This window comes from Sphingomonas adhaesiva (assembly GCF_036946125.1).
GTDB lineage: Bacteria > Pseudomonadota > Alphaproteobacteria > Sphingomonadales > Sphingomonadaceae > Sphingomonas > Sphingomonas adhaesiva_A.
On record NZ_JAQIJT010000001.1, the window covers coordinates 1,098,638 to 1,213,188 of the forward strand.

Below are 114,551 nucleotides of genomic sequence, written 5' to 3' on the forward strand. Positions count from 1 at the left end.
CGGGGTCGATCGCGACGCGCTTGCCCGCCAGCTGCGACAGCGCGGGGGCGAAGGCGGCGCGGTCGTGGACGCGCACGGCGTTGCCCAGATGCTCGGCGACCTGCGGCGTCATCTTCTCGGGCGCGACGAACAGGTCGGCGGTGCCGTCGGCATGGACGATCGTATAAGCGAGCGCGACCGGGGTGCGCGACACGTCCGCGCCGCGGACGTTGAGCAGCCAGGCGATCGAATCGAGCGCGGCGACGACCGCGGCATCCGCGCCGACCTCGCCCAGCCAGTCGGCGACCTCGGCGCGCTTGCTGGCGGACGAGCGGCCGGCGACGGCGTCGGGCTGGACGGTCAGCGCCGCGTCGGAGGGGGCGGGGCGGTCGGGCCAGATCGCGTCGACCGGATTGCCGTCGACCGCGACCAGCGTCGCCCCGACCGTCGCCAGCGCGGCGCGCGCCTCCTCGACCCAGGCGCGGGTGTGGAGCCAGGGGTCGTAGCCGATCCGCGCGCCGTCCGCGGCATGCTCGCCCAGCCAGGCGGCGACGCTGGTGTCGGGGACGCCGACGAACTGCCAGTCGTCGGCGGACACCTGCTCGCGGACCTGGATCGTGTAGCGGCCGTCGGTGAAGATCGCTGCCTCCTGCGGCAGGACGACGGCGGTGCCGGCGGACCCCTGGAACCCGGTCAGCCAGGCGAGCCGCTGCGCATAGGCGCCGACATACTCGCTCATATGCTCGTCGGTGAGGGGGACGACGAAGCCGTCGAGCCGGTCGCGCGACAGCTGGTCGCGGAGGGCGGCGAGGCGGGCGGAGTGGGTCGACATGATGGTTCCAGGATTCAGAGGTCGTCGCCCTCACCCTTCCGCGGCTCCGCCGCTCCTTCCCTCTCCCGCCAGGAGAGGGAAGGAGCCCGCCGCCGCAGGCGGTGGGAAGGGTGAGGGCGACATAGCTGCTTCCCTGCTGCCACACTCGCCCCGCCGCCGCCAGTCCGAACCCCCCAAGCCCCTTCCCCTCGAAGCCTTGACCCCATCACCCCAGCTGTCATCATGCCGTCACGCCGCTGCGCGACAGGCGGCGTGCGCAAGAGCGGAAAGAGAGGGGGACGTCGACACGTGTTCCATCCCGACCTGATCCGGCACCCGGACAGCTGTCCGACCCTGGTGCTGAACGCCGATTACACGCCGTTGTCCTATTATCCCCTGAGCATCTGGCCGTGGCAGACCGCGGTGAAGGCTGTGTTCCTCGACCGCGTCGACATCGTCGCGCATTACGAGCGCGAGGTGCGCAGCCCGACGCGCACGATGCAACTGCCCTCGGTCATCGCGCTGAAGCAGTTCGTGAAGCCGTCGCAATTCCCGGCCTTCACGCGGTTCAACCTGTTCCTGCGCGATACCTTCGCCTGCCAATATTGCGGCAGCGCGGCGCGCGAGCTGACGTTCGACCATGTCATTCCGCGCGCGCAGGGCGGGCGGACGACGTGGGAGAATGTCGTCACCGCCTGCGCGCCGTGCAACCTGAGGAAGGGCGGGCGCACCCCGCGGCAGGCGGCGATGCCGCTGCCGATCGAGCCGATCCGCCCGACCAGCTGGCAGCTGCAGGAGCACGGCCGCCGCTTCCCGCCGAATTATCTGCATGCCACGTGGCGCGACTGGCTCTACTGGGACGTCGAACTGGAAGCTTGAGCAAGGGGCCGCACGGGCATGAGAATGATGATGGTGGCGGTGAGCGCGCTGGCGCTGGCCGCCTGCTCGCGCGGCGAGCCGGAGACGGCGCAGGCGAACGACGAGGTGCTGGCCAATTACGTGCCGCCGTTCGTGATGTCGCGGCTCGACTTCGGCGGGGTGGTGGAGCGCCGCTTCCGCCGGCTGGACGTCAATCAGGACGACAAGCTGACGCGCAACGAACTGCCCAAGAGGTTGCAGGCGCGCTTCGACGAGATCGATCGCGATCGCAACGGCGCGATCTCCAACGAGGAATGGAGCACGTGGATGCTGGCGCGCTTCGACGCGCAGGACGCCAACCACGACGGCAGCGTGACCAGCGACGAGCGCGAACGCGCGCGCGAGCTGCGGGATACCGACCTGCCCACCCCGGCGGACGAGCCGGTCGGCAACGCGACGAAATAGGATGCGGATCGAAGCGTTTCTTCGTCACCCCGGGCTTGACCCGGGGTCCCGCTGTTCTTGGGCGACGTGGCGGAAGAAGCGGGACCCCGGGTCAAGCCCGGGGTGACGATCAGCAGGACGATCTGCCTCGGCGATGTCAGGCTGGATCCACCTGCTCGCCGACAACGTCAGCGATATTGACCTGCCGCGCGCCCTGTCCGACAGCGCGGTGATGCGCTTCTTTTCCGACAATGCCGCCCCGGTCCATCCCGCGGTGCTGCGCGCCATGGCCGCCGCCGACGAACTCGACACCGCCTATGACGGCGACCGCTGGTCGAAGCGGCTGGACGAGCGCTTCTCCGACCTGTTCGACACGCCCGTCCGCGCGCTCTGGGTGCCCAGCGGCACCGCCGCCAACTGCCTCGCGCTCGCCGCCTTGTGCCCGCCGCACGGCGCGGTCGTGTGCCACCGCGACGCGCATATCCAGAACGACGAATGCGGCGCGCCCGAATTCTACACCCACGGCGCCAAGCTGATGCTGGCCGACGGCGATGGCGCGAAGATGACGCCGGGCACGGCGGAGGCGGTGCTCGGCCTCGCGCGCTACGACGTGCACCAGCAGCGCCCGCACGCGATCTCGATCACCAACGCGACCGAATATGGCCGCGTGTACACCCCCGACGAAACCGCCGCGATCGGCGACGTCGCGAAGGCTCGCGGGCTCGGCTTCCACCTCGACGGCGCGCGGTTCGCGAATGCCGTGGCGGCGACCGGCGCGCATCCCGCGGACCTGACGTGGCGCGCGGGCGTCGATGCGCTCAGCTTCGGCTTCGTCAAGAACGGGGGGATGAACGCGGAGGCGCTCGTGTTCTTCCGTCCCGAACTCGCCGAGGACACGCTGTTCCGCCGCAAGCGCGCCGGGCTGCTGCTGTCGAAGGGGCGCTATCTCGCCGCGCAGCTGTTCGCGATGCTCGACGACGACGTGTGGCTCGACTGCGCACGTGCCAGCAACGCGGGCGCGGCGATGCTGGCGCAGGCGGCGGGCGGGCGGCTGGTCCACGGCGTCGAGGCGAACGAGGTGTTCCTGCGCGTCACCCCGCAGGAGGCCGCGGCGCTGCGGGCGAAGGGGTTCGATTTCTACGACTGGGGGCCGGGCGAGGCGCGGCTGGTCATCAGCTGGAACCAGCGCGAGGACGTCATCCGCCCGCTGGCCGACGCCATCGCGGCGCTTTGACCGGGATGCAGGATCGCCCCAACAGCACCCGGGCGGCGGTGCTGATCCCGTTCTTCACGGTCGTCATGATCTGGGGATCGACGTGGATCGTCATCCGCCACCAGCTGGGCGTGGTGCCGCCGAGCTGGTCGGTCTGCTATCGCTTCGTCGTCGCGGGCGTCGTGTTGCAGGCGGTGACATGGACACGGCGCGAGGTGGTGACGCGCGATGCCGCGTTCTGGCGGTTCGCGGCGCTGCTCGGGCTGTTCCAGTTCGTGCTCAACTTCAACTTCGTCTACCGCGCGGAGCAATATATCACCTCCGGGCTGGTGGCGGTCGTCTTCGCGCTGCTGCTGATCCCCAATGCGCTGATGGCGCGCATCTTCCTGGGTCAGCGGCTGGGGCGGCAGCTGGCGATCGGATCGGCGATCGCGATGGCGGGCGCGGGGCTGCTGTTCGTGCAGGAGGCGCGCGCCGATCCCACCGCGGCGGATCGCACGCTGATCGGGATCGCGCTCACCCTGTGTGCGATCGTCTCGGCGTCGTCGGCCAATATCATGCAGGCGACGAAGACCGCGACCCGCTATCCGATGGTGCCGACGCTGGCTACCGCGATGCTGATCGGCGCGGCGCTCGACGGCGCCTGGGCGTGGATCACGACCGGGCCGCCGGTGTTCGACCCGCGCCCGTCCTATATCGCGGGGGTGCTGTACCTGGGCATCGTCGCCTCCAGCCTCGCCTTCACGCTCTATTTTCGCGTGATCCGCGCGATCGGGCCGGCGAAGGCGGCGTATAACGGCGTGATCGTGCCGGTGATCGCGATGCTGCTGTCGACGCTGCTGGAGGGCTATCGCTGGTCGCCGCTGGCGATCGGCGGCGCGGCGCTGGCGGGGGTCGGGCTGGTCGTGGCGCTCAGCGCGCGCAGGCCGGCGAGATAATCGGGGTAGCGCGGGCGCCAGCCGAGCACCCGCTTCGCCTTGCCATTGGCGACGCGGCGGTTCTCCGCATGGAACGCGCGCGCGGCGGGGCTGAGCGCGGTGAGCGGCACGATATCGGGCGCCGCGACGCCGAGCAGGCGTGCGGCATGCTCGATCACCGCGTCCTGCGGCGCGGGCAGGTCGTCGGAGAGATTGTAGGCGCCCGGCGGCGCGTCGAACCCCGCCACCACCCCGCTGGCGATATCGACGACATGGACGCGGCTGAACACCTGCCCCGCCACCCCGGTGCGGTTCGCCTTGCCCTCCGCCACGCGGTCCAGCGCGGATCGCGCGGGGCCGTAGATGCCCGGCAGCCGGAACACGCGCGCGCCCAGCACCAGCCAGGCCGCGTCCGCCGCATTGCGCGCGGGGCGCCGGCCGCGGTCGGCGGGGGCGCTTTCGTCCACCCATGCGCCGCCGGTATCGCCGTACACGCCGGTGGAGGACAGATAGCCGAGCCACCGCCCCGCCAGCAGGTCGCCGTAGCGCGCCAGTACGGGATCGCCCGCCCCTTCGTCCGGGGGGACGGAGGACAGCACATGCGTCGCCGCCGCCACGCCGGCGCGCACCGCATCCGCGTCGTCGAAGCGGATCGTGCCGCCGCGCCCGTCGCGTGTCGTCGCCAGCACCGCGTCGCCCGCGGCGTCGGCGATCGCGCCGGCGGCATAGCCGAGGCCGAAGACGAACAGCCGTGTCATGTCATCCTCTTTCGTCGTCCTGCCGGAACCCTGGACCCCGGAACAAGTCCGGGGTGACAACACAAGTCCCGGGTCGAGCCCGCGGTGACGGTCGCTCACTTCGCCATCGGCCCACCATACAGCGTGCCGAAATAATCCCCCTTGTTCCACCGCGGGCGATCGGCCGCATCGGCGATCTCGCGTGCGATGCGGTAGTTGGCGTCGACGAAGCGGACGCCCTGATCCCACAGGATCGGCTGCGACAGATCGTCGCACGGGCGATGATAGCAGCGCGACATGAACGCCTCGAACGCGGCCTTGCCCGGCCCCTTCATCCCCGGCCAGAGGAAGATCGAGGGCACGCCCTTGCGCACGAAATTGTAATGGTCCGACCGCACGAAGATCGACATCTCCGGGATCGGATCGGGGGACAGCGTGACGCCCAGCGCCGCGGTGGCGCGCGCGATGATCGGGCCCAGCGTGGAGCGGTCGCCGCCGAACGCGATCATGTCCTGGAACGGATAGGTCAGCACCGGCATGTCGAGGTTCACGTCCGCGACCACATCGGCGATCGGCACCGGGGGATGGTTGACGAACCAGTCGCTGCCGACCAGCCCCTTTTCCTCCGCGGTGACGGCGAGGAACAGGATGCTGCGCTTCGGCGCGGTGCCCGCCGCCTTGAAGCGCTTCGCCTCCTCGATCAGGCTGGCGATGCCGATCGCGTCGTCGAGCGCGCCGTTGTAGATCGCGTCGCCGTCGACCGGCTTGCCCACGCCGACATGGTCGAGGTGGGCGGAGAGGACGACGACTTCCTTGGCGAGGGCGGGGTCGCTGCCGGGCAGCATCCCCACCACGTTGCTGCTGGCGAAGGGGCGGAAGGTGGTGGCGGTGTCCACCGCCAGCGTCCCCTTCGCCTCGACGGGCTTCACCATCCGTCCCGCCTGTCGCACCAGCGGCCAGCGCGCGCCGAACAGCTTGGCCGCGCCCGCGGGCGACAGCGTGGCGAGCAGCGGGATCGGCACGCCGCCCCCGCCGACGCCCGCCGGGGTCGCCCAGGTCACCCGCTCGCCCGCGAACCCATCCTTCGTCGCGGCGAAGGTCGGCGAGCCGCGCGACGCCGCGCGCAGGTCGGCGAGCGCGATCGCCCCCACCGCGCCGTGCGCCGCCGCCGCGCGCAGCCGCGCGTCCGCCCCGCCGAAGGTCGCCGCCACCTCGCTCGGCAGCCCGGCGGGCGCGCCGCCGACATAGGCGACGATCTTCCCGCGCACGTCGATGCCGCGATACGCGTCGAGGCCGTAGGCCGGCGCCTCCAGCCCGTGCCCGACGAAGACCACCGGGGCCGCGATCCGCGTCGTCGCCGCACCGGGATCGGCGGCGGGGATGTAATCGCTGCCGAAGACGAGCGGGCGCGCCGCGCCGCCGGCGGGCGTCCACCTCAGCATGCCCTCGCCCGCGGGCTTGTAGCCGAGCAGCTTTACCGCCTGCAGATAGCCGCCGTCGTCGCCCATCGGGCGCAGTCCGGCGGCGTAGAATTGCGCCGCGACATATTGCGCGGCGATGTCATATTCTCCCGACCCCGCATCGCGCCCGCGCATCGCATCGGAGGCGAGGAACATGACATGCGCCTTCATCGCCGCCTGATCGGCGGGGAGGGAGGCGGGGGTCTGGGGGGCCGTCTGGGGGGCGGTCTGGGCCAGGGCCGGGGTGGCGAGGAGGGCGAGGGCGAGCGGAAGCATGCGAACCATCGTGGCACCCTAGCCGGAAAGCCCGATGGATTGAACGTGCGCATTTCCCCTCCGTCCGGGGTGACGGGTGCTGCGGGAAAGCACGTGCCTTCCAACTCCACGGTGGGAACCGCACGCCCGCCGGTCTATACCCCCGTTCATGGCCGACGCTCGCTCCACCCCCGCCCTTCCTGCCGTCACGCGGCGCAGCGACTATGCGCCGCCCGAGTGGCTGGTGCCGCAGGTCGCGCTCGACTTCGCGCTCGATCCGTCGGCCACGCGGGTGCGCGCCCGGCTGGAGGTGGTGCGCGGCGGCGCGCATGCCGCGCCGCTGCGGCTCGACGGCGCCGGGCAGGAACCGCTGGCGGTGACGGTCGACGGCGTCGCGGTCGACGACTGGACGCTCGACGGCGAGCAGCTGGTGATCCCGCTGACCGGCGACGCGCATGTGGTCGAGACCGAGGTGGTCATCGCACCGGACCGCAATACCCAGCTGATGGGGCTGTATGCGTCGGGCGGCAACCTGTGCACGCAATGCGAGGCGGAGGGCTTCCGCCGCATCACCTATTTCCCCGACCGCCCCGACGTGCTGGCGACCTACCGCGTGCGGATGAGCGCGGACAAGGCGCGCTTCCCCGTCCTGCTCGCCAACGGCGATCCGGTGGCGTCGGGCGACGGCGACGACGGCACGCACTGGGCGGAGTGGCACGATCCCTGGCCCAAGCCGTCGTACCTGTTCGCGCTGGTGGCGGGCGAGCTGACGGTCAACCGCGATACGTTCGTCACCCGGTCCGGGCGGACGGTGCAACTCGGCATCTGGGTGCGCGCCGCCGACGCGGCGAAGACCGACCACGCGCTCGCCGCGCTGAAGCTGTCGATGGCGTGGGACGAGCGCGTCTATGGCCGCGAATATGACCTGGACGTGTTCAACATCGTCGCGGTCGACGATTTCAATTTCGGCGCGATGGAGAACAAGGGGCTGAACATCTTCAACAGCCGCTACATCCTGGCCGATCCCGACACCGCGACCGATTACGATTACGACGCCATCGCCGCGGTGGTGGCGCACGAATATTTCCACAATTGGTCGGGCAACCGCATCACCTGCCGCGACTGGTTCCAGCTGAGCCTGAAGGAAGGCTTCACCGTCTATCGCGATCAGGGCTTCTCCGCCGATCAGGGATCGCCTGCGGTGCGCCGGATCGAGGATGTGCGCGCGCTTCGCGCGGCGCAGTTCCCGGAGGACGCCGGACCGCTGGCGCACCCCGTGCGCCCGGAAAGCTATATCGAGATCAGCAACTTCTACACCGCCACCATCTATAACAAGGGCGCGGAGCTGATCCGCATGATGGCGACGATGCTGGGGGCGCAGCGCTTCCGCGCCGCCACCGATCTGTATTTCGAGCGGTTCGACGGCACCGCCGCGACGTGCGAGGATTTCGTGCGCTGCATGGAGGAGGCCGGCGACATCGACCTGTCGCAGTTCCGGCTGTGGTACAGCCAGGCCGGCACCCCGCGCGTCTCCGCCACGCTGGAGCATCAGCCGGGGAGCGGGCGCGCGACGCTGAACCTGGCGCAGAAGGTGCCCGACACGCCCGGCCAGTCGAACAAGTCGCCGCAGGTGCTGCCCCTGAAGCTACGCCTGTTCGGCGCGGAGACGGGCCAGCCGCTGAGCGACGAGCAGCTGTTCGTCCTCTGCGAATCCTACGCCAGCGTCACGTTCGAGACCGTGACCGAGCGCCCGGTCGTCTCGCTCAACCGCGGCTTCTCCGCGCCGGTGGTGGTGGAAAGCGACCGCTCCGCCGCCGACCTCGCCTTCCTGGCGCGGCACGACGACGATCCCTTCGCCCGGTACGAGGCGATGCAGCAGCTGATGCTTGACACGCTGGTCGCCGCCACGATCGAGGGGGAGGCGGACCATGACCCGGTGATCCGGGCGGTCGCGGACACGCTGGACGATGCGCTCGACGATACCGGGCTGGACCGCGCGTTCGTCGCGGAGGCGGTGCTGCTGCCCGCGGAGAGCTTCATCGGCGACCAGCTGTCGAGCGTCGATCCGGAGGCGATCTTCCAGGCGCGCGAGGCGCTGCGCCGCGACATGGCCCGCGCGCTCGACGCCCGCTGGCGCGCGGCGTGCGACCCGGCGACGATCCGTCCCTATGCCTATACGCCCGGGGACAAGGGCGTGCGCCGCCTGCGCAACGTCGCGCTCGGCTATGTCGCGGCATCGGGCGCCGCGGACGCCGCCGCGCTCGCCTATGCGCAATTCGAGGGCGCGGACAATATGACCGACCGGCAGGGGGCGCTCACCGCGCTGGCGGGCGGCACCTCGGCGGAGCGCGATGCCGCGCTCGACATCTTCTACCATCGCTATGCCGGTAACGCGCTGGTGCTCGACAAATGGTTCCAGACGCAGGCGCTGTCGAGCCGCGCCGATACGCCGCGGCTGGTGGCGGAACTGGCCGAGCATCCCGACTTCACGCTCGCCAACCCCAATCGCGCGCGCGCGCTGGTCGGGGCGTTCGCGGTGAACCAGCGCGCCTTCCACGCCGCGGGCGGCGCGGGCTATGTCTGGCTCGCCGACCAGCTGCTGGCGCTCGACGCGCTCAACCCGCAGACCGCGGCGAAGCTGCTCCCCCCGCTCGGCCGCTGGCGCCGCTTCGACCCGGCGCGCGCCGCGCTGATGCGCGCGCAGCTGGAGCGGATCGTGTCGGCCCCGGGTATCAGCAAGGACCTGTTTGAACAGGCATCGAAATCACTGGAGGGGTGAGGGGAGGCTACGCCGCGGGGATGTCCCGTATGGGATGGTGAAATGGGAAAGCGCCTTTGCGCTTGGGGCCGAACGTCATCGCGCGATATGATCGGATGCTTCTCCGAACGTGTTCAGGCATTCCGGCCTGAACACGACGACGTGCGAAAGATCGGGCCGGGATCGCGAGGAGTAGAGCATCGCATCTGCCCCCAAATTCCGTGCCTCATCCGAAAACAGCCAGGTGGGCGAATGCTCGCCGGCGCTTCTCAGGTCCTGCCAGACGATTGAGGCCGATGGCATACCTCGCGCATCGACCACCCGTGCTGCCGTCAAACGCATTGGGATCAGCACGCGTTCGACACCATCCCGCAAGTAGCGTTGGATCGCGACGATTGCTCCTTCTGCACTGAGGGAAGCATAGGCGGCGACCTGTCCGGAATGATGAAAGCGTCCCTCCGGGGCAGAGGCCGGAATTGCAGGTTGGGCCGCTAGCCCTTTCGGCAACAGGCGCCAGACGGGACCGTCAAACGAGATGATCGGTAAAACCATGAGGGCGGGATAGCCCGATCTGTACCGATGGAGCCAGTTCCCATAAACGAACCCGTTACGGGAGACATGGCTCCAAAACCCAACCGACTGAAGCCCGCCCGCCTCGGCGTCCCGAAACGTGTTCCCGTTCACCCCATCCCGAAACCGCCCGCCCACGACGGCAAAACGGGACGTAACCCCGAAAGCCGCTGTCCTACACGCCCCGCATCTGTCATCGTCCGGACGCTCTTTCTCCGCGTCGTCCCCCATTCTCACCGCCAGCGCCCGGTCCGGCGCATCGCGGGGAAGCGGTTTCGACGCCGACGTGGCGTAAACTTTGTCAACTTCCGGCGCGCGTCACCCCGAATTGCGCAGCGCGGTCGCGATCGCGTTGATCGACAGCAGGATGCCGTGGCGCACGCGCTCGTCGTCCTCGCCCGCACGGTGGCGCTTCATCAGCTCGATCTGGAGCAGGTTGAGCGGCTCGATATAGGGCAGCCGCAGCCGGATCGAGGCGTCGAGCGCGGCGTGCTTCTCCAGCAGATGCGCCTGCCCCGTCACCTCCAGCAGCCCGTCGTGCGTCTGGCGCCAGCCGTCGCGGATGCGACCGAAGACATGGTCGCGAAGCGCCGCGTCCTCGACCAGCCCGGCATAGCGCTCCGCGATCCCCATGTCGGACTTGGCGAGCACCATCTCCATGTTCGCCAGCGTCGCGGCGAACAGCGGCCAGCCCTGCGCCATGTCCTTCAGCAGCGCGCGGTCCTCGAACCCGGCGATCGCCTGTCCCACGCCGTACCAGCCCGGCAGCATCACGCGCGCCTGTGCCCAGCTGAACACCCAGGGGATGGCGCGCAGGTCCTCGATCGCGTCGGATTTCTTGCGGCTGGCCGGGCGGCTGCCGATCTTGAGCCCGGCGATCTCCGCGATCGGCGTCATCTGGCGGAAGAAGGTACGGAAGTCCTCCGTCTCGTACACCAGCCCGCGATAGGCGCGGAACGCGGCGTCGGACAGCCAGTCCATCGCCGCCGCGAACGTGGCGTTGTCGCCGTTCGACAGATGCGCCGGCTCCAGGCTGGCGAGCAGCGTGGCCGAGGCCATCGCCTCCAGATTGGTCGTGGCACTCTCGCGCGTGCCGTATTTGCCCGCGATCACCTCGCCCTGTTCGGTGATGCGGATGCGCCCCTGCACCGTCCCCGGCGGCTGTGCGCGGATCGCGGCGAAGCTGCTGCCGCCGCCGCGCCCCACCGCGCCGCCGCGGCCGTGGAACAGCTGCATGCCGATGCCCGCCGCCTCGAACACCGGGCGCAGCGCGGTCGAGGCGCGCGACAGCTGCCAGGTCGAGGTCAGGTAGCCGCCGTCCTTGTTGCTGTCCGAATAGCCGATCATCACCTCCTGATGCCCGCGGGCGCGCGCGATCGCGCGCACCTCCGGGATCGCGAACCATTCGGTCATGATCGCGGGCGCGGCCTCCAGATCCTCGATCGTCTCGAACAGCGGCACGGCCATCACGGCGGCGGACGCCGCTTCCCCGTTCGCAGGCTGGTACAGGCCGACTTCCTTCAGGAGCAGGTGCACCTCCAGAAGGTCCGACACCGACTTCGTCATCGACACGATATACTGGCGGATGCACGCCGGGCCGTAGGCGGCATGCGCGTCGGCCGCCGCCTGCACGATCGCCAGTTCGGACGCGGTGTCCTCCGAATAATGCGCGAACCGGCTGGTCAGCGGGCGCGGCGTCGCCAGTTCCTGCCGCAGCAGCATGACGCGCGCCTCCTCGCCGAGCGCGGTGTAATCGTCGCACACGCCGGCCTTGGCGAGCATCTCCGCGACCACCTGCTCATGCACCGCGCTGTTCTGGCGCAGATCGAGCGTGGCGAGGTGGAAGCCGAACACCTCGACCGCGCGGATCAGCCGGCCGATCGCGCCGCCGGTGCCCAGCAGGCCGCCGCCGTCCGCCCCCAGCGGTCGCGCGATCGTCACCAGATCGGCCCGCAGCGCGGCGGGATCGGGATAGGGCTCGCCCGCCAGATGCCCCGGACGCGGCGCGGGCTGCCCGGTCAGTTGCCGGTAGGTCGCGGCGACGCGTGCATAGATGCCCGACAGCGCACGGCGATACGGCTCGTCGCTGCGGCTCTCGGCGACATCGCCGCTCGCCTCCGCCAGTTCCAGGACGCCGGCATCGACCGTCGCATGGCCCGCGGAGATCGACAGCTCCGCCCCCATCGCGTGCAGCTGGTCCAGGTAATAGCCCAGCACCGCCTGCGCCGCCTTGGCGAGCGCGGTGCGCAAGCTGTCCGCGGTGACGAAGGGGTTGCCGTCGCGGTCGCCGCCGATCCAGCTGCCCGGCCGCAGGAAGGCGGGCACGCGCTCGCCCATCGCGCGGTCCCACCGCTGATAGAGCGCGGGGATGACCGGCAGGAACACATCACGCAGATAGCTGAGCGCGGTATCGACCTCGTCCACCACGTACAGCCGCTCGCGCCGCAGCACGCGGGTCTGCCACAGCAAAGCGACCTGGCGCACGATCGCCTCGTCCACCTGGTCGCCGTCCGGGGTCGCCTCCACCCCGCGGTCGCGCATCGCCATCAGCTGCGCGATGCGGTTGCGGTGGTCGATCATGCTCTTGCGCCGCACCTCGGTCGGGTGGGCGGTCAGCACCGGCGCGATCAGCCCGTCGCCCAGCAGCGCCATCACCTGATCGCGGCCGATCCCCGCGGCCTCCAGCCGGGCGAGCGCGGCGGCGAGGTCGGCGCCTTCCTCCGCGGCGATGCCCTGCCGGTCCTCCGCCAGATTGGCGAGCATCGAGAACAGCATGAAGCCGCGGACGAAATCGAGCGTCTCGTCGAGGTCGAGCGTGCCCAGCTCCGCGTCGGGGCGCGCATCGTGGTTGCCGCGGTGCCGCTCGACGGAGGCGGAGCGGATCGCCTCGGTCCGCTCGTACAATTTGTCGCCGCCATAGGCGCGGATCACATCGCCCAGCACGCGGCCGAGATAGCGGACATCGGGATTGTTCGTGATCGGGGGCAGCGTGCTCATGGCGGGTATTGCTGCGCCGCAACAGCGCCCCGGTCAACCGGACGCAGACGTCAGGTGTCGCTTTCGTGTCCGAATCGTCCCGTCGAAATCCCCGTGCGTCAGAAGCCGTCGTCGGGCGGCAGGTCGCGCTCGTCGGGCGCGCGGTCGAGCGGCACCCGCTCGCGCGGTCCCCGCGGGGCGGGCGGATTGGGCAGCTCGATGCCCAGATCGCGCAGGCGGTCGACCGCCTGGTCCAGCTGCTCGGGCGCGCCCTGCAGCGCGTCCTGCACCTGACCGCCGACATCCTCGCCGAAGGCGTCGATGACATTGTCGATCGGGGCCATGTCCTCGTCGTCGATCGGCGCGACGACGACGGGGATGTTGAGCGCGCTCATCATGAACTGCCGCCAGATCTGCGCCGGGATGCCGCCGCCGTGGAGCCCGGGATTGGGGGTGCTGTCGTCGTTGCCGACCCATACGCCCACCACCAGGTCGCCCGCGAAGCCGATGAACCACGCATCGCGCCCGCCCTGGCTGGTGCCGGTCTTGCCGAACGCCTGCACCGGCAGGTTGGCATCGCGCCCGGTGCCGCGGATCGAGGAGCCCAGCAGCTGCTTCATCTCGTCGCGGATGTTGCCCGGCATCGCCCGGTCGCGGCCTGCGATCGCCTCGTACCAGCTGGCGCTGCGATTGCCCTCGACCCCGCGCGCCACCACCGGATAGCGCCCCGCGGCGACCGCGGCATAGGCGGACGTCAGCTCCAGCAGCGAGACCTCCGCGGTGCCGAGGCCGATCGTCGCCTCGTTCGGGATCGGCGTCGTGATGCCCAGGTCGCGCGCGGTCTTGATGACGTTGCGCACGCCCACTTCCTGCGTCAGCCGCGCCGCGACGACGTTGCTGGAGCGGGCGAAGGCGCGCTGCAGCGTGATCGGCCCCAGATAGCGGCCGTCGTCGTTCTTGGGCTTCCACCCCGCGATCTCGACCGGCGAATCGTCGCGGACGGTATCGGGATGGAGCCCGGCGCGCAGCGCGGCGAGATAGACGAACAGCTTGAAGGTGGAGCCCGGCTGGCGCCTGGCCTGCACCGCGCGGTTGAACGGGCTGGCGCGATAGTCGCGCCCGCCGACCATCGCCACGACCTCGCCATCGGGCTTCATCGCGACCAGCGCGGCCTGCGCCTGCCGCAGCCCGGCCTGCCGCACGACGCGCTCCGCGGTCGCCTGCATCGTGCGGTCCAGTGTGGTGCGCACGGTCGCATCGGCGCCGGCATCGCCCGCCACCTCGCGCGCGGAGGGGAGCACCCAGTCGGCGAAATAGGTGCCGGTCGGCAGCGTCTCGGGCCGGTCGGCCAGCACGCGCTGCGGCTGGACGCGGTCGGCCTCGCGCTGCGTCAGGAAGCCGGCGTCGACCATCGCGCCGACCACCACCGCCTGGCGTGCGCGCGCACCCTTCAGATTGCCGGTGGGGGCCAGCCGCGACGGCGCCTTCACCAGCCCGGCGAGCATCGCCGCCTGGCCGATGTTCAGTTTCTGCGGGGTACGCCCGAAATAATGTTTCGACGCGGCGGTGATGCCGTAGACGTTGTCGCCGAAATAGACGTTGGAGAGATAGCGCGAGAGGATCTCGTCCTTCGTCAGCCACGCCTCCAGCCAGAAGGCGATCATGACCTCGCGGATCTTGCGCGCGGCGGTGCGATCCGAATCGAGGAAGGCGTTCTTCGCCAGCTGCTGCGTGATCGTGCTGCCGCCCTGACGCACTCCGCCGGATCCGACATTGGCCCAGGCCGCGCGCGCGATCCCGCGCGGGTCGATCCCCCAGTGCGAGTAGAAGCGGCGATCCTCGATCGCGATGAACGCCTCGCGCACGTGCGGGGGCAGGGTGGCGGCATCGACGGGCGCGCCGATGATCGCGCCGCGCCGCGCGATCGGGGTGCCGTCCGCGGCGGTCAGGGTGATCGACGGCGGCGTGGGCGGCTTGAGCGACCGCGACAGCGGCGCGGTGACCGCCAGCCACACGACCGCGACGACGAACAGGACGATGACCGCGGCGATCCCGCGCACGATCCAGCCCCCGACGCCGGCACCGGCGAAGCGCCAGCGCGGGCGGCGTGGCGGCTCGTCGCCGCCGCCGCCCCCTCCGGATCGGCCGGAATAGGGATCGGACGGGGGCGGGGCGGCGTCGTGCCAGTCGCCGAACGACGGCAGCGGCGTGGCGGGCGTGTCGCCCGGCGCGTGATTGTAGCGGACGCGGCCGTTTTCGAAGGGATCGGGGCGCATGGTTGCCGACTGTTTTACAGGGATAGGACAGTCATCGCAAGCGACCGTTGAAGGCGGGAATAGCGGGTCGGGCGGGCGGAGAAAAGCGCGCCGGCCGGCCATCGGGCAGCCCGCGTGCCTTCGGTACGGTCGCGTATCGCCGGGCGCGAAACGACCGCCATCGGCGCCGATCGAAAATTGGCTGTCCAACCAAATTTCACGTAACTAAAGTTATCTCGGCGTTGACACCCGCCCTGCCGCTGGTCCAACCATGCGGGGGCGCGGCGACAGACCGTCGGCGGGAGAGCGTGCATGGTGCTGACCAAGGGCGACGACTATCCGATCCACCAGACGGCGGAGCCGGTGGCCTATGCGGGGACCGACCGCAATTTCTACGACCGCTATTATTTCAACGGCTACGCGCCCGGGGTCGGCGACGACGGCTTCCTGGCGGTGGCGATGGGGGTCTATCCGCACATCAACGTGATCGACGCCAGCTTCTGCTGGCTGATGGGCGGGCGGCAGGTGAACCTGCATGCCAGCCGCGGGCTGGGCATGGAGCGGATGGACACGCAGGTCGGCCCGATCCGGATCGAGGTGGTCGAGCCGCTCAAGGTCCTGCGCATCACCGTCGATGCGGCGAGCGAGGGGGTGAGGGCGGAGCTGACGTTCACCGGGCGCGCCTTCCCGCAGGAGGAGCCGCGCTTCACCCGCCGCAACGGCCCGCGCGTGCTGATGGACGTGACGCGGCTGACGCAGAACGGCCGGTACGTGGGCTGGGTCGAGGTCGACGGCGCGCGCCACGACGTGTCGGGATGGGTCGGCACCCGCGACCGCAGCTGGGGCGTGCGCCCGATCGGTGCGCCCGACGCGCAGCCGCCCAGCCCCGCGATCGCGCCGCAATTCTTCTGGCTGTGGAGCCCCTGCGTGATGGAGGGGGGCGACCTGTACCTGCACACCAACGACGACGCGCACGGCCGCTTCTGGAACCGCCGCGCGACGTGGCGGCCCGAGGGCGGGGGCGCGGAGGACGAGCATCATTTCGATGCGGCGGAATACCGCATCGGCTGGCGGCCGGGCTCGCGCTACGCGCAGACCGCGGAGGCGGTGCTGAAGGATGCCAATGGCGAAACCACGGTGACGTTCGACGTCGGCCGCACCTTCATGATGAAGGGGCTGGGCTACGGCCATCCGACATGGGGCCACGGCGTCAGCCACGGCGAGGCGCTGACCGTCGAGCGCGAGGATTTCGTGCCCGACGACCTCGATCCGCTGCAGCCGCATCATCTCCACATCCAGGCGTCGGTCGGGGTGACGATGACCGGACCCGACGGGCAGGTGCGCCGCGGCAAGGGCGTGCTGGAGCAGTTGGTGATCGGTCCGCATGCGCCGTCCGGGTTCACGGGCATGCTGGACCCGGCGTGATGGGCGTTGTGGTTCGCGGCGCGATGGCCACGCACGCTCCGTCACCCCGGACTTGTTCCAGGGTCCAGGGTTCCGTGCGCCTCACCAGCGGTCAGCGCGCGGCGCTCTGGATGCCGGGACAAGCCCGGCATGACGGTACGCGGATGGGTGGCGGGAGCGGGCAATGACCGGCACCCCGCTCCACCCCGAACAGGTCGCGGCCTATCTCTCGCGGCTGTGGAACACCCCCGTCGCGATCGAGGCGCTGGCGCGCATCCCCGGCGGTGCCAGCCGCGAGACGTGGCGGTTCGATGCGGTGGCGGATGACACCCGCCACCAGCTGATCCTGCGCCGCGATCCCGGTGGCAGCCTGATCGATACCGAGAGCGAGACCGAGTTCCGCGCCTATGAAAGCGCGCACGGCGTGGTGCCGGTGCCGCGTGCGGTGGCGCTGGAACCGGGCGGCGCGGAGCTGGAGCGCCCCTTCTTCATCATGGAGCGGGTCGAGGGGGGCGAGGTCTGCTCCCCCTTCGCCCGCGAGCCGTTCGGCGATCATGCCGCGATCTTGGGGGAGGCGTTCTTCGGCGCGCTGGGGCGGCTTGCGGCGATGCCGGTCGAGGGGACGCCGCTCGCGCGTCACGTCCCCGCACCGCCGCCCGGCGACGCGTGGCGCATCGCGCTGGATTATTGGGAAAAGGTCATCGACGACGATGCGGACGCGCCGATCCCGGTCGTGCGTGCCGCGATCCGCCGGCTGCGCGCCGCGCCGCCGCCGCCCGCGCAGCGCATCGCGATCGTGCACGGCGACTATCGCTCGGGCAACATGATGCACGACGGCGCCGGGCGGATGTTGGCGATGTTCGACTGGGAAATGGCGCATCTGGGCGATCCGCTGGAGGATCTGGGCTGGGCGCTCGACCCGATCTGGGACCATTTCGACCCCGGCAGCGTCTGCGGAATGGTGAAACGCGACGCGGCGCTGGCGATCTGGCAACGCGAAAGCGGGCTGACGGTCGATCCGCGTGCGATGCGCTGGTGGAGCCTGTTCAGCTCGGTCAAGGGGCGCGCGATCTGGAGCTCGGCATGGCGCGAGTTCGTCGATGGCGGACGCACCGATCCGGTGCTCGGGCTGTCGGGCTGGTACACCGCGCGGCGGCAGGACGCGATCATCGCCGCCCAGCTGGAGGCGGGGATATGAGCCCCCCGATGAGCGACGTGGGCGAGGTGCTGACCGGCACCGCGATGATCGCGCTGGGCAGCGGGGCGGCGGTGCAGGCATCGGATGCCTATGGCGGCGCGATGATGACCGTCGCCGGGCTGCTGGGACTGCTGTCGGCGCAGGAGGCCGAGCGCGCCGCGGCGTGGCGGGCCGCCGACATCGCCGCCATGCGCGCGCTGCTGCCGGACGCCGCGGTTGCGCCCGCCACCGACCTGACGCTGACCGCGCTCGATGTCGAATGGGCCGCGCTGTCCGACGCGCTGATCGCGCATCACGCCGCGGTGGAGGCGGCCGGCGACACCGCGCAGGACCGCGCGATCCTGCAATTCTATCGAGAGAGCGCCGCTCGCCGGGAGTTCCTATGGCCGCAATGATCGATCTGCCGCTGACCGGGCTTCGTGTGGTGGACATGGCGGCGGGGCCGCTCGCCGCCACCGCGCGTCTGCTGGGCGAGCTGGGCGCGGAGGTGATCCGCGTCGAGCCGCCCGAGGGCGACCCCGACCGCGCGGCGGGGCCGATGCTGGCGGGCGCCAGCCTGTCGTGGGTCGCGAACAACCTGGGCAAGCGCGCCACCGCGCTCGACCCGACCGACGCCGCCTTCGACGCGCTGCTGGCCGACGCCGACGTGCTGATCGAAACCACGCGCCCCGGCAGCGACGCGCATTTCGCGCTCGATCCCGCCGGCCGCGCCGCGCGGCACCCGCAGCTGGTCGTGGTGTCGGTCAGCGACTTCGGTCAGTCGGGGCCATGGGCGCGGTGGCAGGCGACCGATGCGGTGCTGCATGCGCTGTCGGGCGGGCTGTCCCGCTCCGGCCTGCCCGATCGCGAGCCGCTGCTGCCGCCGGGCGAGCTGACCTATCAGACCGCGGCGGTGCAGGCGGCCTATGTCGCGCTCGTCGCCTTCGTCCAGCGGCTGCGCGACGGGCGCGGCGACCATGTCGACCTGTCGCTGCTGGAGGCCGGGATGGCCGCGCTCGACCCCGGCTTCGGCGTGGCGGGCAGCGCGCAATCGGGCGTCCCGGCGTGGAAGATGTCGCGGGGACGCGTCGACGAGCGGCATCGCTATCCCATCATCCCGTGTGCGGACGGCTTCGTCCGGATGTGTGTACTGGCGCCGCGGCAATGGCGCGGCATGTGGGAATGGATGGGGCGGCCCGAGCAGTTCGCCGGGCCGGAATGGGAGAAGATCCAGACCCGCTTCCGCTCGCCCGACCTGATCCCCGCCATGGCGCGGTTCCTGGCCGACAAGACCCGCCACGAGATCGAGGAGGAAGGCGCCGCGCGCGGCATCCCCTGCGCCGGGCTGCTCGACCTGGCGGAGGCGGTGCAGACCGCGCAGATGACCGCGCGCACGGCGTTCGTGCCGGTCGAGGTGGCGTCGGGCGTGACCGCGACCTTCCCCGACGGCACGATCGAGATCGACGGCCTGCGCGCTGGCATCCGCGGCGGGGCGCCGGTGCCGGAGCCGGGCGCGGCGTTCCGCACGGCGCGCCCGGCGTGGCGGGTGCCCGCCGCCGACCGGCCGCTCGCCGGCATCAGGGTGCTCGACATGGGCATCATCGTCGTCGGCGCGGAGACGGGCCGGCTGCTCGCCGATCAGGGCGCGGACGTGGTGAAGGTGGAGAACGGCGCCTTTCCCGACGGCCAGCGCCAGTCGCGCGACGATTCGCCCGTCTCGATCACCTTCGCGGCCGGGCACCGCAACAAGCGTGGGCTGTCGATCGACCTGAAGTCGGACGAGGGCAGGGCGCTGTTCGAGCGGCTGCTGCGCGAAGCCGACGTGCTGCTCTCCAACTTCAAGCCCGGCACGCTCGACGGGCTGGGCTTCACGCGCGAGCGGCTGGCCGCGATCAACCCGGCGCTGGTCGCGGTCGACAGCTCCGCGTTCGGGCCGACCGGGCCGTGGAGCCGGCGGCTGGGCTATGGCCCGCTGGTGCGCTGCTCCGCGGGCCTGACGCCGCAATGGACCTATGACGGCGAGCCGGAGAGCTTCTCCGACGGCATCACCGTCTATCCCGACCATGTCGCGGCGCGCGTCGGCGCGGTGGGGGCGGTGGCGCTGCTCATCCGCCGCTGGCGCACCGGGCGGGGCGGCACCGCGAGCGTCAGCCAGGCGGAGGTCATGCTGGGGCATATGGCGGCGCAGATCGCGGCGCAGTCGGCCGGGATCGACCCGCCGGAGCGGGAGGGGCCATGGGGCATATACCCCGCGGCGGGCGAGGACGAATGGGTGGTCGTCACCGCGCGCGACGATGCCGACCGCGCCGCGCTCGCCCGGCTGATCGGGGATGAGCCGCTCGCCGACTGGACCCGCGCCCGCCCGGCGGCGGAGGCGGCGTCGGCGTTGCAGGCGGCGGGCGTCCCGGCGGGCCACATGCTGCGCGTGGTGGAGCTGCCCGACGCGCCGCAGTTCCAGGCGCTCGGCACGTTCCGCCTGGTCAGCCACCCGCTGATCGACACCCCCTTCAAGGTGGAGGGTGCGCCGGCGCGCTCGCGCCTGCCCGAGCCGGGGCAGCACCCCGCGCCGCGCATCGGCGAGGATAGCGACGGCGTGCTGGCCGACTGGCTGGGGCTGTCGCGCGACGACATCGAGGATCTGCTGTCCCGCCGGGTGATCGAAGCACCCGCGCGCGTGGCGGCCTGAACAAAAGGGAATGATGATGACGCAACTGGGCAACGATGCGGTCACGGTCGAGCGCGATGGCCATGTGATGATCGTGACGATCAACCGGCCGGAGGCGCGCAATGCGGTCAACCGCTTCGTCCACGAAGGCGTGGGCGATGCGCTGGAGGCGGCGGAGCACGATCCCGAGGTGCGCTGCGTGATCGTGACGGGTGCCGGCGACAAGTCGTTCTGCGCCGGGGCCGATCTGGTCGCGCTGTCGCGCGGCGAGAGCCTGGCCCCCGATGACGCGACGAAGGCGGCATGGGGCTTCGCGGGCCTGGTCAGCCACGCCATTTCCAAGCCGGTGATCGCCGCGGTCAACGGCCACGCGCTGGGCGGCGGGCTGGAGATCACGCTGGCGTGCGACCTGGCGGTGGCGGTCGACACCGCGCAGTTCGGCCTGCCCGAGCCCAAGCGGGGGCTGTTCGCGGCCGCGGGCGGCGTGTTCCGCCTGCCCGAGCAATTGCCCAAGAAGATCGCGATGGAGATGATCCTGACCGGCGATCCCATCTCCGCGCAGCGCGCGCTGGAACTGGGCCTCATCAACGCGGTCGCGCCCGCGGGCGGCGTGATCGAGGCGGCGCTGAAGCTGGCCGAGCGGATCGCGGTCAACGCGCCCTTGTCGGTGCAGGCGTCGAAGCGGATGGCGCAGGGCATCGTCGATCGCGGCGTGCCGCGCGAGGAGGCGGCGTGGAAGCAGAACCGCGCCGAGACGAAGATCGTCTTCACCAGCCAGGATTCGCGCGAGGGGCCGAAGGCGTTCGCGGAGAAGCGCGCGCCGGTCTGGCAGGCCCGATGATCCCGGAGAACGAGACGATGGCGGACGACACGCGGATCGCGGTCATCGTCGGCGTGGGGCAGGTCAACGACCGCCCCGCCGACCCCGCGCAGGGGATGGAGCCGCTCGACCTGATGCGCGCCGCGCTGGAGGCGGCGGACAAGGACGCGGGCGGCGGCTGGCTTGCGCACGTCGATTCGGTCGCGGTGGTGAAGCAGATCAGCTTCATGAAGCAGAATCCGCTGGCCGAGAAGCTGGGCGCGGCGATCGGCGCGACGCCGCGCCTCGCCTACGAATCGGTCGGCCCCAACGGCGACAGCCCGATCCTGCTGCTCAACGAAGCCGCCAACCGCATCGCGCGCGGCGAGATCGCCATCGCCGCGGTCGTGGGGGCGGAGGCGCTGCGCACCGCCAGCCAGCGCGCCGCGGCGGCGGCGAAGACCAGCGTCGCGGACCAGAACCCGCTGCGCTCGCTCGCGAAGAAGGCCGCGCCCGGCTACCGCCAGCGCTACGGCCTGTCGACGCCGGTCGACGTCTATCCGTTGTACGAGAATGCGGGGCGCGCATCGTACGGCCAGACGCTGGCCGAGGGGCAGCGCGAATCGGGGGAGATCTGGTCGCGCTTCAGCGAGGTGGCGGCGACGACCCCCGCGGCGTGGATCCACGCCCCCCGCTCGGCCGAGGAGATCGCGACCGCGACGGCGGACAATCGTCCGATCGCCTTTCCCTATACCAAGCTGATGGTCGCCAATTCGAGCGTCAATCAGGGGGCGGGGTTCCTCGTCACGTCGCTGGCCGAGGCGCGGCGGCGCGGGGTGCCGGAGGCGCGGATCGTCTATGTCGGGCGGGGTGCCGCGGCGCACGAGGACGACGATTTCCTGTCGCGCGACCGCTACGACCAGTCGCCCAGCATGGCGACGTGCCTGACGCGGACGCTGGACTACAATCGGGTCACCGCGGACGACCTCGACCTGGTGGAGCTCTATTCCTGCTTCCCGTGCGTGCCGAAGATGGCGCGCCGCGTGATCGGCTGGCCGGTGGAGAAGCCCGCGACGGTGTTCGGCGGGCTGACCTTCGGCGGCGGTCCGATCGGCAATTACATGAGCCATGCCGTCGCCGAGATGGTCGATGCGCTGCGCGGCGGCGAGGGGCGCAAGGGGCTGCTGTTCGCCAACGGCGGCTATGCCACGCACAATCACGCGATCGTGCTCGCCACGACGCCGCTGCCGGGCTCGGGCGAGGCGCATGACTTCGACGTGCAGGCGGAGGCGGACGCCGCGCGGGGGCCGGTGCCCGAACTGGTCAAGGACTATGCCGGCCCGGCGACCGTCGAGACCTACACCGTCTTCTACGCCCGCGACGGCAGCGCGAAGGCCGGGGTGATCGTCGCGCGGACCCCCGACGGCCGGCGCACGCTGGCGAAGGTGCCGGCGGAGGATGCGCAGACGATCGCCTGGCTTACCGACGGCGCGGCCGAGCCGGTCGGCGCCGTCGGGGAGATCGCGCCGGCGGGCGACGATATGGTGTGGCACCGCGCGGTGGCGTAGCTTCCCGTCACCCCGGCCTTGAGCGGGACCTTTGCAAAAGGCTACACCGTGCTCCTGCGCAGGCAGGAGCTCAGAGTTGTAGGTCCCTTCCGGCGTTGTTCTGCTGGGCCCTGGGCTCCTGCCTGCGCAGGAGCACGGCGTGGGCTGGGTGCCGTTACGCCTGTTTTGCAAAGGTCCCGCCTTGAGCCGGGGTCCCGCTTCTTCCGCTGCGTCGGCAAGGAAGCGGGACCCCGGGTCATGCCCGGGATGACGAGATAGGGATTGCTTGTATGACCCACATCCGCCCGCGCCGCAGCGCGCTGTTCATGCCCGCCTCCAACGCGCGCGCGGTCGAGAAGGCGCGGACGCTCGACTGCGATGTGGTCATCCTCGACCTGGAGGACGCGGTCGCGCCCGAGCACAAGGCGAGCGCACGCGACGCCGCGGTCGCGGCGGTGCGCGAGGGCGGCTTCGGGCACCGCGAGCTGGTGGTGCGCGCCAATGCGGTCGATACCGCATGGGGCATGGACGACCTCGCCGCGCTGAACGGCAGCGGCGCGGCGGCGGTGCTGCTGCCCAAGGTGTCGGATGCCGCCACGCTCCGCACCGCGCGCGCGGCGCTGGGGGAGGGGCCGGAGCTGTGGGCGATGATCGAGACGTGTCGCGCGGTGGTCGACCTGCCCGTGATCGCCGCCGCGGCGGCGGATACCGCGCTCACCACCTTCGTGGTCGGCACCAACGATCTCGCGAAGGAAATGCGCTGCCGCCCCGGCGCGTCGCGCGCGCCGCTGCTGCCGATCCTGACGCAGGTAGTGCTGGTGGCGCGGATGGCGGGGCTCGTCGCGCTCGACGGCGTCATCAACGTGCTGGACGACGAGGACGCGATCGAGGCGGAGTGCCGGCAGGGACTGGGATGGGGCTTCGACGGCAAGACGCTGATCCACCCCGCCCAGATCGCGCCCGCGAACCGCGTCTTCACCCCGTCCGCGGATCAAGTGGACTGGGCGCGCAAGGTCGTCGCGGCGTTCGACGCGGCGGAGCACGCCGGCAAGGGCGCGATCCGCGTCGACGGCAAGATGGTGGAACTGCTGCATCTCGAAGAGGCGCAGCGGACGCTCGCGATCGCGGAGCTGGTCGGGCGCTAAAAAGCCCCTCCCCTCGAGGGGAGGGGTTGGGGTGGGGTGGTTGTGGAGCGGGCGCTTTCCCCCTCCACCCCACCCCGGCCCCTCCCCTTGCAGGGGAGGGGAGAGGAAATCACCGCGTCGCGGCGACCGCGGGGCCGTACAGAATGCCGTTGAACAGCAGCTTGAACGTCGCATAGGGCTGCGCGCGCTGGGTCACTTCCGGCCCCATCGCGAACAGCTTGCCGCGGCCGATGTCCGCGTCCGCCACCGCGACCGTGCCGTTCAGCTTCTCCTGACCGACCGCCCAGCCGCTGCGCAGCGGGGACGTGCCCTCGAACCAGGCGATGCGCTGGACGCCGGGCGCCATCACGAACGGCTGCGCCTCGTCGAAGAACATGTCGACCTTGGGCGTCATGCCATAGGCCAGCGGCTGGCGCGGATCGACGCTCGCCTGGATGAGCGAGCCGGGGATGTAGAAGTCCTTGTGCGGCAGCGCGGTGACGCTGCCGTCGAACTTCTTCGTCACCAGCGCGGGCTGGAGCGCCGGCGTCAGCCACGTCGCCAGCGTGTTCGCGCTGCCGACCGTGATGACGGTGCCGCCGCCCTGCGCGAAGTCGCGCACCGCCGGCAGCGTCTTGGCCTCGGTCACCTCGCCCAGCCAGCCGCGATACTCCGCCGGAATCGCCTCGGGCTTGGGCAGGTCGAACCGATAGCCCCCCGGATACGCCCCGCCGCGCGCCACCGGCACCGTGCCGTCGGCGAACAGCAGCACGTCGTATTTCGCCTTCAGGTTGCCTGCGTCGAGCTGCTGCGGATAGACCACCTCGAACGGGAATTCATACTGCTCCAGCAGCCAGCGGGTCCAGCCGGCGGGCATGACCCCGCCGTAGCGATCGACCAGACCGACGCGCACCGGCTTCAGCTTCCACGTCGTCCCCGCGGGCACGCGCGCCATCGCATAGGCATCGACGCCGAGCGGCGCGGACTGCTCGATCACCGTGCGTGCCGCCGGGGAGGCGGGCACCCACAAGGCCCCTGCCGCCAGCGTCCGGCCCGCCACCTTCGTCTCGCCCGGCACCCAGTTGACCGGCACCCCCGCCTTCAGCAGCCGGTTGGTCAGCGTGAAGCCGTTGTTCGCCTCGTGCCCGATCAGCCAGCCGGCATTGCCGCTGCCGACGATTCGCCCCGCAGGCGGAGCGATCTGCTCCGCCGTCACCTTCTCGAACGCGCCCGTGAAGCCGTCGAGCACGCGGTCGAACTGCACCCCCATCTGATAGGCGAGCGTATAGCCGGTGATGTCATAGGGCGCCTTGGGCGGGCCGCCGGGATATTCCGCGTCGTGCGGATGGTCCTGCGGCTCGAACATGTCGAGCACGTGGGGGCGATACGCCTGCGCGGTGCGCACGACATAGCTGCCCGCGGGATAGCGCTTGCCACCGGCGGTGAAGGCGGCGGTGGCGCGCTCCACGTCGACGCCGTTCTTCAGCAGCGCGTTCAGGAACGCGACCGTCGTCGGCAGGTCGCGCTGCGCCGCGGGGGGCAGGATGTAGCCGCGCGGATCGCGCGCCGCGGGGTCGTTGAGCACCGAGGCGTAAAGCGACGAATCGACCGGCGGGGGGCCGCGGAAATACACCTCGCCGCCCGGCGCGGTCTTGCCGTTGGCGGCGGCCTTCACCGCGTCGACGCGCTTGGGCGTGATCGTCCAGCTGTCGCGATTGCCCTTGTCGATCGACGCCTTGCCCATGCGCCAGATGTTCATCAGCAGCCGCTCGCGGTTGCGCGCGGCATAGTCCATCACCGCGCGGTCGAGCGACCACTGGTACTCCAGGCTGTCCTTCAGATGCCATTCGCGCGGACCGATCGGCAGCGTCTCGTCGTTGCGCGCGAGCTGCTGGTCGGGGATCAGCGGAATCTTCTCGGGCGTCGGGCCGCCGATGATCTCGGTCAGCAGCCCGATCGAATTGTGGAAATAGGCGACCGAGCGCACCATACCGTTGTGCCAGGTGGAATAGGGCGCGGCCGAGCGCGCGCCCGACCCGGCCTTGTCCTCCGACACCAGCCGGCTGTGCATCGCCGCGCCGACCTCCTGCAGCTCGTTCATCACGATCGGCGAGTAATTGTAGTTGAACGGGTCGCGGAACGGCGGAACGAAGACGACCATCCCCGCCGGCCCCGTCTGATGCTGGTTGAAGATGATCTGCGGGAACCACTGGCGGAAGAAGACGCGGTTGAGCGCGGTCGTCTCCGGCATCTGCGACATGAAGCTGTCGCGGTTGTTATCGTGCCCGACATACTTCTGGTACAGCCGCGGGATGGTGCGGAACTCGCGGTCCTTGGGGTCCTTGTTGCGCATGTACCAGTCGGCGACCAGCTGGAGCCCGTCCGGATTGTCGTGGCCGAAGAGCACGATCGTCTCGTCCAGGATGCGCTTCGTCTCCGCATCCTGCCCGCTCAGCATGCGGTAGAGGACGTGGATCTGGCTTTGCGTCGTCACCGTCTCGGTCGCGTGCAGCCCGGCGTCGATCCAGACGACCGCGCGGCCTTCGCCCGCGAGCGCCTGCGCCTGCGCCTCGGTCAGCCCGTCGGCCTTGGCCAGCTGCTGCGCGATGGTGCGGTAGCGCTCGAGCTTCGCCAGATTGGCGGGGCTGGAGACGATCGCGACCCACATCGTGCGCCCCTCGGCGGACTTGCCGATGTCGATCAGCTTGATCCGGTCCGACTGCGCCGCCAGCGTCTTCAGATACTTTTCGTACGCATCGTAATTGGCGAGATAATAGTCGCTGCCGGGCTCGGTCGCGAACGCCTCGGCGGGCGAGGGGAGCGCACCGACCCTGGGACTGATCGGCTCCGCGCCGGCGGGGAGTGCGAGTGCCAGCGCCGCCGCGCCCATCAGGAAGGCCGTCTTCATCGCGTCAGTCCCCTTCATGCCCGTTATCGTTGCGTGACGCTCCTCTCCCTCTCCCCTCGTGGGAGAGGGAAGGGGCCCGCCGCCGACGGCGGTGGGAAGGGTGAGGGGGCGCCCCCGTCAATATGACGCAATCGCCCGTCCCTTCCGCACCCGCCCCACGAAAAAATCACGCCGGGACGAGGTCGAACGCCACCGTCAGCCGCGGCGCATCGCCCGTGAACGGCTCCGTCCCGTGCCACAGGTACGAGGGGAACAGCGCCAGCATCCCCGGTTCGGGCCGGACATGCCGAAAGGGCGCGAGCGCCGGCATCGTCGGCACCCCCGGTCGCCCGAAGGCCAGCCATCCCTGCGGCGGCGTCGCCACCGCATCCGGCAACGCGACGTAGAAGGCCGAGGACAGCCACCCCGCCGGATGGATGTGATCGGTGTGGAAGCCCCCCGGCATCAGCCGCACCGACCAGGCGCCGGCGATGGCATATCCGCCCCGCACCCGACGCCGCACCGGGTCGTCGCCGCGACCCAGCGCCGCGACATGCGCGCGGATCGGCGCGTCGAAGGCGGCGAACAGCGCGGCGATGACGGGCGTGTCGACCTTCGACAGGTCGACCTGAGTCTGGCTGCCGTGGCGGATCGACTGCTCCAGCGGATGCGCGCGCCACGCGTGCAGCGCGGCCAGCGCCTCGGCCAGATCGCGCAGATAGGCGGGCAGGTCCGGCCAGCCCGGCGGCGTCGCGACGATGGCGGTGGAGACCAGCGCCGCATCCTCGCACAAGGCGGCGTGCCGCGCGTCGCCGGTCAGCCGCCACGCGGTCGCCATCAGCGCGATCGCCGCCTGGTCCTCGGGCGCGGCGGCGACGACCCGCTCCGCCAGCGCGGCTGCCTCGCCGATGCGGCCCAGATGCAGCAGCGCCTCCACCGCGGCGCGCGCCGCTTCGATCGAGGCCGGCGCGGCGCGCAGCGCGGCGGTGGCATGGTCCAGTTGCGCCGCGCCGCGCCCCATCTGCCCGGCCACCCCCGCCGCTGCCAGCCGCAGCGCCACGTTGCCAGAGGCGCGCGCCAGCGCGCGGTCGAGCACCTGCGCCGCGCGCGCGGCATCTCCCACCCCGCTCAGCACCGTCGCGCGCACCAGCGCCAGCTCGGGCGTGTCCGGCGCGCGGTCGAGCGGGGCCATGGCGGTGCGCGCATCCGCGCTGCGCATCCAGCGCAGCTGCGCCCAGTCGCGGTGCGCCACCGCATAATCCGGCCGCCGCGCGATCGCCGCGGCGAATGCGGCCTCCGCCTCGTCCAGCCGGTGCAGGCCCTGAAGCGCGCGCGCCTGCACCAGATGGGTCTCGGGCGCGTTCCCACCCGCCGCGAATGCGCGCGCGCAGGCCGCCACGGCGCCCGCGAAGTCCCCCGCGTCCCCCAATCGGGCGGCGAGATTGTGCTCCGCGACCGCCGATCGCGTCACCGCCGCGGCACCTTCGGCCGCAGCGCGGACAGCACGCCGCGCACCGTGCGCACCTCCAGCGTGTTCCACCCCGGCTTCGTCAGCAAGGTGCGCAGCGTCCGCCGCGTCGCAACGGTGCGCGCCTCCGGAAAGAAATAGCCCGCATCCTCCAGCATCGCGTCCAACTGCCCGATCATCCCCTCCAGTTCCTCCTGCGGTGCCGGGGGCAGCAGCCCGGTATCGGGCGGGGAGGCGAGCGCGACGCCCTTCGACCATTCGTAGGCGACCAGAATGACGGCCTGCGCCAGGTTGAGGCTGCCGAACTCGGGGTTGATCGGCACCGTCACGATGGTCCGCGCGAGCGCCACGTCATCGGTTTCCAGCCCGGAGCGTTCCGGCCCGAACAGGATCGCGGTGCGCGCGGGGCTGGCGTGGATGTCGCGCGCGGCCTGTTCGGGGGTGACGACGGGCTTCGTCACGCCGCGTTTGCGCACCGTGGTGGCATAGACGTGCGCACAATCCGCGACCGCCTCGGCGACGGTGTCGAACACCTGTGCCCGCTCCAGCACGATGTCCGCACCCGATGCGGCCGGGCCCGCCTGCGGATTGGGCCAGCCGTCGCGCGGCGCGACGAGGCGCATCTCGACCAGCCCGAAATTGAGCATCGCGCGCGCGGCCTTGCCGATGTTCTCGCCGAGCTGCGGGCGGACGAGGACGATGACGGGGGGCGGGGCGGGGGCAGGGTCGCCTTCCATCCGTTCGTCATGAGGAGCCGCTGCGAGGCGCTTCGCACGCTCACCCGGGGGCATCGCAGCCTTGTGCAGCGTATCCCAATCACTCACGATCAACGCTTCCTTCTTGGCACGCGACCAGCCCTTGATCCGTCTCTCGGCGGCGAGCGCTTCGTCACGGGTCGAAAACTCCTGTGACCAAGCGAGCTCGACGGGACGGCGATCATGGGTGTAGCCGGGTATAGCGCCGCCTTGGTGCTGCGCGACACGATGCTCTAGGTGGTCGGTATGACCGGCATAATAGCTGCCGTCCGAGCAGCGAAGAAGATAGGCGTGGAATACCAAGGGCGGACCTCTTCGAAACCTCCGTTCGCCCTGAGCGAAGTCGAAGGGCAAGCGCAAGGCTTATGCCCGTCTGCGTCGTCTATGGCGTGAAACGTGGTCGCGTTGGTGCGTGGCCTTCGACTTCGCTCAGGCCGAACGGACGTGGAGCGCGGAACACGACGGGGAACCCTTTGTGCCAAGCGAGGCCGAAGCGCCGCCGGCGTGCGTCGGCTTTGATTCCGGTGAGTGCGGGCAAGGGGCACACAGATTGAAGCCCGCTCACCCCCGCCCGGCTTCCTCCACGCTGCCGGCGAATTCCTCGAAGTCACGCGCTTCGCCGAACTCGCGGTACACGCTGGCGAAACGGATATAGGCGACGGAATCCAGCCCCTTCAGCCCGTCCATCACCATCTCCCCGATACGCTTGGACGACACCTCCGCGTCGCCGCTCGTCTCCAGCTGGCGCTGGATGCCGCTCACCAGCCGTTCCAGCTGGACGGGCTCGACCGGCCGCTTGCGCGCCGCGATCGCGATCGAGCGCAGCAGCTTCTCCCGGTCGAAGGGCTCGCGGCGATGCTCGCTCTTCACCACGGTCAGGTCGCGCAGCTGGATGCGCTCGAACGTGGTGAAGCGCGCCGCGCAACCCTCGCACTGGCGCCGCCGCCGGATCGCCGCCCCGTCGTCGGTGGGGCGGCTGTCCTTCACCTGGCTCGCCTCGTGACCGCAGAAGGGGCAGCGCATACCGGATCAGTAGCCCTTGTTCTTCGTGCCCTTGTGATACGCCCAGGCGGCGCCCGCCAGCGCGCCGAACACCGGGCCGACGAACGGCACCGGGATTGCGACGACCGCGCCCAGCGCACCCCATTTGGCCATGCTCTTGCCCAGGCCCGGCGTGCCCTTCACGTTCGCCTGCACTTCGCCGATCTTCTCGTCGAACTTCGCCACGTATCGATCTCCTTTACGAATAGATGGGGAACCGAGCGCACAGCGCGCGCACACGTTCCCGCACATTCGCCTCGACCGCCGGATCGCCCGCTTCGCCCTTCGCGGCGAGGCCGTCGAGCACGTCGGCGACCATGTTGCCGATCTCGCGGAATTCCGCCGTGCCGAACCCGCGCGTGGTGCCCGCTGGGCTGCCGACGCGGATGCCGCTGGTCTTCATCGGCGGCAGCGGGTCGTTGGGGATGCCGTTCTTGTTGCAGGTGATGCCGGCACGCTCCAGCGCCTCGTCCGCGTCCTTGCCCGTGACCTTCAGAGGGGTGAGGTCGACCAGCGCCAGATGCGTGTCGGTGCCGCCGGAGACGAGGTCCGCGCCGCGCTCCTTCAGCGTCGCGGCCAGCACCTTGGCGTTCTCGACCACGCTCGCGGCATAGCTCTTGAACTCGGGGCGCAGCGCCTCGCCGAACGCGACCGCCTTCGCCGCGATGACGTGCATCAGCGGGCCGCCCTGGAGCCCCGGGAACACCGCCGAATTGATCTTCTTCGCGATGGCCTCGTCGTTGGTCAGCACCATGCCGCCGCGCGGCCCGCGCAGCGTCTTGTGCGTGGTCGTCGTGACGACATGCGCGTGACCGAACGGGGTCGGGTGGACGCCGCCCGCGACCAGCCCCGCGAAATGCGCCATGTCGACCATGAAGAACGCGCCGACCTTGTCCGCGATGCTGCGGAAACGCGCGAAGTCGATGTGGCGCGGATAGGCCGAGCCGCCGGTGATGATGAGCTTGGGCCTGGTCTCGATCGCTTGGCGTTCGACCGCGTCATAGTCGATCAGGTGCGTGTCGGCGGTGACGCCGTACTGGACCGCGTCGAACCACTTGCCGCTCATCGCCGCCTTCGCGCCGTGGGTCAGATGGCCGCCGGCGTCCAGGCTAAGCCCCATCACCGTATCGCCCGGCTTCGTCAGCGCCAGCATCACCGCGCCGTTCGCCTGCGCGCCGGAATGCGGCTGCACGTTGACGAAGCCGCAGTCGAACAGCTGCTTCGCGCGGTCGATCGCCAGCTGCTCGACCTCGTCCGACGGGTGGCAGCCCTGGTAATAGCGCTTGCCGGGATATCCCTCGGCATATTTGTTGGTGAAGACGCTGCCCTGCGCCTCCAGCACCGCGCGGCTGACGATATTCTCCGACGCGATCAGCTCGATCTGGGTCTGCTCGCGCGTCAGCTCGTGCTCGACACCCGCGAAGACGGCGGGGTCGGCATCGGCGAGGCCGCGGGTGAAGAAGCCGTCGGGCTGGACGTCGTGGAGGGCGGCGGGGTTCGTGCTCATGCGGGCTCCTTGAGCATGTCGACGCGCGCGGCATGGCGCCCGCCGAGAAAATCGGTGGAGAGGAAGGCGGTGACGCACGCGCGCGCCATTTCAGCGCCGATCACGCGCGCGCCCATCGCGATGGCGTTGGCGTCGTTGTGCTGACGCGCGAGCGAGGCGGACAGCGGCTCCGAGACGAGCGCGCAGCGCAGGGCGGGGTTGCGGTTGACCGCGATCGAGATGCCGATGCCGGAACCGCACAGCGCGATCCCGCGCTCCGCCTCGCCGGACGCGACCGCCTCGGCCAGGCGGCGGCCGTAATCGGGATAGTTGACGCTGTCGGGCCCGTGCGTGCCCAGGTCGAGCATGTCGTGCCCCTCACCGGACAGCCAGTCGCGCAATTCGTCCTTCAACGAGACGGCGGCATGGTCGCAGGCGATAGCGATGCGCAAGGAACGACTCCCCGGGGCAGTGGATGCGCGCAGCCTCTAGCGTCGCCCTGCGCGAAACGCCACCCGGAACGGCAGCAGCGGGGCAGGGTTGTTGCGACATGAACCGGATCGCCCTGCTCGCCCCGCTGGCGCTCGCCGCCTGCGGCAAACCCGCCCAGCCGACGCCCGCGGAGACGCGCGGCGCGACCGGCCCGGCACCCGCGGTCATCACGCCCGCCCCCGCCGCCAGCGCGGTCGCGCCCGAACCCGCCGCGACCGCGAGGCCGGAGGCGGACTATCTCGGCAAATGGATCGGGGTGGAGGGCATGGTCCTCAACGTGACCAAGCGTGCCGGCGGCGGCGTCACGCTGGAGATTCAATGGGATCTCGACAACAAGGGCACGTTCCCCGGATCGGTCACCGCGGAAGGGCTGCGCTTCACCCGCGACGGAAAGGACGAGATCGCGGTGCCGAGCGACGGCGATGCGACCGGGCTGAAATGGCTGGCGGGGAAGAAGGATTGCCTGACGGTGAAGCCGGGCGAGGGGTATTGCCGGGGATGATCGCCGTTAGCCCCTCCCCCAGGTGGGAGGGGCTGCCGACGGCCAACGGAACATTTTTCGCACTGCAACGTGAGGGGCACCCGCCGCCCCGCGTCTGACCCGGTGAAGCCACCCGAACGAGGTGGCCCGAACCAGGGACAGTTTCCATGCACCAGCGATTGCTTCGCCGTTCGATCCTTGCCGCCGGTACCTGCACCCTCGCGCTGGTCGCGACCCAGGCCGCGGCGCAGACCGCGCTTCCCGAAAGCCCGCCCGCCTCGATCGAGGAAGCCGAACAGAGCGCCGCGCCGCCGCCCGCCGAGGACATCGTCATCACCGGATCGCGCATCGCGCGCCCCGATTATGTCGCCAACTCGCCGATCGTCTCGCTGTCGCAGGATACGCTGGAGAATACCGGCCGCGTGACGGTGGAAAGCGCGCTGACCCAGCTGCCGCAGTTCAGCGGCGCGTTCGGTGCGGCCAACGGCGGCTCGACCTCGACCGGGCTGAACGGCGGGCAGGCCTATGCCTCGCTGCGCGGGCTGGGGGCCAAGCGCACGCTGCTGCTGCTCGACGGTCGCCGCATCCAGCCGTCGAACCCCGACGGCTCGGTCGACCTCAACATCCTGCCCGAGGCGCTGATCGAGAATATCGAGGTCATCACGGGCGGTGCGTCCACCACCTACGGGTCGGATGCGACCGCGGGCGTCGTCAACTTCCGGCTGAAGCGCAACTTCAAGGGGCTGGAGCTGAACGGCCAGACCGGCGTCAGCAATTACGGCGACGGCAATTCCTATCGCCTGACCGGCACGGTCGGATCGAAGTTCGCCGACGATCGCGGCTCCGCGGTACTGTCGGTCGACTACACCCGGCGCGACCGCGCGTTCCAGCAGGGACGCGACTATTACACCTTCCGCCAGTCGACCCCGGGGCTGTCGACCATTCCGCAGGGGACCGCGCTGTTCGGGGCGAACCTGCCCCGGCTGCAGGCGGTGAACGACGTATTTCAGGGCCAATACGGCACACCGGCGCTGCGCGGAAACGCGGCAGGCCGCTACACCGGGCAGATCGGCTTCAACACCGATCAGACGCTGTTCTCCACGGTGGGCGTGCCGGTCTACAACTTCCGCGATCCCCAGACCGACGAAGCGTATATCGTCAATTCCGGCACGAATTCGCAGCAGATCAACTTCGGCTACAACGGCTCCTCGATCCAGGCCGATCTCAGTCGCTGGACGCTGTTCGGCAAGGCGGATTACGACGTCACCGACAATGTGAAGGCGTTCGTCCAGGCGACCTACACCACCTATACCACGATCGGCATCACGAACCCGACGCTGGCATCGAACGTCTATGCCCTGAGCGTACCGACGACGAACCCGTACATACCGCAATCTTTCCAGACGATCCTGCAATCGCGTGACAGGCCGAACGATCCGTTCGTCTTCTACAAGGCATTCAATATCCTGGGGCCGCGCATTCAGCGGTACGATTACGATGTCTATCAGTTCACCGCCGGACTCTCCGGCAAGGTCGGCATCCGCGACTGGACCTGGGACGTCTACGCCTCGACCAGCCGCACCAAATATTCGAACGAACAGCGCGGCGGCGCCTCGGCCAGCGCGACGGCGCAGCTGCTCAACTCGCCCACGGGCGGCAGCGAGCTGTGCCAGGGCGGGTTCAATCCGTTCGGCAACCTCACCCCGTCGCAGGCCTGCATCGACTTCATTTCGCGCCGCACGCTCAACACCAACGAGCTGAAGCAGCGCACGGTAGAGGGCACGATGCAGGGCAGCCTGTTCTCGCTGCCCGCGGGCGACGTGCGCTTCGCGCTCGGCGCGGACTATCGCTTCAACGGCTATTCCTTCACCCCGGACACGCAGCTGTCGCTGCCCAACGGCACCAGCGACATTCTCGGTTATTCGGTGCTGCGCGCCGCCGATGGCGAGGTGAATACCGGCGAGCTGTTCGCGGAACTGCTGGTGCCGGTGCTCCACGACCTGCCCCTGATCCAGCAGCTCGATCTCGACCTCGGGTACCGCTATTCGAAATACGACACGATCGGCGGCGTTCACGCGTACAAGGCGGACGTGACCTGGCGGGTGTTCGAGCCGTTGCGGCTGCGCGGCGGGTACAATCGCGCGATCCGCGCGCCCAGCGTGGGCGAGCTGTTCGCGCCGATCTCCACCGCCTCGGTGGCGGTCGGCACGGCGAGCGCCACGACGACGAACGGCGATCCGTGCGACACCCGTTCCTCCTATCGCCAGAGCACGAATGCGAATGCGGCCGCCGTGCGTAACCTGTGTCTGGCGCAAGGAATCCCGGCCAACTTCATCGACAGCTATCAGCTCGGCACGGCGCAGGTCTTCGCGCTGACCGGCGGCAACCCGCAGCTGAAGGAGGAGGTGGCCGATACCTTCTCCGCCGGCGGCGTGCTCCAGTCGCCGTTCGCGGGCATGTTCAAGAATTTGTCGCTCTCGGTCGATTTCTACTCGATCAAGATCAAGGGTGCGGTCGGGCCGCTCAATATCGGGCAGGTATTCCAGTTCTGCTTCAATTCGGGCGGCAACAATCCGACCTATTCGGCGACGAACTACTATTGCTCGCTCATCACGCGCAGGACCGATACCGGCGTCCCGCTCAACCCGCTCCAGCCGCTGCTGAACCTTGGCAATTACGAGGTGCGCGGGATCGACTTCCAGTTCGACTGGCGCTTCCCCGTCGGGCCGGGCAATGTCGCGATCAATTCGGCGGTCAGCTACCTCGACACGTTCAAGGTGCGCGCGCTGCCGGGCGCACCGACCTATGACTATGCGGGATCGATCGGGTACAATGTCGATACCACGGCGGGCATCGCGCACCCGCGGTGGAAGGCGATCACCTCGTTCAACTATTCGCTGGGTCAGGCGAGCCTGGGGCTGCGCTGGCGCTATATCGACAGCATGATAAACTCGGCGAAGGTGGTGACGCCCGCCAGCACGACGCGCGGCGTGGTCGCCTATAACGTGTTCGATCTCAACGCGCGGTTCGAGATGGACGAGACGACCGAATTCCGGCTGGGCGCGACCAACCTCTTCAACCGCGCGCCGCCGCAATATGGTGATATCGAGGCGACGTACGACGCGCAGAATTACGACGTGATCGGCCGCTACTTCTTCATCGGCGCGACGAAGAAGTTCTGATCGATCGATCGTGGCCGTCATCCCCGCGCAGCCGGGGATGACGTGGTTATCAGGGAGAAGGTTCATGAAGACGATCGCACTGGCCGCGGCACTGCTCGCCGGCACCGCGCTGCCCGCCGCCGCCGAGCCGCTGGCGCCCGCCGACAGCCGGCAGATCCTGGCCAACGTCACCGCGGACGAGAAGCCGCTGGCCGATGCCGCGCTCCAGATCTGGAAGTTCGCCGAGGTCGGCTATCAGGAGACGCAGAGCTCCGCGCTCCTTCAGCAGCGGCTGAAGGCGGCGGGCTTCGCGGTCACGGCGGGCGTCGCAGGGGAGCCGACCGCATTCGTCGCCAGCTTCAGGAACGGCGCCGGCCCGATCATCGGCGTCCTCGCCGAATTCGACGCGCTGCCCGGGCTGGCGCAGGCCGCGGTGCCCGAGCGGCAGCCGATCGCCGGCATCGCCGGCCATGGCTGCGGCCACAATCTGTTCGGTGCCGCCAGCAGCTATGCCGCGATCGCGGTCAAGCAGTGGATGGTGGAGAACGACGTGAAGGGCGAGATCCGCGTCTATGGCACCCCGGCCGAGGAGGGCGGCTCGGGCAAGGTCTATATGGTGCGCGACGGGCTGTTCAAGGATGTCGACACCGTGCTTCACTGGCACCCCGGCAATACCAATTCGGCGTCGCAGGGGCCGAGCATGGCCAATATCTCGGGCAAGTTCCGCTTCCACGGGAAGTCGGCGCATGCGGCGGGCAATCCGGACAAGGGCCGCTCCGCGCTCGACGGGGTCGAGGCGATGGACGCGATGGTCAATCTGATGCGCGAGCATATCCCCGACCGCACCCGCATCCATTATGTCATCACCAACGGCGGCAAGGCCCCCAACGTCGTGCCGGACGAGGCCGAGGTCTATTATTACGTCCGCCACATGAACCCCGAGATCGTGAAGTCGGTGTGGGAATGGGTGAAGCAGGCCGCCGCCGGCGCGGCGATGGGCACCCAGACGAAGATGGACGTCGAGGTGACCGGGGGCGTCTATTCGATGCTCCCCAACGAGGCGCTGATGAAGGTCATGGACCGCTCGCTCCATACCGCGGGCGCGATCACCTGGACCCCGGAGGAGATCGCCTTCGGACAGAAGATCCAGACGACCTTCGCCCCCGGTGCGCCCGCGCTGTCGAGCGTCGGGGAGATCCAGCCGGCGCGGATCGAGGACGAGGCTCTGGGCGGCTCGACCGACGTGTCCGACGTCAGCTGGGTGGTGCCGACCGTGGGCCTGTCGACCGCGACCTTCGTGCCGGGCTCGGCCGGGCACAGCTGGCAGAACGTCGCCGCGGCGGGCGGCAGCATCGGCGTGAAGGGGGCGGTGCTCGCGGCGAAGACGCTGGCGCTGACCGCGGCCGACCTGTTCCGCTCGCCCGACACGATCGCCGCGGCCAAGCAGGAGTTCGCGGCCAAGCGCGGTCCGAACTTCGAATACAAGGCGATGCTGGGCGACCGCAAACCCCCGCTCGACTATCGCAAGACCGGGGCGGAGTAAGCACCTTTCCCGTCATTGCGAGCGGAGCGAAGCAATCCAGTGTCCCGCGCGCTGCGCTGGATTGCTTCGCTACGCTCGCAATGACGGCCAATTTCTACGGATAGCTCACCGTCTTCGGCGCCAGCTCCGGCAGCGGGATCCACTCCGACTCGCCCGGCACGCTCGCGAAGCGCCCCTCCTTCCATGCGCGCTTCGCCTCGTTGATCGCCTCGCGCGAGGAGTGGACGAAGTTCCACCACACGTGCCGCGGCGTCGCGAAGGCCGCGCCCCCCGCCAGCATCGCCCGCCCGCCGGTGGCCGACGACAGCGTCGCCGCCACGCCGGGGCGCAGCACGTACAGCCGCTGCGGTTCCAGCGTCACGCCGTCCAGCGTCGCCTCGCCGTTCACCAGATAGACCGCGCGCTCGTCCGCGCCGGCATCGACCGGCACGCGGGCTCCCGCGTCCAGCGCGATGTCGGCATAGATGGTGGACGCCAGCGTCGTGGTCGGCGCGGCCGTGCCCCACAATTCGCCCATGATGACGCGCGCGCGGGCGCCGTGCGCCTCGACCACCGGCAGCCGCTCGACCGCGACATGCTCGAACGCGGGGGCGACCTCCTCCTGTCCGTCGGGCAGCGCGAGCCAGGTCTGGATCCCCGCCAGCGCCGGGCCGTCGGGGCGCACATCGGCGGGCGAGCGCTCGGAATGGACGATCCCCGTGCCCGCCGTCATCAGATTGACCGCGCCGGGCGTGATCCGCGCATCGGTGCCCAGCGAATCGCGGTGCTGGAACGCCCCCTCGAACAGATAGGTGACGGTCGACAGCCCGATATGCGGGTGCGGGCGCACGTCGACGCCGCCGCCCAGCGGCAGATGCGCGGGGCCCATCTGGTCGAAGAAGATGAACGGCCCCACCATCGTCCGCTCGCGTTGCGGCAGCGTGCGATGCACCTTGAACCCGCCCAGATCGTGTGTGACGGGCAGGAGGGTCTGGAGGATCGCATCGTCGCGCACCGACATGGCAGGCAGCCCTTTCTGCAGCGGGAAAACGCTGGCTAACAGCTTGATCGCGATCCGCAAAGCGCCCGCGCGGAACGGCGCGCGCCAGCGCCCGTTATTGCCGCCATGACGAGCGCGAAGAACAAGACGCCGGCGCGGTTTGCGCCCCGATCCTCCACCCGGCGCACCGCCGCCATCGCCGCCACCGCGATCGGCGGCGTGGCGGCGGGCGCCGCCGCGGCGCTGAAGCTCGGCTGGCTCGACCGCTTCTTCGCCCATCCCGGCGATGCGGCGGGCGCGGAACATGCCGCGCCCGATCTCGCGGCCGATGCGCCCACCCCCGGCACGACCCGCGCGCCCGAGGCCTTCCGCCCGGACCCCACCGCCCCGGTCAGCGAGGCCGAGCGGGAGGCGTTGCGCCCCGCCACCGGAACCGCGCCGACGCTGTCGGCCACCGCGGGCGAGATGGCGAACCAGACCGGCGCGCCGGTCTGAACGCTTCGTCACCGAGCGTGTGAGGGAGAGCAGTGATGCGACAATCCCCTCTTCCGTTCCCCGGCGAAGGCCGGGGCCCAGTTGGGAAAACGCTGGTGATCGAGCGCTCGCTTCCTCACCGAAGCCTTCCCTGCTGGGCCCCGGCCTTCGCCGGGGAACGAAGAATTTAGAAGAGGTCCCGCTCAAGCCCGAGCCGCCGCGATCTCCTCAAAACCACCGCATCACCGTGCTCGGAAACGGCGTCCATGCTCCCACCCGGACCCCCGCCGCCGCCAGCGCGTCCCCGGTCCACGCATTGCACGTCCGCACGGCATCGTACCGCCCGCTCGCGGGGTAGAAAACGTCGTAGCCCGCATAGCCCGGCACCGCGGCCCCGCGCCGACGCGACCCGCGCACCACCGCCGCCAGCCGGCGATATTCCTCCCTGCGCAGCGTCACCGCGCGCACCTGCGGCCCCGCCACCGGGCGCGCGATATGCTCGACATGCAGGAGCGTGTCGTCGCTGCCCAGCGCGGCGCGCAGGATCGTCGACGGTCGCACGTCCCACCATGTCGGCGTGCCCAGGTAGAAGCCCCGCTCGCCCCATCCGACCGCGACATGGCCATGGTCCGCGTAGCGCGGATCGCGCAGGTCGCGCGCGGGAAAGTCACCGCGCCAGTCGATCCCCGCCGCGCGCACCGGCAGCACCAGTCCGGTGTGGATGCCGTTGTCCTCGACCCAGATCGTCACCCCGTCCGCCGGCGCGCGCCAGTCGGGGTTGCGCGGCACCAGCCCGCCGATCGCCCCCGCGATCGCATAGCCGAGCACCGCCAGCGCCACCGCGAGCACTAGCCCGCGAAGGGTTCGCCTCAGAGGTCGAGCGCCCATCCGTCGCGTCCGCGCGGATCGATCGGCGCGCCGGGCACGTGGCGCGTCGCCCCGGCCGTCAACCGCAGGATCGTCCAGTCGCCGCGCCGGTCGACCGCCTCCAGCGTGCAGCCGCAGGCGGCAAAGGCGGCGACCACCTGCTCGCGCTGCGTCTCCAGCAGCCCCGCCAGCACGATCGCGGCGCGCGGGGCGGCGATCGCCGCCACCTCCGGCGCCATCGAGATCAGCGGCCCGGCCAGGATGTTGGCGATGACGAGATCGTAGGGCGCCGCCGCCGTAATCTCCGGCGACAAGGCGCCGTCCGCGACGATCAGCGCGATGTCGGCCACGTCGTTGGTCGCCATGTTCTCACGCGTGACGAGGATCGCGGCGGGATCGATGTCGGTCGCGGTCACCCTCGCGGCGGGCCACAGGTGACGCGCGGCGAAGGCGAGCAGCCCGGTCCCGGTGCCGAGATCGATCGCGTTCGTCACCGCCTGCGCGCTCAACCCCTCCAGCATGGCGAGGCACCCTGCGGTGGTGGCGTGATGCCCGGTGCCGAACGCCTGTCCGGCATCGATCAGGAAGGCGCGGCCCCCCTCCGGCGCGGGGGTGGGGTGCGCGCTGGTATGGACGACGAAGCGTCCTTCGCGGATCGGCTCCAGCCCGGCCTGGCTCATCGCCACCCAGTCTTCCGCGCCCAGCGGGGTCACCACCGGCTCGACCCCGGCGGCGCTCGGCACCAGCGCCTTCAGCGCGGCGAGCATTTCGGGCGAGGGGCGATCCTCGACATAGGCGTCCAGCCGCCAATGCTCGCGGTCGTCCTCGACTTCCTCGCTGGTCATCAGCACCGCATCGATCGCCAGATCGTCGGCGGCATCGATCGCCTCGGCCTCGGCGCGGGTGCAGGGCAGGGTGACGCGCCAGCTGTCGACGCCGGTGTCGTCAGCGGACATAGCTGGCTCCGTTGATGTCGAGCACCGCGCCGGTCATCGATGCAGGCGCGTCGAGTGCCAGGAAGCGGATCATCGTCGCCACCTCCTCGGGCTGCGCGACGCGCCCCAGCGGGATGTCGGCGAGCAATCTGTCGCCGCCCCGGCTGGCGAGATAATCGTCGGCCATGCCGGTCATCGTGAAGCCGGGGCAGATCGCGAAGGCGAGGATGCCCTCTTTGGCATAGCCGCGCGCGATCGTCTTCGTCATCGCGACCATTCCCGCCTTCGCGGCGGCGTAATGCCAGTGCGCCGGGCTGTCGCCTCGGTAAGCGGCGCGGCTGGCGACGTTGACCAGCCGGCCGCCATCTCCGCGAACCTGCCAATGCCGGATCGCACGGCGGCTGAGCTGCGCGGCGGCGGTCAGGTTGACCTGCATCGCGCGCGCCCAGCCGTCGCGCCATGCGTCGTCGTCGCCGTCGATCGGGTTGGCCTCGAACACGCCGGCATTGTTGACCAGCACGTCGATACGCCCGTCCAGCCGGTCGAGCGCATCCCGCCACAGCCGGTCGACCGCATCGGGATCGGCGAAGTCGGCGGCGAGCATATGGTCCGCGCCGGCGGTGGTGGCCTGCCCGACGAGCGTGACGTCGGGGACGGTGGACAGGGTGGCGACCGCGGCGGCGCCGATGCCGCGGCTGGCGCCGGTCAACAGGATGTGCGTCATGCCGGGGCGTGTAGCGGCCCCGGCGACGTTATGCCACGCTGGACGCGAAGGTCGCGGCGGCCTCGCGCAGATGGTCGAACCGCCCGCCCAGGTGGATCAGCGACCCGCCCAGCGCGTCCATGCCGTTCGCCATCTCCTCCGCATCGTGCCGGATCGAGGTGATCGTGTGCGACATCGTGTCCGCCGCCAGCGCGGTCTCGTCGACCGCGGCGGTGATCGCGGTGACGGTCATCGCCTGCGTCCGCATCGCCTGCTGCACCGCATCGGCGGCACCCTGCACCTCGGCCATGGTGTCGCGGATCGAGGCGCTGGTGTCGACGGTCACCTGCGTCGCGGCCTGGATCGCGGCGATCTTGGCGGCGATGTCGTCGGTCGCGCGCGCGGTCTGGCTGGCCAGGCTCTTCACCTCCTGCGCCACCACCGCGAAGCCGCGCCCGGCATCGCCAGCGCGCGCCGCCTCGATCGTGGCGTTCAGCGCCAGCAGGTTGGTCTGCCCGGCGATGTCGCGGATCAGCCCCAGGATCGATTCGATCGACTTGGCATGGTCGCTCAGCGCCGCGCTCGCCGCGACCGCGCCGCTGGCGCGGCCCGACGCCGCCTCCAGCGTGTCGGCGCAGTTGCGCATCTGTCCCTGCACCTCGCCGATCGCACGGATCAGCCCGGCGGCGGTCGACGCCGCGTCGCGCATCGCCAGCGCGGATTGCTCGGCGGCGGCGGCGACCTCGCTGGTCTTGCCCAGCATCCGCCGCGTGGCGGCGGCGCTGCCCGCCGCCTGCTCGCGGATCTCCACGCCTTCGCCGTCGATCTCCTCGATACCGTCGGCGATGCTGGTGCGGAACGCCGCGCCGCGTGCCTGCCGGTCGGCGCGGTCGCGCTCCGCCGCCATATGCGCCAGATGATCGGCCATCAGCTCGGCCTCGACCAGCGCGATCCGCTGGATGGTATCGGCCATGACGCTCAGCCGCGCCGTGTCGCCCGCGACGCCCCGTTCGAGCAGCGACAGCACATGCGCGTTGCTGGCCGCCATCGCCTTCAAAAAGGCGCCGAGCGGCACGCCGACATTCTGCGTCTGCTCGACATAGCGGATCAGCGCGGTGCGCCACGCATCGCTCAGCGGCGCGGCATAGCGCAGCCGGCCATAGCGGCGGCCGCGCGCGATGTGGCGGTTCATGTCGGCTGCGCTCGCGGGACGCGCGACCTGCGGCACCTCGCCCAGCGACAGATAGAGGTTCCAGAACGCGGCGGAGGCGCCGGTCCAGCCGTTGTCCGCCGCATCGACGATGGCGACGATCCGGGCACAGGACGGGGCGATGGACCCATCCCAGTCCGACGGATGCGCGAGCGTGGTCATCGATCGTTCCGCTGCCCCACGTCGATTCAGGCCGCGACCTTGGTCGCGAAATCGAGCGCATGGGTATCGAGCGCCCCCAGCCGGCCGGCGAGCGAATCGAACCCGCGGCCCAGCTGGTCGATCTCGGTCGCGACCGCTTCGGTATCCTGGCGGATCGCGCCGATCGTGTGCGACATCGAATCGGCGGCGAGCGCGGTTTCGTCGACCGCGGCGGTGATCGCGGTGACGGTCTGCGCCTGCGCCTCCATCGCGGTACGGATGCGCGTGGCGGAGCCCTGCACCTCGGCGACGGTGTCGCGGATCGAGGCGCTGGTGTCGACGGTCACCTGCGTCGCGGCCTGGATCGCGGCGATCTTGGCGGCGATGTCGTCGGTCGCGCGCGCGGTCTGGCTGGCCAGGCTCTTCACCTCCTGCGCCACCACCGCGAAGCCGCGCCCGGCATCGCCAGCGCGCGCCGCCTCGATCGTGGCGTTCAGCGCCAGCAGGTTGGTCTGCCCGGCGATGTCGCGGATCAGCCCCAGGATCGATTCGATCGACTTGGCATGGTCGCTCAGCGCGCCCGATACCGCGACCGCGTCGCCCGCCTGCGCGGCGGCGCGTGTGGCGACGTCGGCGGCGATCTCGACCTCGGCGCGCGCATCCTCGATCGCGCGGATCAGCCCGGCGGCGGTCGCCGCGGCGTCGCGCATCGCGACGGCGGACTGTTCCGCGGCGGCGGCGACCTCGCTGGTCTTGCCCAGCATGCCGCGCACCGACGACGACGTGCTCGACGCCTGCGCCCGCAGCGTGCCGCTCTCGCCGTTGGTGTCCGCCACGCTCGCGGTGATCGTGTCGCGGAACTCGTCCGACAGCTGATCGCGCTTGGCCTGGGCGAAGATGCGGTCGTAGCCCGCGAAGAGCTCCACCGTCAGCTCGGTCTCCATCCCGAACAGGCACATCAGCGTGTCGATCAGGGTGTGGTAACGCGGATCGTCGCGATCCAGCGTCTCCGTCAGCACCTGCATCGCGGCGCGGTCCGCCGCGCACGACATCGCCAGCAGCGACATCGTGGAGATGTTGGCGGCGATCGCGGCCGCCACGGACCGCTCCAGCGACTCGACCCAGGCATAGCCGTTCAGGTGGTTGAGGCGGTTGCGCAGATAATTGACCCCGGCGTCGACGCGCTGCTGGTTTTGCAGATGCGCCCATTCCACCTGGCCCGGGTGCGACTGACGCCAGGAGATCCAATAGGCCTCGGACACTTCCGCCGCGCGCGGTCCGATGATCGACCACAGTTCCGCCGCACGGCTCACCAGCGTGCCGTCGCCGTCGAAGGCACGGATGCGCGACGCCAGATCGACGCTGCGGGCAACGGTGGTGGGCGGCGGCATGACCCGAGCGCTCAAGCTATTTCTCCAGCACGGCAAAGTTCGACGCACCGACCTACCGCGGCAGTGGTAAACAAGGAGTTAGGGCGCGGCGTTCATCGCGACGCGGCGGCGGGGTAAGCCGGGTGCTTGCATCCGTGCGCGCCACGCCGCATAGACCGCGCCAAACCGTTCGACCGACCCGTAGCTCTTCAAGGAACCAGCGCTTGGCCACCAGACCCGACCGCCCGCGCAGCCCGCACCTGTTCAGCGGCCCGCTCGCGATCCACTATCGCTGGAGCCCGGCGATGACCGCGTCGATCATGCATCGCGTGACCGGCGACGGCATGGCGACCGTGGGCACGGTCCTGCTCGTCTGGTGGCTGGCGGCGATCGCATCGGGGGCGGATGCCTATGCCACCTTCCTCGACGTGTTCACGACCTCGACCGGCCGGCTCAACGTGCTGGGCTGGATCGTCGGCGTCGGGCTCACCTGGTCGCTGTTCCAGCATATGATGAGCGGGATCCGCCACTTGGTGATGGACACCGGCGCGGCGTTCGAGCTGAAGGCCAATCGCACCTTCGCCATGCTGACCTTCGTCGCCTCGGCGCTGCTGACGGTTGCCTTCTGGCTCTATCTGGGGATCAAGTGATGAGCACCGAGATCGGCCGGGTCCGCGGGCTGGGCAGCGCGCACGCCGGGGCGCACCACTGGTGGCATCAGAAGCTGACCGCGGGCACCAACCTGCTGCTGATGGCGTGGCTGCTGGCGTCGATCGCGACGCTGCCGTCCTATGATTACGTCACGGTGCGGCTGTGGCTGCATTCGATGTGGGCGGCGGTGCCGATGGTGCTGCTGATCGCCTCGGTCTTCTACCACTTCCGCCTCGGGCTGCAGGTCGTGATCGAGGATTATTCGCACAAGGAAAATCGCTTCGTGATGATGATCCTGCTGAACGTCTTCACCGTCGCGACCGCCGCCATCGCCATCTTCTCGATCCTCAAGGTCGCCTTCGGAGCCGCCGCCTGATGTCTGATGCGTATAAGATCATCGATCATACCTATGACGCGGTCGTGGTCGGCGCGGGCGGATCGGGGCTGCGCGCCACGATGGGCATCGCGGAGAGCGGGCTGAAGACCGCCTGCATCACCAAGGTGTTCCCGACCCGCTCGCACACCGTCGCGGCGCAGGGCGGCATCGCCGCGTCGCTCGGCAACAACTCGCCCGATCACTGGTCGTGGCACATGTTCGACACCGTCAAGGGCTCCGACTGGCTCGGCGACCAGGACGCGATCGAATATATGGTGCGCGAGGCGCCGGCCGCGGTGTACGAGCTGGAGCACGCCGGCGTGCCGTTCAGCCGCAACGACAATGGCACCATCTACCAGCGCCCGTTCGGCGGCCACATGCAGAACATGGGCGAGGGGCCTCCCGTGCAGCGCACCTGCGCCGCGGCGGACCGCACCGGCCACGCCATGCTTCACGCTTTGTACCAGCAGTCGCTGAAGTACGACGCCGATTTCTACGTCGAATATTTCGCGCTCGACCTCATCATGGAGAATGGGGCCTGCCGCGGCGTGATCGCGCTGTGCATGGAGGACGGCTCGATCCACCGCTTCCGCAGCCACGCGGTGGTCCTCGCCACCGGCGGCGGCGGGCGCGTGTACCAGTCGGCGACCTCGGCGCATACCTGCACCGGCGACGGCAATGGCATGGCGCTGCGCGCCGGGCTGCCGCTCCAGGACATGGAGTTCGTCCAGTTCCACCCGACCGGCATCTACGGCGCGGGCGTCCTCATCACCGAGGGTGCGCGCGGCGAGGGCGGCTACCTCACCAACTCCGAGGGCGAGCGCTTCATGGAGCGCTACGCTCCGTCTGCAAAGGACCTCGCCAGCCGCGACGTCGTCGCGCGCTCGATGGCGATGGAGATGCGCGAGGGCCGCGGCGTCGGCAAGGACAAGGACCACATCTTCCTCCACCTCGACCATATCGATCCCAAGGTGCTGCACGAGCGGCTGCCGGGCATCACCGAGACGGGGAAGATCTTCGCGGGCGTCGACCTGACGCGCCAGCCGCTCCCCGTCACGCCCACCGTCCACTACAACATGGGCGGCATCCCGTGTAACTATCACGGCGAGGTCGTGAATCCGCGCGACGGCAACCCCGATGCGATCGTGCCCGGCCTGTTCGCGGTGGGCGAGGCGGCGTGCGTCTCGGTCCACGGCGCCAACCGTCTCGGCTCCAATTCGCTGATCGACCTCGTCGTCTTCGGCCGCGCCACCGGCCTGCGCCTCAGGGAGACGCTGAAGCCGAACACCTCGCACAACCCGCTGCCCAAGGGCTCGGAGGAGATGGCGCTCGGCCGGCTCGATCACTTCCGCCATGCCAAGGGGGCGACGCCCACCGCGCAGCTGCGCGCCGAGATGCAGAAGACGATGCAGAAGCACTGCGCCGTGTTCCGCGACACCGCGCTGCTGGCGGAGGGCGTGCAGAAGATCGAGGGCATCAACCGCGGGATGCAGGACATCGGCCTCACCGACCGCTCGCTGATCTGGAACACCGATCTGGTCGAGACGCTGGAGCTCGACAATCTGATCGGCCAGGCGGTCGTGACGATGAAGAGCGCCGACAACCGCAAGGAAAGCCGCGGCGCGCACATGCACGAGGATTTCCCCGAGCGCGACGACGCCAACTGGATGAAGCACACCACCAGCACCTTCGATGGCTGGGGCGGCAAGGGCGGCGCGGTCGCGATCGATTATCGCCCGGTCCACGACTATACGCTCACCGACGACGCGGAATACATCAAGCCGAAGAAGCGGGTGTATTGAGCCACGCGCCCCGCCGTCCATCGGCGGCGGGGTAGAAGGTGTACCTGAGCGCCCGGTCGCTACCGCGGTGCGGTTCGATCAGATCGTAAACATTTCCGTGAGAATGCCCAGCACTCCCGAGAGCGTTGGGCCATCAAGCGCCCCCAGCCGCTTGACCAGTCGTCGACGGTCCAGCGTCCTGATCTGATCGGGAAGAACAAGTCCATCCTTGCCGCGAAAGGAGACCGGCATCCGGAAGCGGGCGGGGTGACTGCCACTGGTGAGCGGAGCGACGATCATGGTCGGCGCGCGGCCGTTCAACTCATCCGGCGAGACGATGACGCAGGGGCGCGTCTTCTGGATCTCACGCCCGATGGTCGGATCGAGCGTGCACAGCCACACCTCGCCGCGCTTCACCAGTCGAGCTCGCAATCACCTTCCACGGCAACGTCGAGCCACTCTTTCTCTTCGACGGTGATCTCGTGGCTCGCGAGGCAGGCAGCATCCTCGGCCCAGCCGCTGCGCGCTTTGCGTAACGGGGTGACGATCACGCGACCGGCATCAACGCGAACGTCCAGAGGCGTTCCTACCGTAGCGCCGAGCTCTTGCAGGATAGCCTTCGGTACGATCATCCCGACCGAGTTTCCCATCTTTCGCAGCGCAGTTTCCATAGCCCCAACATAGTCGGTTGCATTGGTTATAACAAGGTTATAACCGCGCTTCCACCGCGGCGCGCACCAGCGGCATGCGATCGTTGCCGAAATACATGTCGTCGCCGCCGACGAAGATCGTCGGCGACCCGAACCCGCCCCGCGCGATCAGCTCGTCGGTGTTGGTGCGTAGCTGCGCCTTGACCGCTTCGTCGCCGATCGCCGCGACCATCGCGTCGCCATCGACCCCCACCTCCGCCGCGACGCCGCGCAGCACCGCGTCGTCCGACAGGTCGCGGTCGTCGGTCCAATAGGCCCGGAATGCGGCGCGCGCAAAGGGGACGCAGTCCTGCCCCAGCCAGCAGCACGCGCGCATCGCCTTCACGCTGTTGACCGGGAAGACGCTCGGCGGAAAGCGGATCTCCAGCCCCTGAAGTCGCGCCCAGTCGCGCAGGTCCTTCGCCATGTAGCGCGCCTTGGCCGGCACCGGATCGGCGCGCTGCGCATAGACCGATCGGTTGACCGTATTGAACACGCCGCCGACCAGGATCGGCCGCCACGTGATCCCGACGCCCAGATCGGCGCCCAGCGGCTGGATGCTCTCGAAGCCCAGCCACGTCCACGGCGACGAACAGTCGAAGAAGAACTCGATCATGGATGACCTCTCCCTGCTCGGGAGTGTCGCCCACCGCCGCCATCGAGGCAAGCGATCGACTTGGATCACGCTCTACGGTCGTGCGACCGCCGCCACGTCCGCCCGCGACCAGCCGCCGCCCATCGCCTGATACAGCGCGATATAGCTGGTCAGACGATCCGCCTGCGCCTGCACCAGCGACAGTTCCGCGGTCAGCAGGTTCCGTTGCGCATCCAGCTGTTCGATATAGCCCGAATAACCCGCGCGGTAGCGGTTGGACGCATTCTGGAGTGCGCCCCGCGCCGCCGCCGCCTGATCCCCGAGCGCGCTGGCCTGCTCCCCGGTGCGCCGCACCCCGGCCAGCGCATCGTCGACCTCGCGAAACGCCGTCAGCGCGGTACGGCGATAGGCGAAGGCCGCCTGGTCGCGCCGCGCGGTCGCCGCCCGCTCCTGCGCCCGCAGTCGTCCGCCGTCGAAGATCGGCGCCAGAATGCTCGCCCCCAGCGAGAACAGCGCGACCGGCTGCGACAGCGCGGTCGACAGCACCACGCCCGCAGACCCGGTGAGCGCGATATTGGGCAGCATCGCGGCGCGCTGACTGTCGAGCGTGCGGTCGGCCGCGACCAGCGTCTGCTCGGCCTGAAAGATGTCGGGACGGCGGCGCAGCAGGTCCGCGGGCAGCCCGCCCGGGATCGGCGGCGTGGCGATCGCCTTCAGTGCGCGGCCCCGTGCGATCGCCCGCGGCGTGTCGCCGGTCAGGACCGCCAGCGCGTTCTCCGCCCGGGTGATCGCCAGTTCGGCGGCGGGGACGAGCTGAGCGGTCGCGGCATATTCGCCCTGCGCCTGCCGATATTCCAGCCGCGAGGTATAGCCGGTCTCGAACCGCCGCCGGGCGATCCTCAGCGAATCGGCCCGCGCCGCCAGCGTCTGCCGCGCGATCGCCAGCCGCTGGTCGAGCGCGCGGAGCGTGACATAGCCCGATGCCGCCGCCGCCGCGGTGGCGAGGCGCACCGTATCGCGCGCCGCCTCGGTCGCCAGCAGCTGCGCGCGCGCCGCCCGCGTCGCCTGCCGCAGCCGCCCGAACAAATCGAGGTCGAAGCTGGCGGTGACGTTGGGCTGGACCGCCGCCGACTGCGTCGCCCGGCCCAGCGCGCTCAGCGACTGACCCTGCGTTTCCGGCACGGTGCCACCGATCGTCGGGAGCAGCTGCGCCCGCGCCAGCGCCTCTGCGGCGCGCGCTTCCTCCACCCGTGCCACCGCGATGTCGATGTCGACGTTGTTGGCCAGCGCGCGCTCGACCAGCGCGGTCAGCTGCGGATCGTCGAATCCCTGCCACCATTCGCCCGCTATCGCGGCGTCGCCCGGCAGCGCGGTACGCCACGCCGGCGGGGGCACGACCGCGGCGGCGGGCGGCGCGGCGGCGCGGGGGCCGGGCAGGGTGCATCCCGCCAGCATCACCGGCGCCAGCAGCAGCGAACGCCGCCTCACCGCGCCACCGCCGTGGCGGTGTCGACATGCGCCTGCACCGACATGCCGGGGCGCAACCGCGCGGCGAGCGGCTGGCCGGGATCGATGCGGATCCGGACCGCGATCCGCTGCGGCACCTTCGTGAAATTGCCCGTCGCGTTGTCGGACTTCAGCACCGCGAACTCGCTGCCCGCGGCAGGCGAGATGCGCTCGACGCGTCCGGTCAGTCGTGCGTTGGCCAGTCCGTCGACGGTGAAGGTGGCGGGTTGCCCCACCGCGATCCGGGCGGTCTGCGCCTCCTTGAAATTGGCGATGACCCAGGTTTCGGGCGGCACCAGGAACATCAGCTGCGAACCCGCGGTGACATATTGCCCGACGCGGACGCCCACCTCGCTCAGCCGCCCGGCTTCGGGTGCGCGGATGACGGTATTGGCGAGGTCGATCCGCGCCAGCCGCAGCGCGGCCTGCGCGCCCGACACGCCCGCCTGCTGCCCGCCGCGGCCGACCTCCACCGTGCGGATGTCCTGCCGCGCGATCTCCCGGGCGGCGGCGGCCTGCTTCACCTGCGCCTGCGCCTGACGCAGCGCAGCGAGCGTCTGGTCGCGCTCGCGCAGCGACACCGAGCCATCGGTGACGAGGTCGTTGACGCGGTTCATATCGGCCTGCGCGCGCATCAGCTGCGCCTGCGCATTGGCGACCGCGGCCTCCTGCGCACCGAAGCTGGCGTTGCGACTGGCGGCGGACTGGCGGCTGTTGGCGAGCGTGGCGGCGGCGGCCTCCACCTGCGCCTGCGCCTGGTCGACGCGTTGCGCATAGATGCGCCGGTCGATCTCCACCAGCGGCTGGCCGGCGGCGACCCGATCGAAGTCGTGGACCAGCACGCGGATGACATAGCCCGACACCTGCGGCGCGATGACCGTCGTGCGCCCGCGGACATAGGCGTTGTCGGTCGACTGGACTGCGCTGTCGAAGGGCCAGATCCGCCAAGCCGCCAGCACCGCGGCGATCCCGGCCAGCACCAGCACCGCGACCAGCGCAAGGCTGCGCGCCGACAGCGCGGGTGGCCGCCAACCGGAGCCCGCCGGTGCCGGCGCCGGTGCCGTCGGGGCGGGGGCGGCTTCGGCCTCGCGTTCCTCGGTAGCGGGAGCGGCGGAGATGGAAGTATCGGTCATGCGGCGATCGCCCGGCGTTCGCGCCACTGGCGGCGCGCAAGGAGGAAGAGGAGGTAGAGGAAGGTCAGCGCGGCCAACACCGCGATCAGGCGGAAGACGTCGTCATAGGCCAGCACGTTCGCCTCCCGTGTAGCGGTCTGCGACAGCAGGGCGCCGCCCTCCGCGCTGCGCAGCGCCGGATCACCCACCACCCGCGCCACCCCGCCGGCCCCGGCCTGTAGCCGGGCCTGGACGAGCGGGTCGGTGGGGTCGATCTGCTGCACCAGCGCGGCGCTGTTCGCTTTCTCGCGCACCACCTGATAGGTGCCAAGCATCGCGGTGCCGGCCAGGCCGCCGAGCGAATTGATCATGCCGAACAGCGCGATGAAGCTGATGACGTGCCCGGTCCCCTGCTGGAGCGCGCGCGTCATCCCGAACAGCAGGGACGGGCCGAGGAAGAAGGTCGCACAGAACGCGATTGTCGCCTGCGTCAGGTAGAGCTGCGGCGCGCGCGTCAGGCTGGTGGCGTGCGAATCCGCCCAGGCGGCGACCGCGACCAGCCCGATCGCGAGCATGACGGGGTGCGCCAGCCGGTTGACGTCGAGCGTCACCGCGCTGGCCACCACGCCGGCGATGCTGGCGATCAGGATGATGGTGAAGAACGGCATCAGCTGGTCGTTGTTCTGCCCCAGCACCGTCAGCAGCCCGACCGCGCCATAGCTCTGCTCCGACAGGACGATCCGCGCCATGATGGTGACGACCGTGAAGCGGACGATGTCGGCGCTCGCCAGCCAGCGGGTGTTGAGCAGCGGGTTGGCGCGGTGGTGCTCGATCACGAGCGCGGCGGCGAGGAGCGGGATCGCGGCGACCAGCGCCCAGCCGATCCATGTCGCCTGCGTCCACCACACGATCCGTCCCAGCCCCAGCACTGCGGCAAACAGCGCGGCGGCCATCGCGAAGAGGACGAAGGTCACGAAGTCGAGCCGTTCGAATGCCTTCTGCCGCGTCGTCGGTGGCAGGCGGAAGGCCAGCACCGCGCCCAGGCTCATCAGCGCCAGCCCCAGTTCGAAGAGATAGAGCGTGCGCCACTGGCTCATCGCCAGCAGTTCGGGGGAGAACAGGCGCGCCAGCGGCGTGGCGCATTGCGGCACCCCGATCCCGACCACGATCGCGCGCAGCCGCCACGGTGCGGGAAAGGCCTGCATGAAGTAATAGAGCGAGAAGGTGCTGAGCGCGGCGCCCGCCATGCCGCTGGCCGCACGCACCAGGATGGCGGAGGCGAAGTCGTGGACGAACAAATGCGCGAGCGTGAGCACCGCGTACAGCGCGATGAAGATGACCGCGAAGGGGCGCAGCCCGAATTGCTGGCGGAACTTGATGAGCAGCAGGTTGATGCTGACGTTCGTCATCACATAGACGGTCGGCAGCCACGCGATCTCCGCCGGGTCGAGCCCGAGCGACCCCGCCAGCGTCGTGGTGTTGGCCGCCACCAGCGCATTGCCCAGCCCGCCGGTCAGCCCCAGCAGCGTCGCCACCGCGCCATAGGCGATGCGGCGCCGCGCCGGATGCTCCGGGGAGCCGGGCGATCCGGGCATGGCCGGGCGTTCATGGGGCGCGAAATCCCATGTCTCTTCGGAAAGGAAGGCGCGGAGCCGCGCGGCGAGCGTCATGACGAGGGGAGAACGCGGATGCGTAACGATCTGTTGCTTGTTACGATCTGCCTCGTTCGTCACTCCACCCAGTCGAGCCCGATATCGCGGTAGACGCCGCGGTCCTCGTCCCAGCCGGGCTTCACCTTGACGTGCAGGTAGAGGTGGACGGGGCGGTCGAGCAGCACGGCCAGCTCCGCGCGCGCGCGGGCGCCGATCTCGCGGATGCGCGCGCCGCCCTTGCCGAGCACGATCGCGCGCTGGGTGGGGCGTTCGACCAGGATCTGCTGGTGGATCTCGGTCGAGCCGTCGCCGCGGTCGGCGAATTTCTCGGTCTCCACCACGCTGGCGTAGGGAAGCTCGGCATGGAGCTGGAGGTAGAGCTGCTCGCGCGTCACCTCGGCGGCAAGCGCGCGCTCGCTGGCGTCGGACACCTGATCCTCGGGGAAATGCCACGGCGCCTCGGGCATGGCGTCGGCCAGCGCATCCTTCAGCTCGGACAGGCCGTCGCCGGTCTGTGCCGAGACGAAGAACGTCTCCCTGAACGACAGGATCGCGTTCAACCGCTCGGCGTGGAGCAGCAGCTTCGGCTTGTCGGCGATGTCCACCTTGTTGAGGATCAGGTAGATCGGCTCGCGGCGGTCCTTCAGCCCTTCCGCGATCTCCGTCACCTTCGGTCCCAGCCCGCCCTTGGCGTCGACCACCAGCGCGATGACGTCCGCACCCTCCGCCCCGCCCCAGGCCGCGGCAACCATGGCGCGGTCGAGGCGGCGGCGGGGCTCGAAGATGCCGGGGGTGTCGACCAGCAGCAGCTGCGTCTCGTCACGGATCGCGACGCCCATCAGGCGGGTACGGGTGGTCTGCGCCTTGGGGCTGACGATCGCGACCTTCTGGCCGACGAGCGCGTTGACGAGGGTGGATTTCCCCGCGTTCGGCGCGCCCACGACCGCGATCAGGCCGCACCGATGTTGGCGATGTTGGTTCATTCGCCGGCCAGAGCACTTTTCAGCCGCGAGAAGAAGCCCTGCGATTGCGGGCATTCCTCACCTGTCTCGGTCTCGCGGAACATCTCCAGAAGTTCGCGCTGGCGGGCGGTAAGTTTGCTGGGCGTCTCCACATCGACCTGGATGACCAGGTCGCCGTGGCCGCGGCCCTGCAACACCGGCATGCCGGCGCCGCGCTGCTTGAGCTGGCGGCCCGACTGGATGCCGGCGGGGATCTTCACCTCGTGACGGCGGCCGTCGAGCCCGGGGATGGACATCGTGCCGCCGAGCGCGGCGGTGGTGAAGCTGATCGGCGCGCGCGCGAACAGCGTCGTTCCCTCGCGCTCGAAGATCGCGTGCCGCTTCACGTGGAGGAAGATGTAGAGGTCGCCCGGCGGAGCGCCGCGCGCGCCCGCCTCGCCCTCGCCGGTCAGGCGCACGCGCGTCCCCTCGTCGACGCCGGCGGGCACGTTGACCGCGAGCGTCCTGGTCTTCTCGACGCGCCCCTCGCCGCGACAATCGGGGCAGGGGTCGGTGATGACCTCGCCCGAGCCGTGGCAGACCGGACACGCGCGCTCGACGACGAAGAAGCCCTGTTGCGCGCGGACCTTCCCCTGGCCCTGGCAGTGATGGCAGGTGTGCGCGTGGGTCCCCGGCTTCGACCCCGAGCCGTGGCAGCTGTCGCAGGCGGCGGAGATGTCGACGGTGATCTCCGTCTCCTTGCCGTGGAACGCTTCCTCGAGCGTGATCTCCATGTCGTAGCGCAGATCGGCGCCGCGGCGGACCTGGCGCCCGCCGCCGCCGCCGCGCCCGCCCATGAACTCGCCGAACACGCTTTCGAAGATGTCGGAGAAGCCGGAGAAATCCTGCGCGCCGTGTCCGCCGCCGCCGCCCATGCCCTGCCGGAACGCGGCATGGCCGAAGCGGTCGTAGGCGGCACGCTTCTGCGGATCCTTCAGGCAGTCATAGGCCTCGCTGACCGCCTTGAACTTGGCCTCGGACTCCTTGCACCCGGCATTCTTGTCGGGGTGATATTTCATCGCGAGCTTGCGGTATGACGATTTGATCGTCGCGGCGTCCGCGGTGCGCTCGCATTCGAGCAGCTCGTAATAGTCGACTTCGGTCATGCGGCCTCGGCGTCGGATCGGGGGGTATGCGCGACCCGGATCATGGCAACGTCATTCCCGCGCAGGCGGGAATCCAGACAGGCTGACGTGAGGAAAAGAGCCGCAGCGTCAGTGCGTCTGGATCCCCGCCTGCGCGGGGATGACGGAAAGAAGGGGGCAGGTGCGGCCACGAGCGCTGGTGGACGTTGCATCGCTACCTTTCCTCTCCGCGCCTCACCCCGACCCTCTCCCCTCGAAGGGGAGAGGGGGCTTACGGTCACTTCTGGTCGTCGACCTCGGAGAACTCCGCGTCGACCACGTCGTCCTTCTTGGCCTCGGCCTCGGTCGCACCCGCCTGCGGCGCGGCTTCCGACTGCTGCTGCTTGTCGTAGATCGCCTGGCCCAGCTTCATCGCGACCTGCGCCAGCGCCTGGCTCTTCTCGTTCATCGCCTCGGGATCGCCGCCCTCGACCGCCGCCTTCGCGGCGTCGATCGCGGACTGGATCTCGCCCTTCAGCGCGTCGTCCACCTTGTCGCCGTTGTCGGCCAGCTGGCGCTCGGTGGTGTGGATCAGGCTCTCGGCGTTGTTCTTCGCCTCCGCCGCGGCCCGGCGCTTCTTGTCTTCCTCGGCGAAGCTTTCCGCGTCGCGCACCATCTGTTCGATGTCGGAATCGGACAGGCCGCCCGATGCCTGGATGCGGATCTGCTGCTCCTTGCCGGTGCCCTTGTCCTTGGCCGACACGTTGACGATGCCGTTGGCGTCGATGTCGAACGTCACCTCGATCTGCGGCACGCCGCGCGGCGCGGGCGGGATGCCGACCAGATCGAACTGGCCCAGCATCTTGTTGTCGGCCGCCATCTCGCGCTCGCCCTGGAACACGCGGATGGTGACGGCGCCCTGGTTGTCGTCCGCGGTCGAATAGGTCTGCGACTTCTTCGTCGGGATCGTCGTGTTGCGATCGATCATGCGCGTGAACACGCCGCCCAGCGTCTCGATACCCAGCGACAGCGGGGTCACGTCGAGCAGCAGCACGTCCTTCACGTCGCCCTGCAGCACGCCGGCCTGGATCGCGGCGCCCATCGCGACGACCTCGTCCGGGTTCACGCCGGTGTGCGGATCCTTGCCGAAGAACTGCTTCACCACCTCGCGCACGCGCGGCATGCGGGTCATGCCGCCCACCAGCACGACGTCGGCGATGTCGTCCGCCTTCAGCCCGGCATCGGCCAGCGCCTTCTTGCAGGGTTCCAGCGTCCGCTTGACGAGGTCCTCGACCAGCCGCTCCAGATCGGCGCGGGTGATCGTGCGGACGAGATGCTTCGGGCCGTTCTGATCGGCGGTGATGAAGGGCAGGTTGACCTCGGTCGACTGCGCCGACGACAGCTCGATCTTCGCCTTCTCGGCGGCTTCCTTCAGCCGCTGGAGCGCCAGCTTGTCCTTGGTGAGGTCGATGCCCTCATCCTTCTGAAAGCCCTGCGCCAGATAGTCGACGATCTTGTTGTCGAAATCCTCGCCGCCCAGGAAGGTGTCGCCGTTGGTCGCCTTCACCTCGAACACGCCGTCGCCGATCTCCAGGATCGAGACGTCGAAGGTGCCGCCGCCCAGGTCGTAGACCGCGATCGTCTTGCCGTCCTGCTTGTCGAGGCCGTAGGCCAGCGCCGCCGCGGTCGGCTCGTTGATGATGCGCAGCACCTCCAGCCCCGCGATCTGCCCGGCGTCCTTGGTCGCCTGGCGCTGCGCGTCGTTGAAGTACGCCGGCACGGTGATGACCGCCTGCGTCACCGTCTCGCCCAGATGGCTCTCGGCGGTTTCCTTCATCTTCTGGAGCGTGAAGGCCGAAATCTGCGACGGGCTGTATTCCTTGCCGCCGGCCGCGACCCATGCGTCGCCGTTCTGGCCGCGCACGATCTTGTAGGGGACCAGCTCGGTGTCCTTCTTGGTCACCGGGTCGTCGAAGCGGCGGCCGATGAGGCGCTTGACCGCGAAGATGGTATTGTCGCCGTTGGTCACCGCCTGGCGCTTGGCCGGCTGACCGATCAGTCGCTCGCCATCCTTCGCGAAGGCGACGATCGACGGCGTGGTGCGCGCGCCCTCCGCATTCTCGATGACCTTGGCCTTTCCGCCCTCCATCACCGCGACGCACGAATTGGTGGTGCCGAGATCAATACCGATAACTTTTGCCATGAGTGCCTAACCTAGCCCCTGCGTATCCAGAAAAGATGACGGGCTGCGTCCCGTTTCGGCGGCGCAACCGTGTCGATGCTGCGCGATATAGGGGGCCGCTCGCGCCCCGCAAGAAGGACGGCGCACGAGCAGGGAACCGTTGCGTGTCCCATGCGTGGAACGTACAGGAGCCGACATGTCCACCGCCCGCATCTTCCAGCGCCCCAAGAACGCCATGCAGTCCGGCAAGCACCGCACCGATCGGTGGCAGCTGGAATTCGAGCCGGGCGAGGCCAAGCGCCCCGATCCGCTGACCGGCTGGGCGGGCAGCGGCGACACGCGCGACCAGATCAGGCTGTCGTTCCCGACGTGCGAGGCGGCGATCGCCTATGCCGAGCGCGAGGGGCTGGCCTATACGGTGATCCCGGCGCCGGCGAAGACGCTGAAGCTGCAGAGCTACGCCGACAATTTCCGGTGAGGTGAGGGGCAGGCATCGCCTCTCCCCTCCCTCTCTGGGGGGCGGAGTGGATGGCGGCGTGACGATACGGCGCCCACGAGCATGGCGGCGGCCGTACCGCCCGGCCGCCACCCACCCCAACCCCTCCCTTGAAGGGAGGGGCCAAGGTACGTCAGCGTGGCGTCAGCACGATCGTCGTCGCATCGGGCCGCGTGGCGCGGGCGGTGCCATAGGCCTCCAGCGCGGCGACCAGCGCATCGGTGCCGCCCGCGGTGCGCAGCGAGCCGCTGAACGGATGCGCCGCCAGCCCTGCGTCACGGATGACGATGCGACGCGCGTCGTAGCGCTGGAGCGCGGCGGCGACCTGCGCCAGCGGGGTGGCGGCGAAGGTGAGGCGACCGTCCTGCCAGCCGGCGGTGTCGGCGGCGCGACCCTCCACCACCGCGACCGAGCGCGGGGTGGTGGTCAGTACCTGTCCCGCCGCCATGACGCGCGTACCCCGCGGGGTGGCGACGCGGACGACGCCCTCCGTCAGCGCGACCGTCATCGTGCCGTCGGGGCCGCGCTCCACGGTGAAATGCGTGCCCACCGCGGTTACGGTATTGCCGTCGGTCGCGACGATGAAGGGATGCACGCGGTCCTTTTCCACCGCAAAGGCGGCGCGGCCGGCGAGCAGGTCGACGCGGCGGTCGTTCACACCGGTGCGGGATCGACACGGCGGAGGCAGCGTCGAGCGTCATGACCGACCCGTCGGGCAGGCGGATGCGCCGCTGCTCGCCGATGGCGGTCGCGTAATGCGTCGCGCCCGCGCTCGAATGCGCGTGCGCGGGTTCGGCGGGTTCGCGGTGCGACAGGATCGTGCCCGTGCCGATCACCGCGGCGAGCGCGGCGGCGGTCGCGAAGATCGGCCAGCGCTGGACCGCGGGGCGGGGCGATGCGCCGCCGAGCGCCTGCGCCCTGAGCGCGATCATCGCGGGATCGTCGGCGATCCCGCCCAGCGCCGTGTCGAGCGAATCGACCTGCGCTGCCGCGGCGCCATGGGCCGGATCGGCGCGGCGCCAGCCATCCGCGGCGGCGCGGTCGCCCGCGGTCGCGTCGTCGGCGCGCAGGCGCGCGTACCAGCCCGCGGCCTGCGCGGCTGGATCCTCTCCATGGTCGCGCGTCATGCGTCGGCGGACGCTGCCAGGATGCGGATGGCCTTCATGATGTGCTTTTCCACCGCGCTTACCGAAATCCCCATGTGTCGGGCGATGGCCGCGTAGCTCATTTCCTCGAAGCGGTGAAGGACGAACGCCTGCCGGGTGCGATCCGGCAGGTCCCCCACCGCCGCGACGAGCCGCGACCAGCGTTCCTTGCCCATCAAGACGCGCTCGGGCGAGCGTCCCTCAACCGGGTGATCGGTTTCTTCGAGCGGGGCGTGGCGCGAGCGCTGGCGCACGATGTCGCGCCGCGCGCGATCGGTCAGCACGCTTTGCGCCACCTGGAACACATAACCCTGGAGATTGGCGATCTCGCCCTCGGCGCGGCGCGTCTGCATGCGCAGCGCCACGTCCTGCACCAGATCGTCGACATCGTCGGGCGCCGCGCGCTTGGCCAGGAAGCGGCGGATCACGGGCAGCAGCGGGGCGATCTCCTCCCCCCGCTTGCGCGCGCGCGCGTCGCGTCCGATCGACGTGGAGCCCCAGCGGGGCTGCGCGGTCAGCACCAAGATTCGTCCCCCGTTCGGCTCGTCATGGGCAAGCGATGCTCACCCTTTTTGCCGGCGTCCTCCCCCGACGCTTGTGGAGCGCAAACGATCATGTTGTAACCGTTCCGTCAAGCGCCGCGTTCGCGGATATGACCGCCATCTTGCGGTAAAGGGCCGCGGAATTGCCGTGGGGGGCGGCGTTGGCGACATATCCGTGCGTGCGGCCGGATCGGCGGGGGGTGGCGAGTGACGGGGCGCCGCGAGCGGTGCGGGGGGTTGTCGGGGGTTGCGATCGCGCTGTCGGTCGCGGCGCTGCTCCCCTGCGTCCCGGCGCGCGCGGCGGGGGCCGAGACGGTGACGCGCACGCCGCTGCCGCGCGACGTGCCGGCGGGGCCGCTCGACGTCGTCCTGCGCCGCGTCGCGGCGGATGCGGACGAGCAGATCCTGGTCGATCCGGCGATCGTGGCGCGGCGCCGCGCGCCGCCGGTCGCGCGCGGCACCCCGCTCGACGTCGCGCTGGCGTTGGTGCTGGAGGGAAGCGGGCTGTCGATCCGCCGCGTCGGACCGGGGGTGCTGGTCGTGGTCGCGCCCCCGCCGCGGCCGGACGACCTGCGCGCGCGCGACCCCGACATCGTCGTCACCCGCGCTGCGCCGTCCCACCCTGCTGAGCGAGGCGGGGCCGGACCTGGCGGTCGTGTCCGGCGCGACGCTGGCGCAGACCCGTACCGTCGAGCGCCGCGCGCTCGTGCGCCTGCTGCCCGCGCTGACCGCGACCACGACCGGGCCGATGCAGCAGCGGCTGTCGGTGCGCGGCGTGCTGGGAACGGGGGAGGGGACGGTCGGAATCTATTTCGGCGAAATTCCCGTCACCGCGCCGTCCGGCACCGGGTTCGATCCCGGCGGCATGTCGCCCGACATCGACCTGATCGATATCGAGCGGGTCGAGCTGCTGAAGGGGCCGCAGGGGACGTTGTACGGCGCGTCGTCGATGGGGGGCACGTTGCGCACGATCTTCCGCCAGCCCGATGCCGATCGCTGGGCGGCGGAGGTCGGCACCGAGATCGGCGCGACCACCGGCGGCGGGCCGGGCGCGGCGTTGTCGGCGATGGTCAACGTGCCGCTGGTGCGCGAGCGACTGGCGTTGCGCGTGGTCGCGGGGCGGCGGCGGATCGGGGGCGCGATCGACAATGCGCGGCTGGGCTACCGCGACGGCGACACCGCGGACCGCGACAGCGCGCGCGTCGCGCTCGCCTGGACGCCCGACGACCGGCTGCGCATCGACCTGTCCGCGCTGGTGCAGGAGAACCGCATCGCGGACGGCGGCGTCGGCGTGCTGGACGACGGCCCGCGGCGCGCCGACCTGCCGGTGCGCGTGCCCAGCAGCGAGCGGTTGCGGCTGGTCAGCGGCACGCTGCGCTGGGCGCCGGGCGCGCTGCGGCTGACCGCGACGCTGTCGCACTACGACTGGCGCACGGTGCGTCAGATCGACTTCACCAACGTGCTGGCGCGCCAGCGGGGGAGCGAGGCGGCCTGTCGCCGTTACGGCGTCGCCGCGGGACTGGGCGCGAGCTGTACCGACGCGGTGCGGGCGAGCTATCGCGCGTGGCTGGAGACGCGGCTGCCGGCGGTGCTCTTCCAGCCGATGGCGCTCCGCAGCAGCATCGCGGAGGTGCGCTTGTCCGACGACGGCAACGGTCCGTGGCGCTGGACGGTCGGCGCCTTCGCGGAGCGCCGCTCCGACCGTGCCGACAGCAACACCGCGCGCGCCGATGCGGCGACGGGGGCGCTGATCCTCCCGCTCGACCTGACCGGACAGCGCCTGCTCGACATGCGGCTCGACCAGCAGGCGGTCTATGCGGAGGGCAGCCGCGTGCTGGGGGGCGGCTTCACCGCGACGCTCGGCGCGCGCGCCTATCGCTACGTCCGCGTGGCGGGCGGATCGGTGCCGGTGCCCAATATCGTCACCGGCACCGGGCTGGTCGAGGAGGCGCGCTATCGCACCACCGCGACGGGCCGCAACCTGAAGGCCGCGCTCGACTGGCGTGGCGGCGGCGGGCTGCTGGTGCGGCTGATCGCGTCGGAGGGATTCCGTCCCGGCGGGGTCAACATCACCCCCGAACTGACCCCGGACGAGCGCGTGTTCCGCGCCGATCACCTGTGGAACTACGAACTGGGCGTGAAGCTGCCGCTGCCCGCGGCGTCGAGCGTGGAGGCGAGCGCCTTCCACATCGACTGGAGCGACACGATCTTCGTCGCGAGCAGCGCCAATGGCGCGTTCCTCTACAACACCAACCTGTCGTCGGTGGATATCGATGGCGTCGAGGGGCGCGTGGCCACCGCGCTGGCGGGGTGGCGGCTGGCGGTGGCGGCGACGTGGCTGTCGGCGCGACTGGCCGCGGACGCGATGCCCAACACGATGGAGGGGACCGGGCGGCGGGGCGACCGGCTGCCGCTGGTGCCGGCGCTGACCTGGGTGGCGAGTGCGGACAGGAGGTGGCGTGCGGGGCCGGGGGCAAGCGTCACGCTGGGCGCGCTGGCCAGCGGCAGCAGCGGTTTCTTCTCAGCCTTCGGGGCCGATAATCCGTTCCGCGAACGCACCCCGGCGCGGATGCTGCTGGACCTGTACGCCAGCTACCAGCGGGGCGGCTGGTCGATCCGGCTGGGCGTGGACAATGTCGCCGACGCGCTGGCGCCGTCACGCGTCTTTTCCAGCGCGTTCGGGGAGCGGCAGGTCTATTCGGCGCGACCGCGCACCACGACTTTGACGATCGGCTGGGCGTTATGAGGGCTCACCGAAACGTCAGCGCCGGACGACCGGCGATATAGGCCGAGGCGGGGTCCGCGAACGGGAAGCCGGCGGCGGCGATCCGCCCCATGCCGAGCGCGAGCGTCCCGTGCCGCCCGTCCTGCCGCACCGCCGCGTCGAGCCGCTCCATCCATTCGGGTGCGACCGCCAGGCCGTTCGCCGTCCGGATCAGCGGACGGCCGGGGCGCGACAGGGCCGCCACCCGGCGGCGGACGGTGCTTTCCGCGATCGAGAACAGCCGCGCCAGGGTCGCCACGCGCACCGTGCGGGGTCGCGCCACGCCCGGCGGCGCGTCCGCTGCGTCGGCCGTTGCGGCGATGATGCCGTAGACCAGCGCCAGATCGGTGGCGATCGGGATCAGCGTGCGATGCTGGTCGGCCATTGCCAGGACGATGTCGATCGCGGTGCGCACGCCATCGGCGCGGTCGAACGCGCGCGGGGCTCCCGACGCGGGGCGGGTGACGAGCCCGGCGCGCACCGCATCCTCGACATAGCGGACGACGATGTCGTGGATCTGGTCCATCGCCTGCATCAGGTCCGCCTGTGCGCAGACGTCCGACGCGATCCGCACCCCCAGCGCGTCGCGCCGGCACAGGCCCTGGGCGATCAACGTGCCGACGTGGCGGCGCACCGTTTCGAACGGGCGCCCCAGCGACATGGCGACGGAGTTGATCGAAATGGGGCGATCGGTGTCGCCCGACGACAGCCTGACGTTGAGAAACAACGCGAAGACCGTCGCCCGATCCAGGTCGCCGGCGAACAATCGTCCCGCAATGGCGTGAAAGGATGTGTGAAGCTGCGCCAACAGGCAGGTGGCTACCGTCATGGCAGGCGATGGTGAAGCGTTGACATCCATCTTTCCGCCGGCATGAATCGGGGCGACGGACACGTGACGTGGCATGTCCCTTTCCCCGGAAAGTCGGCCGAATCCAATATGCGACTTGGTGAGGGTTAGGGGCGATGTGGCTTTCGTCACACCATGGCGTTGCTCAATTCGGGGCGTCGCTACCCGATGTGGCGCCTTTCTCGGCGCCGAGGGCGGCAAGCTCGTCGAGCAGGCGGCGGAACGGAGCGATCAGGCGCCGCTGGTGCTCGACGTGACGCTCGCTCATGAGTTCGCGCGCGGGAAGGATGACGCCGCCTCCGGCATGCGAGAGCGTCCCCGCGGCCAGCAGGGCGGCGACGTGGCGGCGCACGGTTTCGAACGGCAGCCGCGTATCCCGCGCGATCGCGCGTGGCCCGGTAGGGCGTCGCGCATCGTCGGGCAGGGGGCGGTGCTGATGCGCGTAGCGGAGCGACAGCGCCGGATCGTCGAGCAGGTGGCGGGTGTTGGCGTGCGCGATCGCCAGCCGGATCATCGCCGGAACGACGCCGTCGTCGAAGGCCACCACCTCCTCGATCCAACGGGTTGTGACATCCAGGTCCAGGCGGGACACCCGCGCGGGATCGCCCTCCTGCGCGGCGCGCGCCGCGGTGGCGATCCGCAGTCCCTGCGCCTCCATCGTGACGAGCATCGTCAGCAGCGCGGTGCGATCCTTCTCCACCTCCGCCGCGCCCGCGCCCAGGAGCGTGACCGCAGGGGGCACCAGGAAGCCGTCGTCGCGCTGCTGGAGCAGGCCCGCGATTCGCAACCGGGCGGCGCGGCGCCGGGCGGTTTCGTACGACAGCCCGCTCGCCTGCGCCATCGCGGCGAGCGGAACGGCGATGGGATGGGGCGCCGCCGGGCCGGTCGTACGGAGCGCCGGCAGCGACAGGGCACGCGTCATCTGGACCAGCAGCGCATCGGCCGCATCCACGCCGAGCGCCGCCGGCCAGCGGGTCAGCCGATCGAGCACCAGCGCATTGATGAAGCGCGCGACGAAGCGCAGCCGGTCGCTCCCGGCATCCTGACCCACCGTCAGCTGTATTGGCTCCGCCCCGGCCATCATCCGCCCGCTTCTTCCCCAGACGACCATGACGGATCGATCGGTAGCCACGCGCGCGGTCCGCGCTCAATCGTGCGATTGCCCGATTTGACGCGGGGCGGGCGGAGGCGGGCGACGAAAAACGGCCCGATCCGCGGGATCGGGCCGTTCGAATGACGCACCGGGCGGGAAGGTCAGTAGGAGCCCTTGGCCATCAGTACGCTGGGAACGGTGATCGCCAGGATGCGGATATCCATCGCGGCGTTGCGGCTGCGCGAATAGGCGACGTCCATCGCGACGCGGCGGCGGTACGAGGTGTCGTTGCGACCGCTCACCTGCCACAGCCCGGTGATCCCCGGACGCACGCTGCAATAGTGACGAATGTACCGACCGTAGCGCAGCGCCTCCGCCTCGACGATGGGGCGCGGGCCGACCAGGCTCATCTCGCCCTTCAGCACGTTGAACAGCTGCGGCAGCTCGTCCAGGCTGCTCTTGCGCAGGAAACCGCCGATGCCGACGATGCGGGGATCGTTGCGCAGCTTGTGGTCCTTCGCCCATTCGGCGCGCGCGGCGGGATCGGTGCGCAGCAGTTCCTGCAACCGCGCCTCCGCATCGGTGGCCATGGTGCGGAACTTCAGGCAGCGGAACATGCGACCGCCGCGGCCGATCCGGGGCTGCGCGAAGAAGATCGGGCCGGGGTTGGCGACATAGGTGCACAGCGCGATGGCGATCATCAGCGGCGCGAAGAAGATGATCGCGACCAGCGAGACCATCACGTCCAGCCCGCGGGTCACCCGCTGATCCCACAGGAACGAAGGCAACGCCGATCGCAGCGAGGCATGGCTCGAGCGATCGCGCATATCGTCCATCGCTGTCGGTGCCACGGATGCCATGGTAACCCCTTTCGTTGTGCACTGCACCAATACAGGAAGGTCAACGGAATTTTAAGAGTGAAAAGGATCGATCCGGATCGCTTCGGGCCCAAATTGGGTCACTTCGTCGTGCAAGTGCAAAATGCGATATTACCGATTTCCGGCGCGAAACGCGGAATTTTCGGTTTGGCTCCATCGCTTATGAAAGTTTTTACCATCCGGCGGCGAGACGACGCCGGCGTGCGACCAGTCAACGGATGGCGGGTGCCAGAAGGCGGCGCAGGGGCGCCAGAAGCCGCGTCGCGGCGACCGACAAGAGCAGCACGACGAGCGCCGCGGCGACCGATACGGCGACGATGAAGCGGACGAGTCGCTCGCCGGTCAGGCCCGCGCCGCACATCCACCACGCGATGCCGAGCAGCAGCAGGGCGGCGGCGCGCAGCAGCACGATCTGGCCACGGCGGGTCGCCCCCGAGTCGCGGCGGAAGCGATGGCTGGCGGCGGCGAGCAGCAGCAGCGCCAGCGCGGCGGGGAGAATGGCCTCAGGCATGCGTCACCTCGCGAATCGCGCGGGCGCGCCGCGCGGGTGCGGCACGCGGGCGTCCGGCGCGCTGCGCCGCGACCGCCAGCAACGCCGCCAGCGCCAGGAGCGCCGCGTCGAACGCGATGAACAGGGTATCGCCGGACCAGGCGCGGGAGATGAGGACGAGGTCCGCCACCGCCGTCGCCGCGAAGGCGATGGCGCCGAGCGCGAAGGCGACGCGCCACGCGCGCGCCGGCGACAGCAGCAACTGACCCGCCGCGACCGCGCCCCAGGTCCAGAACATGGCCGCCACCTCCAGATCGGCCCGGCCCGCCAGATTGGCGGGGAGCAGACGATTGGCGAGGAGATACGCGGCCATGCCGACCGGCAGCCCCGCGATCGCGGCGATGTTCAACCGCTCGACCAGTCGCAGGCCGCGGAACGGGGCGGCGCCGGGCCGGCGGCGCGCGGCGGTCCACAGCAGCAGCCCGGTGCCGACCATCGCCGCCCCGGTCGTGCCGAGCAGGAACAGCAGCCACCGCAGCGCGGGAGCGGCGAACTGCGCCATGTGCAGCCCGATCATCACCCCGAAGGTCGAGACGATCGGCCCGGCGGGCGGCGAGGCGGCGATGACGCGGCCGGTCGCGCCGGCATAGGTGACGCTCGGCGCGCGCGCGTCGATCGACCGCGCCCCGCTGCGCGAGACGGTGACGGTCGCGGCGGCGTCGCCGGGGTTGCGGATGACGACGCGCGACGGCTCGCCCCGCAGGCGGCGTTCCGCATCGCGCAGCAGCGGGGCGATCGGCACCAGCGCGGCCGGGCGGCCCGAAGCCTCGCGCTCGGGCGCGGTGCCATAGGCGTCGTAGCTGAAGTCGATCGGCTTGGCGTAATTGGTGGCGATCGGCCACGGCATGTACATCACGACCAGCGTCATCAGTCCCGTATAGGTGATGACGGCGTGGAACGGCAGCGCCAGCACCGCGCTGGCGTTATGCGCGTCGAGCCAGCTGCGCTGCCCCTTGTTCCAGCGCAACGTGAAGAAGTCGGCGAAGATGCGCTTGTGCGTGATGACGCCGGAGACGATCGCGGTGAGCATGAACAGCGCGCACAGCCCGGCGAGCCAGCGGCCCCAGGGGTGCGGCAGCTGGAGCTGGAAGTGGAAGCGATAGAATTGCTCCCCGCCGCGTGTCTCGCGCGCGGCGATCGGCGCGCCGGTGGCGGGGTCGAGTTCCAGTTCGGGGCTGCGCCGGCGCGGCGCGCCCTCGCTCGGCTTCGGCATGGCGAACACGCGGGTCATCGCGGTGCGGGCGTCGGGCAGGTAGATGAACCATTGCAGGTCGTCGCCGTGCCCCTGGCGCTGCAAGGCGGCGACCGCCGCGGCGGCGGCCTCCGCGGGGGCGGTGCGGTTCGCGGGCAGTTCCGGCTGCATCCAGCGGGTGATCTCGGGCCGGAAATAGCTCGCGGTGCCGGTCAGGAACATGGCGAAGAGGATCCAGCCGGCGAGCAGTCCCAGCCAGCCGTGGATCCAGGCCATCGCCTGACGCAGCGAGCGCACGGGCAGGGCGGTCGCGCTCATGGACGTGTTCCGATCCACCACAGCAGCGCCGCGCCGGGCAGCGCCATGCCCCAGACGAGCGCCGCCACGCGCCCCAGCCGCGGCTCGACGAAGCACCATAGTCCGATCGCGGGATAGACGAGGAACGACAGGATCAGCCCGGCCACGGTCGCCTCCACCCGCGCGACCGGCAGCCACCGCGCCACCAGCGAGGCGAGCACCGCCGCCGCGGCATAGCCGCCGACCAGCGCGGTAAGGCAACGCGCCGCCATCGCCAGCGCCGCCGGTCGCACGCGCCGCCGCACGCGCGGGGGCGGCACGGGGCGGGGATCGATCCGCTGCATCAACAATTTGCCGCACCCCCCTTGCCGAACCGTGACCGCGCTTCTAGCAGCGTATGCAAGTCACTATCAATAACAAAAGGGAACCAACATGCGGGATCGCCGCTCCACCGCGCTGCCCGGCGCTTTCGTTGCGCTGCTGCTGGCGGGCACCGCGCTGCCCGCCCGGGCGGAGGGAAGCGCCGCGACGGCTGCCGACGCCGCTGCCGCTGCCGACGCCGAGCAGGTGCGCGACAATGACGACGTGATCGTCAACGGCGTGCGCGAGCGGCGCACGGGCGACGCCGGCGCGAAGACCCCGACGCCGCTGATCGCGCTGGCGCAGACGGTGTCCGTCATCGACGAGGCGGAGCTGCTGCGCCGCAACGTCCAGTCGATCAACCAGGCGCTGGGCTATGTCGCCGGCATCGCGCCCAACCAGCGCGGCAACGTGGCCACGCGCTACGACCAGCTGTTCATCCGCGGCTTTTCCCCGGCGCAGTTCATGGACGGGATGCGGCTGCTGGGCGGGGTCTATGCCAGCCCGCAGATCGACTTCCACCTGGTCGACCGGGTCGACATCATCAAGGGGCCGGCGTCGGTCCTCTACGGCAATGCCACCCCCGGCGGCCTCGTCAACCTGACCAGCAAGGTGCCGTACCGCGAGGCGGGCGGGCGGATCGAGCTGGCGGCGGGCAATTTCGACCTGCTGCGCTCCTCGATCGACCTGAACCAGCCGCTCGACCGGGACGGGAAGTTCCTGTTCCGCGTGATAGCGGGCGGCGAGCGGTCGGACGGGTTCATCGCGCGCACGGGCAACCGGCGCTATTACGCGCGCCCGATGCTGACGTTCGCTCCGGACGACCGCACCAGCCTGACGCTGATCCTGAACTATCAGCGCGATCCCGAATCGGCGTCGTACAGCGGCGTGCCGGTCTATGGCTCCGCGCTGCCCAACCCCAACGGCCCGCTGGCGGTCGACCTGAACGTGTCGGAGCCGGCCTATGAGGCGTTCGATCGCACGCAGAAGTCGGCGACGATCCTGTTCCGCCGCCAGCTGAACGACGCGCTGACATGGACCACCAATGCGCGTTACCTGGATGTCGGGCTGCACTACCGGCAGATCTACGGGACGTTCGACGCCAACCGGAACCTGGATGCGAACGGCAACACCGTACTGTCGCGGATCACGCGCGGCGGCGGCGGATCGGACGAATCGTTCCGCACCATCACCTTCGACAGCCGGATGGCGGCGGAGTTCGCGACCGGGCCGGTGAAGCACACGCTGCTGGCGGGCGTCGACTGGCAGAACAATCGCGGCAGCGCGGATCAGGCGTTCGCCACCGGGCTCAGCACGAATCCCGCGATCAACATCCCCGACATCGACCTGTACCGCCCGGTCTATGGTCAGAACCTGCCGAGCAGCAACCTGCTGCTGTTCCCCGGCGTCTCGCGCACGTTCCGCAAGATCGACCAGGCGGGCATCTACCTGCAGGACCAGATCGCGATCGGCGGGCTGAACCTGATCGCGAGCGGGCGGCAGGACTGGTATTCGACGCTGACGCGCAACCGCGTGAGCGGCACGGTGACGCGACTGTCGCAAAGCGCGTTCACCGGGCGCGTCGGCGCGCTGTACGAGACGACATTCGGCCTCTCGCCCTTCGTCAGCTATTCGGAGAGTTTCGAGCCGCAGACGGGCAACGTGACCATCCTGGTCAATGGCGTCGCGACCGCGGGCGAGTCGTTCGTACCCGTCACCGGCCGCCAGTACGAGGCCGGGCTAAAGTACCAGCCGCGCGGCGCCAATGCGCTGTTCACGCTGTCGCTGTTCGATCTGCGCCGCCAGAACGTGCCCGCGCCCGATCCCAATGCCGGGCTGAACGGCATCCCCAGCAACGCACAGCTCCAGATCGGCGAGGTGAAGGTCCGTGGTATCGAGCTCGACGGCCGCGGCGACATCGCGCCGGGCCTGTCGCTGACGGTGGCGGGCACCTATAACGACGCGCGCGTCGTGCGCGGCAATAACCCGGTCGGGACCGGCGACCAGCTGGCGAGCGTCACCGGCACGCGCCCGCTGGGGGTGCCGACGTGGAGCGCATCGAGCTTCGTCGCCTACGACCTGAAGCAGGCGGTGCCGGGTGCGCTGGGCGGGTTCAATATCGGCGGCGGCGTGCGGTACGTCGGCGAATCGGACGGCACCGCGCAGATCACGGTCAATCGCGTGTTGCAGACCCGCCGCTTCGCGTCGCCCGGCTTCGTGCTGGCCGATGCGGTGCTGGGCTACGACTTCGGCGCGATGGACGCGCGCTATGCGGGGCTCAGCTTCACCGTCAACGCCGCCAACCTGTTCGACAAGCGGCACATTGCCAGCTGTTTCTTCAACAACAGCTGCTATTTCGGCGCGTCGCGCACGGTGGTGGGGACGCTGCGCTACGCCTGGTGAGGACCTAACGAACGCGCGCGGGAGGGTGGCCGGCCGCTGGTGCGGCGACCCCCCGGCGGCGTGACGCGCGGGTTGCGCCGTCGTGCCCCAACCGCAATGGCGGGGCATGACGACCGACCATCATACCCGCCACGGCCTGATCCTCGGTATCGCCGCCTACACCCTGTGGGGGCTGCTGCCGCTCTATCTGCGGCTGCTGAACGGCGTGCCCGCCTTGCAGGTGCTGGCGCACCGCATCGTCTGGTCGCTGCTGTTGCTGGGGGTGATCGTCGTCGCGGCGCGGCGGGTGGGGGCGATCCGCGCGGCGGCGCGCGGGCGGACGCTCGCGCTGCTGGCGGCGTCCGCCACGCTGATCGCGGTCAACTGGATCGTCTATATCTGGTCGGTCCAGAACGGCCATGTGCTGGAGGCGAGCCTCGGCTATTTCATCAACCCGCTCGTCAATGTCGCGCTGGGCATGGCGGTGCTGGGGGAGCGGATCACGCGGCTACAGGCGGTGGCGGTGGCGGTCGCCGGGGCGGGGGTGATGGCGCTGGGGGCCGACGGCCTGTTGTCGGGGGGCGGTGCGGTGTGGATCCCGCTGACGCTGGCGCTCAGTTTCGGGCTCTACGGACTGATCCGCAAGATCGCCGCGATCGATGCGCTGGGCGGGCTGACGGTGGAGACGGGGCTGTTGCTGGTGCCGGCGCTGCTGCTGATCCTGACCGCGCAGGCGAACGGCACCGGCGCGTTCGGGCAGACCCGCGGGCTGGACGCGCTGCTGGTGCTGGCGGGCGCGGTGACGGCGGCCCCGCTGCTGATGTTCGCGGCGGCGGCGCGGCGACTGCGCTACGCCACGCTGGGACTGCTGCAATATATCGGGCCGACGCTGCAATTCGTGGAGGCGGTGCTGATCTTCCGCGAGCCGTTGCGCCCGATCCACGTCGTCACCTTCGCGCTGATCTGGACCGGCTGCGCGATCTATGCGGTGGGCGCGCGGCGCGCGCCGGCATGAAAAAAGCCCTCCCCGCGGGTGGCGGGGAGGGCCTGTGTCGGCCTGACGTCGCGATTACGAGTGGCAGGACACCGCGGGCTTGCCCGGACGGGTCAGCGTCACCTCGGTGGTGGAGCCGGTCATCGACCAGCCGCCCTCGGCGGTGAGGGGCTTGCCCGCTTCCGGACCCTTCAGCGTGGTGGCGGCGCCATCCTTCTCCGTCCGGACCACGGCCTGCTTGTCGCCCTGGAAGAAGGTGACATAGGCGAGGCTGCCGTCCTTGCAGCGCATCGTCTTGTCGGCCTTGATCGCGGGCGGCAGCTCGACCGGCGCGGCGTTCGCCAGCTGCGAGGCCATGGGATCGGGGTTGGTGTCGATCACCTCCGCCTTGTCGGGCTGCGAATTGCATGCTGCGACAGCGAGCAGGGATGCGGCGAGGGGGAGGAATGCGAGGTTCTTCATGGGGCGTATCGCTTCGCGTATGCGGAAAACATCGTCAAGCCCGCGCTCGCACGAATGCGGCGGCCGGCCCGTCGGCCGGGTCCGACAACGTAGTCAGATCATGGCGGGCGAAAGCGATGCTCCCTTGCCCCGGCACGCCCCCGCCCGCATCTAGGCGACCATGCATACCACCCCCGATACGCTGGCCCTGATCGGCCATACCCCCCTCGTCCGGCTGAAGGGCCCGAGCGAGGCGACCGGCTGCGACATCTTCGGCAAGTGCGAGTTCGCCAACCCCGGCGCCAGCGTGAAGGACCGCGCCGCATTGTTCATCGTCGAGGATGCCGAGGAGAAGGGGCTGCTGAAGCCCGGCGGCACGATCGTCGAGGGGACCGCGGGCAATACCGGCATCGGGCTCGCGCTGGTCGCCAATGCCAAGGGGTATCGCACGATCATCGTGATGCCCGACACCCAGTCCAAGGAAAAGATGGACACGCTGCGGGCGCTGGGCGCGGAGCTGGTGACGGTGCCGGCGGCGCCCTATTCGTCGCCGTGCCACTTCGTCCACACCTCGCGCCGGATCGCGGAGGAGACGCCGGGCGCGGTCTGGGCCAACCAGTTCGACAATATCGCCAACCGCCGCGCGCATATCGTCACCACCGCGGAGGAGATCTGGGCGCAGATGGAGGGGCGGGTCGACGGCTTCACCTGCGCGGCGGGGACCGGCGGGACGATCGCGGGCGTCGGGCTGGGGCTGAAGGCGAAGGACGAGGGCATCTGCATTGCGCTCAGCGACCCGCACGGTGCCGCGCTCTACGAATATTATGCGCATGGCGAGCTGAAGGCGGAGGGGTCGTCGGTCGCCGAGGGGATCGGGCAGGGGCGGATCACCGCCAATCTGGAAGGCGCGCCGATCGACACGCAATTCCGCATCCCCGATCAGGAGGGGCTCGACTGGATCGACCGGCTGCTGGTCGAGGAAGGGCTGTGCCTGGGGCTGTCGTCGGGGATCAACGTCGCGGGCGCGGTGCGGCTGGCGAAGCATCTGGGACCGGGCAAGCGGATCGCGACGATCCTGTGCGACACGGGCTTCCGCTATCTGTCCACGCTGTACGATCCCGCGTGGCTGGCCGCCAAGGGGCTGGTCCGACCGGCACGTTGACCGCGAATCGACACGAACGCGGCGATCGGTTAGGATCGCACGACGAGATGAAGGTACCACGACAGGACAAGGCGGCGGGCGAACGTGCCCATGCCGAGCAGATGCGGCAGCGCGTACGCGTCGGCATGAGCGGGCTGGCGGCGGTGGTTCTGCTGATCGGGCTGGCGAGCGCGATCTTCTCGTCGGTCAATCGCGAGGCGCCGGTCGACGGCGCGGGCAATGCCGCCGCGGTCGCCAATCTCTCCGCACCCGGCGCGCTGCCCAGCCCGACGCCGAGCAACGAACCGCTGGCGGAACTGGGCGTGACGCCGGCAGCCGCGAACACACCCGCCGCGGGAGCGGCCCCGGACGCGAAATAGCATGGGCGCGGTGTATCGGCGGGGTTCGGGGGAGGCTGGCCGGCGGTACGCGTGGCTCTGGGCTTTTGCGGGTGCGCGCCATTCTCCCTGTTCTCCGGCGAAGGCCGGGGCCCAGTTTGGGTGCCGTTGCGGCATGTCGCCGACGTCCCCCGGTTGGACCCCGACCTTCGCGGAGCCTTCGCAAAGTGGCTGGAACGGCGCCGCGCACCCGCCGTGTTCCTGCGCAGGCAGGAGCCCAGGGCCCGGCAGAGCAGCGTCTGATGGAACCCGCAACCCTGGGCTCCTGCCTGCGCAGGAGCACGGGGGAGAGATTCGCCAAGGTCGCGCTTTCGCCGGTGAGCAAGGAAGTGACGTCGCAAGGGTGTCGACGGGCTCCGGGGCCCCGGGTTCTGCGCACCTTGCGGATGATCGGGCGGCGCAACCCTGGATGCCGGGACGGGCCCGGCATGACGGGACGGGCGAGGCGGGGCGTCGGGGAAATCCGGGGACGGGCGGGAAAATCCTGGAAATGGCCGGCTGCGACCGTCGATTCGGCGGGCGTTTTGCCATGTCCGACATGCGCCGCGGGCACCCGCCGCCGTCCTAGAACCATCCCAAGAAGCGATTTTGCGACCAATCCCCGGCTGTCCCCGAAAATCCCTTCTCATCCCCAATTAACCCTGATACATCCTGCTCAACGACATTGGGGGCAGGACCAACGTTGTTTGCCGACAAGCGAACGCCGGCGACCGGGCGAAGGCCTGGCGCCGAACGGAAGGTCTTGCGCCCTGCCCATGGGAGTGGGCGTGCGAGGTGGGCGTGGCAGACAGGGTGGACTATCAGGGAAAGGGGCTTGGTCTTGTCGACGACAAGGGCCGTGTCGCGATTCCCAACACCCTTCGCGCCTCCCTGGCGAAGAACGCGCCGCGCGACGACGGCAAGGACGGCGGCACCGTCATCATCGCGCCGCACCCCAAGCACCGCTGCCTGATCGCCTACGACCCCGGCTTCGTGCCGCACTGGAAGGCGAAGCTGGAGGCGATGAACGCGGCGCACACCGCCGCGGGCGGCGCGCACGACTATAACATCCTGGACCGCGCGGGCGGTGCCGAGCCGCTGCCGTTCGACGGCTCGGGCCGGTTCATCATGCCGACGTTCGAGCGGCGCTATGCCAAGATCGGCGGCGCGGCGGTGTTCCTGGGGTCGTTCGACTGGATCACGATCTGGTCGCCGGCGATCCTGCTGGAGACGCCCGAGATCGACCCGTTCCTGAAGGAATATGTCGAGTTCGCGTGCGAGGACAAGGGGATAGCCCTATGATCCCCGCCGTGGCCCCCGATGCGCCCCACATCCCGGTCCTGATGGCCGAGGTCGTCGACGCGCTCGCCCCTGCACCCGGCGAGCGGCATGTCGACGCGACCCTGGGCGCGGCCGGCTACACGCGCGCGCTGCTGGCGACGGGCGCGCGCGTGGTCGCGTTCGACCGCGATCCCGACGCGATCGCGGCCGCGCGCACGCTCGACGCGGCGGAGGAGCGGCTGACGCTGGTGGCGGCCACCTTCGGCTCGATGGCGCAGGAACTGGCCGCGCTGGACGCGGTGCCGGTCGACGGCGTGACGATGGACATCGGCGTGTCGTCGATGCAGCTCGACCAGGCGGCGCGCGGCTTCTCCTTCCAGGCTGACGGCCCGCTCGACATGCGGATGAGCCAGGACGGGCCGTCGGCGGCGGACTTCCTGAACGAGGCGGACGAGGAGGCGATCGCCGACGTCCTCTATCGCTACGGCGACGAGCCCAAGTCGCGCCGCGTCGCGCGCGCGGTGGTCGCGGCGCGCCCGCTGGCGACGACGGCGCAGTTCGCGAGCGTGGTGCGCAAGGCGCTGGGCCACCGCCCGCACGAGAAGAAGGATCCCGCGACGCGCGCGTTCCAGGCGGTGCGCATCCATGTCAACGGCGAGCTGGACGAGCTGGAGCGCGGGCTGGCCGCGGCGGAGCGCGTGCTGCGGCCGGGCGGGCGGCTGGCGGTGGTGACCTTCCACTCGCTGGAGGATCGCATCGTGAAGCGGTTCCTGCGCGATCGCTCGGGCACGGCACCGGCGGGATCGCGGCATCTGCCCGCGGCCGCGGCGCCGACGCGCGCGCCGACATTCGAGATCACGTCCCGCGGCATCCGCGCGGGCGAGGCGGAGCTGGCGGCGAACCCGCGCGCACGCTCCGCGACACTTCGTACCGCGCGGCGGACGGCGGCGGCACCCTGGGATCTGGAGGCGTAACGATGGCGGCGATGTATCGGATGAAGGGGCTGGGCTGGCTGGCCAGCTGTGCCCTGGTGGCGATCGGCTTCTACCTGGTGTCGTCGCAGGTCGCGGCCGAGCGCAAGCGGCTGGACCGGGTCGACCGCGACATCGTGCGGGCGCAGCGCGACATCCGCGCGCTGGAGACCGAGTTCGACGTCCGCGCGAACCTGGCGCAGCTGGAGCGCTGGAACGGCGACACGCTGGCGCTGAGCGTGCCGACCGCGGCGCAGTTCGTCGCCGACGAGGCGCGGCTGGCGTCGCTGTCGCCGCGGCAGATCGGCCCGGCCGCCACCGGCGCGGGTACGGTGCAGACCGCGCAGCTGATCGTCCCCGCCCATAATCCCGCCGCGGCCCCGATCACGACCGTCGCCGCGACCACCACCACCGCCGCGCCCGCCGCCGGCGTGGTGAAGGTCGCCGCCGTGAAGCCCGCCACCGCCGCCCCCGTCCGCCTGACCCCGGCGGTCGCCACCGCCGCCGCCGTCCAGCCGCGTGCGATCAAGGCCGTCGCGATGCTCGACAAGTCGCTGCTGAGCGATTCGACGATCGGCGACCTGCTGAGCGGTGCGCGCCAGGAACGGAACCGCCTGCGGTGACGACGCTGGTCGCCCGTCCGCTTCGCAACCATCGCACGGGCGAACAGCGTCAGCAGGTGCTGGCGACGCAGCATCTGCGCCTGATGGTGGTGATGCTGCTGTTCGCGGCCGGCGTGCTGGTCGTGCTGTTGCGGCTGGTGCAGCTGGGCATCACCGAGGGCGACGACCGCGACAGCCGTGTCGCGATGACCGCCCCGCGCGGCGACATCGTCGACCGCAACGGATCGCCGCTGGCGCGCACGATCGATGCCTGGACGATCGGCGTCCATCCCAAGAAGCTGATCGGCGACCCGGCCGAGATCGCGCAGAAGCTGGCCGACCTGATGCCCGACAAGGGCGATCAGCCGTGGTTCTACGCGCAGATCACGAAACCCGTCAGCTTCACCTACCTGAACCGCCGCGCCAGTCCCGCGCTGGTCGAGGCGGTGAACGCGATCGGCGAGCCCGGCATCGTGTTCGAGCGCGAGACGCAGCGGCTGTACCCGCAGTCGACGATGGCGGCGCACGTGCTGGGCTTCATCAGCGGCAACCACGGCATGAGCGGGATCGAGCGCGCGCTCGACGACCGCCTGTCGCAGGCGGCGGCCACCGGGCAGCCGGTGGCGCTGTCGATCGATTCGCGCGTGCAGGCGGCGATGGAGAGCGAACTGGGCCGCGCCATGACGACCTTCTCCGCGCGCGGCGGCGGGGGGATCGTGCTGGACGTCCACACCGGCGAGGTGCTCGCCATGGTGTCGCTGCCAACGTTCAACCCCAATCGCGTCGGGATGGCGGGCAGCGAGCAGCTGCGCAACATCACCACGCAAAGCGTGTTCGAACTGGGATCGACCTTCAAGCCGATCACGATGGCGGCGGCGATCGACAATGGCGTCGTCACCTCGATGGAGCGGCGCTTCGACGCGACGCACCCGCTGCAGGTCGGCCGCTTCACGATCCACGACGAGCGCGGCGATCCCAAACGCTGGCTGAACATGGCGGAGACGCTGATCTACTCGTCCAACGTCGCCACCGCGCGCGTCGCGGACGAGGTCGGCCCGCAGCGGATGCAGGCGATGTTCCGCAAGCTGGGCTTCGACACCCGCCCGGACATCGAACTGCGCGAGAAGGGGCGCCCGCTGTGGCCCGGCTTCTGGGCGCGGACGACGACGATGACGACCGCCTACGGCCACGGCATCGCGGTGACGCCGCTGCATCTGGCGAACGCCTATGCCGCGCTGGTCAACGGCGGCACCTGGCGCCCGGCGACGCTGCTGAAGGTGCAGCCGGGGCATGAGGCGGCCGGGCGCCGCGTCATCAGCGAGGCGACGAGCCTGCGGATGCGCCAGATGCTGCGGCTGATCGTGATGCGCGGCACCGGGCGCAAGGGCGACGCGCCCGGCTACCGCGTCGGCGGCAAGACCGGCACCGCGGAGGCGGCGGTCGCGGGCGGTTACGACCGCTCGCGCAACGTCGCGACCTTCGCGGCGGCTTTCCCGATGGACGCGCCGCGCTATGTCGTGCTGGCCATGCTCGATTCGCCGCTCGGCACGAAGGAGACCTTCGGGTGGAAGACCGCCGCCTGGAACGCCGCGCCCGTCGTCGGCCGCACGATCGCGCGCGTCGGCGCGATCCTGGGCGTGATGCCCGACGATCACCGCGACATCGACGTGTCGGACATCCTGCCGACCCTGTGGCAGGATCCCGACCAGGCACCCAAGAGCGGCGGGCAGTGATGGCGCGATGAAGCTGGAGCAGCTCTTTCCCGGTAGCGGCCCCGATGCCGGCAGCGCCGCGGTGACCGGCTTCGCGATCGATCATCGCAAGGTCGCGCCGGGCACGATCTTCGGCGCGTTCGAGGGCGCACGGGTCAATGGCGAGGACTTCATCCCCGCCGCGATCGAGGCGGGCGCGATCGCGGTGGTGGCGCGTCCCGAGGCGCGGGTCGAGGGCGCGGTGCATATCGCCGACCACAACCCGCGCGAGTGCCTGGCGCGGCTGGCGGCTAGGTTCTTCGCGCCGTTCCCGCCGGTCGCGGTCGCGGTGACGGGCACCAACGGCAAGACCTCCACGGTCGAGATGACCCGCCAGCTGTGGCGGATGCAGGGACATCACGCCGCCTCGATCGGGACGCTGGGCGTGACGACCGCGGATGAACGGGTGACGACGGGGCTGACCACGCCGGATGTGGTCACTTTCCTGTCCAATGTCGCGGGTCTGGCGCGCGAGGGGGTGACGCATCTGGCGTTCGAGGCGTCGAGCCATGGGCTGAGCCAGTATCGTACCGAGGGGCTGCCGGTGCGGGCGGCGGCGTTCACGAACCTGAGCCGCGATCACCTCGACTATCATGGCGACATGGCGGCCTATTTCACCGCCAAGCTGCGGCTGTTCGCGCAGGTGCTGGACGCGGACGGCGTCGCGGTGGTCTGGCGCGACGATGCGCAGTCCGAGCGGGTGATCGACATCGCGCGCGAGCGCGGCAACCGCATCGTGAGCGTCGGCGAGCATGGCGACGACCTGCGCCTGATCGCGCGCGAGCTGACGCTGCTGGGGCAGGGGCTGACCATCCAGGCCGGGGGTACGGAGCACCGCGTCGCCCTTCCGCTGATCGGCGCGTATCAGGCGGCCAATGCGCTGGTGGCGGCGGGGCTGGTGATCGCGACCGGCGGCGACGTGGCGACGACGATCGCGGGGCTGGCGCGGTTGCAGCCGGTCCGCGGGCGGTTGGAACGCGCCGCGATCGCGGCGTCGGGCGCACCCGTCTATGTCGATTACGCGCACACGCCCGACGCGCTGGAGGCGGCGTGCGCGGCGCTGCGCCCGCATGTCGGCCAGCGCGAGGGGGGGCGCCTGATCCTCGTCTTCGGCGCCGGCGGCGACCGCGACGCGGGGAAGCGGGCGCCGATGGGGCAGGCGGCGGCGGCGTGCGCCGACGTGGCGATCGTCACCGACGACAACCCCCGTTCCGAGGATCCGGCAGCGATCCGCGCCGCGGTGCTGGAAGGCGCGCCCGACGCGCGCGAGATCGGCGACCGGCGCGCCGCCATCGCCGCGGCGGTGGCGGAGGCCGGGGCGGGCGATATCGTGCTGATCGCGGGCAAGGGGCACGAACAGGGCCAGATCGTGGGCGACCTGGTGCTGCCGTTCGACGACGTGAGCGTGGCGCGGGAGGTGGCGGCGTGATCCCATCGCCGTCCCCGACGCCTTCCCCGGCGAAGGCGGGACCTTTGCAAAAGTCTCCACCGTGTTCCTGCGAAGGCCGGAGCACAGGGTCAGGCAAAACAACGCTTGTAGGGGCCAGTAACCCTGTGCTCCTGCCTGCGCAGGAGCACAGCCGGTACGCGGCGCTGTCGAAGCCATTTTGCAACGGTCCCGCGAAGGCCGGGGTCCCGTCGCGGCGCGAGCCGTGGCAGACGCGGGCCGCTCCCACCTGGGCCCCGGCCTTCGCCGGGGAACAGGTTCGGGGAGGGACGCTGTGAGCCTGTGGACCGCTACCGAGATCGCTGCGGCCACGGGCGGCACCGCGTCCGCCGACTTCGCGGTCGACGGCGTCGCGTTCGACTCGCGCGAGGTCGGCGCCGGCGACCTGTTCGTCGCGCTGACGGGCGAGAGCACCGACGGGCACCGCTTCCTGGATCAGGCGTTCGCGCAGGGTGCGGGCGGCGCGATCCTGTCGCAGGGGGCGGCGCATCCGCACGTCCGCGTCGCGGATACGTTCGCCGCGCTGGAGGACCTGGCCCGCGCCGCGCGCGCGCGGATGGCGGGCAAGGTGATCGGGGTCACCGGATCGGTCGGCAAGACCTCCACCAAGGAAGCGCTGTACGCCGCGGTCAATCGCTCGCCGGCGGTGCGCGCGCATCGCTCGGTCAAGAGCTACAACAACCACACCGGCGTGCCGCTCAGTCTCGCGCGGATGCCCGCGAAGACGGACGTCGCGGTGCTGGAAATGGGGATGAACCACCCCGGCGAGCTGGCGCATCTGACCACGCTGGTGCGCCCGCATGTCGCGATCGTGACCGCGATCGCACCGGCGCATACCGAATTCTTCCCCGACGAAAGCGCGATCGCGGACGCCAAGGGCGAAATATTTCGCGGGCTGGAGCCCGGCGGGGTGGCGATCGTGCCCTACGACAGCCCGCATCGCGACCGATTGATCGCCGCGGCGCAGCCTCATGCGGCACGGATCGTGACCTTCGGGCTGGAAAAGGGCGCGGATGTCCACCCGATCGAGCAGGCGCGGGCGCCCTCGGGCGGCACGTTCGTCACCGCACGCGTCGGCGAGCGCGAGCTGAGCATGACGGTCGCACTGCCCGGCGCGCACTGGGTGTCGAACGCGCTGGCGGTGCTGGCCGCGGTGCAGGCGGTCGACGGCGATCTGGCGCTGGCCGGGCTGGCGCTGGCGGAGCTGGGCGGGCTGCCCGGGCGCGGCGCACGGATCGACATCGACGTGGCCGGCGGCACCGCGACCGTCATCGACGAGAGCTACAACGCCAACCCCGCGTCGATGCGCGCGACGCTGGCGGTGCTGGGGCACGCGCCCGGCCGCCATGTCGCGGTGCTGGGCGAGATGCGCGAACTGGGCGAGCGGTCGGCGGGGTATCACGCCGGTCTGGCCGATCCGGTCGCGGCGGCACGCGTCGAAACGGCCGTCCTCGTCGGCGAAGCGATGGCGCCGCTGGCGGCGGCGCTTGAGGGGCGCGTCGAATTCGTCCATGTCCCCGACGCCGCGCAGGCGCTGGATCGGGCACGCAACCTGATCCGCCCGGGTGACGTGGTTCTCGTAAAGGGATCGAACGGGGTGGGGCTGGCGCGGCTGGTGGCCGGCCTCTCTGGCGGGATGAGCTGACGTGTTATTCTGGATCGCCGAACAGCTGGGATTTCCCGGCGCGCTGAACCTGATCCGCTACCAGTCCTTCCGGACCGGATCGGCGGTGGCGACCGCGCTGCTGATCGGCCTCATCATCGGGCCGAAGTTCATCGGCTGGCTGCGCGTGCGACAGGGCAAGGGGCAGCCGATCCGCGCCGACGGGCCGCAGACCCACCTCGCCAAGCGCGGCACGCCGACGATGGGCGGGCTGATGATCCTGACCTCGCTGTCGCTGTCGATCCTGATCTGGATGGACCTGCGCAACCCGTTCGTCTGGGCGTGCCTGTTCGTCACGCTGGGGTTCGGCGCGATCGGGTTCCTCGACGATTACGACAAGGTGCGCAAGGCGAGCACCGCGGGCGTGTCGGGCAAGGTGCGGCTGCTGCTGGAATTCGCCATCGCGGCGGTCGCGGCGTGGATCGTCATGCAGGAGAACGGCACCGCGCTCTATCTGCCGTTCACCAACCGCTATTTCATCGACCTCGGCTACGCCTATCCGCTGTTCGCCGCCTTCGTGATCGTGGCGTTCGGCAATGCGGTGAACCTGACCGACGGTCTGGACGGTCTGGCGACGATGCCGGTCATCATCGCGGCGGTGGCGCTGATGATTATCGCCTACCTGGCGGGCAACGTGAAGTTCGCCGATTACCTGGGCATCCCGCACGTCGCGCGCGCGGGCGAGCTGGCGATCTTCTGCGGCGCGGTCATCGGCGCCGGACTGGCGTTCCTGTGGTACAATGCGCCCCCGGCGGCGGTGTTCATGGGCGATACCGGGAGCCTGGCGCTGGGCGGCGCGCTGGGCACGATCGCGGTGGTCGCGCATCACGAGATCGTGCTGGGGATCATCGGCGGGCTGTTCGTGGTCGAGGCGCTGTCGGTCATCATCCAGGTGTTCTGGTACAAGCGCACCGGCAAGCGCATCTTCCGCATGGCGCCGATCCACCACCATTTCGAGCAGCTGGGCTGGAGCGAGCCGACCGTCGTGATCCGCTTCTGGATCATCGCGCTGGTGCTGGCGCTGGCGGGCCTCAGCACGTTGAAGCTGCGGTGATCGTCGCGCGCGCCTGGGCGGGCAGGCATTATGCCGTGCTGGGGCTGGCGCGCTCCGGCGCGGCGACCGTGCGCGCGCTGCTGGCGGGCGGCGCGCGGGTGATGGCGTGGGATACGGACGAGGCGAAGCGGGCGGCGATCCTCCCCGAGCCCGCTCGGGGAGGGGGACCGGCGAAGCCGGTGGAGGGGCAGATGCGGGACGGTTCCGCATCCGCCCCTCCACCGTCGCTGCGCGACGGTCCCCCTCCCCAAGCAGAGCTTGGGGAGGATCTGGTCGTGGCCGATCTGGAGACGGTGGATCTCGCCGGGTTCGACGCGCTGGTCGTCTCGCCGGGGGTGCCGCTCAACCGCCACCCGCTGGCGGCGAAGGCGCGCGCGGCGGGGGTGCCGATCATCGGCGACATCGAACTGTTCGCGCAAGCCCGCGCCGACCTGCCGCCGCACCGCGTCGTCGGGATCACCGGCACCAACGGCAAGTCGACGACGACCGCGCTCGTCCATCACATGCTGGAGGCCGCGGGCATCCCGACGCGGATGGGCGGCAATATCGGGTTGCCGATCCTGGCGCAGGAACCGCTGCCCGACGGTGGCGTCTACGTCCTGGAGCTGTCGAGCTACCAGATCGACCTGACGCGGTCGCTGGACTGCGACGTTGCGGTGCTGCTCAACATCACGCCCGACCATCTCGACCGCTATGACGGCTTCGCGGGCTATGCCGCGTCCAAGGCGCGGCTGTTCGCGATGCAGGCACCCGATCATTGCGCGATCGTCGGCATCGGCGACGCGCCCTCCGCGGAGATCGCGCGCGACCTGTCGCGGACGCGCGGCGCGACGGTGGTCAGGATCGCGCCGGGCGTCTGCATGGACCAGTCGCGCTGGCCGTCGTTGCAGGGGCCGCACAATGCGCAGAACGCGCTGGCCGCGCTGAACGTCGCGGAGGCGCTGGGCGTCCCGGGCGAGGCGATCGACCGCGCGCTGGAGACGTTTTCCGGACTGCCGCACCGGATGGAGCGCGTCGCGACGCTGGGCGGGGTCGCCTGGATCGACGACAGCAAGGCGACCAATCCGGAGAGCACCGCCCCGGCGCTCGCCGCTTTCCCCCGCATCCACTGGATCGTCGGCGGGCGCGCGAAGGGCGACGACCTCGACGCGTGCATGCCGCATATCGGCCATGTGGTGCGCGCCTATACGATCGGCGAGGCGGGCGCGCGCTTCGCCGAGGTGCTGCGCCCGCATGTCCCGGTCGCCGAGGCGGAGACGCTGGAGCGCGCGGTGAAGATCGCGGCCCAGGAGGCGCAGCGCGGCGAGGTGGTGCTGCTGTCGCCGGCGGCGGCGTCATTCGACCAGTTTCGCGACTATGAGCATCGGGGCGCCGCCTTCCGCGCGGCGGTGGAGGCGCTGGCATGACCGACACGCGCGCGCAGGGCGGCACGGGGGCAGGCACGGGGCTGGACCGCGGGCGGCTGAAGGGTCGCGGCGGGCGCGGCGATCCGTCGCCGCTGGGCACCTGGTTCTGGGACATCGACCGGGTGCTGCTGCTGCTGGCGCTGTTCCTCATCGCGATCGGGCTGCTGGCGGTCGCGGCGGGCTCCCCCGCGACCGCGGTGCGGTATTCCGGCGAGCATGTGAAGTTCACGCCGCTCCACTATTTCTGGCGCCAGACGATCTGGGTCGCGGTGTCGTTGCCCGTGCTGTTCGGCGTGTCGATGCTCCCCGCCACGCTGGCGCGGCGGATGTCGCTGATCGGGGCGGCGGTGTGCATCGCGCTGCTGATGGTGACGCCGTTCGTCGGCGTGGTCGTCAACGGTGCGCGGCGCTGGGTGGGGTTCGGCTTCGCGCAGTTCCAGCCGTCCGAGTTCCTGAAGCCGTTCTTCGTCGTGACGGTCGCGTGGCTGCTGTCGTTCAAGTCGCGCGACGAAACGCTGCCGGTGACCGCGATCACCGCGGGGCTGACCGGGTTCGTCGCGCTGCTGCTGATGCTCCAGCCCGATTTCGGACAGACGGTGATCTTCTGCGTGATCTGGCTGGCGCTGGTCACGCTGGCGGGCACGCCGACGCGCGTCATCCTGGGCTTCCTGGCGATGGTGCCGGCCGCGATCGTGGCGGCGTATCTGTTCTACGGCACGGCGCGCGCGCGGATCGACGCGTTCCTCTTCCCCGGGGTCGAGGGCGAGGGCGCGGCGGACCATTTCCAGACCGATGCCGCGCACCGCACGCTGACCGCGGGCGGCTGGTTCGGCACGGGGCCGGGGGCGGGCACGGTCAAGTTCGGGCTGCCCGAGGCGCATACGGATTACATCTTCTCCGTCATCGGGGAGGAATTCGGGCTGCTGGCGTGCATGGTGATCGGGCTCGTCTTCCTGGCGGTGGTGGTCCGGGTCTTCGTGAAGCTGCTGGACGAGCAGGACCCGTTCACGCTGCTGGCGGCATCAGGGCTGGCGGTGCAGTTCGGCGCGCAGGCGCTGGTGTCGATGGCGGTCAACACCGGCCTGGCGCCGTCGAAGGGGATGACGCTGCCGTTCATCAGCTATGGCGGGTCGTCGATGATCGCGCTGTCGATCGGCATGGGCCTGTTGCTCGCCTTTACCCGGCGCAACCCGTTCCTGTTGCGCAGTCCCTATCTCAGCCGCTGGAACGCCGAATGACACGAGCCCGCCACTTCGTTCTGGCCGCCGGGGGGACCGGCGGGCACATGGTCCCCGCCGCGGCGCTGGCGGAGGAGCTGACGCGGCGCGGGCACCGCGTGGCCCTCGTCAGCGACGAACGCGGGGTGCGGTTTCCCGGCCTCTTTGAGGGCGTGCAGACGCATGTCATTCCGGCCGGACGGTTCGCGGGCGGGCCGGTCGGCTGGCTGAAGGCGGCGCGGCTGATGATGCAGGGGCGCGCCATGGCGGCGGAGCTGTATCGCACGTTCAGGCCCGCGGCGGTGATCGGGTTCGGCGGCTATCCCGCCTATCCGGCGCTGTCGGCGGCGTTCGCGGCGGGCATCCGCACCGCGGTGCACGAGCAGAATGCGGTGCTGGGGCGCGTCAACCGCCTGGTCGCGCGCAAGGTCGATGCGATCGCCACCAGCTATGCCGCGACCGAGCGGCTCGCCCCGCGCTACGAGAACAAGGTCCATCTGATCGGCAATCCGGTGCGCGACAGCGTGCTGGCGCTGCGGGCGAAGCCCTATCCGGCGCTGGATGAGGACGGCATCTTCCGCGTGCTGGTCACCGGCGGCAGCCAGGGGGCGAGCGTGCTGAGCAAGGTGGTGCCCGAGGGGCTGGCGATGCTGCCGGTCGCGTTCCGCCGCCGCCTGCAGGTGACGCATCAGGCGCGGATCGAGGACATCGACGCGGCGCGCGCGACCTATGCCAGGCTGGATATCGCCGCCGACCTGGCGACCTACCTGCCCGACCTGCCCGAGCAGCTGGGCTGGGCGCATCTGGTGATCGCGCGCGCGGGCGCGTCGACCATCTCGGAACTGACCGCGGCGGGGCGCCCCGCGATCCTGGTGCCGCTGCCGGGCGCCACAGACGACCACCAGACCGCGAATGCGCGCGACATCACGAAGGCGGGCGGCGCGCGGACGATCCCGCAATCCGCCTTCACCCCCGGCGAGCTCGCCAAGCAGATGCAGAAGCTGGGGCTGGACCCGGAGGCGTTGCAGAATGCCGCCGGGCGCGCGCGGTCGTGCGGCGCGCCGAACGCGGCAAGCGACCTGGCCGATCTGGTCGAGAGCCTGGATGCGCCCACGGCCCAGGTACATGTCGGCGTCATCAAGCCGCGGGAGGCGTTTGCGTGAAGGGGTTTGGCGCGTGAAGGGTGTAGCGACCGACATCGGGACGATCCATTTCGTCGGCATCGGCGGGATCGGCATGTCGGGCATCGCCGAGGTGATGCACAACCTGGGCTACAAGGTGCAGGGCAGCGACGTGGCGGAGGGCTATGTCGTCGAGGGGCTGCGCGCACGCGGCATCCCGGTCACGATCGGGCATGACGGCGCCAACGTGAACGGCGTGGCGGTGGTCGTCACCTCCACCGCGGTGAAGCGCGGCAACCCGGAGGTGGAGGAGGCGCTGCGCAACCGCGTGCCGGTGGTGCGCCGCGCCGAGATGCTGGCCGAGCTGATGCGGCTGAAATCGACCGTGGCGGTCGCGGGGACGCACGGCAAGACAACGACGACGTCGATGGTCGCGGCGCTGCTGGACGCGGGCGGGGTCGACCCGACCGTCATCAACGGCGGCATCATCAACAGCTACGGCAGCAACGCGCGGCTGGGCGCCAGCGACTGGATGGTGGTCGAGGCGGACGAGAGCGACGGCAGCTTCCTGCGGCTGGACGGCACGATCGCGGTCGTGACGAACATCGATCCCGAGCACCTCGACCATTACGGCAGCTTCGACAAGGCGAAGGACGCCTATGTCGAGTTCGTCGAGAACGTGCCGTTCTACGGTGCGGCGCTGCTGTGCCTCGATCATCCGGAGGTGCAGGCGCTGATCCCGCGGGTGCGCGACCGGCGGATCGTCACCTATGGCTTCGCGGCGTCGGCGGACGTGCGCGGGGTGAACGTGACGCCCTATCCCGGCGGCAACCGCTTCGAGGCGCTGATCCGTCACCGCGACGGATCGGTGCGCTCGATCGAGGGGATCGACCTGCCGATGCCGGGCCGCCACAACGTGCAGAACGCGCTGGCGGCGATCGGCGTCGCGCTGGAACTGGGGATCGACGACGCGACGATCCAGCGCGGGTTCGAGCGGTTCACGGGCGTGAAGCGGCGCTTCACCAAGGTGGGCGAGGTGGCCTTTGCTGGCGGTGGGGGCGCCACGATCGTCGACGATTACGGCCACCACCCGGTCGAGATCCGCGCGGTGCTGGCGGCGGCGCGCGAGAGTGCGCAGGGCCGGGTCATCGCGGTGGTGCAGCCGCATCGCTATTCGCGGCTCGGCAATCTGATGGAGGACTTCCGCGGCGCGTTCAACGACGCGGACCTCGTTTATGTGACCCCGGTCTATGCCGCGGGCGAGACGCCGGTGGCAGGCGTGGATGCCGAGGCGCTGGTCGCGGGGCTGCGCGACCGCGGGCATCGCCAGGCAGACGTGGTGGCGGATGCCGATGCGCTCGCCGATGCGCTGGCCAGCGAGGTGCGCAGCGGCGACCAGGTCATCTGCCTGGGTGCGGGCGACATCACGAAATGGGCTGCCGGGCTGGCGGCGGCGATCGAGGCGCGGCGGTGATCGGATCGTCCTCCTTCCCGTTCCCCGACGAAGGCGCGGCCTTTGCAAAACAGGTGCAGCGGCATCAAGCCCACGCCGTGCCCCTGCGCAGGCAGGAGCCCCGGGCCCAGCAGAACAACGCCTTATGGGACCTGCAACTCCGGGCTCCTGCCTTCGCAGGAGCACGGTGTAGCCTTTCGCAAAGGTCTCGCGAAGGCCGGGGCCCGGTGGCGGGCGGCTCGTAGGATGCGGTCGCCGCTTCCCACTGGACCCCGGCCTTCGCCGGGGAACGGCGAGGCCACCGGGCTTCCCCCGGTTCGCGGCCGGTTGACGCCGCGCGCCCCGCTCGCGCCGCTGGTCTGGTTCAAGTCGGGCGGGGCGGCGGAGTGGCTGGTCGAGCCCGCCGATGCCGACGACCTCGCCGCGTTCCTGCGCGATCTGGACCCGGCGGTGCCGGTGATGGCGCTGGGGCTGGGGTCGAACCTGATCGTGCGCGACGGGGGCGTTCCGGGCGTGGTCGTGCGGCTGGGCAAGCCGTTCGCGACGGCGGCGATCGTCGATGCGACGACGCTGCGGTGCGGCGGCGGGGCGAGCGGCATCCTCGTCTCCTCCACCGCACGCGATGCGGGGATCGCGGGGTGCGAGTTCCTGCGCTCGATCCCGGGCACGGTGGGCGGGTTCGTGCGGATGAACGGTGGCGCCTACGGGCGGGAAACCGCGGACGTGCTGGTGAGCGCGGAGGTGGTGCTGCGGGATGGCGAGCGGCGGACGCTGTCGCGCGACGATCTGGGCTACAGCTATCGCCATTCGACGCTGCCGGCGGGCGCGATCGTGGTGGCGGCGACCTTCCGCGGCGCGCCCGGCGAGCCGGCGGCGATCCAGGCGGAGATGGACCGTATCGCCGCCGCGCGCGAGGCGTCGCAGCCGCTGCGATCGAAGACGGGCGGGTCGACCTTCAAGAACCCGGAGGGTTTCAGGGCGTGGCAGCTGGTCGACCGGGCGGGTTGCCGCGGGCTGACGCTGGGCGGCGCGCAGGTGAGCGAGAAGCACACCAACTTCCTGCTCAACACCGGCGATGCGAGCAGTGCGGACATCGAGGCGCTGGGCGAAGAGGTGCGCGCGCGCGTGAAGGCGACGAGCGGGGTGGAGCTGGAATGGGAGATACAGCGCGTGGGGGTGGGGGCGTGATGGTGCTCCCCTCCTCCGTTCGCTTCGAGCTTGTCGAGAAGCCGTTCTCGACGGTCGCGTTTCGGCTGCGCTCGACGCTGCTCGAACCGAACGGAGTCTGTCATGGTTGAGTCGCTTCACATCGTCGTCCTGATGGGCGGCTGGTCCGCCGAGCGCGCGGTGTCGCTGACCTCCGGCGCGGGCGTCGCGGAGGCGCTGGAGTCGCTGGGGCACCGCGTCACGCGCATCGACATGGGGCATGACGTCGCGGCGCGGCTGGCGGAGGCGGCGCCCGACCTCGTCTTCAACGCGTTGCACGGTACGCCCGGCGAGGACGGCAGCGTGCAGGGGCTGATGGACCTGATGGGAATGCGCTACACCCATTCCGGGCTCGCCACGTCGGTCGTGGCGATCGATAAGGTATTGACCAAGCAGGTGCTCGTCCCCGCGGGCGTGCCGATGCCGGGCGGGCGGATCGTCACCAGCGAGGAGGTGTTCGCTGGCGACCCGCTGCCGCGTCCCTATGTGCTCAAGCCGGTCAACGAAGGCTCGTCGGTAGGGGTCGCGATCGTCACCGACGGCGGCAACCACGGCAACCCGATCGGGCGCGACAGCGCGGGGCCGTGGCAGGAGTTCGCCGAGCTGCTGGCCGAACCGTACATCCGCGGGCGCGAGCTGACGACGGCGGTGCTGGAGGAAGCGGACGGGCCGCGCGCGCTGGGCGTCACCGAATTGCGGCCGAAGTCCGGCTGGTACGATTACGAATCGAAATACACCGACGGCATGACCGAGCATCTGTTCCCGGCGCCGATCCCCGACGACATCGAGCAGGCGTGCCGGGCGCTGGCGGTGCAGGCGCACCGCGTGCTGGGATGCCGCGGGTGCAGCCGGGCGGACTTCCGCTGGGACGACGAGCGCGGGGTCGACGGGCTGTTCGTGCTGGAGGTCAATACCCAGCCCGGCATGACCCCGCTGAGCCTGGTGCCCGAGCAGGCAAAGCATACCGGCATGAGCTACCCCGCGCTGGTGCAGGCGATCGTCGACGCGGCGATGCGGGACGCGTCGTGACCCGCACGATCCGCCGCGGCGCACCGCCGCCGCGCCGCGCCGCCGGGACCGGACGGCGGCGGGTGCAGAAACAGTCGTTCGGCGACCGTATCCTGGCCAGGCTGCCGGTCAGCGAGGAGGGGCTGCGCAAGGCGGTGACCTGGACACTGCTGGGCGGCGGGGCGGCGGTGGCGCTGTTCGTCGCCCATCTGATGGGCGTGCCGCAGGCGATCGGCAACGGCATCGCCGAGGCGGGCGCGCGCGCCGGCCTGCGCGTCGAGCAGGTCGACATCACCGGCCTCAAGCGGATGGATCGCGAGACGGTCTATGCGATCGCGCTGGAGGACCAGCAGAGCCGCGCGATGCTGCGCGTCGACCTCGCGCGGGTGCGCGAGCGGCTGCTGGCCTATGGCTGGATCGCGGACGCCTATGTCGCGCGGCGGCTGCCCGACCGGCTGCTGATCCACATCACCGAGCGCGAGCCGGCGGCGGTGTGGCAGGACAACGGCCAGCTGACGCTGATCGATGCGAGCGGGCGGTTGCTGGCGCCGGTCGATCCGTCGGCGATGCCCAACCTGCCGCTGGTGATCGGGCCGGGCGCGGATCAGCAGGAGGCGGGGTATCAGGCGCTGCTCGCCGCCGCGCCCGCGCTGCGCCCGCGCATTCGCGCGGCGTCGTGGATCGGCAATCGGCGCTGGGACCTGACGTTCGACACCGGCGAGACGCTGGCACTGCCGCAGGAAGGCGCGGCGCAGGCGCTGGTGAAGTTCGCGCAGCTGGACGGCGCGCGATCGCTGCTGGGCAAGGGCTGGATCCGCTTCGACATGCGCGACCCCAAGAAACTGGTGGTGCGCAAGCCGGGATCGGAGGCGGGCCAGTCGCTGGCGGACGACGGCACGACCGACGAGGCGCCCGCGACGGGCAACGTACAGGGTAAGACCCCGACGACGCAGGGTGGGGAAACCCTGCGCGGCGAGGACGTGTAGGAGGGGCTGTGACATGGCGAAGGTAGCACCCGAGGGACTCATCACCGCGCTGGACATCGGTTCGTCCAAGGTGTCGGCGATGATCGCGCAGAAGGGCGACGGCGGCGAACTGGTGGTGCTGGGCACCGGCCAGCGCGAGAGCCGCGGGGTGAAGCGCGGCTATATCGCCGACATGGCCGCGACCGAGGTCGCCGTGCGCGAGGCGGTGGAGCAGGCCGAGCGGATCGCCGGGCTGAATATCGAGAACGTCTGGGCGGGTTTCTCCAGCGGTGGCCTCATCAGCGACGAGGCGTTCATCGAAACGGAGCTGGGCGGCGCGCGGATCGAGCAGGCCGATATCGACGCGCTGCTGCAGGAGGGGCGTTCGTCGATCGACCCGCAGGGGCGGATGGTGCTCCACGCGCAGCCGGCGCTGTACACGCTCGACGGGCTGACGGGCGTGAAGAAGCCGCTGGGGCTGCACGCCGACCGGCTGGGCGTCCACATCCACGTCATCGCGGCGGACGGGTCGCCGGTGCGCAATCTGGACCTGTGCGTGCGCTCCGCGCATCTGGAGGTGAAGTCGATCATCGCCAGCCCGGTGGCGACGGGGCTCGCCTGCCTGACCGAGGAGGAGCGCGACCTGGGCGTGGCGCTGGTGGAGATCGGCGCGGGCATCACCAACGTGTCGCTGTTCGCGGGGGCGATGCTGGTCGGGCTGAAGTCGATTCCCGTCGGGGCGGCGGACATCACCGACGATATCGCCAGCGCATTCGGGACGACGCGGTTGCAGGCGGAGCGGATCAAGTGCTTCCACGGCAGCGCCAATGCGTCGCCGCGCGACAATCACGAGATGGTGACGATCCGCGAGCGCACGCAGGACGAGGATTCCGAGGCGTTGCAGATCACGAAGGCGGCGCTGATCCACGTCATCCGCCAGCGGCTGGAGCATCTGACGAGCGAGATCCAGGCCGCGCTGAAGGAGTTGCGGTTCGAGGGGCCGGTGGGGCGGCAGGTGGTGCTGACCGGCGGCGGTGCGGAGCTGAAGGGGATTGCGGATTACGCGCAGCAGGCGCTGGGCCGCTCGGTCCGGGTCGGGCGGCCGCGCGGGCTGACCGGGCTGCCGGAGGCGCATTCGGGACCGGGGTTCGCGACGCTGGCGGGGCTGGCCTATTTCGCGGCGAGCGATCCGATCGACCTGCGCGGGCTGGTGCCGGCGCAGCAGATGGTGCACCGCCAGCGCGGGCTTCGCGGCTTCTGGAAGCTGGTACAGGCGGCGAAGGCAAATTATTGACGCAGCAACAGGGCGTTTCGCGGCGTTTTCTCTTTCGCCGCGCGCGCGCATGTTGCACATCGTGGTGAATGGCCCGCGGCCAGTGACGTAGCGGCGCGGGCGGACGGAGTATAAGTTGCGATGAGCATCGAATTCATCACGCCCGATCTGGACGACCTGACCCCGCGCATCACCGTGATCGGGGTCGGCGGCGCCGGCGGAAACGCGATCGCGAACATGATGCGCGCAGACGTGCAGGGCGTGAACTTCCTGGTGGCGAACACCGACGCGCAGGCGCTGAAGCAGTCGGATGCCGAGCAGAAGATCCAGCTGGGTGCGAAGATCACGCAGGGGCTGGGCGCGGGCAGCCGGCCGGAGATCGGCCGCGCCGCCGCCGAGGAGACGATCGAGGAGCTGGGGCGCCTGCTCGAAGGGTCGCACATGTGCTTCATCGCGGCGGGCATGGGCGGCGGCACCGGCACCGGCGCGGCGCCGGTGATCGCCAAGGCGGCGCGCGACATGGGCATCCTGACCGTCGGCGTCGTGACCAAGCCGTTCAGCTTCGAGGGCAACCGCCGCTCCAAGTCGGCGGAGGCGGGAATCGATGAGCTGCAGAAGTTCGTCGATACGCTGATCGTGATCCCGAACCAGAACCTGTTCCTGGTCGCCAATGCGAACACCACGTTCAAGCAGGCGTTCGAGATGGCGGACGAGGTGCTGCAGCAGGGCGTGCGCGGCATCACCGACCTGATGGTCATGCCGGGGCTCATCAACCTGGACTTCGCGGACGTGCGCTCCGTGATGCAGGAGATGGGCAAGGCGATGATGGGCACCGGCGAGGCGGAGGGCGACGACCGCGCGCTGATCGCCGCGCAGAAGGCGATCGCCAACCCGCTGCTCGACGGCGTGTCGATGCAGGGTGCCAAGGGCGTCATCGTCTCGATCACCGGCGGCGACGACATGCGCCTGCTGGAGGTCGACGAAGCCGCGAACCACATCCGCGAACTGGTCGATCCCGACGCCAACATCATCTGGGGCTCGGCGTTCAATCCGGAGCTGGAGGGCAAGATCCGCGTCTCGGTCGTCGCGACCGGCATCGAGAGCAACGCGCAGGCGACGGCACCGGCCGCCGCTGCGCCCGCCGAGCCGCCGCGCACGTTCAGCTTCAGCGCGCCGCGCCGTGCGGAGCCGGCCGCTCCGGTGGCCGCGACCGCTCCCACGCCCGCGCCGGTCGCCACCCAGGCGCCGGTCTCCACCCCGGCGCCGGCTCCCACCGCCTATCAGAGCGCACCCGCCGCCGCCCCGCAGCCGAGCGGTGCCGCCGCCGGTGCGATGAGCGAGGGCGTGCCCCCCGCCGGTGCCGTCCCGCCGGCCGCGGCGGTATCGCCCGCCAGCACCGCGGTGGAGGACGAGCTGGTGCTGGGCGCCGATGCGATCGTCCCGGAGGCTCCTGCCCCCGCGGCGCAGCCCGAGCCGGGCGCCGACGCGGGTCGTCGCCGCTTCCTGTCGCCGGGGGCGGAGGCGGACGACGCCCCGCCGCAGCCGCGCGTGAAGCTGGGCGGGACGCTGTTCGAGCGGATGCAGAACGCGACGCGCGGCGCGGGCCGGACCGAGGAGGAGCCGCGCGATCCGTCGGACCTGCCGCGTTTCCTGCACCGGCAGAACAACCAGTAGGCACCCGCAGGTGACGATCGGGCCGGCCGCATCGACGTTCGTCGTCGGTGCGCGCCGTCCCGTCGCAGCGGCGCGGCCACGTCATTGCCGGTTCAGCGATCGGCGTCTCTACACGGGGCGCCGGTGCTGTCCGATGCCGACCCGTCGTCGGCGCGCGCCGATGGCCATGTGTTGAGGAGACGATCGAGCGTGTCGAACGGCCGGACGAGCGGGGGCGCGTCGCGCTGGTGGGGCGCGGCGATGGCGCTGTCCGCGGTCGCATGGCCGGTTGCCGGGGCGGCGCAATCATATCCAATGGTGCAGCCGCTCAACCCCGATGCGGACCGTCTGGCGGACGTGGTGCGGCGGCTGGGCGCGTCGCCGCGCGACCTGTCGGCGCTGATCGAGGCGGGCGAACTGTCGTTCCGGCTGGGCGATGCGACCGCGGCGGCGGCACTGTACAAGCGGGCCGAGGCGATCGATCCGGTGAACGGACGCGTCAAGGCGGGTATCGCGCAGATCCTGGTCAACGGCGAGCGGCCGGGCGAGGCGCTGCGCTATTTCGAACAGGCGCAGCGCTATGGCGCGCCGATGGCGGGCTATGCCAGCGACCGCGGCCTCGCCTACGACCTGATCGGCGAACAGGAACGGGCGCAGCGCGACTATCGCGTCGCGCTGGCGCAATCCGGCGGCAATGCGGACGATCTGGACGAGGCGCGGCGCCGTTATGCGCTGTCGCTCGGCATTTCGGGGCGGCAGGCGGAGGCGCTGGAGCAGATCGACGCGTTGCTGCGCAAGTCGGATCGCGGGGCGTGGCGTGCGCGCGCGTTCATCCTGGCGATGAACGGCGACGTTGCGGGCGCGAACAGGATCGCCACCAGCATGATGCCGGCGGGGATGGCGGGGGGTCTGGCGGCGTTTTTCCAGCGTTTGCCGACGCTGCGTGCGGCGGATCGCGCCTTTGCGGTGCATTTCGGCGAGGTCGCGCCCACGCCGTCGCGGATCGCGGACGCGCGGATGACGCCGGCGCTCCCCGCGCTCGGCCCCGATCCGACCGCTCCGCGACGGGTCGAGGTGGCGGCGGTCGCGCCGACGCCGGTGGCGAAGCCCGCGCAACGCCTGTCGCGCAGCGAGCAGCGGCGGCTGGAGCGGGACGCCGCGCGACAGCCGCGTGAGCCTGCCGCCAATCCGCCCCGGACACAGACGGCGGCGGTGGCCCCGGCGATCCGGCCGGGCGCGGCGGCGTCGACGGCGTGGCGTCCGGCACCGGCGCCCACGCCGATCCTTCCGCCGGCGCAAACGGTTGTCTCGACGTCGCTTCCCACGACGCAGCCCGACGCCGGGTTGGCGACCACCACGACGCGGGCATTGCCGCAACAGACCGCCGCTGCGACGCCCCTTCCCGCGACGCAGCCCTACGCCGGGTCGGTCGCCACGCCGGCTCGCACCCTGTCGCAGCGGACGGTCCCGCCGACACCGCAACCCTCCGCCGGGGCAGTCTCCGCCGTCACGCGGACGCCGGCTCCCGCCATCGCGGCGCCACCGATCCCCGCACCCACGCCCATCCCGACACCCGCCCCGGCGATCCTGGCGGATGCCGAAACGACCCCGAGCGCGGCGACGCCGCCGGCGCAGATCGCGGCGGCCGCGGCGCTGCCCGCGCGGCCGACGTCGGTGCGGCAGGGGGAGGACACGATCCTGGCGCGGATCATCGCCGGGATTTCGGTGCCCGCGACCGAACTGGACGTGGCGCCGATGCCGCGCGCGGTGCCCGTCGTCCCGGCGCCCGCCGCCCCCGGATCGAGTGCCGCGCTGGACGAGGCGGCGCGTGTCGCCGAACGCAACGCCGCGGCGGACGAGGAACGCCGCCAGCGCCTCGCCGCGCGCAAGGCCGCGGCGGAAAAGGTGTTGGCCGACCGCCGCACAAAGGAGGCGGCCGAGAAGAAGGCCAAGGACCTCGCCGCGAAGAAGGAAGCCGCGGAAAAGGCGGCGGCGGAGAAGAAGGCGGTGCGGGCCGAGCCGGCGCGCATCTGGGTACAGGTCGCGGGCGGCGCGAACGAGGGCGACCTGCTCAAGGCGTGGAAGGCGGTGCAGGGCAAGACTCCGGCACTGGAGGGCAAGCGCGCCTATTCCACCCCGCTGCGCGCGACCAACCGCGTCGTGACGGGTCCGTTCAAGACCGAGGCGGAGGCGCGCGCCTTCGTCAACACGCTGACGAAGCAGGGGCTGCCCGCATTCTCCTTCACCAGCGCCGCCGGGCAGAAGATGACGCGGCTGGACGCGAAGTAACGCCGTGTCCGATCTTGCCCCCTGGGCCGCGCACCCGTCGCGCAGCCGTGGCCGCTGCCATGCCGAGGAATCGGGCGATCGCGGCCCGCGCGACTGCTTCCAGCGCGACCGCGACCGCATCATCCACTCGATCAGCTTTCGCCGGCTGCGTCACAAGACGCAGGTCTTCCTGGCGCCGGACGGCGATCATTTCCGCGTCCGCCTGACCCACAGCCTGGAGGTGGCGCAGATCGGACGGACGATCGCGCGGACGCTGGGGCTGAACGAGGATCTGACCGAGGCGCTGTGCCTGGCGCACGACATCGGCCATCCGCCGTTCGGCCATGCCGGCGAGGACGCCCTGCAAAAGGCGACCGCGGGGCAGGGCGGGTTCGATCACAACGGCCACACGCTGCGCACGCTGATGCGGATCGAGCGCCCCTATCCGCGCTGGCCGGGGCTGAACCTGACGTGGGAGACGCTGGAGGGACTGGCCAAGCACAACGGCCCGGTCGCATCGCCCGCCTGGGCGCTGGCGCAGGCGGATGACGAGGCGGGGCTGGAGCTGACCACCCACGCCTCGCTCGAGGCGCAGGTCGCGGCGCTGGCGGACGACATCGCCTATGACAATCACGACATCGACGACGGGCTGCGCGCGGGGCTGCTGACGCTGGAGCAGATCGAGGCGGTGCCGCTGGTGGCGGAGGGCCGGGCGCGGCTGGCGACGCGATTCGCCGATGTGCCGCGCGACCGGCTGACCGGCGAGCTGATCCGCAGCCAGATCGGGGCGATGGTCAACGACCTGATCGCGGAGTCTCGGCGTCGGATTGATGAGGCGGGGGTCGAGAGCATCGAGGATGTGCGCGGGGCCGGGCGCCCGCTGATCGCCTTCTCGCCCGCGATGGCGACGGCGGAACGCGATCTGAAGCGCTTCATGTACGCCAATCTATATCACCATCCGCGCCAATTGGAGGCGGCGGCGGCGGCGCATTATGTCGTCGCGGGGCTGTTCGCGGCCTATCGCGCCGATCCGGCGCTGCTGCCCGAGGAATGGCGCGGACGCCTGCCGGCGGAGGAGCCGGGGGTCAGCCGGCATATCGCCGACTTCATCGCCGGGATGACCGATCGCTATGCGGTGGCGCGGTATCGCGAGGCGGTCGGGCCGATCGACCTGCCTGAGGGGTTTTGAGGGATCGGTAACGGATAAACGAAAAGGGGGCGGGACGCCGGTCCCACCCCCTTCGGGTCCGCAAAAGCGGAAGGATCAGTTCGCCGAGGCGACCGCGACCGCCGAGTCGTTGGCGCGGAACGAGACGGGGAAGCCGTTCGCCTGGCCGGTTACGCGGCCGTTCTTCACCAGCAGGCGGAAACGCTGCGCCGAGCCGATCTCGCGGCCCTGGATGACGGTGCGGCCATCGGCGCGCGTGGTCGTGGTGTAGACATAGGTGCGACCGTCGCGGGTGAAGGTCTGCTCGTTGCTGTCGGCAGCCATGCCCATGGTCGAGATCAGCGAGGCGGCGGCAGCGGCGGCGAACATCGTGAACTTGCGCATGTGAGAACCCCCTGGAGGAACCGCGGCGGTGCCGCTTACTGCACTGCAACATAAATGCTGCGACGCAGCAGGCAATTGAGAAGGCGGCAATCGCGCTTGCGATCGATGCAATCGCCTCGTGCACGATGCGCATGTCGGCGCCTTTTGCGCTGCGCGGCACCATCCGCTAAGGCGCGCGCGCTATGACGCTCTTCATCCGCTTCGCCGCCCATGTCGACATCGCGCTGGATACGCTAACCCGCGCGGGCACGCTGCCCGCGGGCGTGGACCGCCGCAACGTGACGGTCGAGCCGCCGCGCGACGCGACGCACGGCGACCTGGCCACCAATGCCGCGATGGTGCTGGCCAAGCCGGCGGGGATGAACCCGCGCCAGCTGGCGGAGGCGCTGGCGGGCGAGCTGCGCGCGCTGGAGGAGGTGGCGGAGGTGAACGTCGCGGGGCCGGGGTTCATCAACCTGACGCTGCACGACGACGTGTGGCGGCGCGAGATCGACGCGATCCATGCCGACGGCGAGGGCTATGGCCGCTCGACCGCGGGGCAGGGCGTGCGCGTGAACGTCGAATATGTCTCCGCCAATCCCACCGGCCCGATGCACATGGGGCATTGCCGCGGGGCGGTGGTGGGCGATGCGCTGTGCAGCCTGCTGGAGTTCGCCGGGCACGAGGTGACGCGCGAATATTACGTCAACGACGCGGGCGGGCAGGTCGACGTGCTCGCGCGCTCCGCGCACCTGCGCTACCGCGAGGCATTGGGCGAGGATGTCGGCGCGGTGCCCGAGGGGCTGTATCCGGGCGATTACCTGATCCCGGTGGGGCGGGCGCTGGCGCAGGAGTTCGGCGATCGCTACGCCGCCGCGCCCGAGGGCGACTGGCTGGCGCTGTTCCGCACCCGCGCGGTGGCGGCGATGCTGGTACTCATCAAGGACGATCTGGCGGTGCTGGGGATCCACCACGATCTCTTCTCGTCCGAGGCGGCGTTGCAGGCCGCGGGCAAGCCCGAGGCGGCCGAGGCGGTGCTGCGCGCGCGCGACCTGATCTACGACGGCGTGCTGGAAGCCCCCAAGGGCGAGACGCCGGAGGATTGGGAGCCGGTCGAGCTGCCGCTGTTCCGCTCGACGCAGTTCGGCGACGACCAGGATCGCCCGATCCGGAAGTCGAACGGCAGCTGGACCTATTTCGGCGCCGACATGGCCTATCACTTCCAGAAGGCGCAGACCGCCGACCAGCTGATCGACATCTGGGGCGCGGACCATGCCGGGACGGTCAAGCGCATCCAGGCCGCGGTCGCCGCGCTGACCGAGGGGAAGACGCGGTTCGACGTCAAGCTGGTGCAGATGGTGCGGCTGCTGCGCGGCGGCGAGCCGGTCAAGATGTCGAAGCGCGCGGGCAATTTCGTGACGCTGGCCGATGTCGTGCGCGAGGTGGGCAAGGACGTGGTGCGCTTCACCATGCTGACCCGGCGCGCCGATGCGCAGATGGATTTCGACTTCGCCAAGGTGGTCGAGGCGTCGAAGGAAAATCCGGTCTTCTACGTGCAATATGCGCATGCCCGCGTCCACTCGCTGCATCGCCGGGCGGCCGAGGCGGGGATCGGCGCGGAGGGTGCGGATCTGTCGCTGCTCGATGCGGAGGAGCTGGCGCTGGTAAAGCTGGCGGCGCAGTTCCCGCGCGTGGTGCAGACCGCGGCGGCGGCGCGCGAGCCGCACCGGATCGCGTTCTATCTCTACGATCTGGCGGCGGCGTTCCATGCGACGTGGAACGTGGGGAACGATCGCCCGGACCGGCGTTTCCTGATTTCGGACGATCCCGCGATCACCGCGGCACGACTGTCCTTGGCGGCGGCGATCGGGCAGATTATCCGCAACGGACTCTCCATCATGGGCGTGGAGGCGGTCACGGAGATGCATTGAGATGACACCCTCTGATCCGGTCGGCACGGTGCGTGACGAGGATCGGCTCCCCTGGCTCGACACCGTCGAGCCGGACGAGCAGGACGGACCCTCGGTCGGGCGCGTCGTCGCGATGGTCGCGGGCGGGCTGGTGCTGCTCGCCGCGATCATCTTCGGGCTGTACCGGATGCAGACCCCGCGCGGTGCGAACGGCGAGGGGACGCTGATCGCGGCGCAGGAGGGCGATTACAAGGTGCGCCCCGACGATCCCGGCGGACTGAAGGTCGAGGGCGAGGGGGATTCCGCGATCGCGGCGAGCGCGGGCAGCAACACCAGCGGCGCGATCGACCTGCGCGCGGTGCCCGAGGCGCCGATCACGCGCCAGCCGCGCGCGACGCCCAGCCCCGCCCCGGTGGCCAAGGGCGCGCCGACCGCCAGCGCCTCGGTCCCGGCGGCCGCGGCGCCGCTGCGCGCGCAGAAGCCGGTGACCGCGCCGGTCGCCGCGGTCCCGGGTGCGGCGTCGGGCGGCGCGCTGGTGCAGCTGGGCGCCTTCCCGACCGAGGCCGCGGCGACCGCGGCATGGAGCGCGATCGCCAAGCGGTTCGGCTATGTCGCGACGCTGGGCAAGGTGGTGCAGCCCGCGACGGTGAACGGGCGCACCGTGTACCGCCTGCGCGTCAACGCCGGGAGCGCGGGCGCGGCGTCCGACATCTGCGGTCGGCTGAAGGTCGCGGGCGAGAGCTGCTTCGTCACGAGCTGAGAGGGGGCGTCGTCGTCGCTTCGCTCCGCTCGCGATGACGGGCTGGCGGGTTAACGCCTTCCCCCCACCCGGAACGTATAGCTGAGCCCGAGGCCGCCGGTGAGCTGGTCGCGCGATCCCCGCACGCGCGTGACCGGCGAGTCGCCGGCATCGCCGACCAGGCGTGCGTAGCCGGCGTTGGCCAGCACGCCCCAGCGCGGGGTGAATTGATAGATCACGCGGCTGGTCAGCCCGACCGAGTGGACGCCGCTGCCCGGCGAGAACACCGGCAGCCCGGTGCGTGCGGCGGTTTGCGGGGACACGCCGAACCAGGCGCGCTGGTAGCGCACGTCGGACAGGGTGACGCGTGGGCCGACCGACACCAGCCAGTCATCGCCGTCGCGCGCGACATAGTCCGCGGCCAGCGTGCCGACCCAGCCCTCATGCCCGGTCACGCCCTTGCGTACGTCGCCGCGCAGCCGGATCGCGTCGCTGGGCCAATATTGTGCGAAAACGCCCGGTTCGAACGAGCGCGCGACGCGCGGCAGCCCGCCGCCCAGGTCGTCGGCGCGGCGGATGCCCTCCAGCCGCAGCATCGGGCCCGCCTCGAACCGGCCGTGGCGCAGCAGCGTCAGGCTGGGGCCGTCCCCGACGCCGCCATAGGGGAACGGATCCTCCCCGCGCGCCTTCGCCACGCTGATGAGCGGGCCGAGGCGGAAGGCGTCGTTGCCGGGAAAGCCGGGCCCGCCCTGTACGCCCAGCGCGACGCGGAACCGGCGCGGGCGATCGTCCCGCGCGCGGCTGACCACGTCGAGCCCGCCGCGCGCGGTCGGCACGGCGCGCGTTGAGCGCGGCGGCGCGCGCTGCGGATCGGCAGGGCCCGCGCCCTCCTGCGCGGCCACCGGCGCGGCGACCAGCCCGGCGAGGAGGGCGATCGCGGCGCGGCGGGGCGAAGGACAGGTCATCGGGGAACCTCGTTACGTGCGCGTATCCAACAGGTGGCGCGCACCCGGGTTCCCGCCGGCTATGGTCCGCGCGCGACCGGGCATTCCCCTGACCAGCCGATCGCGCCTAGAAGAGCGGGCATGAAACCCGTGATCTTCGGCCTGTCCGGCCCCGCCCTCACCCCCGACGAACGCGCCTTCTTCCGGGAGGCGAAGCCCGCGGGGTATATCCTGTTCGGCCGCAACGTGCAGACGCGGGCGCAGGTGCGCGCGCTGACCGACTCGCTGCGCGAACTGGAGGGGCGCGCCGATGTCGCGATCCTGGTCGATCAGGAGGGCGGGCGCGTCGCGCGACTGGGCCCGCCGGAATGGCCCGCCTTTCCCGCCGGGCCCGACTTCGACCGGCTGTACGAGCTGGCGCCGATGTCCGGGATCGAGGCGGCGCGCGCCAACGGCCATGCGCTGGGGCTGATGCTGGCGGAGGTGGGGATCACGGTCGACTGCCACCCGATCCTGGACGTCGCGCGCGACGACACGACCGATGCGATCGGCATCCGCGCCTTCGGCAAGGAGCCGATGCGGGTCGCGGCGATGGGCCGTGCCACGCTGGAGGGGCTGGCGGCGGGCGGCGTCGTGGGCGTCGTGAAGCATATCCCCGGCCATGGCCGCGCGCTGGTGGACTCGCACCATCACCTGCCGACCGTCACCGCCTCCGCCGAGGAGCTGGAGGACGATCTCGCGCCGTTCCGCACACTGGCGCATGCGCCGATGGGGATGACCAGCCATATCGTGTTCGAGGCATGGGACCGCGAGCGCCCCGCGACGCTGTCGCCGATCGTGATCGAGCAGGTGATCCGCGGCACGATCGGTTTCGACGGGCTGCTGATGACCGACGACATCGACATGAAGGCGCTGTCGGGCAGCGCCGGCGACAAGGCGGCGGGGGCGATCGCCGCGGGATGCGACGTGGTGCTCGACTGCTGGGCGCGGATGCCGGAGATGGAGGAGATCGTCGCGCGGCTGGATGACATATCGGCGGCCTCGCGGGCGCGACTGGACCGCGCGATGGCCACGCTGAACCCGCCCGCGGGGGACATGGCGGCGCTTTTGGACAAGCGGGACCGGCTGCTGGCGCTGGTGTGAGGTTCGCGCGACGACGCGACACCGCCCCGCGCAGAGCATCGCGGCGTCATCGCGTCTTCGCGGGAGCCCCCCTGTCCCCCACCGCGTGGCTGTGGCAGCATGGCGTCATGGCCGGCCCCATCACCGATGCGCCCGAGCAGCTGACGCTCGACCTGGACGGGTGGGAGGGGCCGCTCGACCTGCTGCTGTCGCTGGCGCGCGCGCAGAAGGTGGACCTGCGCGACATTTCGATCCTGGCGCTGGTCGAGCAATATCTGCGCTACGTCGACCGGGCGCGGGTCATCCACCTGGATCTGGCGGCGGATTACCTCGTGATGGCGGCGTGGCTCGCGTATCTGAAATCGGCGCTGCTGCTGCCGCGCGATCCGGAGGTGGAGCCCGATCCGGAGGAGATGGCGATCCGGCTGCAACTGCGGCTGGAGCGGCTCGATGCGATGCGCGAGGCGGGTGCGCGGCTGATGGCGCGCGATCGCGAGGGGCGGGACGTATTCCGCCGCGGCGCCCCCCCCGGACTGCGCACGGTGCGCACGGCGACCTATACCGCGGGCATCTTCGACCTGATCGCGGCCTATGGACGCATCAGCGCGCGGTCGCGCCCGGTGATGCACGTGGTGCAGGACCGCGAGGTGATGACGCTGGACGCCGCGATCGCGCGCGTCTCCGCTCTTGTCGGCAGCGCGATCGACTGGCGCGCGATCGAGGCGTTCCTGCCCGACATGGCGAGCGCCGCGTTGCGGCGGTCGGCGCTGGCGTCGTCCTTCCTCGCCGCGCTGGAGCTGGCGCGGCAGGGGCGCGTGGAGATCCGGCAGGAGGCCCCCTTCGCGCCGCTCTATCTGCGCGCGCCGCACCGTCAGGAGATCGGGGCATGAGCGCGGCGACGGTGTCCCCCGACACCGTTCGCGCGGTGGAGGCGGTGCTGTTCGCGGCGACCGACGCGATGGGCGTGGATGCGATCCGCAGCTATGTCGAGGGCGACGTGCGCGCCGCGCTGGCGCAGCTGTCCGCGGACTATGCCGGACGCGGGGTGCAACTGGTCGAGCGCGGCGGGCGCTGGCATTTCCAGACCGCACCCGATCTGGCGCACGTGCTGCGCCGCGACCGCGAGGAGGTGCGGCGGCTGAGCCGCGCGGGGATCGAGACGCTGGCGATCATCGCCTATCACGAGCCGGTCACCCGCGCCGAGATCGAGGCGATCCGCGGCGTGCAGACCGCCAAGGGGACGCTCGACGTGCTGATGGAGGCGGGGTGGGTCCGCCCGGCGGGGCGGCGCGAGGTGCCGGGGCGCCCGCTGACCTTCGCCACGACCCCGGAGTTCCTGACGCATTTCGGCCTGTCGAGCCGCCGCGACCTGCCGGGGATCGAGGACCTGCGCGCGGCGGGACTGCTCGACCCGGTCGACCTGGCGTTCGGGCAGTTGTCGGCGGAGGCGGAGGCGGAGGACGACGGCGGCGATGACGACGATGAGGAGGATGCGGCGTGACGGTCCGCGCCCGACGCGCCCCGGGGCGCATCGTCATGCCGCCGTCACGAAGCGCTGCCATCGCCGCCGGATCGTCGGGGGGCGAGCGCGCGGTGACGGACGTTGCCGTTTGCCGGTGCGTGCCCTAGATATGACGAACACCAGGAGTTTTCGTGTCATGGGCAGCTTCAGCCTTCCGCATATCCTCATCCTCGCGGTGGTCGCGATCCTGCTGCTGGGTGGCGGGCGCTTCTCCAATCTGATGGGCGACGTCGCCAAGGGCGTGAAGAACTTCAAGAAGGGCATGGCGGAGGACGAGGACGACGTGCCGGCGCGCCCGCGCCCGCGGATCGAGGCGCAGTCCTCGGCCGAGCCGGCCTACGACCGCGACCGTGACGCCGATCGCGTGCGCGAGGATCGTCGCTGACCCCTTCCGTCCGTCACGGCGCGCGCTGAATGTTCGATATCGCTCCGTCCGAGCTGCTGCTGGTCGCGTTCGTCGCGCTGGTGGTGATCGGTCCCAAGGACCTGCCCAAGGCGATGCGCGTCGTCGGCTATTGGGTCGGCCGCGCCCGCGCGGTCGGGCGGCAGTTCCGCGCCGGCTTCGACGAGATGGTGCGCGAGGCCGAGCTGGAGGAAATGGAGAAGAAGTGGAAGGCGGAAAACGAGCGGATCATGCGCGAGCATCCGTTCATACCGTCGCCGCCGCCCGAACCGGCCGCGCTGCCCGCGCCCGACGCGCCGCGTGACGGTGCCGGCATGTCCGCCGATCAGCCCGACGGGCACGAGGTGTCGCGCCCGGTGATGGTCGAGAAGCCCGTCGTCGCGCCGGCCGAGCATCCGACCGCACCCGTCGCGCCCGCCGAACATCCCACCGCGCCCGTCGCGACGGACAAGGCCCCGTCGTGAAGGTAGCGGCATGACCGACATGGCCGACGAACTCGACGACAGCCGCGCGCCGCTGCTCGACCATCTGCTGGAGCTGCGCCGCCGGCTGCTGTTCTGCATCGTCGCGGTCGGGCTCGCCTTTGCGGTCTGCTATTATTTCGCGGAGGACATCTTCGCCTTCCTGGTCCAGCCGTTGCTGCATGCCGGGCAGAAGACCGTCATCTATACCCAGCTGTTCGAGGCGTTCTTCGTCCAGATCAAGGTCGCGTTCTTCTCCGCGATGATGCTGGCGTTTCCGGTGATCGCCAACCAGCTGTGGCAGTTCGTGGCCCCGGGGCTGTACCGCAAGGAAAAGCGCGCGCTGCTGCCGTTCCTGCTGGCGACCCCGGTGCTGTTCCTGACCGGCGCGGCGATGGCCTATTACATCGCCATCCCGATGGCGCTGCACTTCCTGCTCGGCTATTCCGGGATGATCGGCGGGGTGCAGCAGCAGGCGCTGCCGGCGATCGGCAACTACCTAAGCTTCGTGATGCAGTTCCTGTTCGGCTTCGGCGCGGCGTTCCTGCTGCCGGTGCTGCTGATGCTGCTGGAGCGCGCCGGGATCGTGACCCGCCGGCAGCTGATCGGGGCGCGGCGCTATGCCATCGTCGGTGCGTTCGCGATCGCGGCGGTGCTGACGCCGCCGGACGTGGGGTCGCAGCTGCTGCTCGCGATCCCGCTCACCATCCTCTACGAGCTGGCGATCATCGGCATCTGGTTTACCGAACGCCGCCGCGCGAAGGAAGCGACGACCACGCCGGAGTAGCGGGGCGGGCCAGGTCGCCCAGCCGGCATGTCGAAGCCGTCCGGGGCACCCCGGTCCGACCCCCGATCGCTTCGCTACGCCCGCCACCGACGGATCACGGGCGCGAAAAAAGGCGGTCCTTGCGGACCGCCTTCCTCGCATCCCGGTGAGGGCGGGACGCTTACTTCTTCACGTCTTCCGCGGTGTTGGTGACCGCGCGACCGGCGGAGGACACGTCCTTGCCCGCGCCCGCCACGGTGTTGCACGCCGAAACCAGCACCGCGCTCGCCAGGATGGCCATCGTCACAACCTTACGCATCGTGTCTACTCCCAAGAAAGGACGAACGCACAATGCCGATGACGGGCAATCGTTCCATTGATGGAATGGATCGGAGGGGAGGTGCGCCGCAGTGCCGCTGGACGTCGCGCAAAAGTATAGGCCCGGAAGCGTCACCGGGGGGGGGAGGGTGACGCTTCCGGGCCTGTGTTGTTGGATAGCGAGAGCGGGGGGGCATAAGGTCGCTATCCGAAGGTCATAACGAGGCGGTCGGTTGGGGGTTCCGGCGGTTCCCGATTATTTTTGCCGGACGCGCGTTTTTATTCGACGCCCGTCACCGCGATCGCGATCTCGTAGGCGCCGGTCAGCGGATCGTGCTGGAGCGTCGAGCGCAGCTGGCGGCTCAGCCCCTCGATCACACGGCCGTAGCGATGCTGCAGGCGGTCGCGCAGCGGATCGTCGTCGACCAGCGCACGCGACGACAGGCGCAGGACCGCGCGCATCTCTTCATTGGCCGGCTTGAGCGATAGCCGCAGCTGGACCTCGGGCGTGCCGACCATCGCGAGTTCGATCAGTTCGGTCACCAAGAAGGCGACCGCCACCGCGACGTCCTGCGTTACATAGAAGGGATCGACGTCGAGCACGATCGCGACGCGCGTCCCCTCCGGCGCGGTGGCGCGGATGCTGGAGGCGAGCTCGCCCAGCACGGCGCGCAGGCCCACGCCGCGATTCTCCTCCATCTCCGCATAATGGTAGCGGTGGACGACCGCGAGCGCGTCGACCCGGCGCTGGATCGAGGCATAGGCCTGCGTCGCCTCCGCACTGCGCGCGCCGCGGGCGTGGAAGTTGATGAGGCTGGCGATGACCTGGAGGTTGTTCTTGACGCGGTGGTGCACCTCGCGCGTCAGCTTGGTCTGGCGCACCAGCCCCTCGGCCAGCCCGGCCTCGTGGATGGCGACGGTGCGGCTGAGCGCGCGGAACGTGTCGCCCAGCTCGCGGATCTCCTGTGCGGGCAGCGCGCGCAGCATCGCCGGGTCGGGCTGGTCGCCCGGCGAATAGGCCGCGATGCTGCCGCGCAGCGCGCGCAGCGGGGCGATCAGCAGCCGATCGACCACGAACCAGCTGATCGCGGCGGCCGCCGCCCACATCAGCAGCGGCAGGACGAGCGCGATGAGCAGCGGGGAGCCGATCGGTGCGCTGCGCACCTGCATCTCCAGCATCAGCCCGTTGATGCCCAGCGCGTTGCGGACGCTCTCGCGCCGCTCCAGCGCACTCTCGCGCTCCAGCGGGTCGAGCGTCAGCCGGTCGTCGCCCAGCGTGAGCGCGGCACCGTAATCGGGCGCGAACCCGCTCGGGCGGCTGATCTGCGCGAGGAACGGCGCCGGGAACCACGCGGCGGCGGTGACGCGGTTGCTGCGACCCGCGATCCGAAGCATCAGCCCGCGATTGTCGACGATCTTGGCGCTGAGCGCGGTCGGGTCCGACTGGCGGGCGAAGGCGGCGGCACCGGGGAAGGGCTCGCCGCAGATGGGACGCCCGCGCCGGTCGAGGATGACGAAGCCGGTGCCCGCGGCGGATTGCTGCGCGAACACGCCCTGCGCGCGGGCGCAGCTGGGCGCGTCGCCCTTGTCGGCCTGCAGCGCGTCGACCGCTACGCGCAGCGCGGTCATGTCGCCGACCAGCTCGATCGCGATGGCGCGGGTGGACTCCGCCGCCGCGACGCGAAGGTGCGAGCGCAGTTCGGTATCCGCGATCTGCGTCACGCGCAGCGTGGCGAAGATCGCGATCAGCGCCAGCGGCAGCAGCGCGATGCTGAGGATGAGGAAGAGCTTGGCGCCGGTCGGCCAGCGCGCGAACATGCCCGGACGCACCGCGGCGGAAGCGGGCGCGTCAGTGGCAGGGGAGGCGGTCACCCGCGATCAGTCGAGCTTGCCGAGCAGCGAGAGCAGGTCGTCGGGAACCGCTTCCTCCACGGTCTTCTGATACACGGAACGCAGCGCCGATCCCATATCCCGGTTCTTCGACTGTGCGACGGCGGCCTTTTTGGGCTTGTCCGGCGCTTTCTTGTCCGACGTCAACGCTTTCCCCCCGAGTGTCCTGCCCAAGACAGCCCAGTCCGGTGGCCGCGAGGGACCGGGTGGAACACGCTGGGAGATCTCCAGTGCTGCCTTGCACGCCAACGCGCGCTTGGCCGATGAAACCAAATATGGCTTCGTTGGTTCCCGACCTGTGCGACGAAAATCGCCGACCGGGGGGAGGCACCTTGCCACGGCCGCGTATTGGTCCACGTTCGTGAAGATTCGGCGGTCGCGCGCACAGGTGCCGACGGCCGCAGGGAGGGCTTTCTACACATGTCGCTCGGACAACAACTCGCGCCACACCTTCCGTTCCTGCGCCGCTACGGCCGTGCGCTGACGGGCAGCCAGGCGCAGGGCGACCGCTACGTTCGTGCCACGCTGGAGGCGATCGTCGCCGCACCGCAGGAATTTCCGCGCGACGTCGATCCCCGGCTGGGCCTGTACCGGACGTTCCAGGCGATCTGGAACTCCGCCAATTACGACGAGGTCGCGCAGGACGAGCCGGCCGAGGAGCAGGAGGCGGTGGCGCGTGCGCGGCTGTCGCGGATGACGCCGCTGTCGCGTCAGGCGCTGCTGCTGACCGCGATGGAGGGCTTCACGCCCGAGGATGCGGCCTATCTGATCGAGGTCGACGCCGCCGAGGTGGACGCGCTGGTCGCCGAGGCGCTGTCGGAGATCGAGAAGCAGACCCGTGCGCGCGTCCTCATCATCGAGGACGAGCCGATCATCGCGATGGATATCGAGTCGATCGTGCGCGACCTGGGCCATGAGGTGACCGGCGTGGCGGTGACCCGCGACGAAGCGGTGGCGCTGGCAATGGAGGACCGCCCCGGCCTGGTGCTGGCCGATATCCAGCTGGCCGACGACAGTTCCGGCATCGACGCGGTGAAGGACATCCTGGCCGAGTTCAACGTGCCGGTGATCTTCATCACCGCCTTCCCGGAGCGGCTGCTGACGGGCGAGCGGCCCGAGCCCACCTTCCTCATCACCAAGCCGTTCCAGCGCTCCACGGTGAAGGCCGCGATCAGCCAGGCGCTGTTCTTCGACGAAAGCACGGTCCCCGCCTGACGCACGGCGACCTGCGCCCGCGCACGGCGGCAACAACGTGGCGGGTCCGTACGTTCGGTACGGACCCAAAACGGTTCAACGGGGTTGTAGGATCATGGCAGACAGCAACGACCGCATCCATCTGGACACCAACGAGGCGCGCGCCGCCACCACGAACGGGCGCGTGCGCTGGATACTGGGCGCATCGCTCCTGCTGGTGATCGTCATCTTCGCTGCGATCCTGCTGTCCTGACGCACATGGCGCCGCTTGCACTGGCCAACCCGGCCGACGATACCTATCTTGCGCTTTCTAATGCCGAACCCGTCGGGGCGGCGTCACCATCACGGAGCGGCATGACCCACAGTCACACGGACGCAGACGATGCGCCGCCCGCGCCGGTGGAGCACGTTTCGCTTTCCGATCCCGAGTTCAAGAAGCAGCTGGCGCTCGTCATCCCGCATCTGCGCGCGTTCGGCCGCTCGCTGTCGGGCAACCGCGATCTGGCCGACGATCTGGTGCAGGAAACGCTGCTGAAGGCGTGGGCGGCGCGCAAGCGCTTCCAGGCCGGCACCAACATGCGGGCTTGGACGTTCATCATCCTGCGCAACCTGTTCCTCAGCCAGATGCGCCGGGCACGGTTCAAGGGCGAGTGGGACGATCTGGTCGCCGACCGCGTGCTCGCGGCACCGGCGAGCCAGGACAAGCACGTCGAGCTGGCGGACATGCAGCGGGCGCTGATGCACCTGCCGCAGCCGCAGCGCGAGGCGCTGATCCTCGTCGGAGCGGGTGGTTTCGCCTATGAGGAAGCGGCGGATATCTGCGGCGTGGCGGTCGGTACGATCAAGAGCCGCGTGGCGCGCGGGCGGGTCGCGCTGGAGGCGCTGATGACCGACGGCGCGCTGTCGTCACGCCGCGACCACGAGGTCGACGCGGAACGCTCGACGCTCGATTCGATCATGAACGAGGTGGACGAACTCAGCCGCGATCGGTGATCCGGTCGCGGGTGGGTGTTCGTTCGATGCGTCGAGGTCGGGGCTTTCCTGCGGGGGCTGATTGAAGCCTGCCGTTTCGGGCCTACATTCTTGCCGCCTCTTCCAGAACGACCTGGTCATTCGAATTCGAAATGCCGCCCATAGGCACCGTCATCCCGAGCCCTTCGACTTCGCTCGGGAGAGCCTTGACCCGGTATCCCGCTTCTCTTCGGCTACCGTGCGAAAGAAGCGGGATACCGGGTCAAGCCGAGTCCTCTGCGAAACTCAGTTCCCTGTTCCCCGGCGAAGGCCGGGGCCCAGCTGGGGGACGGTGATAACAGACGGAAAAGCCACGCCAACTGGACCCTGGCTTTCGCGGGACCTTTGCCAAACGGGCGCAACGGCATCGAGCCCATGCCGTGCTCCTGCGGAGGCAGGAGCCCAGGGCCCAGCACATCAACGCCTTATGGGATCTGCAACCCTGGGCTCCTGCCTGCGCAGGAGCACGGGGGAGTCTTTTGCAAAGGTCCCGCTTTCGCCGGGGCCGAGCTGGGGAACGGCGATAACAGACGGAAAAGCCACGCCAACTGGACCCCGGCTTTCGCGGGACCTTTGCCAAACGGGCGCAACGGCATCGAGCCCACGCCGTGCTCCTGCGCAGGCAGGAGCCCAGGGCCAGGCAGAACAACGCCTTATGGGACCCGCAACCCTGGGCTCCTGCCTGCGCAGGAGCACGGGGGAGCCTTTTGCAAAGGTCCTGCTTTCGCCGGGGGACGGCGAAATTATCGGGCGATAAACGACGTTCGCAGAGGCGTCGGTCAAGCCCCGGGGTGATGGTGAATAATTGAACCTCGGTTCCACCATCTGGCGGCCAACGACCGTCGACCACGGTTGTCGGAGCCTATGCGCTTCGACCTTCCGATCAGCGCCCGACGTGCGCCAGAAGCGCCAGCATCTGCGCCATATCCGACGGCAGCGGCCGGTCGCGGTCGTATGCGGCCTTGAGCGAGGTGCCGAGAACGTCGCCCCGACGCGTCTCCCGTACGACATAGCTGCCGTACGTGCTGGTAGCAGGGGAGGGGTGCGGACGTACCATGTTGCGTGAACGAGCGATCGGATATTAGGTTTCGCCTTCATGACCGTTCTGCCCATCGACCATGCACGCAGGCGCGCGGGCCGGCACGCGCCGTTCCTCGCCGGGCTGATGGCGCGGGAAGAGGCGACCGCGGCGGCGCTGGACGCGGGGGACCTGCCCGTCGGGCGGCGACTGCGGCTGGAGCGGCGGCGCCTCGCGCTCGAGGTCGCGCTCGGCGATCTGTCGGGGACGCTCGACCTGACCGCGGTGACGCGGCGGCTCTCCGACTTTGCCGACCACGCGCTGGACGCCGCCATCGCCGAGGCGATCCGCGAGCGGGTGCCCGGTGCCGAACCGCGGGGTTTCGCCGCGATCGCGCTCGGGAAGCAGGGCAGTCACGAGCTCAACTATTCGTCGGATATCGACCCCATCTTCCTCTACGATCCCGCGACGCTGCCGCATCGCGCGCGCGAGGAGGTGGCCGATGCCGCGGTGCGCATCGGGCGGCGGGTGCTGGAACTGCTGCATGCGCGCGACGGCGACGGTTATGTGGTGCGCGTCGACCTGCGGCTGCGCCCGTCGCCGGAGATCACCCCGATCGCGATCCCGGTCGATGCGGCGATCGCTTATTACGAATCGCAGGCGCTGCCGTGGGAGCGCGCCGCCTTCATCCGTGCGCGGGCGGCGGCGGGGGACATGGCGCTGGGGCAGCGCTTCCTGGATACGATCCGCCCCTTCATCTGGCGCCGTAGCCTCGACTTCGGGGCGGTGGGCGAGATCCTGGACATCACGCGCCGCATCCGCGACCACCACGCGCAGGGGCAGGCGTTCGGCCCTGGCTTCGACCTGAAGCGCGGGCGCGGGGGCATTCGCGAGGTCGAGTTCTTCGCGCAGATCCACCAGCTGATCCACGGCGGGCGCGACGCCGCGTTACGCGCGCCGGCGACGCGCGACGCGCTGGCCGCGCTGGCGGCGGCGGGGCGGATCGAGCCCGCAGAGGCGCAGGCGCTGGCGCAGGCCTATACGCTGCTGCGGACGATCGAGCACCGCGTCCAGATGATCGACGATCGCCAGACGCACACGCTGCCCGACGCAGAGGCGCTGGACCATGTCGCGCGGCTGCACGGCGTGGCCGACGGGGCGGCGCTGCTCGCCCTGCTGGCGCCCCATGTCGCGCGCGTCGCCGCGATCTTCGACCGGCTCGCGCCTGCCGAGACACCCGCGCTGCCGCGTCACGGCGACCGGCTGGCCGAACGGCTGGGGACGGCGGGGTTCGCCGAGACCGACGAGGCGGTGAAGCGGGTCGCGACGTGGCGCGAGGGGCGCTATCCGTCACTGCGCAGCGCGGCGGCGCAGAGCGCGCTGGAGGCGGTGCTGCCCGGACTGATCGAGGCACTGGCGCAGGCGCCGGTGCCGCTGGTGGCGCTCAACCGGCTCGACCGGCTGCTGGAGCGATTGCCGAGCGCGATCAACATCTTCCGTCTGCTGGAGGCGCGCCCGGCGCTGGCCGCGCTGCTGGCGGCGGTGCTGAGCCATGCACCGACCCTGGCGGAGGAGCTGGCGCGGCGCCCCGATCTGCTCGACGGGTTGATCGACGCGAGCGCGCTGGCCCCGGTGGGGACGGTCGAGGAGCTGGCGGCGGAGATGCGCCGCACCGAACGCGGCGCGGATTACCAGGCGCTGCTGGAGCATGTCCGCCGGGTGGTGGGCGACAAGAGATTCGCGCTGGGCGTGCAGATCGTGGCGGGCGCGGCCGATCCGCTGGCGGTGGCGGGCGGCTATGCGCGGGTGGCGGAGGCGGCGGTCGAGACGCTGGCCAGCGCGGCGACGGCGGAGTTCGCGCGTGCGCATGGTAACGTGCCGGGCGGAGAGCTGGTCATCCTGGCGCTCGGGCGGATGGGCGGGGCCGCGCTGACCCACGCCTCCGACCTCGATCTCATCTATCTCTTCACCGGCGATTTCTCGGCCGAATCGGATGGCGCACGCCCGCTCGGCGCGACGCTGTACTTCACGCGGCTGGCGCAGCGGGTGACCGCGGCGCTGTCGGTGCCCACGGCGGCGGGGCCGCTCTATGCGATCGACACGCGGCTGCGGCCGAGCGGTGCGCAGGGGCCGCTGGTCGTCACGCTCGACAGCTTCGCACGGTATCAGCGCGAGGAGGCGTGGACGTGGGAGCATATGGCGCTGACCCGCGCGCGACCGATTCACGGTTCGACCGCAGCGCGCGCCGGGGTGGTGGCGATCGTCGCCGAGGTGCTGGAGGGCGCCCGCCCGCCGCGTGACGTCGCCGCCGATGCGCAGGCGATGCGCGCCGAGATGGCGCGGCACAAGCCACCGCAGGGGGCGCTCGACGCGAAGCTGCTGCCGGGCGGGCTGGTCGACCTGGAGTTCGCGGTCCACACCGCGCAATTGACGCGGCGCATCGCGTTCGACCCCGACCTGGCGCGCGCGATCGATGCGCTGGCGGCGGCGGGGGCCTGTCCACCGGCCCTGCGCGCGGCGCACGACCTGCTGACGCGGCTGCTGGTGACGGTGCGGCTGGTGGCGCCCGATGCGGGCGAGCCGGCGGCGGCGGCGACGCGGGCGCTGATCGCGCGCGCGCTGGGGCTGGACGACTGGCCGATGGTGCTTGCCAGGCTGGACGCGGTGCGCAAGACGGTCGCGGATTTCTGGCAGGAGAGCGCGACATGGACACCCTCCCCGACGTGACCGCGACCGGCGTCGACGGGCAGCCGTTGCGGCTGGCCGACCTGCCGCGCCCGCTGGTCGTCTATTTCTATCCCAAGGACGACACGCCCGGCTGCACCCGCGAGGCGCAGGATTTCTCCGCGCAGGCCGATGCGTTCGCCGCGGCGGGCGTGAGCGTATTGGGCGTGTCGCGCGACACCGTCGCCAGGCATCGGAAGTTCGTGGCGAAGCACGATCTGACGGTGCCGCTGGCGAGCGACCTGGACGGCAGCGTGACCGAGGCGTTCGGGGTGTGGGGCGAGAAGCAGCTCTACGGCAAGACCTACATGGGGATCGAGCGCGCGACGTTCCTGTTCGACGGGGACGGCCGGCTGGTGCGCGAATGGCGCAAGGTGAAGGTGCCGGGCCATGCCGAGGCGGTGCTGGAGGCGGCGCGCGGACGATAGTCCGACAACGCTGTACCGTGCGGATTCGCGCGGGTTCGGCGCCTTCGTTCATCGGCGATTCAACGACTCAGCCCGCGTCGGTGGCGGTTCGACGCGCGCCGGGGCGAATGCTCTTGCCCCGTTAACCTTTCTCCCGGCACATCGGCGCCTGTCCACGGGGCCATCTCAAGGGATGGGGGTGTCTCGCGGTCGTGTTCGCAGAAATGGGGGCCATCGGGCGTGATCCGGCGGCTGCAATCCTGATCTTCCTGGGGTCCGATGAACCTTTCTTCCTCCACGCCGGCAGCGCGCCCGTCCGACCGCCGCCGCAGCCGCACGCTGATCGTCCACAATGGCCGCCGCATCCGCCTGAACGGCGTGGCGCATGGCGCGCTGGCGGCGGGCGGCGCGATGCTGCTGGGCTTCGCCGGCTACGGCGCGGCGCAGGCCGCCGGCCGGGTCGAGCCGACCGAGACGGCGCAGCGGCTGGCGCAGATGGAGGGCAAGGTCGCGCGGATGCAGGCGAAGGTCGCGACGATCCGCGACGCCGCGACATTGCATGCCAGGCGGATCGAGCAGCGCCAGTCGCTCCTCGCCGCCGCGCTGACGGGGCAGGGCGAGGCGAAGGAGCTGGCGCTCGCCACCTTGTCGATCGACCCGCAGGCGACCCGCGTCGCCGCCGAGACGATTCGCCCGTTCCTGAGCATCGAGCAGCGCCAGGCGCAACTGGCGGAGGTCGCGGAGCGGCAGCTGGTCGAGCGCTATGCGAAGACCACGAAGCAGATCCGCCAGCTGGGCATTTCGCCGACGCGCATCGCCCGGGCGGGTGCGAGCGCGATGGGCGGCCCGCTGATCGAGGCGACCAGCGTCGAGGCGCGCGCCGACATGGCGGCGGACCAGCAGTTCCGTTCGCTGTTCAACACCTGGAAGAAGCTCGACCGGCTGGAGCAGGGCGTGATCGCCATCCCCAGCGTGCAGCCGGTGCAGAAGCTGCAGTTCACCAGCAATTTCGGGATCCGTTCCGACCCGTTTCGCGGCACCGCGGCGATGCATGCGGGGGTCGATATTCCCGGCCCGACCGGCACCCCGATCTACGCGACCGCCGACGGCATCGTCAGCCACGCCGGGCGGCAGGGCGGCTATGGCAATATGGTCGAGATCAACCACGGGAAGGGCATCGCGACCCGCTACGGCCATCTGTCGAAGATCGTGGTCGGCGACAACACCCGCGTGAAGCGCGGGCAGCTGATCGCGCTGATGGGTTCGACCGGGCGCTCGACCGGGCCGCACCTGCATTACGAGGTGCGGATCGACGGCCATGCGGTGAACCCGGTGCCGTTCCTGACCACCGCCGATTACCTGATGGCGGCGCAGGATCGCGCCGTGGGGCAGATCCCGGTGTCGACGACGGGGCCGGCGCCGCAGGACTGATTTTATCGCGACCAGGCGAAGATTCCGGGTTCGCGCAGAGCACGCAGAGGACGCAGAGTGGTGGCGTTCGTTGGGACGTCTCGCGTCAGCGAAAGCAATCTGTCTGCCGAACGATAGGGTGTCGCGATGGACGCGCGAACAGGGACGTCGTTGCGTCCTCTGCGTGCTTTGCGCGAACCGACCCCCTTCGCGGCTTGGCGTCTTCGCGTGAACCCGTCTTCCCCTGACCTGCCGGACACCCTATCTCCCCGTCATGGCTACGCTCGCACCCGATATCATCCTGACCCCCTCCGCCGCCGCGCGCGTGGCGGCGATTGCGGCGAAGCAGGGCAAGCCCGCGATCCTGCGACTGTCGGTCGAGGGCGGCGGGTGCTCTGGGTTCCAGTACAGGTTCGGCTTCGCCGACGCGCCGGAGGCGGGCGACATCGTGGCGGAAACGGATGGCGTGCGGCTGGTGGTCGACGACGTCAGCCTGGACCTCGTGCGCGGGGCGAGCGTCGATTACGTCGAATCGCTGGGCGGTGCGTCGTTCAAGGTGGACAATCCCGTCGCCGCCAGCGGTTGCGGCTGCGGGACCAGCTTCTCGGTCTGAGGACCATTCCCGACGCCCGCCATTGCGACTAGATGCGGGCGGATGAAGATCGTCACCTACAACGTCAACGGCATCAAGGCGCGGCTGCCGCGGCTGATCGAATATCTTGCCGAGCAGCAGCCCGACGTGGTGTGTCTGCAGGAGCTGAAGTCCAGCGACGAGACCTTCCCCGAGGCGGA

103 protein-coding genes and 1 pseudogene (2 of these 104 running past the window's edge) are annotated in these 114,551 nt (G+C 70.5%); 59 read left to right on the top strand and 45 right to left on the bottom strand.

What is annotated here, in order from left to right; translation table 11 throughout:
- Positions 1 to 811: the beginning of an aminopeptidase P family protein gene (locus tag PGN23_RS05275; RefSeq protein WP_335301785.1), read on the bottom strand. It extends 989 nt beyond the left edge of the window; 811 of the gene's 1,800 nt are visible here — the first part of the coding sequence; it begins with the start codon at positions 809 to 811; its stop codon lies beyond the left edge, outside the window.
- A gap of 288 nt (positions 812 to 1,099) precedes the next feature.
- Between PGN23_RS05275 and PGN23_RS05280 the strand changes: the two genes are divergently transcribed.
- The 4 genes from PGN23_RS05280 to PGN23_RS05295 all read left to right on the top strand — a co-directional run bounded on the left by PGN23_RS05280 (position 1,100) and on the right by PGN23_RS05295 (position 4,243).
- Positions 1,100 to 1,669, top strand: a complete 570-nt coding sequence (locus tag PGN23_RS05280; protein ID WP_335301786.1) for an HNH endonuclease — start codon at positions 1,100 to 1,102, stop codon at positions 1,667 to 1,669.
- A 24-nt stretch (positions 1,670 to 1,693) separates the two neighbouring features.
- On the top strand, positions 1,694 to 2,113 hold the full coding sequence (locus PGN23_RS05285) for a hypothetical protein (RefSeq protein WP_335301787.1): 420 nt from the start codon (positions 1,694 to 1,696) through the stop codon (positions 2,111 to 2,113).
- Between the two features lie 211 nt (positions 2,114 to 2,324).
- Complete coding sequence (locus PGN23_RS05290) at positions 2,325 to 3,326, top strand: threonine aldolase family protein (RefSeq protein ID WP_335302086.1); 1,002 nt, start codon at positions 2,325 to 2,327, stop codon at positions 3,324 to 3,326.
- A gap of 5 nt (positions 3,327 to 3,331) precedes the next feature.
- Complete coding sequence (locus tag PGN23_RS05295) at positions 3,332 to 4,243, top strand: DMT family transporter (RefSeq protein ID WP_335302087.1); 912 nt, start codon at positions 3,332 to 3,334, stop codon at positions 4,241 to 4,243.
- On the opposite strand, the gene PGN23_RS05300 is transcribed toward PGN23_RS05295, so the two are convergent.
- Both PGN23_RS05300 and PGN23_RS05305 read right to left on the bottom strand, forming a co-directional pair.
- A complete protein-coding gene (locus PGN23_RS05300) occupies positions 4,153 to 4,980 on the bottom strand; it encodes an NAD(P)-dependent oxidoreductase (protein ID WP_335301788.1) in 828 nt (275 codons plus the stop codon). The genes PGN23_RS05295 and PGN23_RS05300 overlap by 91 nt on opposite strands.
- A 95-nt stretch (positions 4,981 to 5,075) precedes the next feature.
- Positions 5,076 to 6,704 carry a M28 family peptidase gene (locus tag PGN23_RS05305; protein ID WP_335301789.1) on the bottom strand — a complete coding sequence of 543 codons (1,629 nt, stop codon included), beginning with the start codon at positions 6,702 to 6,704 and terminating at the stop codon, positions 5,076 to 5,078.
- Between the two features lie 139 nt (positions 6,705 to 6,843).
- Here PGN23_RS05305 and pepN point away from each other — a divergent pair, with 139 nt between their 5' ends.
- Positions 6,844 to 9,453 carry an aminopeptidase N gene (gene pepN / locus PGN23_RS05310; RefSeq protein WP_335301790.1) on the top strand — a complete coding sequence of 870 codons (2,610 nt, stop codon included), beginning with the start codon at positions 6,844 to 6,846 and terminating at the stop codon, positions 9,451 to 9,453.
- A gap of 75 nt (positions 9,454 to 9,528) precedes the next feature.
- Here the strand turns inward: pepN and PGN23_RS05315 are convergent, their stop codons facing one another.
- From PGN23_RS05315 to PGN23_RS05325, 3 genes are all read right to left on the bottom strand, one after another.
- Positions 9,529 to 9,984, bottom strand: coding sequence for an RES family NAD+ phosphorylase (locus PGN23_RS05315; protein WP_335301791.1), 456 nt, complete (start codon positions 9,982 to 9,984; stop codon positions 9,529 to 9,531).
- A 336-nt stretch (positions 9,985 to 10,320) separates the two neighbouring features.
- Positions 10,321 to 12,999 (bottom strand): phosphoenolpyruvate carboxylase, encoded by a 2,679-nt coding sequence (gene ppc / locus PGN23_RS05320; protein ID WP_335301792.1) that lies wholly within the window; start codon positions 12,997 to 12,999, stop codon positions 10,321 to 10,323.
- Positions 13,000 to 13,097: 98 nt separating this feature from the next.
- Positions 13,098 to 15,254 carry a transglycosylase domain-containing protein gene (locus PGN23_RS05325; RefSeq protein WP_335301793.1) on the bottom strand — a complete coding sequence of 719 codons (2,157 nt, stop codon included), beginning with the start codon at positions 15,252 to 15,254 and terminating at the stop codon, positions 13,098 to 13,100.
- Positions 15,255 to 15,545: 291 nt separating this feature from the next.
- On the opposite strand from PGN23_RS05325, the gene PGN23_RS05330 reads away from it, so the two are divergent.
- From PGN23_RS05330 to PGN23_RS05360, 7 genes are all read left to right on the top strand, one after another.
- On the top strand, positions 15,546 to 16,658 hold the full coding sequence (locus PGN23_RS05330) for a hypothetical protein (protein WP_335301794.1): 1,113 nt from the start codon (positions 15,546 to 15,548) through the stop codon (positions 16,656 to 16,658).
- A gap of 163 nt (positions 16,659 to 16,821) precedes the next feature.
- Complete coding sequence (locus tag PGN23_RS05335) at positions 16,822 to 17,835, top strand: phosphotransferase family protein (protein ID WP_335301795.1); 1,014 nt, start codon at positions 16,822 to 16,824, stop codon at positions 17,833 to 17,835.
- Positions 17,836 to 17,843: 8 nt separating this feature from the next.
- Positions 17,844 to 18,230: a hypothetical protein gene (locus tag PGN23_RS05340; RefSeq protein ID WP_335301796.1), complete on the top strand. Its 387-nt coding sequence runs from the start codon at positions 17,844 to 17,846 to the stop codon at positions 18,228 to 18,230.
- Positions 18,218 to 20,500, top strand: coding sequence for a CaiB/BaiF CoA-transferase family protein (locus PGN23_RS05345; protein WP_335301797.1), 2,283 nt, complete (start codon positions 18,218 to 18,220; stop codon positions 20,498 to 20,500). Before PGN23_RS05340 ends, PGN23_RS05345 begins: the two co-directional genes overlap by 13 nt.
- A 10-nt stretch (positions 20,501 to 20,510) precedes the next feature.
- Positions 20,511 to 21,320, top strand: coding sequence for a crotonase/enoyl-CoA hydratase family protein (locus tag PGN23_RS05350; protein WP_335301798.1), 810 nt, complete (start codon positions 20,511 to 20,513; stop codon positions 21,318 to 21,320).
- On the top strand, positions 21,317 to 22,846 hold the full coding sequence (locus PGN23_RS05355; protein ID WP_335301800.1) for an acetyl-CoA acetyltransferase: 1,530 nt from the start codon (positions 21,317 to 21,319) through the stop codon (positions 22,844 to 22,846). Before PGN23_RS05350 ends, PGN23_RS05355 begins: the two co-directional genes overlap by 4 nt.
- Before the next feature lie 269 nt (positions 22,847 to 23,115).
- Positions 23,116 to 23,970, top strand: a complete 855-nt coding sequence (locus tag PGN23_RS05360; RefSeq protein ID WP_335301801.1) for an HpcH/HpaI aldolase/citrate lyase family protein — start codon at positions 23,116 to 23,118, stop codon at positions 23,968 to 23,970.
- Between the two features lie 109 nt (positions 23,971 to 24,079).
- On the opposite strand, the gene PGN23_RS05365 is transcribed toward PGN23_RS05360, so the two are convergent.
- From PGN23_RS05365 to rpiB, 7 genes are all read right to left on the bottom strand, one after another.
- Positions 24,080 to 26,875 (bottom strand): M14 family metallopeptidase, encoded by a 2,796-nt coding sequence (locus PGN23_RS05365; protein WP_335301802.1) that lies wholly within the window; start codon positions 26,873 to 26,875, stop codon positions 24,080 to 24,082.
- Between the two features lie 148 nt (positions 26,876 to 27,023).
- A complete protein-coding gene (locus PGN23_RS05370) occupies positions 27,024 to 28,307 on the bottom strand; it encodes a putative 2OG-Fe(II) oxygenase (RefSeq protein WP_335301803.1) in 1,284 nt (427 codons plus the stop codon).
- Positions 28,304 to 29,362 carry a TrmH family RNA methyltransferase gene (locus PGN23_RS05375; protein WP_335301804.1) on the bottom strand — a complete coding sequence of 353 codons (1,059 nt, stop codon included), beginning with the start codon at positions 29,360 to 29,362 and terminating at the stop codon, positions 28,304 to 28,306. The genes PGN23_RS05370 and PGN23_RS05375 overlap by 4 nt, the downstream gene beginning before the upstream one ends.
- Before the next feature lie 258 nt (positions 29,363 to 29,620).
- Complete coding sequence (gene nrdR / locus PGN23_RS05380) at positions 29,621 to 30,082, bottom strand: transcriptional regulator NrdR (RefSeq protein WP_335301805.1); 462 nt, start codon at positions 30,080 to 30,082, stop codon at positions 29,621 to 29,623.
- Between the two features lie 6 nt (positions 30,083 to 30,088).
- The gene (locus tag PGN23_RS05385) at positions 30,089 to 30,286 is read right to left on the bottom strand and encodes a hypothetical protein (RefSeq protein WP_335299243.1); all 198 of its coding nucleotides are present in this window, start codon (positions 30,284 to 30,286) and stop codon (positions 30,089 to 30,091) included.
- 13 nt (positions 30,287 to 30,299) lie between these two features.
- On the bottom strand, positions 30,300 to 31,607 hold the full coding sequence (glyA, locus tag PGN23_RS05390; protein ID WP_335301806.1) for a serine hydroxymethyltransferase: 1,308 nt from the start codon (positions 31,605 to 31,607) through the stop codon (positions 30,300 to 30,302).
- Positions 31,604 to 32,038, bottom strand: coding sequence for a ribose 5-phosphate isomerase B (gene rpiB, locus PGN23_RS05395; RefSeq protein WP_335301808.1), 435 nt, complete (start codon positions 32,036 to 32,038; stop codon positions 31,604 to 31,606). The genes glyA and rpiB overlap by 4 nt, the downstream gene beginning before the upstream one ends.
- Before the next feature lie 98 nt (positions 32,039 to 32,136).
- Here rpiB and PGN23_RS05400 point away from each other — a divergent pair, with 98 nt between their 5' ends.
- The 3 genes from PGN23_RS05400 to PGN23_RS05410 all read left to right on the top strand — a co-directional run bounded on the left by PGN23_RS05400 (position 32,137) and on the right by PGN23_RS05410 (position 37,263).
- Positions 32,137 to 32,580, top strand: a complete 444-nt coding sequence (locus tag PGN23_RS05400) for a hypothetical protein (RefSeq protein WP_335301809.1) — start codon at positions 32,137 to 32,139, stop codon at positions 32,578 to 32,580.
- A 146-nt stretch (positions 32,581 to 32,726) separates the two neighbouring features.
- Complete coding sequence (locus PGN23_RS05405; protein WP_335301810.1) at positions 32,727 to 35,741, top strand: TonB-dependent receptor domain-containing protein; 3,015 nt, start codon at positions 32,727 to 32,729, stop codon at positions 35,739 to 35,741.
- Between the two features lie 64 nt (positions 35,742 to 35,805).
- Positions 35,806 to 37,263 carry an amidohydrolase gene (locus PGN23_RS05410; RefSeq protein ID WP_335301811.1) on the top strand — a complete coding sequence of 486 codons (1,458 nt, stop codon included), beginning with the start codon at positions 35,806 to 35,808 and terminating at the stop codon, positions 37,261 to 37,263.
- 94 nt (positions 37,264 to 37,357) lie between these two features.
- On the opposite strand, the gene PGN23_RS05415 is transcribed toward PGN23_RS05410, so the two are convergent.
- Positions 37,358 to 38,263, bottom strand: coding sequence for a pirin family protein (locus tag PGN23_RS05415; RefSeq protein WP_335301812.1), 906 nt, complete (start codon positions 38,261 to 38,263; stop codon positions 37,358 to 37,360).
- 105 nt (positions 38,264 to 38,368) lie between these two features.
- Between PGN23_RS05415 and PGN23_RS05420 the strand changes: the two genes are divergently transcribed.
- Complete coding sequence (locus tag PGN23_RS05420; protein WP_335301813.1) at positions 38,369 to 38,737, top strand: hypothetical protein; 369 nt, start codon at positions 38,369 to 38,371, stop codon at positions 38,735 to 38,737.
- 207 nt (positions 38,738 to 38,944) lie between these two features.
- On the opposite strand, the gene PGN23_RS05425 is transcribed toward PGN23_RS05420, so the two are convergent.
- From PGN23_RS05425 to PGN23_RS05445, 5 genes are read right to left on the bottom strand one after another with little or no spacing between them, the layout of a single operon-like run.
- Positions 38,945 to 39,565: a TIGR02117 family protein gene (locus PGN23_RS05425; protein WP_335301814.1), complete on the bottom strand. Its 621-nt coding sequence runs from the start codon at positions 39,563 to 39,565 to the stop codon at positions 38,945 to 38,947.
- A gap of 20 nt (positions 39,566 to 39,585) precedes the next feature.
- Positions 39,586 to 40,539 (bottom strand): 50S ribosomal protein L11 methyltransferase, encoded by a 954-nt coding sequence (locus PGN23_RS05430; RefSeq protein WP_335301815.1) that lies wholly within the window; start codon positions 40,537 to 40,539, stop codon positions 39,586 to 39,588.
- Positions 40,529 to 41,242, bottom strand: coding sequence for an SDR family NAD(P)-dependent oxidoreductase (locus PGN23_RS05435; protein ID WP_335301816.1), 714 nt, complete (start codon positions 41,240 to 41,242; stop codon positions 40,529 to 40,531). Before PGN23_RS05435 ends, PGN23_RS05430 begins: the two co-directional genes overlap by 11 nt.
- A 28-nt stretch (positions 41,243 to 41,270) precedes the next feature.
- On the bottom strand, positions 41,271 to 42,593 hold the full coding sequence (locus tag PGN23_RS05440) for a methyl-accepting chemotaxis protein (RefSeq protein WP_335301817.1): 1,323 nt from the start codon (positions 42,591 to 42,593) through the stop codon (positions 41,271 to 41,273).
- A gap of 26 nt (positions 42,594 to 42,619) precedes the next feature.
- Positions 42,620 to 43,963 (bottom strand): methyl-accepting chemotaxis protein, encoded by a 1,344-nt coding sequence (locus tag PGN23_RS05445; protein WP_443019743.1) that lies wholly within the window; start codon positions 43,961 to 43,963, stop codon positions 42,620 to 42,622.
- A 203-nt stretch (positions 43,964 to 44,166) separates the two neighbouring features.
- On the opposite strand from PGN23_RS05445, the gene sdhC reads away from it, so the two are divergent.
- Genes sdhC through sdhA form a run of 3 tightly spaced genes read left to right on the top strand, consistent with a single transcriptional unit; the run spans position 44,167 to position 46,771 of the window.
- Positions 44,167 to 44,592, top strand: a complete 426-nt coding sequence (gene sdhC, locus PGN23_RS05450; protein WP_335297366.1) for a succinate dehydrogenase, cytochrome b556 subunit — start codon at positions 44,167 to 44,169, stop codon at positions 44,590 to 44,592.
- Entirely contained in the window at positions 44,592 to 44,969 is a 378-nt protein-coding gene (gene sdhD / locus PGN23_RS05455; RefSeq protein WP_335301819.1) for a succinate dehydrogenase, hydrophobic membrane anchor protein, read from the top strand. The genes sdhC and sdhD overlap by 1 nt, the downstream gene beginning before the upstream one ends.
- The gene (gene sdhA, locus PGN23_RS05460; RefSeq protein ID WP_335301821.1) at positions 44,969 to 46,771 is read left to right on the top strand and encodes a succinate dehydrogenase flavoprotein subunit; all 1,803 of its coding nucleotides are present in this window, start codon (positions 44,969 to 44,971) and stop codon (positions 46,769 to 46,771) included. Before sdhD ends, sdhA begins: the two co-directional genes overlap by 1 nt.
- A gap of 78 nt (positions 46,772 to 46,849) precedes the next feature.
- Here the strand turns inward: sdhA and PGN23_RS05465 are convergent, their stop codons facing one another.
- The 9 genes from PGN23_RS05465 to dnaK form a co-directional block, all read right to left on the bottom strand.
- Entirely contained in the window at positions 46,850 to 47,167 is a 318-nt protein-coding gene (locus PGN23_RS05465; RefSeq protein WP_335301823.1) for a type II toxin-antitoxin system PemK/MazF family toxin, read from the bottom strand.
- The gene (locus PGN23_RS05470; protein WP_335297363.1) at positions 47,164 to 47,421 is read right to left on the bottom strand and encodes an AbrB/MazE/SpoVT family DNA-binding domain-containing protein; all 258 of its coding nucleotides are present in this window, start codon (positions 47,419 to 47,421) and stop codon (positions 47,164 to 47,166) included. The genes PGN23_RS05465 and PGN23_RS05470 overlap by 4 nt, the downstream gene beginning before the upstream one ends.
- 37 nt (positions 47,422 to 47,458) lie before the next feature.
- Positions 47,459 to 48,055, bottom strand: a complete 597-nt coding sequence (locus tag PGN23_RS05475; RefSeq protein WP_335297362.1) for a 2-hydroxychromene-2-carboxylate isomerase — start codon at positions 48,053 to 48,055, stop codon at positions 47,459 to 47,461.
- A gap of 72 nt (positions 48,056 to 48,127) precedes the next feature.
- Entirely contained in the window at positions 48,128 to 49,489 is a 1,362-nt protein-coding gene (locus PGN23_RS05480; RefSeq protein ID WP_335302088.1) for an efflux transporter outer membrane subunit, read from the bottom strand.
- Positions 49,490 to 49,518: 29 nt separating this feature from the next.
- Complete coding sequence (locus tag PGN23_RS05485; RefSeq protein ID WP_335297359.1) at positions 49,519 to 50,673, bottom strand: HlyD family secretion protein; 1,155 nt, start codon at positions 50,671 to 50,673, stop codon at positions 49,519 to 49,521.
- Positions 50,670 to 52,247: an MFS transporter gene (locus tag PGN23_RS05490; protein WP_335297357.1), complete on the bottom strand. Its 1,578-nt coding sequence runs from the start codon at positions 52,245 to 52,247 to the stop codon at positions 50,670 to 50,672. Before PGN23_RS05490 ends, PGN23_RS05485 begins: the two co-directional genes overlap by 4 nt.
- 134 nt (positions 52,248 to 52,381) lie before the next feature.
- Positions 52,382 to 53,287 (bottom strand): GTPase Era, encoded by a 906-nt coding sequence (gene era / locus PGN23_RS05495; RefSeq protein WP_335297355.1) that lies wholly within the window; start codon positions 53,285 to 53,287, stop codon positions 52,382 to 52,384.
- Positions 53,284 to 54,411, bottom strand: coding sequence for a molecular chaperone DnaJ (gene dnaJ / locus PGN23_RS05500; protein ID WP_335297353.1), 1,128 nt, complete (start codon positions 54,409 to 54,411; stop codon positions 53,284 to 53,286). The genes era and dnaJ overlap by 4 nt, the downstream gene beginning before the upstream one ends.
- A 256-nt stretch (positions 54,412 to 54,667) precedes the next feature.
- Entirely contained in the window at positions 54,668 to 56,572 is a 1,905-nt protein-coding gene (dnaK, locus tag PGN23_RS05505) for a molecular chaperone DnaK (protein ID WP_335297351.1), read from the bottom strand.
- 175 nt (positions 56,573 to 56,747) lie between these two features.
- Between dnaK and PGN23_RS05510 the strand changes: the two genes are divergently transcribed.
- Positions 56,748 to 57,029: an ETC complex I subunit gene (locus PGN23_RS05510; protein WP_335297350.1), complete on the top strand. Its 282-nt coding sequence runs from the start codon at positions 56,748 to 56,750 to the stop codon at positions 57,027 to 57,029.
- A 151-nt stretch (positions 57,030 to 57,180) separates the two neighbouring features.
- On the opposite strand, the gene PGN23_RS05515 is transcribed toward PGN23_RS05510, so the two are convergent.
- The 4 genes and pseudogenes from PGN23_RS05515 to PGN23_RS05525 form a co-directional block, all read right to left on the bottom strand.
- Positions 57,181 to 57,705 carry a FecR family protein gene (locus PGN23_RS05515; RefSeq protein ID WP_443019723.1) on the bottom strand — a complete coding sequence of 175 codons (525 nt, stop codon included), beginning with the start codon at positions 57,703 to 57,705 and terminating at the stop codon, positions 57,181 to 57,183.
- Between the two features lie 325 nt (positions 57,706 to 58,030).
- Positions 58,031 to 58,174, bottom strand: a pseudogene (locus PGN23_RS18380) (DUF4880 domain-containing protein); the annotation flags it as partial.
- On the bottom strand, positions 58,171 to 58,713 hold the full coding sequence (locus PGN23_RS05520; protein WP_335297367.1) for an RNA polymerase sigma factor: 543 nt from the start codon (positions 58,711 to 58,713) through the stop codon (positions 58,171 to 58,173). The gene PGN23_RS05520 and the pseudogene PGN23_RS18380, both read right to left, overlap by 4 nt.
- Positions 58,714 to 58,823: 110 nt before the next feature.
- Positions 58,824 to 59,336: a hypothetical protein gene (locus PGN23_RS05525; RefSeq protein WP_335301824.1), complete on the bottom strand. Its 513-nt coding sequence runs from the start codon at positions 59,334 to 59,336 to the stop codon at positions 58,824 to 58,826.
- A 53-nt stretch (positions 59,337 to 59,389) separates the two neighbouring features.
- On the opposite strand from PGN23_RS05525, the gene PGN23_RS05530 reads away from it, so the two are divergent.
- Entirely contained in the window at positions 59,390 to 61,480 is a 2,091-nt protein-coding gene (locus PGN23_RS05530) for a TonB-dependent receptor (protein ID WP_335301825.1), read from the top strand.
- A 4-nt stretch (positions 61,481 to 61,484) separates the two neighbouring features.
- On the opposite strand, the gene PGN23_RS05535 is transcribed toward PGN23_RS05530, so the two are convergent.
- From PGN23_RS05535 to PGN23_RS05560, 6 genes are all read right to left on the bottom strand, one after another.
- Positions 61,485 to 62,327 (bottom strand): hypothetical protein, encoded by an 843-nt coding sequence (locus tag PGN23_RS05535; RefSeq protein WP_335297346.1) that lies wholly within the window; start codon positions 62,325 to 62,327, stop codon positions 61,485 to 61,487.
- Between the two features lie 163 nt (positions 62,328 to 62,490).
- Positions 62,491 to 63,429 (bottom strand): hypothetical protein, encoded by a 939-nt coding sequence (locus PGN23_RS05540; RefSeq protein ID WP_335297343.1) that lies wholly within the window; start codon positions 63,427 to 63,429, stop codon positions 62,491 to 62,493.
- Between the two features lie 170 nt (positions 63,430 to 63,599).
- Entirely contained in the window at positions 63,600 to 64,298 is a 699-nt protein-coding gene (locus PGN23_RS05545) for a sugar transferase (RefSeq protein ID WP_335297340.1), read from the bottom strand.
- Positions 64,299 to 64,527: 229 nt separating this feature from the next.
- Positions 64,528 to 64,827, bottom strand: coding sequence for a hypothetical protein (locus tag PGN23_RS05550; RefSeq protein ID WP_335297338.1), 300 nt, complete (start codon positions 64,825 to 64,827; stop codon positions 64,528 to 64,530).
- Positions 64,820 to 66,376: a PepSY-associated TM helix domain-containing protein gene (locus PGN23_RS05555; protein ID WP_335297337.1), complete on the bottom strand. Its 1,557-nt coding sequence runs from the start codon at positions 66,374 to 66,376 to the stop codon at positions 64,820 to 64,822. The genes PGN23_RS05550 and PGN23_RS05555 overlap by 8 nt, the downstream gene beginning before the upstream one ends.
- Entirely contained in the window at positions 66,373 to 66,699 is a 327-nt protein-coding gene (locus tag PGN23_RS05560; protein ID WP_335297336.1) for a hypothetical protein, read from the bottom strand. The genes PGN23_RS05555 and PGN23_RS05560 overlap by 4 nt, the downstream gene beginning before the upstream one ends.
- 88 nt (positions 66,700 to 66,787) lie before the next feature.
- Between PGN23_RS05560 and PGN23_RS05565 the strand changes: the two genes are divergently transcribed.
- Complete coding sequence (locus PGN23_RS05565) at positions 66,788 to 69,118, top strand: TonB-dependent siderophore receptor (protein WP_335301826.1); 2,331 nt, start codon at positions 66,788 to 66,790, stop codon at positions 69,116 to 69,118.
- A gap of 106 nt (positions 69,119 to 69,224) precedes the next feature.
- Positions 69,225 to 70,112, top strand: a complete 888-nt coding sequence (rarD, locus tag PGN23_RS05570; protein WP_335301827.1) for an EamA family transporter RarD — start codon at positions 69,225 to 69,227, stop codon at positions 70,110 to 70,112.
- Between the two features lie 54 nt (positions 70,113 to 70,166).
- On the opposite strand, the gene PGN23_RS05575 is transcribed toward rarD, so the two are convergent.
- Positions 70,167 to 70,553, bottom strand: a complete 387-nt coding sequence (locus tag PGN23_RS05575) for a hypothetical protein (protein ID WP_335301828.1) — start codon at positions 70,551 to 70,553, stop codon at positions 70,167 to 70,169.
- 160 nt (positions 70,554 to 70,713) lie between these two features.
- Between PGN23_RS05575 and PGN23_RS05580 the strand changes: the two genes are divergently transcribed.
- The 20 genes from PGN23_RS05580 to PGN23_RS05675 all read left to right on the top strand — a co-directional run bounded on the left by PGN23_RS05580 (position 70,714) and on the right by PGN23_RS05675 (position 95,578).
- A complete protein-coding gene (locus tag PGN23_RS05580; protein WP_335301829.1) occupies positions 70,714 to 71,694 on the top strand; it encodes a cysteine synthase A in 981 nt (326 codons plus the stop codon).
- Between the two features lie 47 nt (positions 71,695 to 71,741).
- On the top strand, positions 71,742 to 72,053 hold the full coding sequence (locus PGN23_RS05585) for a hypothetical protein (RefSeq protein ID WP_335301830.1): 312 nt from the start codon (positions 71,742 to 71,744) through the stop codon (positions 72,051 to 72,053).
- Positions 72,054 to 72,851: 798 nt separating this feature from the next.
- The gene (locus PGN23_RS05590; RefSeq protein WP_335301831.1) at positions 72,852 to 73,352 is read left to right on the top strand and encodes a division/cell wall cluster transcriptional repressor MraZ; all 501 of its coding nucleotides are present in this window, start codon (positions 72,852 to 72,854) and stop codon (positions 73,350 to 73,352) included.
- Entirely contained in the window at positions 73,349 to 74,305 is a 957-nt protein-coding gene (gene rsmH / locus PGN23_RS05595) for a 16S rRNA (cytosine(1402)-N(4))-methyltransferase RsmH (RefSeq protein ID WP_335301832.1), read from the top strand. Before PGN23_RS05590 ends, rsmH begins: the two co-directional genes overlap by 4 nt.
- Before the next feature lie 2 nt (positions 74,306 to 74,307).
- Positions 74,308 to 74,925 carry a hypothetical protein gene (locus tag PGN23_RS05600; protein ID WP_335301834.1) on the top strand — a complete coding sequence of 206 codons (618 nt, stop codon included), beginning with the start codon at positions 74,308 to 74,310 and terminating at the stop codon, positions 74,923 to 74,925.
- Positions 74,922 to 76,637 (top strand): peptidoglycan D,D-transpeptidase FtsI family protein, encoded by a 1,716-nt coding sequence (locus PGN23_RS05605; RefSeq protein WP_335301836.1) that lies wholly within the window; start codon positions 74,922 to 74,924, stop codon positions 76,635 to 76,637. The genes PGN23_RS05600 and PGN23_RS05605 overlap by 4 nt, the downstream gene beginning before the upstream one ends.
- Positions 76,638 to 76,644: 7 nt before the next feature.
- Positions 76,645 to 78,084 (top strand): UDP-N-acetylmuramoyl-L-alanyl-D-glutamate--2,6-diaminopimelate ligase, encoded by a 1,440-nt coding sequence (locus tag PGN23_RS05610; protein WP_335301838.1) that lies wholly within the window; start codon positions 76,645 to 76,647, stop codon positions 78,082 to 78,084.
- 292 nt (positions 78,085 to 78,376) lie between these two features.
- Positions 78,377 to 79,747, top strand: a complete 1,371-nt coding sequence (locus tag PGN23_RS05615) for a UDP-N-acetylmuramoyl-tripeptide--D-alanyl-D-alanine ligase (protein WP_335301839.1) — start codon at positions 78,377 to 78,379, stop codon at positions 79,745 to 79,747.
- A gap of 1 nt (position 79,748) precedes the next feature.
- On the top strand, positions 79,749 to 80,819 hold the full coding sequence (gene mraY, locus PGN23_RS05620; protein WP_335301840.1) for a phospho-N-acetylmuramoyl-pentapeptide-transferase: 1,071 nt from the start codon (positions 79,749 to 79,751) through the stop codon (positions 80,817 to 80,819).
- Positions 80,816 to 82,225, top strand: coding sequence for a UDP-N-acetylmuramoyl-L-alanine--D-glutamate ligase (gene murD / locus PGN23_RS05625; protein WP_335301841.1), 1,410 nt, complete (start codon positions 80,816 to 80,818; stop codon positions 82,223 to 82,225). The genes mraY and murD overlap by 4 nt, the downstream gene beginning before the upstream one ends.
- Positions 82,222 to 83,463, top strand: coding sequence for an FtsW/RodA/SpoVE family cell cycle protein (locus PGN23_RS05630; RefSeq protein WP_335301842.1), 1,242 nt, complete (start codon positions 82,222 to 82,224; stop codon positions 83,461 to 83,463). Before murD ends, PGN23_RS05630 begins: the two co-directional genes overlap by 4 nt.
- The gene (murG, locus tag PGN23_RS05635) at positions 83,460 to 84,605 is read left to right on the top strand and encodes an undecaprenyldiphospho-muramoylpentapeptide beta-N-acetylglucosaminyltransferase (RefSeq protein ID WP_335301843.1); all 1,146 of its coding nucleotides are present in this window, start codon (positions 83,460 to 83,462) and stop codon (positions 84,603 to 84,605) included. Before PGN23_RS05630 ends, murG begins: the two co-directional genes overlap by 4 nt.
- 13 nt (positions 84,606 to 84,618) lie before the next feature.
- Positions 84,619 to 86,037 carry a UDP-N-acetylmuramate--L-alanine ligase gene (gene murC, locus PGN23_RS05640; protein WP_335301844.1) on the top strand — a complete coding sequence of 473 codons (1,419 nt, stop codon included), beginning with the start codon at positions 84,619 to 84,621 and terminating at the stop codon, positions 86,035 to 86,037.
- A gap of 225 nt (positions 86,038 to 86,262) precedes the next feature.
- Complete coding sequence (murB, locus tag PGN23_RS05645) at positions 86,263 to 87,204, top strand: UDP-N-acetylmuramate dehydrogenase (protein ID WP_335301845.1); 942 nt, start codon at positions 86,263 to 86,265, stop codon at positions 87,202 to 87,204.
- Between the two features lie 102 nt (positions 87,205 to 87,306).
- Positions 87,307 to 88,251, top strand: coding sequence for a D-alanine--D-alanine ligase (locus PGN23_RS05650; protein ID WP_335301846.1), 945 nt, complete (start codon positions 87,307 to 87,309; stop codon positions 88,249 to 88,251).
- On the top strand, positions 88,248 to 89,216 hold the full coding sequence (locus PGN23_RS05655; RefSeq protein ID WP_335301847.1) for a cell division protein FtsQ/DivIB: 969 nt from the start codon (positions 88,248 to 88,250) through the stop codon (positions 89,214 to 89,216). The genes PGN23_RS05650 and PGN23_RS05655 overlap by 4 nt, the downstream gene beginning before the upstream one ends.
- A 13-nt stretch (positions 89,217 to 89,229) precedes the next feature.
- Complete coding sequence (gene ftsA, locus PGN23_RS05660; RefSeq protein ID WP_335301848.1) at positions 89,230 to 90,489, top strand: cell division protein FtsA; 1,260 nt, start codon at positions 89,230 to 89,232, stop codon at positions 90,487 to 90,489.
- 120 nt (positions 90,490 to 90,609) lie between these two features.
- The gene (gene ftsZ / locus PGN23_RS05665; protein WP_335301849.1) at positions 90,610 to 92,142 is read left to right on the top strand and encodes a cell division protein FtsZ; all 1,533 of its coding nucleotides are present in this window, start codon (positions 90,610 to 90,612) and stop codon (positions 92,140 to 92,142) included.
- Between the two features lie 123 nt (positions 92,143 to 92,265).
- The gene (locus tag PGN23_RS05670; RefSeq protein ID WP_335301850.1) at positions 92,266 to 94,410 is read left to right on the top strand and encodes an SPOR domain-containing protein; all 2,145 of its coding nucleotides are present in this window, start codon (positions 92,266 to 92,268) and stop codon (positions 94,408 to 94,410) included.
- Between the two features lie 4 nt (positions 94,411 to 94,414).
- On the top strand, positions 94,415 to 95,578 hold the full coding sequence (locus tag PGN23_RS05675; protein WP_335301851.1) for a deoxyguanosinetriphosphate triphosphohydrolase: 1,164 nt from the start codon (positions 94,415 to 94,417) through the stop codon (positions 95,576 to 95,578).
- Between the two features lie 75 nt (positions 95,579 to 95,653).
- On the opposite strand, the gene PGN23_RS05680 is transcribed toward PGN23_RS05675, so the two are convergent.
- Entirely contained in the window at positions 95,654 to 95,941 is a 288-nt protein-coding gene (locus PGN23_RS05680) for a hypothetical protein (protein WP_335301853.1), read from the bottom strand.
- Between the two features lie 182 nt (positions 95,942 to 96,123).
- Between PGN23_RS05680 and argS the strand changes: the two genes are divergently transcribed.
- Both argS and PGN23_RS05690 read left to right on the top strand, forming a co-directional pair.
- A complete protein-coding gene (argS, locus tag PGN23_RS05685; protein ID WP_335301854.1) occupies positions 96,124 to 97,851 on the top strand; it encodes an arginine--tRNA ligase in 1,728 nt (575 codons plus the stop codon).
- 1 nt (position 97,852) lies between these two features.
- Positions 97,853 to 98,590, top strand: a complete 738-nt coding sequence (locus PGN23_RS05690; protein WP_335301855.1) for an SPOR domain-containing protein — start codon at positions 97,853 to 97,855, stop codon at positions 98,588 to 98,590.
- A 50-nt stretch (positions 98,591 to 98,640) separates the two neighbouring features.
- Here the strand turns inward: PGN23_RS05690 and PGN23_RS05695 are convergent, their stop codons facing one another.
- Complete coding sequence (locus PGN23_RS05695) at positions 98,641 to 99,534, bottom strand: MipA/OmpV family protein (RefSeq protein ID WP_335301856.1); 894 nt, start codon at positions 99,532 to 99,534, stop codon at positions 98,641 to 98,643.
- 120 nt (positions 99,535 to 99,654) lie between these two features.
- Here PGN23_RS05695 and nagZ point away from each other — a divergent pair, with 120 nt between their 5' ends.
- The 6 genes from nagZ to tatC all read left to right on the top strand — a co-directional run bounded on the left by nagZ (position 99,655) and on the right by tatC (position 103,808).
- Positions 99,655 to 100,656: a beta-N-acetylhexosaminidase gene (gene nagZ / locus PGN23_RS05700; RefSeq protein WP_335301857.1), complete on the top strand. Its 1,002-nt coding sequence runs from the start codon at positions 99,655 to 99,657 to the stop codon at positions 100,654 to 100,656.
- A gap of 107 nt (positions 100,657 to 100,763) precedes the next feature.
- Positions 100,764 to 101,525: a segregation and condensation protein A gene (locus tag PGN23_RS05705; protein WP_335301858.1), complete on the top strand. Its 762-nt coding sequence runs from the start codon at positions 100,764 to 100,766 to the stop codon at positions 101,523 to 101,525.
- Positions 101,522 to 102,136 carry an SMC-Scp complex subunit ScpB gene (scpB, locus tag PGN23_RS05710; RefSeq protein ID WP_335301859.1) on the top strand — a complete coding sequence of 205 codons (615 nt, stop codon included), beginning with the start codon at positions 101,522 to 101,524 and terminating at the stop codon, positions 102,134 to 102,136. The genes PGN23_RS05705 and scpB overlap by 4 nt, the downstream gene beginning before the upstream one ends.
- Before the next feature lie 157 nt (positions 102,137 to 102,293).
- Positions 102,294 to 102,542 carry a twin-arginine translocase TatA/TatE family subunit gene (locus tag PGN23_RS05715; RefSeq protein ID WP_335301861.1) on the top strand — a complete coding sequence of 83 codons (249 nt, stop codon included), beginning with the start codon at positions 102,294 to 102,296 and terminating at the stop codon, positions 102,540 to 102,542.
- A gap of 29 nt (positions 102,543 to 102,571) precedes the next feature.
- Positions 102,572 to 103,024 carry a Sec-independent protein translocase protein TatB gene (gene tatB / locus PGN23_RS05720; RefSeq protein ID WP_335301862.1) on the top strand — a complete coding sequence of 151 codons (453 nt, stop codon included), beginning with the start codon at positions 102,572 to 102,574 and terminating at the stop codon, positions 103,022 to 103,024.
- Between the two features lie 10 nt (positions 103,025 to 103,034).
- Positions 103,035 to 103,808, top strand: a complete 774-nt coding sequence (tatC, locus tag PGN23_RS05725; protein WP_335301863.1) for a twin-arginine translocase subunit TatC — start codon at positions 103,035 to 103,037, stop codon at positions 103,806 to 103,808.
- A gap of 160 nt (positions 103,809 to 103,968) precedes the next feature.
- Here tatC and PGN23_RS05730 read toward each other — a convergent pair whose 3' ends face one another.
- From PGN23_RS05730 to PGN23_RS05740, 3 genes are all read right to left on the bottom strand, one after another.
- Complete coding sequence (locus PGN23_RS05730; RefSeq protein ID WP_335301864.1) at positions 103,969 to 104,106, bottom strand: entericidin A/B family lipoprotein; 138 nt, start codon at positions 104,104 to 104,106, stop codon at positions 103,969 to 103,971.
- Between the two features lie 278 nt (positions 104,107 to 104,384).
- On the bottom strand, positions 104,385 to 105,923 hold the full coding sequence (locus tag PGN23_RS05735) for a sensor histidine kinase (RefSeq protein WP_335301865.1): 1,539 nt from the start codon (positions 105,921 to 105,923) through the stop codon (positions 104,385 to 104,387).
- Positions 105,924 to 105,983: 60 nt separating this feature from the next.
- On the bottom strand, positions 105,984 to 106,142 hold the full coding sequence (locus PGN23_RS05740) for a NepR family anti-sigma factor (protein WP_335301866.1): 159 nt from the start codon (positions 106,140 to 106,142) through the stop codon (positions 105,984 to 105,986).
- 273 nt (positions 106,143 to 106,415) lie between these two features.
- Between PGN23_RS05740 and PGN23_RS05745 the strand changes: the two genes are divergently transcribed.
- The 3 genes from PGN23_RS05745 to PGN23_RS05755 all read left to right on the top strand — a co-directional run bounded on the left by PGN23_RS05745 (position 106,416) and on the right by PGN23_RS05755 (position 108,182).
- Positions 106,416 to 107,210 carry a response regulator gene (locus tag PGN23_RS05745; protein WP_335301867.1) on the top strand — a complete coding sequence of 265 codons (795 nt, stop codon included), beginning with the start codon at positions 106,416 to 106,418 and terminating at the stop codon, positions 107,208 to 107,210.
- A 94-nt stretch (positions 107,211 to 107,304) separates the two neighbouring features.
- Positions 107,305 to 107,442, top strand: coding sequence for a hypothetical protein (locus PGN23_RS05750; protein WP_335301868.1), 138 nt, complete (start codon positions 107,305 to 107,307; stop codon positions 107,440 to 107,442).
- A 101-nt stretch (positions 107,443 to 107,543) separates the two neighbouring features.
- Positions 107,544 to 108,182 carry a sigma-70 family RNA polymerase sigma factor gene (locus tag PGN23_RS05755; protein WP_335301869.1) on the top strand — a complete coding sequence of 213 codons (639 nt, stop codon included), beginning with the start codon at positions 107,544 to 107,546 and terminating at the stop codon, positions 108,180 to 108,182.
- Positions 108,183 to 109,083: 901 nt separating this feature from the next.
- On the opposite strand, the gene PGN23_RS05760 is transcribed toward PGN23_RS05755, so the two are convergent.
- Positions 109,084 to 109,257, bottom strand: coding sequence for a hypothetical protein (locus PGN23_RS05760; RefSeq protein WP_335301871.1), 174 nt, complete (start codon positions 109,255 to 109,257; stop codon positions 109,084 to 109,086).
- Between the two features lie 39 nt (positions 109,258 to 109,296).
- Here PGN23_RS05760 and PGN23_RS05765 point away from each other — a divergent pair, with 39 nt between their 5' ends.
- From PGN23_RS05765 to xth, 5 genes are all read left to right on the top strand, one after another.
- A complete protein-coding gene (locus PGN23_RS05765) occupies positions 109,297 to 111,945 on the top strand; it encodes a bifunctional [glutamine synthetase] adenylyltransferase/[glutamine synthetase]-adenylyl-L-tyrosine phosphorylase (protein WP_335301873.1) in 2,649 nt (882 codons plus the stop codon).
- Complete coding sequence (locus PGN23_RS05770) at positions 111,924 to 112,370, top strand: peroxiredoxin (RefSeq protein WP_335301874.1); 447 nt, start codon at positions 111,924 to 111,926, stop codon at positions 112,368 to 112,370. The genes PGN23_RS05765 and PGN23_RS05770 overlap by 22 nt, the downstream gene beginning before the upstream one ends.
- Before the next feature lie 258 nt (positions 112,371 to 112,628).
- Positions 112,629 to 113,780, top strand: a complete 1,152-nt coding sequence (locus tag PGN23_RS05775) for a M23 family metallopeptidase (RefSeq protein WP_335301876.1) — start codon at positions 112,629 to 112,631, stop codon at positions 113,778 to 113,780.
- Between the two features lie 253 nt (positions 113,781 to 114,033).
- Complete coding sequence (locus PGN23_RS05780; RefSeq protein WP_335301893.1) at positions 114,034 to 114,372, top strand: HesB/IscA family protein; 339 nt, start codon at positions 114,034 to 114,036, stop codon at positions 114,370 to 114,372.
- 42 nt (positions 114,373 to 114,414) lie between these two features.
- A protein-coding gene (gene xth / locus PGN23_RS05785; protein ID WP_335301895.1) for an exodeoxyribonuclease III crosses the window boundary here: on the top strand, positions 114,415 to 114,551 show its beginning. The gene runs 634 nt beyond the window's last position; only the first 137 of its 771 coding nucleotides appear in the window; the start codon lies at positions 114,415 to 114,417; the stop codon falls past the right edge of the window.

Coding starts and splice junctions, on each gene's coding strand:
- PGN23_RS05285 (WP_335301787.1), top strand. CDS start 1,694: ATGATGATGGTGGCGGTGAGCGCGCTGGCGCTGGCCGCCTGCTCGCGC.
- PGN23_RS05290 (WP_335302086.1), top strand. CDS start 2,325: ATGCGCTTCTTTTCCGACAATGCCGCCCCGGTCCATCCCGCGGTGCTG.
- PGN23_RS05295 (WP_335302087.1), top strand. CDS start 3,332: ATGCAGGATCGCCCCAACAGCACCCGGGCGGCGGTGCTGATCCCGTTC.
- PGN23_RS05300 (WP_335301788.1), bottom strand. CDS start 4,980: ATGACACGGCTGTTCGTCTTCGGCCTCGGCTATGCCGCCGGCGCGATC.
- PGN23_RS05305 (WP_335301789.1), bottom strand. CDS start 6,704: ATGGTTCGCATGCTTCCGCTCGCCCTCGCCCTCCTCGCCACCCCGGCC.
- pepN (WP_335301790.1), top strand. CDS start 6,844: ATGGCCGACGCTCGCTCCACCCCCGCCCTTCCTGCCGTCACGCGGCGC.
- PGN23_RS05315 (WP_335301791.1), bottom strand. CDS start 9,984: ATGGTTTTACCGATCATCTCGTTTGACGGTCCCGTCTGGCGCCTGTTG.
- ppc (WP_335301792.1), bottom strand. CDS start 12,999: ATGAGCACGCTGCCCCCGATCACGAACAATCCCGATGTCCGCTATCTC.
- PGN23_RS05325 (WP_335301793.1), bottom strand. CDS start 15,254: ATGCGCCCCGATCCCTTCGAAAACGGCCGCGTCCGCTACAATCACGCG.
- PGN23_RS05330 (WP_335301794.1), top strand. CDS start 15,546: ATGGTGCTGACCAAGGGCGACGACTATCCGATCCACCAGACGGCGGAG.
- PGN23_RS05335 (WP_335301795.1), top strand. CDS start 16,822: ATGACCGGCACCCCGCTCCACCCCGAACAGGTCGCGGCCTATCTCTCG.
- PGN23_RS05340 (WP_335301796.1), top strand. CDS start 17,844: ATGAGCGACGTGGGCGAGGTGCTGACCGGCACCGCGATGATCGCGCTG.
- PGN23_RS05345 (WP_335301797.1), top strand. CDS start 18,218: ATGGCCGCAATGATCGATCTGCCGCTGACCGGGCTTCGTGTGGTGGAC.
- PGN23_RS05350 (WP_335301798.1), top strand. CDS start 20,511: ATGATGATGACGCAACTGGGCAACGATGCGGTCACGGTCGAGCGCGAT.
- PGN23_RS05355 (WP_335301800.1), top strand. CDS start 21,317: ATGATCCCGGAGAACGAGACGATGGCGGACGACACGCGGATCGCGGTC.
- PGN23_RS05360 (WP_335301801.1), top strand. CDS start 23,116: ATGACCCACATCCGCCCGCGCCGCAGCGCGCTGTTCATGCCCGCCTCC.
- PGN23_RS05365 (WP_335301802.1), bottom strand. CDS start 26,875: ATGAAGGGGACTGACGCGATGAAGACGGCCTTCCTGATGGGCGCGGCG.
- nrdR (WP_335301805.1), bottom strand. CDS start 30,082: ATGCGCTGCCCCTTCTGCGGTCACGAGGCGAGCCAGGTGAAGGACAGC.
- glyA (WP_335301806.1), bottom strand. CDS start 31,607: ATGAGCACGAACCCCGCCGCCCTCCACGACGTCCAGCCCGACGGCTTC.
- PGN23_RS05400 (WP_335301809.1), top strand. CDS start 32,137: ATGAACCGGATCGCCCTGCTCGCCCCGCTGGCGCTCGCCGCCTGCGGC.
- PGN23_RS05405 (WP_335301810.1), top strand. CDS start 32,727: ATGCACCAGCGATTGCTTCGCCGTTCGATCCTTGCCGCCGGTACCTGC.
- PGN23_RS05410 (WP_335301811.1), top strand. CDS start 35,806: ATGAAGACGATCGCACTGGCCGCGGCACTGCTCGCCGGCACCGCGCTG.
- PGN23_RS05415 (WP_335301812.1), bottom strand. CDS start 38,263: ATGTCGGTGCGCGACGATGCGATCCTCCAGACCCTCCTGCCCGTCACA.
- PGN23_RS05420 (WP_335301813.1), top strand. CDS start 38,369: ATGACGAGCGCGAAGAACAAGACGCCGGCGCGGTTTGCGCCCCGATCC.
- PGN23_RS05430 (WP_335301815.1), bottom strand. CDS start 40,539: ATGTCCGCTGACGACACCGGCGTCGACAGCTGGCGCGTCACCCTGCCC.
- PGN23_RS05435 (WP_335301816.1), bottom strand. CDS start 41,242: ATGACGCACATCCTGTTGACCGGCGCCAGCCGCGGCATCGGCGCCGCC.
- PGN23_RS05440 (WP_335301817.1), bottom strand. CDS start 42,593: ATGACCACGCTCGCGCATCCGTCGGACTGGGATGGGTCCATCGCCCCG.
- PGN23_RS05445 (WP_443019743.1), bottom strand. CDS start 43,963: ATGCCGCCGCCCACCACCGTTGCCCGCAGCGTCGATCTGGCGTCGCGC.
- sdhD (WP_335301819.1), top strand. CDS start 44,592: ATGAGCACCGAGATCGGCCGGGTCCGCGGGCTGGGCAGCGCGCACGCC.
- sdhA (WP_335301821.1), top strand. CDS start 44,969: ATGTCTGATGCGTATAAGATCATCGATCATACCTATGACGCGGTCGTG.
- PGN23_RS05470 (WP_335297363.1), bottom strand. CDS start 47,421: ATGGAAACTGCGCTGCGAAAGATGGGAAACTCGGTCGGGATGATCGTA.
- PGN23_RS05475 (WP_335297362.1), bottom strand. CDS start 48,055: ATGATCGAGTTCTTCTTCGACTGTTCGTCGCCGTGGACGTGGCTGGGC.
- PGN23_RS05480 (WP_335302088.1), bottom strand. CDS start 49,489: ATGCTGGCGGGATGCACCCTGCCCGGCCCCCGCGCCGCCGCGCCGCCC.
- PGN23_RS05485 (WP_335297359.1), bottom strand. CDS start 50,673: ATGACCGATACTTCCATCTCCGCCGCTCCCGCTACCGAGGAACGCGAG.
- PGN23_RS05490 (WP_335297357.1), bottom strand. CDS start 52,247: ATGCCCGGATCGCCCGGCTCCCCGGAGCATCCGGCGCGGCGCCGCATC.
- era (WP_335297355.1), bottom strand. CDS start 53,287: ATGAACCAACATCGCCAACATCGGTGCGGCCTGATCGCGGTCGTGGGC.
- dnaJ (WP_335297353.1), bottom strand. CDS start 54,411: ATGACCGAAGTCGACTATTACGAGCTGCTCGAATGCGAGCGCACCGCG.
- dnaK (WP_335297351.1), bottom strand. CDS start 56,572: ATGGCAAAAGTTATCGGTATTGATCTCGGCACCACCAATTCGTGCGTC.
- PGN23_RS05510 (WP_335297350.1), top strand. CDS start 56,748: ATGTCCACCGCCCGCATCTTCCAGCGCCCCAAGAACGCCATGCAGTCC.
- PGN23_RS05535 (WP_335297346.1), bottom strand. CDS start 62,327: ATGACGGTAGCCACCTGCCTGTTGGCGCAGCTTCACACATCCTTTCAC.
- PGN23_RS05540 (WP_335297343.1), bottom strand. CDS start 63,429: ATGATGGCCGGGGCGGAGCCAATACAGCTGACGGTGGGTCAGGATGCC.
- PGN23_RS05545 (WP_335297340.1), bottom strand. CDS start 64,298: ATGGCATCCGTGGCACCGACAGCGATGGACGATATGCGCGATCGCTCG.
- PGN23_RS05550 (WP_335297338.1), bottom strand. CDS start 64,827: ATGCCTGAGGCCATTCTCCCCGCCGCGCTGGCGCTGCTGCTGCTCGCC.
- PGN23_RS05555 (WP_335297337.1), bottom strand. CDS start 66,376: ATGAGCGCGACCGCCCTGCCCGTGCGCTCGCTGCGTCAGGCGATGGCC.
- PGN23_RS05560 (WP_335297336.1), bottom strand. CDS start 66,699: ATGCAGCGGATCGATCCCCGCCCCGTGCCGCCCCCGCGCGTGCGGCGG.
- PGN23_RS05565 (WP_335301826.1), top strand. CDS start 66,788: ATGCGGGATCGCCGCTCCACCGCGCTGCCCGGCGCTTTCGTTGCGCTG.
- rarD (WP_335301827.1), top strand. CDS start 69,225: ATGACGACCGACCATCATACCCGCCACGGCCTGATCCTCGGTATCGCC.
- PGN23_RS05575 (WP_335301828.1), bottom strand. CDS start 70,553: ATGAAGAACCTCGCATTCCTCCCCCTCGCCGCATCCCTGCTCGCTGTC.
- PGN23_RS05580 (WP_335301829.1), top strand. CDS start 70,714: ATGCATACCACCCCCGATACGCTGGCCCTGATCGGCCATACCCCCCTC.
- PGN23_RS05585 (WP_335301830.1), top strand. CDS start 71,742: ATGAAGGTACCACGACAGGACAAGGCGGCGGGCGAACGTGCCCATGCC.
- rsmH (WP_335301832.1), top strand. CDS start 73,349: ATGATCCCCGCCGTGGCCCCCGATGCGCCCCACATCCCGGTCCTGATG.
- PGN23_RS05600 (WP_335301834.1), top strand. CDS start 74,308: ATGGCGGCGATGTATCGGATGAAGGGGCTGGGCTGGCTGGCCAGCTGT.
- PGN23_RS05610 (WP_335301838.1), top strand. CDS start 76,645: ATGAAGCTGGAGCAGCTCTTTCCCGGTAGCGGCCCCGATGCCGGCAGC.
- PGN23_RS05630 (WP_335301842.1), top strand. CDS start 82,222: ATGACCGACACGCGCGCGCAGGGCGGCACGGGGGCAGGCACGGGGCTG.
- murG (WP_335301843.1), top strand. CDS start 83,460: ATGACACGAGCCCGCCACTTCGTTCTGGCCGCCGGGGGGACCGGCGGG.
- murB (WP_335301845.1), top strand. CDS start 86,263: ATGCGGTCGCCGCTTCCCACTGGACCCCGGCCTTCGCCGGGGAACGGC.
- PGN23_RS05650 (WP_335301846.1), top strand. CDS start 87,307: ATGGTTGAGTCGCTTCACATCGTCGTCCTGATGGGCGGCTGGTCCGCC.
- ftsA (WP_335301848.1), top strand. CDS start 89,230: ATGGCGAAGGTAGCACCCGAGGGACTCATCACCGCGCTGGACATCGGT.
- ftsZ (WP_335301849.1), top strand. CDS start 90,610: ATGAGCATCGAATTCATCACGCCCGATCTGGACGACCTGACCCCGCGC.
- PGN23_RS05680 (WP_335301853.1), bottom strand. CDS start 95,941: ATGCGCAAGTTCACGATGTTCGCCGCCGCTGCCGCCGCCTCGCTGATC.
- argS (WP_335301854.1), top strand. CDS start 96,124: ATGACGCTCTTCATCCGCTTCGCCGCCCATGTCGACATCGCGCTGGAT.
- PGN23_RS05690 (WP_335301855.1), top strand. CDS start 97,853: ATGACACCCTCTGATCCGGTCGGCACGGTGCGTGACGAGGATCGGCTC.
- PGN23_RS05695 (WP_335301856.1), bottom strand. CDS start 99,534: ATGACCTGTCCTTCGCCCCGCCGCGCCGCGATCGCCCTCCTCGCCGGG.
- nagZ (WP_335301857.1), top strand. CDS start 99,655: ATGAAACCCGTGATCTTCGGCCTGTCCGGCCCCGCCCTCACCCCCGAC.
- PGN23_RS05705 (WP_335301858.1), top strand. CDS start 100,764: ATGGCCGGCCCCATCACCGATGCGCCCGAGCAGCTGACGCTCGACCTG.
- scpB (WP_335301859.1), top strand. CDS start 101,522: ATGAGCGCGGCGACGGTGTCCCCCGACACCGTTCGCGCGGTGGAGGCG.
- PGN23_RS05715 (WP_335301861.1), top strand. CDS start 102,294: ATGGGCAGCTTCAGCCTTCCGCATATCCTCATCCTCGCGGTGGTCGCG.
- tatB (WP_335301862.1), top strand. CDS start 102,572: ATGTTCGATATCGCTCCGTCCGAGCTGCTGCTGGTCGCGTTCGTCGCG.
- tatC (WP_335301863.1), top strand. CDS start 103,035: ATGACCGACATGGCCGACGAACTCGACGACAGCCGCGCGCCGCTGCTC.
- PGN23_RS05730 (WP_335301864.1), bottom strand. CDS start 104,106: ATGCGTAAGGTTGTGACGATGGCCATCCTGGCGAGCGCGGTGCTGGTT.
- PGN23_RS05735 (WP_335301865.1), bottom strand. CDS start 105,923: ATGTTCGCGCGCTGGCCGACCGGCGCCAAGCTCTTCCTCATCCTCAGC.
- PGN23_RS05745 (WP_335301867.1), top strand. CDS start 106,416: ATGTCGCTCGGACAACAACTCGCGCCACACCTTCCGTTCCTGCGCCGC.
- PGN23_RS05750 (WP_335301868.1), top strand. CDS start 107,305: ATGGCAGACAGCAACGACCGCATCCATCTGGACACCAACGAGGCGCGC.
- PGN23_RS05755 (WP_335301869.1), top strand. CDS start 107,544: ATGACCCACAGTCACACGGACGCAGACGATGCGCCGCCCGCGCCGGTG.
- PGN23_RS05760 (WP_335301871.1), bottom strand. CDS start 109,257: ATGGTACGTCCGCACCCCTCCCCTGCTACCAGCACGTACGGCAGCTAT.
- PGN23_RS05765 (WP_335301873.1), top strand. CDS start 109,297: ATGACCGTTCTGCCCATCGACCATGCACGCAGGCGCGCGGGCCGGCAC.
- PGN23_RS05770 (WP_335301874.1), top strand. CDS start 111,924: ATGGACACCCTCCCCGACGTGACCGCGACCGGCGTCGACGGGCAGCCG.
- PGN23_RS05775 (WP_335301876.1), top strand. CDS start 112,629: ATGAACCTTTCTTCCTCCACGCCGGCAGCGCGCCCGTCCGACCGCCGC.
- PGN23_RS05780 (WP_335301893.1), top strand. CDS start 114,034: ATGGCTACGCTCGCACCCGATATCATCCTGACCCCCTCCGCCGCCGCG.